Source organism: Providencia rettgeri (assembly GCF_023205015.1).
In the GTDB taxonomy this organism is placed as follows: domain Bacteria; phylum Pseudomonadota; class Gammaproteobacteria; order Enterobacterales; family Enterobacteriaceae; genus Providencia; species Providencia rettgeri_E.
In genome coordinates, this window is record NZ_CP096258.1 from 115,343 (window position 1) to 230,685 (window position 115,343).

Consider the following 115,343-nt stretch of genomic DNA (forward strand, 5'->3'; position numbering starts at 1 on the left):
GATGGCGTGCTGGTCAACGATACAGTAAATGCAATCGTAGTCATCTTGCATTTGTACCCACTGACGTAATGCACCCATATAGTTACCGATGGTTAATTCACCGGAAGGCTGTGCGCCGCTGAATACGATTGGTTTTTGGGGTTGCTTTAAATTTTCAGTGGGAGTGCTCATTTAGTTATGTCCTTGCTTATTTTATTTCAGATAACCCGATTGTAGGTAATAAATCAGAAAAATGTGTTAATACACAGTTCGGCTCACTTAGTGCAATAGATTCACCATAGTTATAACCGTAGGTCAGACCGACACACGGGCATTCAGCGCTTTTCGCTGCAATAATATCATTACGAGAATCACCGACAAAAAGCAATTCTTCTTTACGTAAACCGAATGTTCCCATCGTTAAGTAAAGGGGAGCAGGATGCGGTTTTAACGCTTTAACATCATCGCTACCCAACACAAGAGAAAAGTAGTGTTCAATACCTAATTTCTTTAATAGCGGTGCAATAAATGGCGTCGCTTTATTAGTAACAATCCCCATAGGGAGGCCATGTTTTGCTAGTTGCTCTAAGGTTTCTTTCACTTCAGGGAATAGTTCGCTGCCAGTTGTGACAGAAACGGCATAGAATTTATCGAAGCTGGCTCGCGCTGCTTTTTGTAACTCGGGGGTTATTTGGGCGCCAGCCCAAGAAAGCGCGCGTTCAACTAAAACATCCACGCCATTACCAACCCAAATTGAGACTCGCTCTTTACCTGCGGGTGAAAAGCCAAGTTCTGTTAGCATATTGTCGATGGCTTCAGCTAAGCCACCGGCGCTGTCTACAAGAGTGCCGTCTAAATCGAAAGCTATTGCTTTGATATTCTCTAATACCATGTCAGTCATTGAGATACCTTTTGTAATTCGCTACGCATTGCATCAATGACGGTTTTATAGTCTGGTTGATCGAAGATTGCGGAACCTGCAACAAAAGTATCGGCGCCTGCTGCTGCAATTTCTGCAATATTATTAACTTTAACCCCGCCATCGACTTCCAAACGGATATCATAACCACTTTCATCAATGAGTTTACGGACTTGGCGCAACTTATTGAGGGTTTGTGGGATAAAGGATTGGCCACCAAAGCCTGGATTGACGGACATTAGTAGGATCATGTCAACTTTATCCATGACATAATCAAGGTAGCTCAGCGGGGTTGCTGGGTTAAAGACTAGCCCTGCGGTACAACCATTCTCGCGAATTAACTGTAATGAACGATCAACATGCTCACTGGCCTCAGGGTGGAAACTGATATGCGTTGCCCCTGCTTTAGCGAAGTCTGGAATGATCCTATCAACCGGTTTGACCATTAAATGAACATCGATAGGAGCAGTAATTCCATAGTCTCGCAGTGCTTTACAGATAGGCGCGCCAAACGTCAAGTTGGGCACGTAATGGTTGTCCATAACGTCAAAATGCACGATATCGGCACCAGCAGCCAGAACGTTGGCAGTATCTTCGCCTAAACGGGCAAAGTCAGCAGATAAAATAGATGGGGCAATGAGAAAGTTTTTCATAATTGTCTCCGATTATTAATCGTTATCTGAGAGCCATTCAGCACTAGGTACAGGGCGCTGCATTTTTTTCTTATCCGTTTTTCTAGGAGAAAGGCTATTAGGTATACCCGGATATAACGCCAGTAACTCATTGACTTTTGTCCGGTTTAATATATTTCTACTAATGGTGCGACGTACTTTTACAATATGTAATTGAGCCTGATAATACCACTCTCTTGTCATCGGGGTATCATGATTTGAGATCAGTACCGGGATTTTGCTTTCTGTTGATAACTTTTGCGCCAAAATAGCTAAGTTTTGTTGTTCAAGCGAATTAAAGGAATTCGTGTGATATGCCGTAAAATTGGCGGTATCTGATAAAGGCGCATAGGGAGGGTCACAGTAGACAACCGCTCCCTCTTTTGCATTGAGCAACGTATCACCATAATGCTGAGTTATAAATGTCGCATTTTGTGATTTTTCAGCAAACCACAGTAATTCTTCTTTCGGGAAATAGGGCTTTTTATAGCGGCCGAAAGGAACGTTGAATTCACCACGAGAATTATAGCGGCATAGCCCATTATAACAGTGGCGGTTTAAGTATAAGAAAAGGACACTACGTTTCTCAGTATCGGTCGATTGGTTAAAGGCTTCACGCATTAAATAATATTGTTCGGAAGTATTATATTCAGGTGTGAAGATTTGCTGGGCTTCTTCGATAAAAGCATCAGCGCGGTCTTTAACTGTATTGTAGAGGTTGATGAGGTCACTGTTGATATCTGCCAGTATGTAGGAATCATAACTGGTGTTTAAAAACACTGACCCAGCACCAACAAAAGGCTCAATTAAGCAATCACCTTGTGGAAGATGTTTTTTGATTTCTTCCACAAGGGGGTATTTACCCCCAGCCCATTTTAAAAAAGCGCGTTTTTTTTTCATGCCGTCTTTATTATTACAATCGTTTAGAGTAATAAATTGTACTCTGTCAGGACAACATAATGCGCCCGGGGAAAAACGTTGTTATTTTTGATCCTGTTTGACTTGTTTCATATTTCTAACCCACGGTTTTTTCGCTTGCACTGCAGCAGGTAAGGTTCCTATTGCATTTTTTGCAGCGGTTACTGAACTATAATTTCCGTGAATAAGAACATACCAGGTTTGCCCGTTACGTATCGTTTTATAGACTTTGTAATTGGTCAGTTTGTTTTCTTTTGCAAAAGCTTCCAGTGTATCAGAGCGGCTTGCGCTGCTAAGCTGCAATGTGTAGCTACCCGCTGGCGCAGACATGATATTACTACCTTGGCTACTCGCCGTTGATGTCGATTTCGCTGGCTGTTTAGTTTGCACAGGGTGTTTTGGCTCAACGGGTTTTACAGGTGTTTTTTCTGGCGCCACTGGTTTAACGGCAGGTTGTTGTTCGACCGGTTTCACTGTTGGTGGCGTTAACGGTGTCGTATTTTGTGGCTGGCTAGTGCCTGGCACCGAAACTTGGCCTTGATTTAAGGCATCAACCACATCGCCAGGTATTTCGATTCGCTCTCCCAGACCATTTGGTTGCGTTTGAGATTCGCCTTGGGTTGGCGTCGGCGCAATTTGTGAACCCGTGATTTCTTGTGGTTGCCCTGATAGCGTTTGACTTTGTGAGTTAGTCAACGATGAGGAACCCGATAAGTCGATATTCTGTGAATTATTGGCACCCGTTGTTTGTTGCTTTTCATGCTCTGTAGGAGCTTTCAGCGCTGAACTGATAGCAATAATGAGCAGCAATAAAACTAAGACACCCACACCAATCATGATGTGTTGGCGTGAGAGTGCAATTTTAGGTTTTGCAGCAGATGATTGGCGTGAACGCCCTGTCGGTCTATCTGATGTATCTGGCCTAAGGTCATTTTGACCTTGAGGCTGGTTATCTGGTTTAAATTCGTCCATTTTCCTCTCCCGAATAAAATTTGCCTATAGTAGAGATAAAATGTCTCTTATCAGTACAACCTCTTAACGACCAAGCAGGACATTGCTGCTTATTTTTAAAGCATATATTCTTTCGTAACACCATGCTAGCCAAAGTGGTATTGATAATATGCTTTTTAGAATTTCGTTTATAGGTGTAGGCATACCGTATAATTTAACGACTTTAGCGAACATCTACCAGTAACATTTTAAAATGCCAGTGAAAATTCGGCTTTTTTTTCGTTTTATGGCATACAGGATGAGATTGCCGCAATAACAGTTTGCGTATCAACATCTGAACGCATTTCCGAATGGCCAATAGTGGTAGGCAAAATTAAATGCAGTTTTCCACCTATCACTTTTTTATCCCGCATCATATGTGGGAGATAATCATCGGGCTTCATTTGTGAAGGGCCTTTGACGGGAAGTGATGCTCGTTTTAAAAGTGTGACCACTCGCTGAGTTTGTTCAGGAGTAAATTGACCAAGTAATTCTGCTGTTTTTGCTGCCATTACCATACCAGCGGCTACAGCTTCACCATGTAACCAGACGCCATAACCCATATGTGCCTCGATAGCATGACCAAAGGTATGACCTAAGTTCAATAGTGCACGTAACCCACTAGTTTCTTTTTCATCCGCAGCAACAACTTGTGCTTTTAGTTCACAACAACGGCGAATACAGTAGGCCATTGCTTGGTCATCAAGAGAGGCGAGCGCATCGATATTCTCTTCTAGCCAGTTAAAAAACGCACTATCGAGGATAATGCCGTATTTAATAACTTCGGCTAAACCTGAGGCGAGTTCTCTTGGTGGAAGTGTTTTCAAGCAGTTGAGATCAACCACAACAGAAGCCGGTTGATAAAATGCGCCGATCATATTTTTCCCTAGTGGGTGATTGACGGCGGTTTTACCACCGACAGAAGAATCCACTTGAGATAATAAGGTTGTCGGGACCTGAATAAAACGCACGCCACGCTGATAGCTTGCTGCTGCAAAGCCTGTTAGGTCGCCAATGACGCCCCCACCAAGAGCGATGAGGGTGGTGTCACGGTTATGGTGTTTTTCAAGTAATGCGGTAAATACATCATTCATAATGAATAATGATTTGTATTGTTCACCATCGGGTAAAATGATGGTATCAACTTTTACGCCTGAAGATTCAAGGGCATTCTTTATCTTATCGAGATAAATAGGGGCAAGAGTTTCATTTGTCACAACCATTGCTCGTTGGCCCGCAGTTAATGGCCAAAACGCCCCTGTTTGCTGATATAAGCCGGGTGCGATATTGATTGGATAACTACGTTCGCCTAGAGTGACGGTGACTTTTTCCATCTTGCTTTACCACCTTGAGTTCATTTTTGAAAATAACACCTTGAATAATTAGTTTTTTTCTAATAGTTCAATGATTTGGCTGGCAACAACTTTTGCACTTTGCTCATCAGTATGAATAGTAATATCAGCAATTTCTTCATACATAGGATTACGTTCGTCAGCCAGTTTCTCAAGTACTTCACGTGCGGGTTCGTCAACTTGTAGCAGCGGACGCTTTTTGTCACGTTGTGTACGAGATAGTTGTTTCTCAATAGTGGTCTCAAGATAAACAACGACACCGCGAGCGGATAAGCGGTTACGGGTCTCTTTGGACTTAACAGAGCCACCGCCAGTTGCTAATACAATGCCTTGTTTCTCTGTAAGCTCATTGATGATTTTTTCTTCGCGATCGCGAAAGCCTTCTTCGCCTTCAAGGTCGAATACCCAGCCTACATCCGCGCCAGTGCGTTTTTCTATCTCGTGATCAGAGTCGAAAAACTCCATATTAAGCTGTTGAGCCAACTGACGGCCAATAGTACTTTTTCCAGCACCCATTGGTCCAACCAGAAAGATATTGCGTTTCTCTGCCATGTTTTTTGGTATTACTACGATTATTCGTTAATGATTACCCGCCCCGCCAATCAGATTAGCGGCGGGACCTAAACTGAAACCTCATAAGTGATGATGTGAGATCAGATAAGAAAATTATCTCAATACATCAACCTGAATTGCAACTATATAAATATGGCACTAAGCATGCAAAGTGCCATATTTCAAATTACAGGTTTCGATATTTGAGCCGTCTATGTTGTCTAATGCATTGTATATCATTGTTTTTAACAGTTTTTAGCTATTGATATTATCAAGCTATTTCTGCTAAGTGTAGAGCAACATTAATTGTGGCTGTTTTATAAGCGACTGACAGCTTGTTCTTTAATCTACGGATAGTTAGAACACTCAATGGATAACCTTGTATGCTAAAACGACGCCAGCGTCAAATTTATCCGGTAGGTTTATAGCATAAAAAATATTTTTTTTTGTCATCTTTGACTTATTGCGTATTCAACTACTTGAAGTATATGTGTTATTTCTTCAATATTAAATATTGATAAGTTTTGGTGTTACAAAAACAATAAGGACACGCTTATCTGTATGCTCTGCTGTATTTGTAAATAATGCTCCTAGGAAAGGGATGTGGGATAAAAAAGGCAACCCCATCTCTGTTTTTTCTTGTTTTTGCTGAAAAATTCCCCCAAGAATAAGGGTTTCGTTATTTTTAATGGTGACGGTCGTTGCGATTTCTTGCTTATTGATGGCCAAGTGATGATGTTGACTGCTCGTAAGTGCAGTATCAGGCGAGTTATGGCTAATTTTAAGGATTAACTCAATTTTTTCATCGCGTGCAATAGCGGGGGTGACCTCCATCCCCAGTACAGCGTCTTTAAATTGTACGTGTGTTTTTTTTTCACTGCTGGTGACATAGGGGATCTCTGTACCTTGCTGAATACTTGCAGCTTGTTGATGTGAAGCAACTAAGCGGGGGCTTGCAATAATAGAAAGCAGATTCTCTTTTTCTAATGCTTTTAGTTTCATTTCAAGTAACCCATCACTAAGGCTAAGCACATTGAAGGAAAATTGCCCTGATGTTGAAGAATAACGGTTGTAGCGATGTAAATGATTGGCACTCATGTTTCCTCCTGCCATCATTCCCCACTCTAACCCCAATTCTTGTAATGCAGTTCGGCTGCTACTAATGATATGTGCGGTGATTTGTACTTGTTTATTTGGCTTATCTTTATGTTTTATCCATTCATCAATTAGTGCTAATCGCTCTGGGCTATCTTTAATAATGAGGCTGTTTGTCGTGACATCGTGATGGATAGATGCATTTTTTGATAATAACGAAGTCCCTGAATGTTCTAATAGATGACGAACTTCTTCGGCATTGATTGAGATTAATTTAAATATTTTTTCGGTTATTGATGTTTTATTTGGCGCTATCGGTGTGATTACGGCTTCTGAGCCAAGGTGATTTTCTGTTGCTAGAGGTGGTGCTAGCGGTGCAAAAGGATCTCGGATCTCTTCGGCAGAGACTAAAAATGAAGATAGAAAGAAGAGCCCCATAATAATCACCATGGGAATTTTAATTAACGAACTATTCATTGTGGTTATCATCCTTGATAGCGAGAGAGTCGTTGAATAATGAAAATGAGATGGCAGTTACGATAATCCCTTGTTTTAGATATATTTTTATATCATGAAAACGCCATTTTTGGGTTTGAGGAAGGGTAAGAAGCTGTTCTATAACGTGATAAATAGGAATGAAATTGCCTTGGAACTCCATGAAATAGGTATTGATATCAGTTGGTTGTAATTGGTTAAGTGTGACAGATGAATGTGAAAGTAAGGTATTTAACTGTGTAAGAGATTCAAGAGGCGCGTCTTTAATATTAACGGATTGTTTTAATAATTGAGTCTGTTTTTCGAGCTGTTGCAATGAGGGTGAGTGGTGGATAATTTTAGTTTCTTTTGTGATAGCTTCAATTAAATTCAGGTTTTCAGTGGCTAATTCCATAATTTGGTTTTGATTTTCCTTCCAGTGTAAAAAATATCCCGCTGTGAGACAAAGTGCAATTAAGAACCAAAGAGGTAGAGTCTGTTGCCAAAATGGGCGATACCAAAAAGAATGTGTTGATTCACTCATTGGGCTCTCCTTGATATTTGGCCGTTAGGTGTAAACGGTTTAATTGATTCACCCGGCTAATTTTTTTTAATTGAATGTCACTCAAACCAGGGTGATTTTTAAGTTGTAAGCCGAGCGAATTGATATCTTGAAAATCATAGCTGTTAGCTTTGATTTCTATTTTGTTATCCATTAACTGTAGATTTGTTAGCCAGCTTTTGGGGGGCGTTATTGTTGAAAGATTTTGTAAGAGGCCAAGTAAAAATTGGTTATTTACCATGATGTTATCTACCTTTCTTTTTTGGCTCATTAAATGATTAATTTGTGTTTGTTGATCTGTGATTTGCAATGTTAATTGTCGTATCTGTTCGTATTGCAGTTGATTATTCTGCTTTCTATTTTTTAGCTCTTTTATCTCAATTTGTTGAAAAATAAATAAAAATATACATGTTGTAATCACCGAGCAGCAAATCACAGAACAAAAGAGTAAAAACGCTCGGATCTTCTTTTTTATTTGCTGTTGGCGCCAAGGGAGAAAATTAACTTGGTATAGTTCCATCAGTTAGATATCCCCATGACGTAAAGCAAGACCAGCTGCAATTACAAAGTCTCCCAGCAATTGGGGTAACTTAATATTATGTTGTTGAAACGCTTGGCGTAATTCCCAGAGATGAGCTACCTCAGCAGTACGATGAGTATGTTGATGGTCTGTAATGAGGTAGATAGGTGAGGTGGGTGAGGTATTTTCTTGATCAAGAAAAGGCAGTAAATGGGAAATTGTTTGGATGTCAGTGTCTTGCAAATGGTTGTAATTCGCTGGCTGGCTAATTGGCCCAGACCAAAGCCATTCACCTTGTCGGTAATGAACAACCCAGCATTCATCGGGTAAACCCGCATTTCTTGCCACATAGCGTAAAGCGATGGGGGCGACATCAATAGCTAGCAGGTTGAACCCACTTTCAGTAAGTAGGTTTTGCCAAAAAGTAATATCTGACTGGCGAGCCCCATTAAAATAAACTTGTTGCTTGATGACGCGATAGTCGATAACTAGCTCTTGGGCGTGCATTGCAAAACGTTTTTCAGCTTGAGATTGTAAATACCAACCGAGTTCTGGTTGTGGCAAATTAATTTCACTCGGTAATGAAATTTGTTGTTTTATTGTGCGAACAGCAGGTAATGCGAAGGAAACAGAACACTTTTTAGGTAATTTCTGACGCCATTGTAATAAAATATTCAGTAAAATTTTATACTGTTCATGGCTCGAACTATCCGTCAGCTCGAATGGTAATTGTTGTTGCCAACATTCACATAAGTGCCAGTATTGTCTGCGCCGCTTTGCAGCGACTAGCTGTATTTTATCTTGATATAGGTCGATTCCAATGTTCCACTTTGATGTATACATAATTAATTTCCTTATCATTAACAAATAAATTACGTTTTCTATTGTGCTGTATAAGCTTTATACTGTGTGTTAGTGATATCTAAACCCTCTTGTTAGTCGAGCATGGGAATTTTCCGGTGAAGTTCGTAAAATATTTTTTTATTCTTGTTTTTTGTTGCATTTTTTTGGGAACCGCCTCGATTTATGGCATGTATAAATATGTTGAAGGTGAGCTACCTGATGTAGCAACAATGAAAGACATTCGTCTGCAAATTCCAATGCAGGTATACAGCGCAGATAACGAATTGATTGCCCAATATGGGGAAAAACGTCGTATTCCTTTACCGCTGGCAGAAATTCCTCCTTTAATGATAAAAGCGTTTATCGCTACTGAAGATAGCCGTTTTTATGACCACCATGGAATTGACCCCATTGGTATTTTCCGTGCAGTTACCGTCATGGCATCATCCGGTCACGCTTCCCAGGGGGCCAGTACGATCACCCAGCAGCTCGCGAGAAACTTTTATTTAAGTCCTGAAAAAACCTTGATGCGTAAAGCTAAAGAGGCATTTTTGGCTATTCGTATTGAGCAGCTTTTTACTAAAGATGAAATTATGGAGCTGTACCTGAATAAAATTTATTTAGGTAACCGTGCTTATGGTGTCGGGGCAGCTGCATACGTTTATTTTGGTAAGACAGTGGATGAATTGACCCTCAGTGAAATTGCAATGATTGCGGGTTTACCAAAAGCTCCTTCTACATTTAACCCGTTGTATTCATATGACCGTGCGGTCAGCCGTCGTAATGTGGTTCTTTCTCGTATGTTTGAGGAAAAATACATTACTCAAGACCAGTATGAACAAGCAAAAAATGAAAAAATAGTGGCTTCGTATCATGCGCCGAAAATTGATTTTTCTGCGCCGTATTTAGCCGAAATGGCGCGTCAAACCTTATTTGATAAATATGGCGAAGATGCGTATACCGATGGATATAAAGTCTACACTACGGTGATCCGTAAAGATCAAGAAGCTGCCACAACGGCAGTTCGTAATAATTTGATCGACTACGATACGCGTCATGGTTATCGTGGCCCTGCTGAGGTTTTATGGAAACAGAATGAAACGGCTTGGACAGCAGAGCAGATTGTCGAAAAATTGAAAAAAATGCCAGTTTATGGGCCTTTAATGCCTGCAGTTGTGACATCTGCGACTGCTTCAGAAGCGCAAGTGATGTTAGCTGATGGTTCGCAAATTCCTATTACAATGACCGGTGTGCGTTGGGCGCGTAAATTTATTTCAGATACTCAACAAGGTGCCGCGCCAAGAGCTGTAAATGCAGTCATGCAAGTGGGTGAGCAAATTTGGGTTCGAAAAGTTAAAGATAATTGGTGGTTAGGGCAAATACCTGATGCGAATGCGGCATTTGTTGCTTTAAATCCAAATGACGGGGCGATTATTGCGCTAGTTGGTGGGTTTGACTTCAATATGAGTGAGTTTAACCGAGTCACCCAATCATTACGCCAAGTAGGTTCGAATATTAAACCTTTCCTATATACAGCGGCAATGGATAAAGGCCTAACATTGTCATCACTACTGAATGATGTGCCGATTAGCCGTTGGGATGCAGGCGCGGGCTCTGATTGGCGCCCTAAAAACTCCCCACCTCGATATGATGGCCCTATACGGTTACGTCAAGGTTTAGGCCAATCAAAAAACGTTGTGATGGTTCGTGCGATGAGAGCCATGGGGGTGGATTATGCGGCTGATTATCTGACTCGCTTTGGTTTTCCAGCGGAAAATATTAACCGTACTGAGGCGTTAGCGTTAGGTGCGCCGTCATTTACACCAATGCAAATGGTTCGTGGGTATGCCGTCATGGCCAATGGCGGGTATTTGATTGATCCATACTACATTTCGAAGATCGAAAATCATAATGATGAGGTTATTTTCGAAGCCAATCCTAAAATAGCATGCCCTGATTGCACGGATATTCCGGTGATTTATGGGGATACCGAACGCACTATTGCGAGTAAAGGTATTGATGATGAGTCTACCGAGGAAGTGACACAATCGGGCGATAATTCGGAGATACAAGAGCCAACAATGGCGCTAACAACGGCAGCTGACTTAGATGGGAACTCCGCTGACAAATATGCACCTCATGTGATTAATACCCCACTCGCATTCTTAATTAGGGATGCGATGATGACCAATATCTATGGCGAGCCTGGTTGGTCTGGTACCGGTTGGCGTGCAGCGAGAGACTTAGGTGGTCGACGTGATATTGGTGGGAAAACAGGAACAACGAATAGCTCGAAAGATGCGTGGTTTTCTGGTTATGGTCCAGATGTTGTTGCATCTGCATGGATAGGTTTTGATGATAATAGGCGAACATTAGGCCGCGGTGAAGCTGGCGCCAAAAGCGCACAGCCAATGTGGAATGACTTTATGAAGTCAATTTTGGCCGGGGTACCTGTCAAAACAATGAAGCCGCCTAAAGGGGTTATTTCTGTATCTATTGATAGCCGAACAGGTCAATTAGGTTCTTCCCGCCGTGAGTATTTTATTGAAGGAACGGAACCGAAAGAACATGCAGTACAAGAGGTTGGTACGACAATTTCTACGGAAGGAGGGGGGAGCCAAGAGTTATTTTAACGTAATTGTTGGCTAAATTCCCACAATTAGCACCCCATTGTTGATTTTAAACATGGGGTGTTTTCTATAGAGAAAGTTAATATGTCAGCAGGTAATATGGCAATATTCATTAAGGGTTATGGAAATCACATACTGCTGATGCAATAAAATGTATTTTTACTTAATGTTTTTTAAGTAACGTTCTAGATAGAAAAGTGCGCTAATATTCCGAGCTTCGTTGAAATCTGGGTGCTCGAGTAATTCCATCATTCGTGATATTGGCCATCGTTCTTGTTGTAGAGGCTCCGGTTCATCTCCTTCGAGTTTTTCACTGTATAAATCTTGAGCGATAAGGATATTCATTTTACTCGAAAAGTATGAGGGTGACATTGTCAGTTTGGCAAGCTGAATAATATGATTAGCGCCATAACCAATTTCTTCTTTGAGTTCACGCTGGGCTGCTTCAATGGCGATCTCACCGGGGTCGATAGCACCTTTGGGAAAGCCTAATTCATAGCTTTCAATCCCGACAGCGTATTCGCGAATGAGAATGAGGTCATCACCCATGATAGGAACGATAAGAACCGCTTCGCGTTTTGCGGGCCGCATTCTTTCATAGACTCGTTTTTCACCATTGCTAAATTCGAGGTCAACTGATTGAATGCTGAATAATTTTGATTGAGCAACATCTTGAATATTCAAGATTTTAGGTTTTTTTAACTCTGTCATAACGATTTCCGAACAGGATGAGTGAAATCTATTGCTAAAAGTCTATTTTATTGATTTACAGAACGCAGGTTTACTTAGCATGCTCCGTATTTTGAAATCATTATACAACTATGACCTATATCAAAATAAAATGATAGATATTATCGAGTAGATAAAATGCTGTTAGTATAATCATCGTTCAAAAATCGAATGGATAAATAAATAAAATATTTTTTTACAAGATACTGTAATTTAAAATAAAAATCATAAATAGAATAGGAATTGGCTTATTTTTAGAAAGTCTGAGGATTGATATGCTTTTCTTATTCATTTTTCATTGGGGAAACAATGCTGAATCATGTCATTATAACGGCTATAATTGTTATTAGCCTAACTATAATGGCTTCCTTCCTATTTTTTAGGCGGGGGCGGCGTTCTGGCGTCTATCAAATACCTTCTGTCGCGTCACCATCATTTAGAAAAATGATTGATTCAGATTACCAAACCCTCTCTCAGTATTTAAATTATTGCTCTGCTATCTCAATAAATACATCTCAGCATCCATGGCAGATCAAAAAAAATTCAATCATTGCCACGGTTTGTCATTCATTAACGCGTTTTAACTTACGCCAAGAGCAAGGGAATAGCTGGCGCTATTTTATCGATACTATTGAGGTTCAGCTCCCTTCACAACTTGAACCTTTCTTACAACGCCAAAATGTCATGGAGATTGTAGAAACAGACCATTTACCCTTGATCATTTCAATGAACAGCCACTCATTGAAGGATTTCAGCGGTGAATGGCAAACCAGTGTACCCAGTGACTCAACATGGTCTGATGCAGCAATTCAAGAACGCGGTGAACATAGTATTGAGCGATTGAAAGTTCGTAAAGAGACGATTGAAGAGTATCGGTTACACCATTCTACAGGTTGGCTTGGCGCTGCAACTATTTGCTTGAGTTTTTTATTTGGTTATTTAACCCTCGTTTCAATTCCGTTATTACAGGAATCGGGGTTAGTGATTACCATGATTACGTTTATTGTTGGGTTACTTATTCTCTTTCGTTCTAGGATGTTTCCTCGAAAATATCAAGATATTCAATGTATTCGCGGTCAACCAAAGCGCTGGGAGCTTTATGGCGAGCTTGATAAAAAATATTCCACGAATACGTCTATTGCAGGTATTGACTTGCACTATCCCAGCCATTGGGCAAATTATTTAAAATACGAAGAAAACCAAGCTGTTAATATTGATTTTTATACGACAGGTGAGGTGGTTAGACACGGCAAATACCTTTCTTTGCATGAAGAAGAACATTATTATCCATACAAACGGTTCAAAAAGAATGTGTTGATGTTAGTTGGGGCATTATTAACGATGATGCTGATATTTGCCTATCAACCGATGGGGTTACCGATAAAACTTGGTTTTGCTTGGCTAGGTGGCACAGAGAAAATTAAGGTTGATGACCCTAATGATCTCGTTTCTCGGCAGATAAAAATTGGGGATACCTTAGTTGCCCAAGGTAAAGGGATGTGTTACCGCCCTCCAAATTTGAATAAAGAAAACCAAGCGCAATTTGTGCCGTTTGATTGCTCAGGTATTTATTGGAATGATGTTAGTTTACTAACCGAACCCCAATCAGAAGTTGTTGAGCGCTCAATAACATTGCTTGATACTGTCAAAAGCCAGTTGCATCCAGATAAAAATTCGGTAGGTGTTAACCCAAGACTACAGCGCGATATTATGAAATCAGGGATGAATATTATCTTTGATTTTTCAGCTATTATTTTGGGAACAGAGCAGCTGTGTCATAATTCTGATAATTGCCTAAAATTAAAAAATGCACTGACAAATCTAGGAAGTACAGAGGATTGGCCTACTTTAGTAAAAAAAGCGGCTGCGGGAAAATTAACAGGGGCTCATGTTTTATTACGTGCAGGTAGTGCCGAGGCCTTGGAAAACATCGTGGAAGACACCATATATGATTTTATCAGTACAGAAATAGACAGAGAAGTGCGTAAAATTAATAGCCCTCCCCCTGGTGGTGTTTTATTAATTAGTGATGAAAATAAGCCTTTAGTTGATTCGATACCGGGAACTTCTTTTAATGAGCAATCGCCACTACAGCGCTGGCAAGAGTTGCAACGGTTATCAAATCTTCTGATCAATACACCGTTCAATATTGAAGGGGTTATTACTCATTTATCCGTAGATGCCAATGGCACATTGCAGATTGTGTTGCATGAAGAACCCAATGCAAAAGTGGTATCTCAGTATATATGTAGTACGCTTTTTATGCTGTTTTTGTTGGTGTGTGCACTGTTAAATGGTTCGTTGATTGTGCTACGTGTTTTGAATAATAAGAAGCGTTTGCGTAATATCACAGAATATTATGATAAGTGTTTTGAGGCTAATCCCCCTCCCTATCGTCGATAGTATCATCCCGAAAATCGAGGGAGCCTCTTCTTAGTTTGATTCAGACTTATGTCGAGGAGGCCCCATGAATCAATCCACTATAGAACCTGTTCGCCTTGATAAATGGCTGTGGGCTGCGCGATTCTATAAAACGCGTGCAGTCGCTCGTGAAATGATTGAAGGCGGTAAAGTCCATTACAATGGACAAAGAACTAAGCCTGGAAAAATTGTTGAGCTGCATGGAATCGTTAAACTTCGACAAGGTAATGATGAACGTACGGTTGAAATCATGCAGATCAGCAGCCAGCGCAAAGGTGCACCGGAAGCACAGTCATTGTACTGTGAAACCGTAGAAAGTATTGAACAACGAGAGAAAATGGCACAAGCGCGTAAGATGAACGCACTGACGATGCCACATCCAGAGCGACGTCCAGATAAGAAAGAACGGCGTACTCTGTTAAAGTTTAAACAAACAAATTCTCATGAGTCGTCTTAATGACGGCCTGAGCAACAGTCAAAGCAATAGAGAGATATTATGGCAAACCAAGACTCACTCCACCGTTTTTTATTTGAACAACATTCTGTTCGCGGAGAAATGATTAGTGTGGATGAAACCTTTGAACACATTTTAGAAAACCATGACTACCCAACTGCGGTAAAAGGTTTGCTAGGAGAGTTACTTGTTGCAACCAGTTTATTGACGGCAACGTTGAAGTTCGATGGCGATATTACTGTTCAAATCCAAGGCGATGGTCCTGTCAATTTGGCGGTTATCAACGGCAATAATTTACAACAGATGCGTGGCGTTGCCCGTGTAGATGGTCCCGTTGTAGCAGGTAGCACCCTGAAACAGATGGTTGGTAACGGTTTTATGGTGATTACCATTACACCGAATCAAGGTGAACGTTATCAAGGGATTGTGGCGATCGAAGGGGATTCTATCGAAGAAAGCATTGATGCCTATTTCCGCCAATCCGAGCAATTACCAACCCGTTTATTCATCCGCGTGGGTGAAGTGGATGGGAAACCAAGTGCAGGTGGCATGCTGTTGCAAGTTTTGCCTGCAGCAAATGAAACTAGCCATGATTTCTTTGAACATTTAGTGCAACTGACGGCCACAATTAAAGGCCAAGAGCTGAGCACATTAGATGTGAAAGAGATTTTACATCGTCTTTATCATGAAGAAGATGTCACGCTATATGACCCACAATCTGTCGAGTTTCGTTGTACTTGTTCAAGGGAGCGTTGTGAAGGTACGTTAGCCACCTTGCCGAAGGAAGATGTTATCGAGATTTTGCACAAAGATGGAAAAATTGATATGGAATGTGAATTTTGTGGCTCACACTATGTATTTATTGAATCTGATCTTCAAGGGTTAAATAATGAGCTAAATCAGCAACTTCACTGATACGATTTAGCAACCTAATTATGTGACAAGGGTGCAATTCTGCACCTTTTTTTTATAATTTTAAAGCATTATTACGTGCTCTAAGTCTCATTATGAATTAAAAAAAATTATACATTTTCAATTCTTTGATAGCAATCGCTGTTAATTAGTCGTAAAGAATTATGATCATCCGCAGATTAGTTATGTTTACCAGGAGCAATATAATGAGCGCTAAAAGCATTACCCTGAAGGAACTTGAAAAGTACGGTATTCATGATGTAACTGAAGTGGTTTATAACCCAAGTTACGAGCTATTATTCACGGAAGAAACTAAGCCAGAACTTGAAGGTTATGAGCGCGGAACAGTAACTACTTTAGGTGCTGTTGCGGTTGATACAGGTATCTTTACTGGCCGTTCCCCAAAAGATAAATATATTGTACGTGATGATGTGACTCGCGATACAGTTTGGTGGGCAGACCAAGGTAAAGGTAAAAATGATAACAAACCTATGTCACAAGAAGTTTGGGCGGATCTCAAACATTTAGTGACGGAACAACTGTCAGGTAAACGTTTATTTATCGTTGATGCATTCTGTGGTGCGAACGCTGATACGCGTCTAAAAGTACGCTTTATCACTGAAGTTGCATGGCAGGCGCATTTCGTTAAAAACATGTTCATTCGCCCATCAGATGAAGAGTTAGTCGGTTTTGAACCTGACTTTATCGTTATGAATGGTGCGAAATGTACTAACCCGAATTGGAAAGCACAAGGTTTGAATTCAGAAAACTTTGTTGCGTTCAACTTAACAGAACGCATGCAACTGATCGGTGGCTCTTGGTACGGTGGCGAAATGAAGAAAGGTATGTTCTCTATGATGAACTACCTGTTGCCATTAAAAGGTATTGCATCTATGCACTGTTCCGCTAACGTCGGTGAAAAAGGCGATGTAGCCATTTTCTTTGGCTTATCTGGAACAGGTAAAACAACACTTTCTACGGACCCAAAACGCAAGTTAATTGGTGACGATGAACACGGTTGGGATGATGACGGCGTATTCAACTTTGAAGGCGGTTGCTACGCAAAAACGATCAACCTATCTAAAGAAGCTGAGCCAGATATCTATGGCGCTATCAAACGTGATGCGTTATTAGAAAACGTCGTAGTATTGGCAGATGGTTCAGTCGATTTCAATGATGGTTCGAAAACTGAAAACACCCGTGTTTCTTACCCAATCTACCACATTGAAAACATTGTAAAACCTGTTTCTAAAGCAGGTCATGCAACAAAAGTTATCTTCTTAACCGCAGATGCATTTGGTGTATTACCGCCGGTTTCTCGTTTGACGCCTGAGCAAACGCAGTATCACTTCTTGTCGGGCTTCACGGCGAAACTAGCAGGTACAGAGCGTGGTGTGACGGAACCGACCCCGACATTCTCTGCATGTTTTGGTGCTGCATTCTTATCACTGCACCCAACACAATACGCTGAAGTATTGGTTAAGCGTATGGAAGCTGTCGGCGCGAAAGCTTACTTAGTGAATACAGGTTGGAATGGTACAGGTAAACGTATTTCCATCAAAGATACACGTGCCATTATCGATGCTATTTTAAGTGGCGATATCGAAAAAGCAGACATGATTAAACTGCCGGTATTCGATTTAGAAGTCCCAACAGCATTACCGGGTGTGGATACCAATATCCTAGACCCACGTAATACTTATGCAGACAAAGCGCAGTGGGATGAAAAAGCGAAAGACTTAGCGGAACGTTTCGTGAATAACTTTGATAAGTACACGGATACTCCAGCAGGTGCTGCACTGGTGAAAGCAGGGCCAAAACAGTAATTGGCTTTGTGAGTCAATAAATAGAAAAAGGCTCTACCTAGGTAGAGCCTTTTTGTTGTGAAAATGATTATTCTGCGGCGGGTAAGTCAAACAACAGAATTTCACTATCTTCACTCGCTTTGATGGTGAGCTCTGTTTCCTGCCAAATGGCTAAACCATCGCTGGTGGTTGCTTTTTGGCCATTGACTTCAACATTCCCTTTAACGACTTGGATCCAGACAACACGTTTATCTGCGATCGCATGAGTGTGTGTTTTATTAGCTGGCAATGCCCAGCGCCACAGTTCCATATCTTGATAAACTTTTAATGAGCCATCACGCGCATCCGGTGATAGCACCAATTGCTTGCCATCTTTGGAATCAAACCGTTTTTGCTCATAACGCGGCTCAATCCCTGTTTTTTCAGGAATGATCCAAATTTGGTACAGATGTAACTCTTCTTCATTGCTTGGGTTGTATTCAGAATGACGAATACCCGTACCCGCACTCATAATTTGGAATTCACCCGCAGGGATTTGCTCCATATTGCCCATGCTGTCTTTATGTTCGACAGTCCCATTGAGCACATAGGTTAATATCTCCATATCGTTATGGGGATGTGTTCCAAACCCTTGGCCAGCCGCAATAAAGTCTTCGTTAATCACTCTTAGCGCAGAGAAGCCCATAAATTGCTCATCATAGTAGCTAGAGAATGAAAAGGTATGCCAACTGTCGAGCCATCCATGGTTTGCATGACCACGTTCGTTTGCTTTGCGTAAATAGATCATCGTGTTTTCTCCTGTACGGATTTCAACCTTGGTTGAACTCGCTCTAAATGTATTGATGACAGTTTAACCATTTTGCGAAAAGAGAAAAGTAGCTGCCATTAACCATAGGATCCAAAAAATTTGAATAAGTAGCTTTGAGATAAGTGAAGAAAATGGATAGAAAATGACGATGTGGGAATTTTAGCCAATTAAGCCGTTGATGTAGATAAAAAAATAGCCAGCGCAAGGCTGGCTAAAGTAAACACTGGAAGCAATGTGAGCAATGTCGTACTTCTTACAATAGGTGACTAAGTAACCGTATCGAGGAAGTAATGATAATGACAATAGTTATCACTATCGTTTGTAAAGCATTATTTTTAACCAAAATAATATATCTTATAATTAAAACTGCAATTATATGATTTCTATAGAGTTAAATATTAACCATTATTTTTCAATGGATTAAGATATATTCGGTTAAAAGGATGCAAACAAGAAGGCATCGCGGATATTGTTCCCTTTAAATTAATTAGGGGGAATGGGCAGGCTTTCTGCACAGGCTGCCGCAGAACTCCAAGCCCATTGGAAGTTATAACCACCTAACCAGCCAGTGACATCGACGACTTCACCAATAAAATATAGCCCCTCAGTTTTCAGTGAACCCATTGTTTTCGATGATATCTCATGGGTATCAACACCTCCTAGGGTCACCTCTGCGGTGCGGTAACCTTCTGTCCCGTTGGGTTGAACCTGCCAGGCATGTAACGTGTTATGCAGCACTTCAATTTGCGGATGGTTCAATTGCTTTAGGGCGCACTCAGGGATTTGCCCTTGGGCTTGCATGATTTCAATTAGCCGCTTAGGCAATAATTTTGCAAGGGTATTTTTTAAGGATTGATTTGGGTGCTCTTGCTTTTCTGCCGCTAAAAAGTCGCTCAGTGAAAGGTTAGGAAGTAAGTTAATACTCACATACTCTCCGGGGTTCCAATAACTAGAAATTTGCAAGATAGCAGGGCCGGAGAGGCCTCGATGGGTAAAGAGAATATTTTCTTTAAACAACGTCCCATCCGCAGCTGTCACGGTTGCTGCGACTGAGATCCCTGAAAGGACTTGCAGCGCTTCTAAAAGTGGCTTATGCAGTGTAAATGGCACAAGGCCAGCACGAGTTGGAATAATAGAGTGGCCAAATTGTTCTGCGATGCGGTAGCCAAATGGTGTGGCGCCAAGACCTGGCATCGATAACCCACCCGTTGCGACAACCAGTGAGCGAGCACTTACTTGACTTCCATTTACCGTGACCAGAAAGCCCTCTGGTATTTTTTCGACACCAGTGACTTCGCTGCGAAGTTTTATCGTTATATTCGGTAAGTTACACTCATTTTGCAGCATATCGACGATATCTTGTGCGCTATTATCACAAAAAAGCTGCCCTAGGGTTTTTTCATGGTATGGAATATTATATTTATCAACTAAAGCGATAAAATCCCACTGTGTATAGCGAGCAAGTGCTGACTTACAAAAATGCGGGTTTGTTGAAATGTAATTGCTATGCTCTGCGTACATATTAGTGAAATTGCAGCGACCACCACCGGACATCAATATTTTTCTGCCTAATTTTTTTCCGTTATCAACCACTAGCGTCTTTAAACCGCGTTTGCCAGAGTGTGAGGCACAAAATAAACCCGCTGCGCCAGCACCTAAAATAATAACGTCGAAATTTTTCACAGTAAGTGTCTCTATATATGTTTGATTTTAAGCATAATTACATTAGCAACACGGATATTTTACGTCATCTCATCATGATTGTAATGTAAAGCTTCGAGGAAGAACTGATGAAAACTATACAGGACGTATTATAATTAGAGAAATTCGTCTAAAAAAAGCAAACAACGATTATTTTCTGGAAATATCGTTAAAAAGTTTCAAAAATTCAGAATAAGTTTGATTGCTTTAATTTATTGAAAAATATGGGGTAATTGCTATGGGGTACTTTTTTGATGAGTAGTTAAATCAAAAAAAGGTTAGATTTTGCTTCCACCGCCAGCGTTTGTCACTGATAATGCGCCGCGTTCATGTCCAACATATAATGGCTTAACGTCTATGCTACATCTTTTTACAGGTTTAGAATTTCATACAGGTCTATTATTAGTTCTGGCACTGTTATTTGTGCTGGTCTATGAGGCTATAAATGGCTTCCATGACACCGCTAACGCGGTAGCTACGGTTATTTATACCAGAGCAATGCGGGCTCAGTTCGCAGTTGTCATGGCAGGGGTTTTTAACTTTTTTGGTGTCTTGCTGGGAGGGTTGAGCGTCGCATATGCAATTGTCCATCTCTTACCAACAGACCTCCTACTCAATGTGAGCTCAGCTCACGGCCTTGCAATGGTTTTTTCATTGCTCTTGGCTGCAATTATTTGGAACCTTGGAACTTGGTACTTAGGTATCCCTGCTTCCAGTTCGCACACGCTGATTGGCGCGATAATCGGGGTGGGTTTAACCAACGCGATTGTGACTGATTCGTCTGTCGTTGATGCCTTGAATATACCGAAAATGATCAGTATTTTCATGTCATTAATTTTGTCTCCAGCTATCGGTTTTGTGATTGCCGGTTTGATGATTTTCTTTTTGCGCCGTTATTGGAGTGGCACAAAGAAACGTCGACGTATTCACTTAACACCAGCGGAACGTGAGAAAAAAGATGGTAAGCGTAAGCCACCATTCTGGACCCGAACTGCATTGATTTTGTCAGCAGTTGGGGTAAGTTTCTCTCATGGTGCGAACGATGGCCAGAAAGGCATCGGTCTTATCATGCTAGTGCTAATTGGTGTTGCCCCAGCAGGTTTCGTTATGAATATGAATTCTAACGGTTATGACATCGCAAAAACGCATGATGCGGTTGTCCACCTGCAACAATACTATGAAACACATAAACCAGCGTTAAACCATGCAATAGAAAATGCGCCTGCCGTTGCAGAAAGTAGTGATGAACCAGGTGGCGAATTCCATTGTGATAGCACGCGTACTGCCGCTATTTTAAATCAAGCTCAAACGATGCTAAATGGCATTCAAAGCTACGAAGAGTTGACGCCAGACCAACGTAACCACGCACGCCGTTTACTGATGTGTATCTCTGATACTGCGAATGCGGTTGCGAAATTACCAGAAACAAGCTCGAAAGATGCCAGCTTGCTGAAAAAACTCAGTAATGATTTGCTGTATACCGTTGAATATGCGCCTCTGTGGATCATTATTGCGGTTGCTTTAGCATTATCATTAGGCACCATGTTCGGTTGGCAGCGTGTTGCCGTGACCATTGGTGAGAAAATTGGTAAGAAAGGCATGACTTATGCGCAAGGTGTCTCTGCTCAGGTGACTGCTGCGGTGTCTATCGGCGTGGCAAGTTATACTGGTATGCCAGTTTCAACAACGCAGGTTTTATCTTCTGCCGTTGCGGGGACAATGGTTGTCGATGGTGGTGGTGTACAAACAAAAACCATTAAAAGCATTGCGTTAGCATGGTTATTAACGTTACCGGTGTCCATTGTGTTATCGGGCGGTTTGTACTGGCTATCGCTGCTGTTTATCTAGTCGCACTCATTTTGGCTTCATGCATGAGTATGGAGCTTTTAACCGTTACATGAACACAGTTGTCTACATATACAAAATAGTGATGATCGTAAGGTCATCACTATTTTTTTATTAGTCAGTCACTAATTACAATTAACCCGTTATCAATAAATAGACTAAGCTCACGACAACAAGAATGCTGAGCCTGCTTATCATCATGAATTGCTTGCGGATCCGCTCACAACGCAAAATAACCTCAGGGTCATAATGTTCAAGGTATTGTTTGTTATTTATATATCGAACTAACCGTAGTTGCTTGTTCAGTTGACCGTGTGTAGTAAAAAAACCATTACCATCAACGGATTGATAAAGCAGAGGGTCTGAGTCCCTTAGAATAGATAATAAAGCACGAATGGAAGAAAAATACCGCATCATATTTAAGATGCACAAAATGCATAATGCCCAAAACAATGCAATCATACTGAACATAATCCTCTCCTTAGAACCTAGCTCAAGCTCACAGCAATTGTCGCAAAGGAAATACAGCAGAAAAATTGTACTTATACTCAGTTATTTTATTGTAGGATAAATTACTGTTTAAAAAAAGTGCAGTTAGCGCAAATTTGTGATGACCTTTTGTTTATATTGAAGAAATTAAACTTGGGTTACTGAACTTTGATATCACAGTTTGCTGTACAACCTTGTTGTTTCTCTAAGCTAAAGTATTTCCCATAACTCGAATTTTTTAGGGCTATATATTAATATTGAATGAATGATGTTATTGTTTTATAAAATGTTATATGCAGTGATGATTTTAAGGTTAATCTGCTTAGATGTGATCAAAGCGACACTTAATAATCACAATTAGCGGGTATAGTATTCATAAAAATGTGGTGAAGGCATAACCACCAGATAATCAGCATTCCGAAGGAGTTTACTTATGGCTTACAAACATATTCTCGTTGCGGTAGATTTATCACCTGAAAGTAAAGTATTACTGGATAAGGCTGTCTCTATGGCAAAACCTTACGGGGCCAAAGTATCTATGATCCATGTTGATGTTAACTATTCAGACCTCTATACCGGTCTTATTGATGTCAATCTTGGAGACATGCAGCAACGTATTACTGATGAAACGCGTAATGCTCTGAAGGACTTGTCTGCGGGTGCAGGTTATGAAATTCAAGAAACACTCAGTGGCAGCGGTGACCTAGGTCAAGTACTGGTCGATGCCATTAAAAAATACAATATGGATTTAGTGGTCTGTGGGCATCACCAAGATTTCTGGAGCAAGCTGATGTCGTCTGCTCGTCAGTTAATCAATACCGTCCATGTGGATATGTTGATTGTTCCACTGAATGATGATGAAGAATAATCCATATCTCTATATTTGAAATATTATTCACTAAAAACGCTTGCTTATGCAGGCGTTTTTTTTGTTTCAAAATATGTATCTTGAGGGAGTTATTGGCAGGTCAAGCAATTTATTTTGCTATTGAGTGAAAAAAAACCTTGAATTTAGAATACAAACTAATGATATATTCAATAGGCAAACGCAAATCAACCTCACATTTCCTAAAAATAATGAAAAGAAAGAGTGAGGCACATCACAACAACTACAATGTTAAAAAGGAAGACATAGATGACACAATCACTATCTTCGTTCTTGGAGTCTGTCCAAAAAAGAGACCCTTCTCAACCTGAATTTCTACAAGCAGTGCGTGAAGTATTCACTTCCCTTTGGCCGTTTTTAGAGCAAAATGCTAAGTATCGTGACCAAGCTTTACTGGAACGTTTTGTTGAACCTGAGCGTGTAATTCAATTTCGAGTGTGTTGGGTGGACGACCAAGGTAAAGTTCAAGTCAATCGTGCATGGCGTGTGCAATTTAGCTCTGCAATCGGCCCATTCAAAGGTGGTATGCGTTTTCATCCATCTGTGAATTTATCTATCCTGAAATTCTTAGGCTTCGAACAAACACTGAAAAATGCTTTGACCACATTACCAATGGGTGGTGGTAAAGGTGGCTCTGACTTTGATCCTAAAGGTAAAAGTCATGGTGAAGTGATGCGTTTTTGCCAAGCATTGATGACAGAATTGTATCGCCATATCGGTTCTAATACTGACGTCCCTGCAGGGGATATTGGTGTGGGTGGTCGTGAAGTGGGCTTTATGACAGGGATGATGAAAAAACTGTCTAATGACACTTCTTGTGTATTCACGGGTAAAGGATTGTCTTTTGGTGGCAGTTTAATTCGTCCAGAAGCAACCGGTTACGGTTTGGTTTATTTCACCAATGCGATGCTAAAACGCCATGGCCTAGGTTTTGAAGGAATGCGTGTTGCGGTTTCCGGTTCAGGTAACGTTGCGCAGTACACCATTGAAAAATGTATGGAATTGGGCGCGAAAGTCGTTACTGCATCTGATTCAAGTGGCACAGTTGTTGATGAAGCCGGCTTTACAACAGAGAAATTAGCTCGTTTAGAAGAAATCAAAAACAACTATGGTCGTATTGAAGAATATGCAAAAGAGTTTGGCTTAACTTACTTAGCGGGTCAGCAACCATGGAATGTGCCTGTTGATATCGCTCTGCCATGTGCAACACAAAATGAGCTGGATGTTGATGCAGCAAAAGTGTTAATTAAAAATGGCGTTAAAGCGGTCGCAGAAGGGGCTAATATGCCAACAACTATTCCTGCAACTGAGCTGTTCCTTGAAGCAGGGGTGCTGTTTGCACCAGGCAAAGCGGCTAACGCAGGTGGTGTTGCGACTTCCGGTCTAGAAATGGCACAGAATGCGGCTCGCCTAGGTTGGAAAGCAGAGAAAGTTGACGCTCGTCTGCACCACATCATGTTGGATATCCACCAGCATTGTGTGGAATTCGGTGGTGAAGAGAAACAAACAAACTATGTTCAAGGCGCTAATATCGCGGGCTTCGTAAAAGTCGCTGATGCAATGCTTGGGCAGGGTGTGTTGTAATTCTCTGACCTCAAAACGTACGCGAAAGGGCGGCTGTATCATACTGATAAATTCACCTGTACATACGCCCTTCGCCGTTACGTTTATTCGTTACTTTTAATGCATGGATAGATATCAAACCGATGGTTTTTAGTGGTAACCGCTGATGGCGCTTTTTGTCCCGCTAGGGGTTCTGCGTAGTCAGGGCGCTTAACAACCACTCTACGTTTAGCCAAAGCAAGCGCAGGGGCTAATAAGGAATCTGCGTCATTATCTGCTCCCACCAATGACTGAAATACCCGCATTTCTTTTTTCACCAAAGCACTTTTTTGCCGATGAGGATACATTGGGTCAAGATAGATAACATCAGGGGCATGGGTTATCTCACTCAGTGCTGTAATACTGGACGCATGAATCAATGACATTCGCTCTTGTAACCATGGGCCAATTTCTGCATCTTGATAGCCTCGTTGTAAACCATCATCCAATAGAGCAGCAACCACAGGGTGGCGCTCTAACATGCGGACATGGCAACCGAGAGCGGCTAGAACAAAGGCATCACGCCCTAAACCAGCAGTGGCATCAATCACATCGGGAAGATAATCTTTTTTGATCCCGACGGCTTTGGCAACAGCTTCACCGCGACCTCCACCAAATTTGCGACGATGGGCCATCGCGCCCGAGACGAAATCAACAAAAATACCCCCTAACTTAGGCTCATCTAGTTTGCGCAGTTGTAAGTTTTCAGGCGTAAGTACAACCGCCATAACGGCATCAGGGGTGTGAGAAAGTTGCCATTTTTCAGAAAGTTGAGAAAGAGTGCCGGGATCGGCACCCTCTTCGCAGATCAATTGGATCTCAATACGATTAGCCATGAATACCATAGCTCTTCAACATGGCATCGAGTTCTGGTTTGCGACCACGGAAGCGTTCAAACAGCGTCATTGGTTCTTCTGAACCACCACGACTTAAGATATTGTCGAGGAAAGACTGACCCGTTTGGCGGTTAAAGATACCTTCTTCACTGAAACGTGAATATGCATCAGCTGCAAGCACATCTGCCCATAAGTAGCTGTAATAGCCTGCTGCATAGCCACCTGCGAAAATATGGCTAAAAGCATGTGGGAAGCGCGACCATGTTGGTGAAGGGACCACGGCGACTTTATCTTTAATTGCATATAACGTGGGCATGACTTGCGCACCTTTTGCTGGGTCATACTCAGCATGTAAGGTGAAATCAAACAGGCCAAATTCCAACTGGCGCAGAACAAACATGGCTGACTGGTAATTCTTCGCCGCTAACATGCTATTGAGCATTTCTGTTGGTAATGGTTCGCCTGTCTCATAATGGCCAGAAATAAATTCGAGGGCTTCAGGCTCCCAGCACCAATTTTCCATAAACTGACTTGGCAGTTCGACAGCATCCCATGGTACACCATTGATCCCAGCGACATCGGCCACATCAATTTGCGTTAACATATGGTGCAAGCCGTGACCAAATTCGTGGAATAAGGTCGTGACTTCATTATGCGTAAACAGTGCGGGTTTATCGCCAAGTGGTTTGTTGAAGTTACAGGTTAAATAGGCTACAGGATTTTGTAATGAGCCGTCTTTATGCACCATGCGGCCAACACAGTCATCCATCCAAGCTCCGCCTCGTTTATGTTCGCGAGCATAGAGGTCTAGGTAGAAGCTGCCGCGTAAGGTATTGGTTTCATCATAGAGTTCAAAGAAACGCACATCTTTATGCCATGTTTCTACATCATTGCGTTCTTTGGCCGTTAAACCATAGATACGATGAACAACTTCGAACAACCCATTCAGTACGCGTTGTTCAGGGAAATATGGACGTAATTGTTCATCATTTAATGAGAATTTATGCTGTTTTTGTTTTTCGCTGTAATAAGCTAAATCCCAAGACTCAAGTGTATCGACACCATAATGTTCTTTAGCAAAAGCCGTTAGTTCAGCTAGTTCATTTTCCCCTTGTTGATGAGCACGGTCGGCTAAATCATTGAGGAAATTTAGCACTTGCTCTGGCGATTCGGCCATTTTGGTGGCAAGGGATTTTTCTGCGTAGTTTTTAAAACCTAATAATTGCGCTAGTTCGTGGCGTAAAGCCATCAGTTCATCAATTAATTCGCTGTTATCCCATTTACCCGCATTTGGGCCTTGGTCAGACGCACGGGTGCTATATGCATGGCTCATCTCACGTCGTAATTCTGAGTTGTCAGCATAGGTCATAACAGGTAAGTAGCTTGGCATATCGAGGGTAAGTAAGTAGCCTTCTTCACCTTTTGACTCAGCCATGGCTTTTGCTGCGGCAATAGCACTTTCCGGCATGCCTGCTAATTCTTTTTCGTCTTTAATGAGCTTACTCCAACCCATGGTCGCATCAAGGACGTTATTGCTAAACTTAGAGGCTATCTCCGACAAACGTGCAACAATTTCACCATAACGTTGCTGTTTTTCAGCAGGTAAGCCAATGCCGGATAATTCAAAATCACGTAAAGTATTTTCGATAGATTTACGTTGAGCTTGGGTAAGGGAATTAAATTCATCCCCTTCTTTTAATGATTTATATGCTTGGTATAAAGGCTCATGTTGCCCCATCCAAGTACTGAATTCAGACAGTAATGGCAAACATTGTTCGTAGGCTTCACGTAATTCAGGGCTGTTTTTCACGGAGTGTAAATGACCCACTGGTGACCAAACACGAGAAAGCTTATCACTAGCTTCTTCTAAAGGTTGGCACAGGTTATCCCAAGTGTATTGATCTGTTGCACTCAGCAGGTTTTCTACTGTTTGGCGATATTCATTGAGTACGTGTTGGACTGCGGGAAAAATATCCGCGGGCTCTATAGTAGAAAAGCGGGGTAGTGCGGAATCGGCTAATAATGAATTTGTCATAAAACATCCTGTGATTGCAGGCTTGCGCTCGTAGGCCAAGGCTTACTGTGTTGACAATAAAAGTTTAATGGCGAACTTAGACCCAAAGATGGTCAATATTATGGGTGATAGAACCAGCACGCCATTGCGAATATAAGAAAGTATATGGGGGCAAATGTACAAACCTCAATATCAATCTAACGTTTTTTCTTATTAACGCTTATCAATAAATGGGATTTTTATTGGCTTTTATCAATAAAGGCAATAGTTGTAGTTTCAATGCTTTGGAAAATAATGAATTCAGTCTATAATCACTTTCCAATCTATAGAGGAAGATCGTCGTCTCCGGTGAGGCGGCTGGATTTCAAATCCAGTTGGGGCTGCCAGCAGTCCCGGGCAGGTTCGACTCCTGTGATCTTCCGCCAAACGCAGTTTCTGAATTTCTCTCAAAGTCTATATTTTCCTTTTAAATCAACAAGATTAATCACTTCGAAGTCTGTCTAATTCTCCCCATGTTTACTGGTTTATACCCCTGTTTGGGGGCAAAATTGGGGGCATAATTTTTCCTTATTTTTTGGATGCCCCCACGATGAAGCTTTGCGCCCGCCAGGTAGCGGCCTCAAGGCCAATGGTAACCCCCTATAAAATGACCGATGGAGGGGGGTTATATCTCGAGGTTAACACCAATGGATCGAAGGCTTGGAGAATGAAATATCGTTTTGGAGGAAAAGAGAAACGACTTTCTTTTGGAATGTACCCACTAGTTTCACTCGCTGATGCGCCCATAATATTCAGGCGAGTGAGTCACGAGTACATTTACGGGAGTAAAAAATATTGATTGTGACTGTGGACTATGAACTTTCTATCAAGTAAACCAATCATTTTAAAACGATCCAAAGAACTGTATTTGCTTGCATAGGTAGGGAGAAGGTGGAAGAGCTGATTATTTGTTATGTATAAGTGGTCATGTAACGCATTGTTTTATTACGTATTTTATTTTATGAATTATATCTTATAAATAAGGCGTAATATAACAGTATATCGCAATTTATTTAACACAATAAGATTATGCTAATAAAAACAAGGTGTTAAAATTAATATTTGCATAAAGAAATTACTTTAACGTTATAAACTCATTACAAATCAGTGAATGGTTGTAAGTAAATATCTCAAAAACTCCATTTCGGAGTACATAAAATATATTTAACTAACGAAATACGCTTTCTGTGTGTTTTTTTTGTTTTTGTTAGTTATGTTAATTCTTAGTTCTGACTTATTTATTATTTTAAGATTAAAATTCTAATTTTGATGATCTGAGAGGTTATTGATGAAAATAATGATAAATCTTAAGTTTTTAATTTTCATTTAATATCAATGAGTTAATTTGATATTTTTCGTTACATTCTACAAGGTAAATACATACTTTAGCGATATCTGCGTACGCATTTTACGGATATTATTCATTTCGTTCCTCACAGCAGGTAAATAATTTTTAATTTAATTACTCTTTAATATATAAGGTATACAAAATGAATAAGACTTTAATCGCATTATGCTTAGCGTTAACTACGACTTCTATTTCTGCAATGGCTGCGGATGCTGGTTCTGGTAAAATTACATTTAAAGGAACTGTAAATAGCGGTGCTTGTACAATTGCTCCTTCTGATGTTAATAAAGAAGTTCAATTAGGAAGTATTTCAGCGGCTAATTTAGCTACTGCGGGTAAAACAGGTCCATTAAATACATTTGAATTAAAATTACAAGATTGCCAACTTGATTCAGGTACTGCAGGCTCACCTTATTCTAAAGTAAAAATTACATTTAATGGTCAACCTGATACAGCGAAAGCAACATTATGGTCAAACTCAGGCAGTGCAGATAACGTTGCTGTGGCATTCTTTGATAATGCAGGTAAAACAATCAAGCCAGGTGAGACTTTAGAACAAACACTGAAAGCATCTGAAACCACTATTATTTTATCTGCTCAAGCAGAATCAACTGGTACAGCAACTTCAGGTAGCATCAGCTCTGTTGCAAACTATGTATTAAGCTACGAATAAGATAGCCATTATGTCTAGCCCAAAAGCTTTACGCTAATTAGCGTAAAGCTTTGTATTCCCCCACTACAATAATAAGAGTGCCAACATGTATTTTAAGAAAAAAAATATAGGTTATATGATCTCACTCATTATATGTGGTGGGTATGCTAATGCTGAAACCTTTAATATTAATGCACTTAATTTATCTGTCGAAGATAATATTGATTTAAGCTATTTTGAGAAAAATAGTTTAAATGAAGGTCTGTATGAATCGGATGTTATTTTAAATGACAAAAAAATTATCCGTGGCGAAAAAATTAAATTTATTAGCAATAACGGTATTATTGAGCCGTGTATTACAGCACAGTTAATAAAACGTTTTCCTTTAAATAAAGAAGCGAAAGAAAAATTAATTTCGTCTCAAGAAGATAACTGTATTAATTTATCATCTCTCGATGAAAATGTAGCTATCGATTTTAATGATAGTGAACAAGTTCTTGTTATTTCTATTCCACAAAAATACATGGAATCCACTTATTCTTCGTGGGTTAGCCCGGAAATGCGCGATTACGGCATTGCAGGCTTAATTTTAGATTACACAATTAGTGATAATCATTTAGTTCGCAAAAATGAAGCAACACGTAACCAGTTATATGCTTTCGGTAATGTGGGAGCAAACTTAGCGCAATGGCGTTTACGTGCAAATTACCAATATGAAAACAAGTTAGTAGGCGAGGATGGGCGTAGCGGTAAGAAACAAAGCTTAGACTGGGACCAAGTCTATGCTTTTAGGGACATTGCTAGTTTATCGGCAAAGCTGTTTGCTGGGGAAATCTTTGTTAAATCTGACTTATTTGATAGCGTGCGTTTCAAGGGCGTGAGCATTTTTACAGACGAAAGCATGATGCCACCTAATCTTAGAGGTTACGCACCTCAAGTTACGGGGATTGCTGCCTCAAATGCAACAGTCACATTATCACAAAATGGCCGTATTATTAGCCAAGTAAAAGTCCCCGCAGGTCCTTTTGTTATTAAGGATTTAAGCCAATCCGTCATGGGAACCATTGATGTTACAGTGACAGAGGATAACGGTAAAGAAACAAAGTTTCAGTTTACAACAACCAATATTCCGTTTTTGACTCGTAAAGGTCAAGTTCGCTATACCATGAATTTAGGCCAGTTATCCCCTAAAAATGGAACCTATGCTGACGATAATTTCATGACGGTTGAAAGCTCAGTTGGGGTATTTAACAACACCTCTGTTTTTGGTGGGTTAGTAGCGACTTCAGGGAATAAATATCAAGCCGTTAATATAGGTATTGGTCAAAACCTCGGTTTTTTAGGTGCTTTCTCGGTGGATATCACCCAATCTTACGCAGATACCTTGTTAGGGCGTGAGAAAGGAAAAAGCTATCGTATTAACTATGCAAAAGACTTACCCAGTATTGATGGACAGCTGACGTTAACAGGCTACCGTTTCGCAGACAGAACATTTAACTCATTATCCAATTTTGTTGAGCAAAACTTTGTAGACAGACAAGAAATCGATACAAATAAAGATAAGCATGTTTTTTCATTGTCTTACGCTCAGCAATTACGCGGCATCAATGCAAGTGCAAATATCACGGCATCACGTAAGACATATTGGAATGGCAAGCAAAATAACTATTTTAGTGTAGGTTTAAATAAGTTCTTTGATGAAGGTGTCATGAAAGGCGGGAATATATCACTGTCTTTAAACCAAGTTCGTGGCTCTAATAATAAAACGGATAACCAAATTTATTTGTCTGTCAGTAAGCCATTAAGTTCTGAAGACAAAAATGCATCAATATCTTATTTTGCATCTTATAGCGACAATACCAAACGCTATACTAATAACGTTAATTACAGCCGACATGTTGATAAAAACACGAATTATAATTTAACGGCATCAACCCAAGATGGTTTATCGGAAGGTATGGTCAGCACTTATGTGTCACACAGCGCTGATGCAGGGCAAGTACAAGTGACAGGCGCATTATCAGACTCAATGAGCTCACTCAGTATGACAATGAGTGGTTCAGTCACTGCGACACAACACGGTATTTCAGCTCACCGCCTCACGTATCGTGACCAATCTCGATTAGTGGTTGATGTACCAAATGCTAAAGGCGTTATTATTGAAAATGGTAGTGCAACAACAAACAGTCGTGGATTAGCGACTATCAGTAATGTACCAACCTACTATAATATGGAATATAAGGTTGACGTGAATAATCTTCCAGATACCGTGAATATTGATGATAACGTTTTAGCGTCTACACTCACGGATGGGGCAATAGGCTATGCTAAAATGGATGCGGATATAGGTAAATCATTGATAACAAGAGTTAAATTATCTAATGGTCAATATCCACCATTAGGCTCAGTGGTGAAAAATAACGTAACGGGTAAAGTTTCAGGCATTATTGCTGAATCTGGCATCGTATACTTAACTGGTTTGAATATGGGCGACCAACTTAGCGTCAATTGGGGTGATGCTCAAACGTGTACATTCCTTGCTGACAGTCTGCTTGCTAAAAGTAGCGATTCAATGACTTGTAGTCACTAATGTGATTTAAATGGGTGAAAAAATGACATTATTTAAAAAAGTGCTTTCCGTTGTTTTACTGTCAAGCGTAATGGGTCAAGCATATGCAGTACTTGGGTTAGATAGAACCCGTATTATTTTTAATGAAGCCGATGGCGGAACCAGTGTCGTTGTTGAAAACCAAGATGCGGGGTCCTCTTTTTTAGCCCAAACTTGGATAGAGAACCAAAAAGGTGAGAAGCTGACGAACTCGTTAGTGGCTTTGCCTTTCTTGCAAAAAATTGGCCCTAAGCAGAAAAAACAAATCAAAATTACGTACATGGATGGGCAAAATACATTACCGACGGATAGAGAAAGCCTGCTTTATTTCAATGTATTAGGCATTCCACCTCAAGGGAAAGAAGCGAATACAGTTCAATTTACTATCCAATCACGCTTAAAACTGTTTTACCGTCCAAAAGGCATTGACTACAAAATATCAGCAGATAAAGATTTTCAGCGGGATTTAAAAGTCACAAAACAAGGTGGAAGTATTACATTGTCAAACCCAACACCGTTTAATATTGTGATAACAAATATCAATGTCGATCAAAGCAAGGATAAAAATTTTCCTGAAGTGCTTGTAGCTCCGTTTAGTGATTCTACAGTGACATTGAAAAACCCTGCATGGAACAGTTTTGAAGTTGCCTATATTGATGATTTTGGTGGATTGAAATTTAATAAATATCAATGTGCAGCGGCACCGTCTTGCCAATTACTGCCACAGGCGAAATAAAAAATGCAAAAGCTGAATCTTACTAAGATGAAAATAAAACAGCAGCTATGGCAAGGAGGGGTATTTTTTCTCCTTCTTATGTCCGGTACAGCAGCTTATGCAGGAGTGACATGTAGACCAAACTCCAGTACGCCGGGAACGGGAAATCCGTGGAATCCGCTGCCTGAAGTCTATATCGATATGAATACAACACCCGGTGTGGTTGCTCCAGGGACATTATTGGGCTCTGCGAGTAGTGGTTGGTTTGTATGGGCTTGTGTATTTTCAGGCTCAAAAGCAGAGCGTACAATTTGGTTTAACAACCAAACCTCGACGAATACAAAAAACTTACTCAAAAATAGCGGCATCAGGCTTTATCAGGATAGTATGTATGGTAAGTCTGTTGAAATAACAGCGGACAATACACCATCTTTAGAAGTAGGTTCTTGGGAGGCGGGTGCTAAAAGTGTGGTGTTTGGTTATACATATCGAGTTATCCGAGGTACGGGTGAATTAAAATCTTTTGATACTGGTGTTTTTAATGTGGGCTATCACAGTGATTACCAGAGAAGAAATTTTGGGGATATGTATCAGGCTAGGATCATCGGGAAACTGGTGAACTACTGTCCAACGCCGATTGTTCGTATGAGCAATAAAGTGGTTGATTTTAAAGAATTAACGGTTGAGAGCTTTGAAAATGGTAAAACAGTTAAAGAAAATTTTTCTTTAGATTTAGTACCGGATTCAACATGTGAAGCTGCATTAGAAATCAGTGTCGCGTTCCAAAGCAACAGTGGTGTGGTAAATAAAAAATATATGCTCTTTAACAATGGCCTACAGGCGACAATCACAGATAGAACTAGTAATCAGCAGGTTATGTTTGACCAATATTACTATAAAGGAAGTATCAGTAAACAAAAGCCAGGCTATTTCCCTTATAGTGTCGAGTTATCAAAGAAAGATGATGAAGCCATTAAATCAGGGCAGTTCAGTAACACTGTGAATGTTTTATTTACTTACCGTTAGAAAGTTTGACTCATACTGTGGTGTTTAGCGAATACTGTTTGTGTTCAAAATGCGGAGGTGGGCTTTTTAGCGGAAAATGACTGACTAGCGGTTCTTAATCACGAAAAGTGTATTAGGAACCTTCCAGTATTCGTTAGATATTACAGATCTTAATTGGATTAATTTTTAACTAGAAATCATGTTTAGCAAAACCAGTCATAATATCCAATTCCATTTCGCGGCCTAATGCCGTCATTGGGTGAACAATTATTAAACCTCGCACGGACTTCTTCAGCTTGCCAAGGTCGGCTTGTTCTTTTTTCGTAATGGGGCGCTTGAACGGCATGTCCTCCAATTTCTGCGCTTCTTTGCTGAGTTTTTTGTTACGTAACGCTTTTAGACGAACAATCTCAGTTTCTAATACCGCTTTTTCTTTCTCCAGCTCTGCATACTTTTCTGCTTCATTAGTCAGCTGCATACTTGTCATCTGATGGCGAATAAGGTCTAAACGGTCACTAAGGAGTTTAATTTGTGTTTTTTCGATTTCTTTCATTATTCATTAACCGTGGATAAATTCTTGTTGGCAAGTATACACGATTCTGCACAAGAGAGTGTAAAGGGATGTTACCCTATGAATGGCTGTTTCCATTCCAAAATAGACAGTGGCTATGGTAGAGATAAATGAATACTTATATTTTTTAGAAAATTAAACTACCGCTAAATAGATCGATAGAAGACCAGTTTAGTTTTATGGCCATTGGCATTGAAAGGCTTTTATGTGGATGAAGGCCTATCCGGCCTCAGTGGCTACAGGTATAATCACATAATTATCTGATAGATTTAGAGGCGAAGATGGCAAAACTCACCTTACAAGAGCAAATGCTAAAAGCAGGATTAGTCACTAGTAAGAAAATGGCGAAAGTGCAAAGAACGGCTAAAAAATCACGGGTTCAAGCGCGTGAAGCAAGAGAAGCCGTAGAAGAGAATAAAAAAGCACAACTTGAGCGAGACAAACAATTGAGTGAGCAACATAAACAAATGGTGCAATCCAAAGAGTTTAAAGCGCAAGTTAAACAACTTATTGAGATGAATAAAGTTGATATTTCAAAGGGAGATATTAGTTTTAATTTCACCGATAATAATGTGATCAAGCAAGTGGTAGTGGACAAGATAACGCAAACACAGTTGATCAGTGGGCGCCTGGCGATTGCGCGTTTATCGATTGATAACAGTGATGTTAATGAGTATGTGATTATCCCTGCAAGTGTAGCGGATAAAATAACCCAAAGGGATGCGGATAGTATCGTACTCAATAATGCGCTCAGCCAAGAAGAACAAGATGAAGATGACCCGTACGCGGACTTTAAGATCCCTGACGACCTGATGTGGTAATACTCGGCAAATTTTAAGTCGTAGCTTTGGCGTTAAAACGGGCTCGCACAGCGAGTATTAACTCTTTCTTGGCTAATGGGATGAACAAAATGTAGTTCGCTGGCATGTAACATGAGGCGAGATACATGCTCTGGTATTTGGCCCCCATATAAGTCACAGCCTAATATAGGGTAACCTAATTTTTGGCAATGGATGCGTAGCTGGTGGGTACGCCCTGTTTCAGGTATTAATTGGACTCGGGTTACTGGGAGCAATGTGCCATTATCTAATGGGTGATGCAGACGCTCAATCACTTGGTAGTGGGAGCGGGCAGGTTTGCCATTAATTTCGCAAAGAGACATGCGAGGAAACAACGCTGGGTCTCTTGCTATTGCCGCATCAATGATGCCTTCATTATCTGTTAAATGACCACAAAGTAGGGCTTGATATATTTTAATGACAGTGCGCTGGCTAAATTGTTGGCTCAGCGCGGCATTGATTGCTTTATTACGAGCCACTACCATCAATCCAGATGTGCCAAAATCGAGGCGGTGAACAAGAGTACATTCAGGGAATATTTGTACTAATCGGTGATGGACGGAATCTACGTTTTGAGGATTTTTTCCAGAAAGGCTGAGTAGGCCACTTGGCTTGTTAATAAGAACGAGGTACTCATCCTGATAGATAATTTCTATCTTATCGTGACAGGGTGGGGCAATAAAGGTGTCGATGATTTCAGTCATTAGCTTTTCCAGCAACAATGGGCGCTGATAATAACCAATTTTTTGTCGGCTGGCGAACGCTTGCCACTAATATTGGGGAAATTTATTGTTCAGGCTAAAATCAAAGCCGTGGTTTGCACATGCATTGTGCTCTATACTGCGCGTTGTAAAAGCTGAGTCAATATAAGATTAATTAGGTGGTAATGGCGATGAATGGAACGATCACAACGTGGTTCGAAGATAAAGGTTTTGGATTTATCAAAGATGAGAATGGCGATAACCGTTATTTTCATGTGGTTAAGGTTGCCAACCCTGAGTTGATTAAAAAAAATGCTGTAGTGACTTTCGAACCAACGACAAATAATAAAGGGTTGTCCGCATTTGCGGTCAAGATCATACCAGAAAGCAAATACATTTATATTGCTGGTGAGCGGATTAAGATTGCATCAATCAAATCTTACCGTGTTTATTCGGTGGAGGTGCCAGCAGATACGCGTATTGATAAAGAGAATACCGTTTTATCAATTGGTGCATTGATGAATAGTATCAAACCAAAATCAGATAAAGTGGGCCAAATGCGCTCATTAAAAAAATTAGAAATTAGTACATTACACGGGACATCGTTAACATTTTCGGAAGACGAAATTGATATCGATGAGGCTGTGAAGCAACTCAAATTTAAATGATTATTTGCAAAGTAAACAGTACCGTCTATGGGTGCTGTTTACTTGCTTATCATGTTATTCTTCCTTCTATTCCCTTTATTCCCTTCTTCTCGTATTTCACAATACCTACAAAGATGATGCTTTCTTGTTTATCTTTTCTATTCACCTAACTTCCATTTATGTTCGAATTGCTCTGGCTGAGCCGATGTTTCTTTGTTGGTTGTGACTATTATTTAAGAACGAATGCATCAGAATATTCTTATGAGTTAAATAGAAGACTATTCAGGGGGAATATGTCTATAGATTAAAAAAATGATCAAGGTTAATTTAAGTATTAATAAAATCTACTTAGTCAGTATTTTTATAACACCTCGTAGTTGTTCGTAACATTTTCCTTTTTTGAGCATTCGTGGTGTTAAGTTTAGCGACAAATTATGTACAAATATTAATTTCAGCATTTTACACTTAATCTATTCTGTTTTTGAGGTATTTCTAGTTGATTGAACTGAATTGAGGGGCAAATATTAGCTCAGATAGAAAAAACCATGTAACTGCATGAAACTAATGAGAAATAACAATTTGAAATCTATTGGAAAAACAGAGAAATGCATTTTTCGCTAGTTTGACAACTTATATGAGTATAATTAATATTATCCACGTACTCCGGTGAGACAGTATTCACCAAATAAAGACTAAGACATTTAAAATTAAGTTTTTACGAAGAAGCTGATTATTTATTAAATATCTAAAATTAGTAAATTAATTTTATTAATGGATATTTAAAAAATAATGCTCGGGTTATTGATTTTTATTAATAGAATAAAAACTTAATCTGAAATATGAAACTTTAAATATATATTAATTTAAAAACCAAATTAAACTTTTCCCACATACTTAGGAATGATGATTATGAAATTAAATAAACTTGCTCTGATTGGCGCATTCACTGTTGCAACTCTTTCTTCTCAAGCTTTTGCTGCTCAAGATGCAACAGTTAACTTCAATGCTCGTTTAGTTGCTGCAACTTGTGATATCAGTGCTTCTAAAGACTTAATCAGCTTAGGAACACACTCAAACGAGAAACTTGATACTACTAAAGCATTATCAGAAGCAAACTTTAACTTAGTTTTAAATAACTGTACTAAAGTTTATAACGGTGATGTTGGTAGCGATAACGAAGCTGCAAATGCAACTTCTGTTTCTATCTTAGCAACAGGTGAAGCATTAACAGGTCATTCAGACATGTTTGCGGATGCTCAAGCATCACAAATCGGTGTTAAGTTAGCAGCTGGTAAAGATAAAACTGCAGTTAAACCTAACACAACAACTGAAATTGCAGACTTGAAAGTTACCGGTCAAAGCGACTACATCATCCCAATGGTTGCAGGTCTTTATGCGACAGCAACTGATGCAGTAGCTCAAAACTTAAACGTGCCAGTAACCTTCAGTGTTGCTTACGACTAATAACAGTCACCCGTTAGTTTAGCTAGCAATGCAGGCAGTAATTAATTACTGCCTGCGATATAAGAGAAAAGAAAATGCAAAAATTAAAATCTCTACTTTTTATCTTATTAACATTTTCATTTGTTGCTCAAGCGGGTGTTGGTTTAAGTCAAACTCGTATCATTATTGAAGAAGCAACTAATTCAGCCTCTATTACGGCACGTAATGAAGATAATAAAGCGTATTTAGTGGCAAGTTTTATTACACAACAGCTAGATAGTAAAACACCATCTGAAGGTTTATTTGTTATTACACCTTCAATTTTTAAGTTAGCACCGAATCAACGAAATATTATTAAAATTAAAGCGATCTCACATAAGTTTCCTAAAGATCGCGAAAGCATGTATTACTTTCACTCTAGAAATGTTCCTGAATCAGACCAAGCAGATGGTATGAAGATTGGATTAGAAAGTGTGATTAAGATTTTTTATCGCCCTGCTAATTTGTCAATGAATCAAGACGACGCATTTAAAAATATTAAAATAATTAAAAATACTAATGGCGTTAGATTAATTAATAACTCTCCTTACTATATTAACTTGGCAGGATTATCCGTTAATAACAAAGCCATTAAGCTAAATAAACAAAATAATGTTATAGCTCCACTTGCTGAAATGAATTACACAACCCAATTTAAAGTGGGTGCAGTGAAATGGGCTGTTATCAACGATCTTGGAGGATACAATGAATATCATGGGACTGTTGAGTAAAATCATATTTGTACTGGGAATGGTTTTTTTCTCCAGCCAATTGATAGCTCAAAATGGACAAATACAGTTCAAAACCAAGATCGTTAAAGGCACTTGTGAATTTGATGATAATAGCGAATTAGATAAATACATCGACTTTAGCCAAAATGGTACATTAATTGCTTCTGATGTTGATAACAGCCCAATTAATAAACCGATACAAAGCGAAAATTTTTCTTATACGATTGTTTGTAAAAATTTCCCGGCAAATAGTGATAAAACAATTAAAGTAAAGTCAAAGTCAGCAGCATCAACACAGTTTAATAATGGCGTTTTCTTTGGTTTGACGGACACAACTAAAACGGGCTTTTTACTTGAATCTTGTGATAATAATAATCAGAACTGCCAAGCTGTCAGTGATGGAGGCGTTTCAAGTTTTCCTTCAACCACGAGTGATTCAGTTGTCGTTAATTATCGCGTTAGCTTAGTAAAACGCGAAAATAATGTTAAACCAGGTGATGCGAGTGCCGCTGTTACTTTTGAATATTATCAGGATTGATAGTCATGAAAAAAACAAAACAGTTATTACTGACTACCCTAATGATGTTTATGTATTATCCTGCAATGGCGTTAGATGACTATAAAGTACACTACGAGTTTTCTGTTTTATTTTTAGCTAAAACTTGTGAGATTGACGTTCCTAATGAAATTATATTGGGTAATGCTTCAGGTGTGACGACAGTTAGTGAAATTAAGAATGATACAGTTTCAAAAAACTTTTCCATTGGCTTAAGAAACTGTACCAGCACGGATCAAACAACAGCCGTCGTATATTTAGCATCTGGAAATACCTTAACAGGCAGTAATAATTTCTTTAATGATGACCCCAATGGGGTAATTGGTGTTCAATTATTAGATGGAACACGTGTTATTAGTGTTAATCAAACTCCTTTAGCCAAACCAGATGCATCATCAATTATTTGGGATAACATAAAAACCAGTAGTGAAACAAAAATGGTTAATGCCAAATTGCGTTGCGCCAAAACGGATTGTGAGCCAGATGAAGGTGACTTTTCTGCAACTTTAACGATTGGTTATTACGCTGATTAATAATTTTTACAACACACTAATAAATAGAATAGAAAAAGTTAGTCATTAGTCTTAATGATAAATAAATTATATAGACAACTATTCATACCATTTTTTTGATGTTTGATTATTTAAATATGCCAATTATTTTAATAAAGATGGCAACATAAAATAATATTAATTTTTTCAACTAATAATATTAAGTAACCACATTAATAGATTATATTATGGTTGAAAAATAACCCACAACAATAAATAACAAAAGGTGATGCAGTGAAAGGGATGAAATTAAACATAATTGCATTAGAGGTTTTTCTTTGCTGCTATGCAATGGCGCCCTCTTTCTCGCCTGCCGAATCATATTTTGACCCAGGCTTATTAATGCATGGGAGCGGGATTGATGTTTCTCAGCTCGATTTAAATGACTTTGCCAATAGCAATACTCTAACGCCGGGTAAATACGATGTCATGGTGAATGTTAATTTGATCCCTTCCGGGGAATTTAATATTGCCTTTGATAAACAGCCCGATGGTCAAATTATCCCTGTATTTACCGTGGGTGAGCTAAAAAAACTGGGGGTGAATACCTCTGCATTACCTAAATTAAGAGATCTTGGCGAAGAGGTTAAGATTGCAAAACTGTCGGACTATATTGCCGATGCGACTATCACGTTTGATGCTCAAACATTAACCGTGAATTTATCCGTACCACAAATTGCCATGGTGCCTAATTTCGCAGGCTATATTCCCCCTGAATTACGTGATGACGGTGTGACTGCGTTAGTTATGGACTATGTCTTTAACTACAGTAATAACCGTCAGTTAGCTCAACATAACCAAAAATCCAGTACCAATGATTCCCTATTTGCTAACTTAAATGCAGGGATCAACGTGGGGGCATGGCGCCTGAGAACCAGCTACCTGTACAACTACAGTAAAAGCAGTGGGGACTCAAGCAACAGTGATTCCAACTTCACCAACACGTATGTTTATCGCACCATTAATGCGATTAAATCTACCTTTCGCGCTGGTGAGATTTCAACAGGGGGCAATATCTTTGACTCCATTCCCATGAAAGGGGCAACGCTGAAATCTAACCCACAACTCGACCCTAGCAGCATGCAAGGGTTTGCTCCTGTGGTTGAAGGTTTTGCTAACACCAATGCCACCGTCACCGTGCGCCAAAACGGTAGCGTGGTTTACCAAACCTTCGTCGCACCAGGCCGTTTTATTATTCGTGATATCCCAGCCAGCGGGTTGGCGGGGGACATGGAAGTGACCGTGGAAGAAGAAGATGGCAAACAAACTGTCTTCACCCAAGCCTACTCTTCACTGCCTATGATGGAGCGCCAAGGTTCGTACAACTACGAGGTTTCTGCAGGACGCTACAATGGCGGAATAACGGTGGACTCTGAGCGTAAAACCTTTGCACTCGGTTCATTTAGTGTTGGTCTACCTCATAATATCACCACCTATGGTGGGTTACTGGTCTCTAACGGCTATAACTCAGTGGTGGGCGGTATTGGCTTGTCTCTGGGCGTGCTTGGGGCGCTGTCCACGGACATTACGCATTCCGATGCCAAATTCTCAGGGAAAAACCTAAAAGGGCAGTCTTACCGTATTCGTTATTCGAAAAGCTTGCTCTCTACGGGAACCTCCTTTGACTTGACGGCGCTGCGTTATACCACCGAGAACTTCTATTCTTTCTCGGATTACAACAACGCGGGTTATGAGTTGAAAGATGGCTTGGCGCCTTGGACGGGCTCACGTCAACGTTACAGTTTCCAGACATCCATCAGCCAATCCTTTGATTCGTATGGCTCCTTATCACTGAGAGCCTCGAAAAATACCTATTGGGGAGGGCAGAGCTCTAATACCTCCGTTGGATTGTCCTATAACAACAACTTCCGAGGTGTTTCTTATAGCTTGGCCTACATGGTTGACCGCGTGAAAAGCTACAACAACAGCTGGCCAGAAAACCGGGTGGTGTCGTTCGATGTGTCGGTACCGTTGAGCCTGTTAACCAACAGTGAAATGGCGCAAACCATGAGTGCCCGTTACGGAATAAGCGTAGATAACCACGGTGATACACGCCACCAAGCAGGTTTAACTGGCAGTGCGATGAGTAACCGCTTCAGCTACGGCTTGTATCAAAACTATGACAGCCGAAACAGCAACTACGGAGGCAGTGTTAACGGGACGTATTCCGGTAATAACGCCACGTTATCTGCGGGTTACAGCTACTCCGATACGAATCGCGCTATGAATGGAACACTCAGTGGCGGGTTAGTTGCGCATTCTGATGGCGTGACATTAGCCCCGAACGTTGGGGACACCATTGCTATCATTACCGCGGATGGCGCAAAAGGTGCCGCATTAACCATGGGCGCACAATTTGACCGCTTTGGTAATGCCGTGATCCCTCAGTTAGCCAGCAACACGGCTAACCAAATCGCGGTTAACGTTAATACATTACCGGATGATACGACATTTAAAGATACGTCCATGATGGTGTACCCAACAGAAGGTGCGGTGATTAAACGTCACTTCAGGACCAAAGTGGGTTATCAAGCGATGATTAACTTGTCGAATACGGGAAAAATGCCTCCGTTTGGCGCAATAGCCACATTAATTGCAGAAGACAGTGACGATAGCGATATCAACACCGGTATTGTCGGCTCAAATGGGCAGCTATACATGAGTGGATTACCGGATTCAGGGCGTATTCGCATTCAATGGGGAGGCAAAGCAGGCCAATGTACAGTGAATTATTCGGCATTAGAAAAAATAGCCGTCACTGCGGACTCTCCAGTGAGAACATTAAATACACAGTGCCAATAATAAGCATTACGGGATGATTCGGTCCCGTTTAATAAAAGGTATGACTATGAAAAAGACCTCTTCTATCTTCTCTCGCTATCTAAGCATGAGTCTTTCTTATGCAGTATTGTTAGGTTGTGCATTTACAGCCACCGCTGCTGGAGATAAATTAACTGTCAGAGCAGGTCAAACAGGATATTTAGGTGAGCTATACCCTTCGAATCGCAGTGCTTATTTAAGTACTCATGCACAGTATTGGTCTATTACATCAGGTCCAATCAGTGATCCCAACGTCAACTATCCGATGTTACCTAAGAGAGATACTTATCTTAAATTTGCCACTGTCGCTAATAGTGTGATCCAATCTAATTTTCCCAAATATAACGGGGCGCCAGGGATCCGATTGATTAATGAAAATGATAGCAGCCGGATTATCATTTTATTATTAAATGGGACTGTTTCAACCTCTTATAAAAACTCAAGCTATCGATCCGTTGTCAAAACGGCCACTTTAAAACAATCACAGCAAATTGCAGGCGATTTGAAGTCCAGCGGGGACTTAGCTTGGGGATTGGAATACAGCCCAACACCGATTAATAATTATTTCCAAGCAGGAGGCACCCCGACGGGGTATATTCGTGCAGATATTACGAGTTTTTCGGCTTTTGCTAGTTCTCAATCAGGCGGGCCCACTGCGGTGGTGAAAGGGCGTTATAAGCTCTCCTCGGGGGAGCAACTGGTATTTGGGCAAGGTTCAATCTACTCCTACATGGGGTTCAGTACTTCAAACACTAAATTACTGTCGGATAGCACGCTGAGTATTGAAGCGTTGGATTCTTGTGTTGTTACCCCCATTACAAGTAACAATATTATCTTTAATACCCAGTTGGCGGGTAATAAGCAAAATGAGTTATTGGAAACTCGGCCAGCCAGTATGAGCATTAACTGTGTGACCACTGGAAAATTGTTGATGGTATTATCTGCAAATCAACAGTTACACGGCCAAAGTAGTTCAGGAACAACCTCGGGTACTAACTTAGCGGGAATGGCGCTGGATAATACTTCGGGGGACTCATCGGATACGACGGAGCGCCCGTATATTGTGACCTCCCAAACGGTACCTTCTGCAGATATTTGTCGTCGAGGAAACGCGGATGCGATCCAGTACTATGAACGCATTAAATTAGGGGATATCACGACGACGAGTTTGAAGAAGAACCTGTATTTTAACTTGTGTCGTAACGGTAATGTCAAAGCCGGTAGCTATCACGGCAGTATTGATGTGTCGTTTTTCCTTGAGTAGCGATGGTCATTCTAAGCTGCCATTGAGTATTGTATCGATGAATGATGCTAATGGCAGTGATTTTCTCTATATCAAAATCACCTTTCGTGATAGGTACCATTAGTATTTCACAAATTTCCTCTTAAACTCAGCGAAAAATAGTAATCTGACGTATAATCAACCAATTGAATGCCTTTGTTAACTTTATTATCATAAAAAATAATCACTTATAGGCTGGGTAAGTTCATTGGAGGGGATATGTTAGATTTTTTAAAAAACTACGATAATTTAACGATTAGCGAAAAAAAAGTTTTAAAATACCTGACCGATAATATTACGGATATCCCCTACTTAAATATTAATGAGCTTGTCGCTAAAACCTTCGTGTCTAAAACAGTGATCATTAACTTATCTCAAAAACTAGGCTTTAGTGGCTTTAAAGAGCTTAAATTTCAGATTAATAATTATATTTTAACGAAAAATAAAACCGAAAAAACAATTCCCTCATCGTATAAAAAACAGCTCGAAAAAAACATTAATAAAAGTTTTACATTAATTAATGAGGCTCAAATTAATGATTGCGCTAAAATATTGCATAAATCGAGGAATATTTTTATTGTGGCAAGAGGGACAAGTAAAGCGGTTGGTTATTATCTTGAACATTTGTTATTTGCATTAGGCTTGCATTGTTTTTTTATTAATGACTACAATTTATCTGATTCCTTCACACGACTCGTTAGCAAAGATGACACTGTCATTTTTATCTCACTGTCTGGCGGCACTAAAAAAATCATTGAAACAGCCAAAATCGTACAGTTGAAAGGGGCAAATATCATTAGTATGACTGCGTTTAATACCAATGAATTAACCAGTTATACAGATAATACGCTGTTTTGTTTTGCTGATGATTTTGATACCAAACGGGATGATACAAAATCCAGAATCGGATTTTTTATACTGGTTGATTTACTTATCAATGAATTAGAAAATCTACTTTAACTTACCGTTTTATTATCCCATCTATTTTTTATGGTTAGATTCATTCATTAATGCGCTATAAGAAATGACTTGGGTCATAATTTCTGACCTAAGATAATTTTTAAAACCGCGACATCATTTCTTTTATAAAACCCCCAAGCTAGTATGCCCTTAATTCTAATAATAGAAGTCATAAGGAAATAGTATGGCCAGAAGAAAGTTTGGTGAATCAATTCAACGCTTTGGGAGAACATTACTCCTTCCGATCGGTGTATTAGCACCAATTGGGATGATATTGGGGATCAGTGGTGCGTTAGTGCAAACTTATATGATTGCACGTTTTCCATTTCTCGGTAATGAAACGGTTAACGCATTACTTGTTAGCATTCGTTCAATTGCAGGTGTCATTTTTGATAATATTCCCTTGCTGTTTGCAATGGGGGTTGCTTATGGTATGAGCCATCGAGATAAGGGGATTGCTGTCTTCGCGTCAGTTGTCGGTTATTTATCGCTGATCATCACCATGAATATTTGGCTAGTGCTTACCGGTAAACTTGCAGATCCTGCAATGATGGGTCAAGTGGGACAAATTAAAGTTCTTGGTATACAAACCTTAAACATCAGCGCCGCCGGGGGGATTATTACCGGTTTGATTGCCGCTTGGGCGACCGATAAGTTTTATAACCTTGAATTACCTACCGCATTTGCTTTCTTTTCAGGTAAAAAATCCGTTTCTATTATCATGATAGGATTGATGATCGGGGTGGGGGCGTTATTACCGTTTATTTGGGAAGTATTAGTTCAAGGATTAATGAAACTCTCCTCTGTATTTTTAAGTCCAGTGGGGCCATTTTTTACCGCAGGTGGTGAACGTTTATTTATTCCATTTGGTTTACACCATGTTTGGAACGTTTTATTTAGATTTACTGAAGCAGGTGGTACTTATGTTATTGATGGCCAAACCTTTGTTGGTGTTGTCCCCGCGCTAACAGAAGTGCTATTTAACCAAGGCCCGGATAGTGAATATTGGGCGATGATGCCAAGTTTGACTCGCTTTATGGCGCAGCAACAAATGTTGGTCACATTATTCTTATTCCCCGCGATTGCTCTCGCTATTTATAAAACATCGAAGAAAGAAAACCGTGCAGAAGTGAAATCCATGCTTGTCACGATGGTATTAACTGCCATGCTTGGTAACGTTACGGAGCCACTCGAATTTACCTTCGTATTTATCGCGCCATTACTGTATTTAATTTACGCCATTATTGTCGGTATCGGTGCGGTACTGCTTTCTTTGGCGGAAGTTGGTATTGGTTATATTCGTGGAACGGTATTTGATTTCACTATTTTTGGCCTACTGTACGAAAACACTAACTGGATCTTCTTGGTTATTATCGGTAGCTGTTTAGCCGTCGTCACTTACTTTATTTTTTACTGGGCAATTATTAAGTTTGATATAAAAACTCCGGGCCGTGAAGAATCGAGTAATCTTAAAAATACCTTAATTAAAGAAAAACGTTATGGAGAAATCGCAGAAATTTTAATCCAAGCGTTAGGTGGAAAACAAAATATTCGAAACGTAGATAACTGTATTACCCGTATGCGTATTGATGTCGGAGAAGTGAACCAAATTGATAAAGATTTAATGTTGGAATCAGGATGTACCGCATTCTTCTTTCCATCGGCAAACCACGTCCATGTTGTGTATGGGCCAAAGGTTGAATTTGTTCGCAATGCTGTTGATGACGCAATGAAGAAATAAAGAAGGGATACGAAATGAGAGCATTATACGATTCTAAAAGTAAAACAATTGATGACCGTGGAATTAAAGACTTATTGTCTGATGAAGCAAAATATTCCACTTGGTTAATGTTTGAATCCATGTTGGCCCAAGCTCAAGCGGAACTCGGGTTTATTCCCCAGTCAGCGGCAGATGAAATTAAAGAAAAGGCTGTAATCGAAAATATCGATTTTGAAGAAATGAGCCGTATCTACCAAAAAATAGGCCATGGCTTTGTACCTTTCTTAAAAGTGTTAGTGAATGCGTGTTCTGAAGAAAGCGGTAAATATATCCATTATGGAATTACCACGCAAAATATACAGCAAAGTTCACAGCTCTATATGATGAAAACGGTACACCATAAATTTATGTTGTTACTGGGTGAAATCATCGAAAACTTGGCAGATTTGGCCGAAAGAACCAAACATATGGTGATGCCGGGAAGAACGCATGGACGTCATGCCATCCCTATCACCTACGGCTATAAAGTTTCGGTGTGGATCAGCGATTTTATTGATTGCTATCAACGCATGAAAGAGTGTGAAAAACGCGTTTTCACTATCATGATGGGGGGGGCAGTTGGTGCATTTAACTCAATGCCTGGTGTTGGTATGGCAGTACAAAAACGTGTCGCTGAACTGGTGGGTATGGAAGCCATGGAAGTACCATCCAGAAACTTGAGCACACATAAACTTGAATATATGGCAAATTTAGCGTTAATGGCGAACATTTGTCATAAAATTGGTGAAGAAGTTTATAGCACGACGTTAGAAGAAATTGCCGAGGTTTCTGAAGGGTTTACCAAAGGAACCGTGGGCAGTAGCACCATGCCACATAAAATTAACCCGAAATTAGCCAAGGGAATTATTGCCAACTCGCAGAAACTTTATTCCTTACCAAGCGTGGGGATGTATTCTGCGGTAAGACCTTATGAGGGCGATAGTAGTTCTTATATGTTATTTGATGGGTTAATCGAAGAAGCTTTGGAATTGACCACGGAAATCTTATTAAGAACCGAGGAGCTTTCGAGGACGATTGTGCCACATGAAGAGAGAATGCTTCATAATGTATTGCGAAACAAAGGGTTGGATAATACCGAGTATGTCATGATGAAGATGGCGGAAAAATTGGGTAAAGATAAAGCGCATTCTCTCCTGTATGAAGAAGCCATTAAAACGGCGGCGGATGGGGAAGATTTCTATACGAATTTAACCAAAAATAGTGTGATATCAGCGGCATTTAGTGATGAAGAAATTAAAGCCATGCTTGACCCGAGGTCTTATATCGGGTTATCCGTTGAAATTGCAGAAAAAGAAGCAAAACGTGGGCGAGTTACGGCACAAGAAATTAAACAACAATATAAATAGATATTTTTAGCAGGATTAAAAATAAGGGCCTATCTATTATATAGATAGGCCCTTGCTAATTTATTCACCCGCGAGTGCTCTTGGGAATAATAAATTATTTTCTAGGTTAATATGATTCATTAAATCATCAATCAGTTCATTGATACCATTATACAATACACGCCAGGTGGTACAGGCTTCTGGTGGTGGTGTAACATTATTGGTAATACCTTTAATGGCCTCTAAGATATCACCCGCATCGTCATGTTCTTGTTCCATAACGCTGATTGGGCCGGCTGCGTTTTTGCCCATTCCGTTTTTTATCATAGGAAATAAAACACGTTCTTCTTTCATCATATGGCTAGTCAACTCTTCTAGTAATGCTTCTAAGTATTTTGATAGCCCTGCTGGTACGGTTGGCTTGTTTGCATGAACTCGTTCAACCTTTTGTGCTTGTAGAATAAGTTCAGGTAATTGCTCTCTGTGCCTATCATGGTAGCGCACAATAATGAAATCAATAATGTCACTGAGTGGAGCTTCTCGCCAATCTTTCTCTAAGGCTTCTGTCGATAACTCAAGTAATTGGCTTTCTAATAGGCCAATATCCAAATTTAATTTTTCTGCACTGCGGCTGAGTGTTTGTTTTCCACCACAACAGTAATCCATATTATATTGGCGGAATAGAGAGGAAGCTCTGGGAATGGATAATGCGAGCTGTCCAAGTGTTTTATCTCTAAATTGCATATGAGGTATCCTCTAAAAAATCATAAAATTCTGATGCTCTTTTCTAAATAAATTTATGCAGATAGCGCCCATTGACGAGCAATATTACGCCCATATTCACGGCAGTCATCTAATGTTTTTGAATCAGGCTTCCATTTTGCTTTTAAAGATAATGCAGTATCAAAACCGGCATCCATTAAACGTGTTTGAACACGGTCAACAGCACCACCATTCCAGCCAAAACTACCAAAAGCCGCTGCTTTTTTATTTAAAAAACGTAAACCAGTAATTTCTTCCAGCATACCTGCAATTTTGGGCATCATGACATTATTCATGGTTGAAGTACCGACTAAGGCTGCCTTGGAGCGAAAAAGATGGGTAATAATGTCGTTTTTATCACTGCGTGCAACGTTAAATATTTTGACAGCGACATTAGGATCAGCTTCATTAATGCCTTGAGCGATTGCATCCGCCATTAAGCGGGTATTATTTGACATGGTATCGTAGAAAATAGTAATGCGATCCTCTTGATAATCTGCTGCCCATTTCAAATATAATTCAATGATTTGATTTGGATTATCACGCCATACTACGCCATGAGACGTCGCTATCATATCGACAGGTAGGTTAAAGCCTAATATTTCATTTATTTTTGGCGTTACTAAGCGGCTAAACGGCGTAAGAATATTCGCGTAGTAGCGTTGGCATTGTTCAAATAACTCATTTTGGTCGACTTCATCATTAAATAACCGCTCATCACAATAGTGCTGCCCGAAAGCATCATTGCTGAAAAGTACTGCATCTTCAGAAAGATAAGTCATCATGCTATCAGGCCAGTGTAGCATTGGTGTTTCAATGAAAATTAATTGCTTATTGTTACCTATATCGAGTGTATCCCCTGTTTTAACGATTTTGAAATTCCATTCAGGGTGGTGATGGTGACCATTTATTGAATCAATAGCATTGGCGGTGCAATAGATTGGGGTATTCGGAATAAAGCGCATTAATTCAGTTAACGCGCCCGCGTGATCTTCTTCTGCATGGTTAATGACGATGTAGTCAATGTCATTTAAATCAATTTGTGAGCGTAAATTTTCAACAAACTCACGGCTAAATTTATGATCGACAGTATCAATGAGGACATTTTTTTCTTCGCGGATTAAATAACTATTATAGCTACTTCCCTTTAACGTTTTGTACTCGGTTCCATGAAAATCACGGACTTCCCAATCACGTTGGCCCACCCAATGAATGTTATTTTTTACATGAATCGTCATATTAATTTTGTCCTATATTTTTCAAAGTATAAGAAGACATAATCAACATTCATGCCAACATTTAATGCGTTGATTTATAAATGAATTAAAATATTTTTTTTAGATTGTGGTCATAATGACTATATTGGTCATAGTCATTATGACTATAATAATTGTCAAATTGACTATGGGGAATGGATCATGGGTTTTTCTGTTGAGGCATTAGCAAAGATTGCAATAGAATTACAAGATGGTATGGGGCATGCAGATCGTTTTCAGCGTTTGATTACCACGCTAAGGCAATCATTGGGGTGTGATGCTTGTGCGTTATTACGCTATGAATCTGGTCAATTTATTCCTTTAGCAATAGACGGATTAATGGCTGATGTTTTAGGTCGCCGATTCTCTTTGGCTGGGCACCCTCGGCTAGAGGCCATTGCAAGAGCCGGTGATGTCGTGCGTTTTCCAGCGGATAGTCAGCTTCCTGACCCATATGATGGGTTAATTCCTCATCATCAGCACTTAAAAGTTCATGCTTGCGTCGGCTTACCCTTATATGCGGGGCAAAATCTTATCGGCGCATTAACATTAGATGGCATGGAGCCTGATCAATTTGATGCATTTAGTGATGAATCACTTAGATTAATTGCCGCATTAGCCGCAGGTGCATTAAATAATGCATTGCTTATTGAGCAGCTTGAAAACCAAAATATATTGCCGAATAACACCGTACTATTTAAACCTGCAGGTGAAACTGAAATTATTGGCTTATCCCTTTGTATGCAGCAATTAAAAAAGGAAATTGATATTGTTGCAGGGTCAGAATTAAATGTTCTGGTTGGCGGAGAAACGGGAACAGGAAAAGAGTTAGTTGTTAAATCTATCCATGAAAAATCTCTTCGGGCTAAACATCCTCTTATTTATTTAAACTGTGCTGCATTACCTGAGAGTGTGGCAGAAAGTGAATTATTTGGTCATGTTAAAGGTGCGTTTACTGGGGCAATTAGCCACCGCAGTGGTAAATTTGAAATGGCGGATAATGGCACCTTATTTTTAGATGAAATCGGAGAGCTTTCATTAGCATTGCAGGCAAAATTACTGCGAGTATTGCAATATGGTGATATTCAACGAGTCGGTGATGACCGTAGTTTACGTGTTAATGTCCGTGTGTTAGCGGCAACTAACCGTGATCTACGCGAAGAAGTGTTAGAAGGTCGGTTTAGAGCCGATTTATTTCATCGTTTAAGCGTATTTCCTCTATTTGTTCCTCCATTAAAGGAGCGCGGAGACGATATTATTTTATTAGCAGGGTATTTTTGTGAGCAATATCGTCAGCGTTTTGGCTTATCCAGTGTAGTACTGAATACATCTTTACAGCGTTATTTACTTAATTATTCATGGCCAGGCAATGTGCGTGAATTAGAGCATGCGATTCATCGTGCCATTGTTCTTGCTCGTGCTTCCAGTGATACGGGGGACATTATCTTACAGCCTCAATATTTTATTTTTGGTAATAATGAATATGAGTTAACGGAAACACCACAAGAAGTCATATCACTTACTCAAAACTTACGTGAAGCAACGGATAACTTTCAGCGTACGCTTATTACACAGGTACTGGAAAAAAAACACCATAATTGGTCTGCATGTGCTAGGGAATTATCTTTAGATATTGCTAATTTACATCGGTTAGCTAAACGACTAGGCTTGAAATAAAGTACTAAGGGCATCGTAATCGTTGCCCTTAGAGTCTTAATTCTCCAATCCCTTAATAATGAGCTGTAGGCCATCAATAAATTTTATATCGTAGTTGTCAGCAAACAATACTTCTTTAGCCTGCCATGTATAGGGGTATTTATCTTTAGATAACTGTGTAAATTCAGACTCTTTATTGATTAAATTACTGTCTGCTGAAAAGGTGGATGTTTGTTGTTCTATACAACAGCCTAAAATAAAATAAAATACGGTCATAGTGCAACTCGCTGCTTTTTCTACAGGGAGTTCTGCCTGCATAAAAGTTTTTATCAAAGCATTATTAATACGTAGTACATTGTCAGAAATAACGTATGTTCCAGCAAAAACACGAGCCCCGTCTCGGTGCTGCAATAATGCACTTCGTAGTTGCGACGTGATTTCAATGAGATTGGTTACCCAATAACTGTTATATTGAAAATCCACGGCGACCATGGCCACCATATGGTCGGCCATCCCTTCGAGTAAAGCCTGCTTATTACTAAAATGCCAATATAATGATGCAGCCTTAACATTTAGCGCATCAGCAAGCTTCCGCATGGTTAAACCTTCTATACCTTCCGTATTAAGTAACATTAATGCGGCTTCAAGTACTTGTAAACGTGTGATTTTAGGATTTCTCATTAATAATTCTCATTTGATACTTTATTATCTAACAATGTTAGTTTAACATACTTTATAAACCTAACGATGTTAGATTACTGGTGTTATTTGTTGTGTCAAAAATATTTAATATGGTTATTGAGTGGTATTGAGGTTAATCCAATGACAACAAAAGAAGTGAAAACTTTTTCACAAAAGGTAATTTTTCTTACACCTTGGCTTAGTGTGTTATGCATTGGTTGTTTAATTTTGTTGACGACCTTGAATTGGGGACAATGGCAAGGAAACCGACGTTATCAAGAATCAAATAATGCGTATATTAAAGCGGACTCAGCCATATTAAAGTCACGTATGACGGGTTATGTCTCTCGTATCTTAGTTGATGATTATCAGTTTGTTCAACGTGGTGATGTCATTGCAGAAATTAATAACCAGGAAGAGCGTTTCAACCTGCAGATAGCGCAAGCTAACTACCAAAAAGCCCAACAGCAATTAAGTAATTTAGCAAATGAAATTAAAGAGCAAGATCTTACTGTTGAAATGTTACTGAACCGTTATCAAGCTGCATCGATTGAAGTGGAGCAAATGAAACGAAGCCCATTACTACGAAAATCATTAATTAATAGTGGGGCGATCACTCAACAAAATTATTTAGATGCTAATTCAGATTTACAGCGGTTAATTAAGTTAGAGCAAGCGGCAAAGGCACAGTGGGAGCAAGCAAAGCAGTCGCGACATATATTAAATCAGCAAGAAAAAATAAGAATTGCAGAACGGGATGTGACCTTGGCAAATTTAAAACAAGCTGAGACTCAAGTTTCCTATGCAACTATTACGGCTCCATTTGATGGTCAACTCAATAAAATTAAACTAAATATTGGTAGTCTTGTTATTTCAGGAACGGAAGTCGTCACTGTGACTCCCAATAAAACGCCTTATATTATTGCTAACTTAAAAGAAACTCAGCTTAAAAACGTTTATGCAGGGCAAGCCGTTTCTATCACCGTTGATGCTTTTCCTGATTTTGTATTTAAAGGAGTTGTTCGCGATATTGGGGCACAAAGTAGTGGGGAATCAGCGTTAATTCCTGCAGATAATAGTAGTGGAAATTTCACTAAAGTTGTTCAGCGTATCCCTGTTTATATTAGTTTTTTATCTGAGCAGAATAGCTTATCACGGTTACGTCCTGGGATGTCTGTGGTTGTAAATATCGATACACAGAGTATGGGCAAAAAAGGGGAATAAGATGTTTGCTAACTTATTTCAAGAAACAAAGGAAATAAGGCCCTCACTAGCTGTGGTTTCTGTTTTTTTAGGTGCTATTTTATCGACATTGTTTATTCGTATGTTTTCTCTGTCATTAGCTGATATCAGAGGTGTGTTTGCACTTGATGTACAAGAAGGTACTTGGATAAATATCGCTTTAAATGCAGCACAATTAGCAAGTATGACATTGACCCCTTGGTTTATGGTGGTATTTGGCGCAGAAAGAATACTCATGACGACGAGTGCTATCCTATTTGGTATTTTTTGCAGTTTTCCTGTTATTGCAGGGGACTATGGGTTAGTCGAATTATTGGTGGTACATAGTATTATTGGGTTCAATCTAGGGGTTTATTTGCCTATGACAATTTCTTTAGCGCTAAGGAATTTACAACCGAGTATGTGGTTAATTGTCATGGCGGCTTATAGTCTAAGAGTTTCCCTGGGAATGGATGCTGGGGTTGGAGTGTCAGGACAATTTATTGAAGTTATTGGATGGCAATGGCTATATTGGGGATGTGCATTTTTTACTGTATTTATTTTTATATTGGCATGGAAAGGATTACCGTTAAGTGGAATTAATCACATTCTTTACGCTCAAACAGATTGGGGAGGAATGATACTTAAAATTTCCAGTTTATTATTACTATATATTGGCGTTGTTCAGGGGGAGAGTTTAGGTTGGGATGATTCTGGATTTATTATTTCTTGTCTTGTTAGCAGTATTGTTTTATTTATAATTTTCATTATACGAGCCTTATCTTTTGATAACACTTTTGCACATCCTCGTTGGTTAACAAATCGAAATTTATGTATTTGCTTTATTATTGCATGTTTATATGGCTTTTTAATGCTAGCTAATTCCTTGTTTATTCCATCATTTTTATCCTCTATTGGTGGTCTAAAACCATATCAAATTGGTGAAATCACCAACATCGCATTCATTGTCTATTTATTGTTTAGCCCAGTGGCAGTCTGGCTTGCCAAACGTATTGATGCACGATTATTGATGACCGTTGGCGTGGTTTTCATTGGGTGCAGCTGTATACTGGGAATGCAGGTGGATTATCAATGGGGTATTGATGAGTTTATTCCCCTAATGACGATACAGTCAGTTGGCGAATGTTTAGTGTTAATTGGTTTGATTTCGTCATTTGTTGTGAATATGCAACCACAATTCGCATTACATTTAGGCGCTTATGTTTCGATTGCGCGAGTATTGATGCCTGCTCTAGCAGGAGCACTAATGAATACGTATTTGCGAATTAAATTTGATGATTCCTTTGATGCAAAGCGTGCATTAATCAAAACCACTGAGGATAATTTTCGCTCCGGTACAACAAATATTGATATATTGTCATTAGTGACTCGAGAAGCTCATATTGGCGCGTTTATTAATGGCTTTAATCTGACATTCGTTATTGTCATTGTCGTGCTTGTGCTCATCTTATTTCTAAAGCCTGCGCCACTTAATAATATCGTGCCATCTAAAGCATAATGTTGGAATAAATATTTACCATATTATTAGCACTGTTCCCTTTCATATAGTGTTTTACATATTTTTTGAGTTGTTCAATTTCCTCATTCATTTCTTCATTATGTTGTAAGTAACGAAATAATATAGAGATTTTCTTTGGTTCAACGCGGTTTTGTTGAATACGTTTTTCAAGCGCAATAAGGGCTCTTTTCTTTGATGTGTGGTGTGCAAATTGTTTGTGCAAAATAAGGAGGTACAACCAAATACTTTGCCGAGTTATAAAAAAATCGAATATAGGTGGATGAGGGAGATTTGCTTTTTGGGCTAGCAATAACGCACTAAATAAACGGTGCATAAATTGGGTGGTGGAAGGTTTATTTCCTTGAATTAAAGCCGTTATTCCCTGTTTAAATTGCTGCTCAGAGAGGTAAATTAATTGTTGATAGCGCTTGGTTGGGTTGGTTGGATAAATCCACGCGAAAGCAGCCATTGCAACTAATGGGCCAGAAACTATTGCAATGGCATTACCTATGCTTTGAGGGAGTGAAAGCGAAAAAGGATAGCTAGGTTGAAGTAAAATTAAAGAGACCATAATGTAATCAAAAGCAATTAAAATTAGGCGGTTGTGGGAAAAAATGATAACACCACTAATAATCACTGGAATAATGAAAAAGGTCATCTGCCATGATGAAGAGGCAAAGGGCCATAAGTACCATGTGCAGATTAACGCGGTAATAGCCCCTAATAATTGGCCTGTGAAAATATTTTTCATGAACTTAGCGGGGTAATCGAGGGAGGCGAATAGAGCCAACATTACCGAAAGACCAAGAGTAAGATAAGCCAATACCTGCCATTGCGTCCATAACCACAATAAACCAACTACAGCGATAGCCATAAAGGAGCGAGCAAAAGCATGCCACGCTGAAATTCTATCTTGATGTAGCTTCAGTTTATCCACTTTTTCAATGTTTTTCGTTGATTTACCTAAAATAGCGTAGTAAAGGGGGATTAATAGTGTTTTAAGCACTCCAGTGGGGCACAATGATAGAATATGTTTCCATTGGGTATTCGTTGGCGCTTTCGCAGGAAAATAAAAAGGGGCTATAGATTGGTATTTATCCAAGTGTAACAGTATTTGGCTTTGGAACATAAGTGTTTGACGCGCTTTGGCGACTTGCTTACGATGATAATGCCAACCAATACGGTGAGTTTCTAAAATTTCTTCATAGCTTGCCATGGTTTGCCAAAGATGGTCGATCTCGTATTGTTTAATTGGGCGCTTTTTCTCGAGTGAGTCATGTAATATTTGGAAGAATAGCGTATCAATTTGATTTTTAAGGGTGATGACATTATCTTGTTCACGCTTAGGCGTAAAAAGGAAATTGAAAATCACGGCTGAGAGTACGCCAACCAAAATCGTCCATAGCCGATCCCAAGCGACCATAAATAAATTATCAGTAATGTGAACGCTCAACATACTCACCATCACAGCGGAGTAACCTGCTAGAAAAGTACCATAAGCAACAAAGCCCTTTTGTAATTGGCCAATACCACTGCACATACCTAACCAACTCGCGAGCCCAATAATAAATAGTAATGGGTGAATAAGGTGAAGTTGAATTAAAACGGCGCCAGCGAGTACACCAAAAACCGTTCCTGCAAAACGCCACCAACTTTTTTCCAGTAAATTTTCGCGCCATGGTTGTGCTGAAGCCCAGACGGTCATCGCTGCCCATTGGGGATGCACCAACTCTAAATATTGAGCGATAAACAGTGCTGCAATTGATGCACAGGCCGTAATAGCAGCAAAACGAAAGCGTGCGGGGTTAAATCCCAAGGAATTCAGTAAAGTTATTATTTTTGACATAGAATATGAGTAAATTTGGCGTGTTAAAAAGGTGTTTAGTTGATAAAATCAACTAAACTTAGGGGGATTATTCACTAATTGGTTGATAAAATCAACTAAAGAGGAATTATGCGTACAGAACAGGCTCGCGTATTTGGCGTGATTAGCCGAGCAGCTCACCATTATATGAAATGGATGGGGGAACCTTACGGTATCAATGCTATTGAGTGTTTGATGATTTTACATATTGACCAGTATGATGCATCGACCTTAGAGCAGATCACAAAAGCAATGGTTGTAGATAAATCCGTGACGACTCGAGGTGTGAGCAAATTTTTATCTAGCGGGTGGGTGGCTAAAACGAATAGCGCAGTGGATAAACGGGTTTATCATGTTTCGTTGACACCACTCGGCAAAACGATTGTGAATGAGTTAAATTGTAAATTAAATAAGTGGAATGATTATTTAGCTGCGGACTTGCCAGAACAAGAGGCTGAGCAGTTATTTAACGCGTTAGAAAGTTTGGCAAAGCGAGCCATTGAAAGCTCAGCAGCAGATTTTCCACGTTTATTAGAAGATCCAGCTGAGTGATGTTTGGTGACTAATGTTATGGCTTGCTTGAAAATAGGTAAATATTATTTCTCATATAGTGTAGAGAATGCTTCTAATTGATATTGGGTGAAATATAGGTTGTTATTGTTGAATCGCGGACACCGGAAGTAATACGATTTCAGATAAATTCTCAGGGATCGGGCTTAGCTTATTACTCATCATGATTAGTTCACCATCTTTTTCAATTCTTGCACTTATTCCGAATGTATATCTTTTGGACTGAAACTCTTCAGGAAGGGTGATCGCAAATTCTATACTACGTCCTGTGTTTTGCGTTTTAAAGCTGTAATCCAAATTAGATTTTGCATTATTTTCGTTTGGCTGGATTGAGGTCAACGATAATGTCACTGTCGCATTCTCAGGAATATCATAAGAGTGAGAATAAATATTACCATTGATATGGTAAGCAGGGGTATGAGTAAAGTAACTCATTAAAGTATGACTACAAGCAGATAACATGAAAGTTACAATAAGTATAAATAATGGGAAAAAACATTTTTTTGGTAAGTTAGGATTAATATTTAACATTAAAATTACTCTCTAGAAAAATATAATTATAGTGATGAACGAATAAACACTTTCTGAAGAAGATATCGTATATAAGTATAAATGCTTTTTCTTGTATCATATTTAGAGAGTGTTGGCATTTCTGATTTTTCTCCTGTGTATAAGATACCTATTCGAGGTAAAGTCATAATTAAATTTTCATCAAGATCGACTTTTTTAAAGGATTGTCGCAGTTGTCTGACAAGTTTGTAATAGCTACTTTCAGTCACGATTGTGCCTCTTTTTTCCCAGATTTCATACATGACCTCTCTTTTACTATTTGTTTTTATTAATAATAATTTAAGTAGGCATGATTCATTTTCGGAAAGGTTAACGACATTTTTTTCACGAGAAAGTGTTCGTTTGAGTGGGTCATATACGACATTCCCAGATAAGAGGATCATTGATTCCTTTTCATTATAGTCAATATTATTCATAAAATTTTGTACTGTTGATAAATCGGTCATAATTTATATCTATCCTGATTATCGATGAAATATATATCAATACAAAAAACGATGTTAGATAAGATGATTTAAAAATAAAATCGTTTTTTGATATTGAGCTCATATGTTTTGATGGGGTGAATTTAAACTATATTTGGAGGTTGTATATATCAATTTTTATTTGTATTTTTTATATTTTCTGATTTTTGCTAAATAAATAGGCTTAGAATATTAAAAAAATAGACTAAACCTATAAATATTAGTCGAGGATGATGAATGTAAGATGAGAATGGTAGGGAGAATAAATATTAAATTAGTAATTCTTCTTCCTCATCATCATTCCCTTCCAAATTAAAACTAGTCATATTATGACGAATTTGGTTGTTAAGAGGAGCACTCATCAAACTGATAGACATATAATGGCTGAGTGAGCGCTTAAATTTTTGATTTAGTGAGGCAATTTCAGGGTCACTTGATGAGCCCAATGTTTGGTGAACACCGGTAATAAAGTTTTGTTTCTCATCTCTACCCAACTTAATCATTGTTTTAAAGACATGCGCAAAAAATATTTTGTCATCTTCTTTTGACTTAAGCTCATCAATGAACTTGTTAATTTTATTTTTTTCTTTGGGGGATAAATCTATTTTTTCGCTGTATTGATGCTTGTTTTGGATCTCCATATTTTTCTTCTGCCATAATGAAGTCATTTTACTTTGAATATCTTCAGGATGAGTTTGAGGCTCGCTGTGTTGAGAATTGATAGCCTTAGATTGTAGATTGGTTAGCATCTTTGTGTTTTTCCTGTATTGAATTTATTGTTTTTATCAAGCTTTGATAGGCTTCTTTATGCATTTTTAAAATTTGGCACTGTATTGGAACAGAAAATACATGAGGGAAAATATTTTTAGAGGCAATAATAGGGGAGAAATAGGTAATCTTATTATCAACCTCTAATGCGATGGTATTATCAGAAGAGGTTGAAAATTTCATATCAGAGTCATTCTTAGCAATACGAGCTTGCATGTTTGCAGGTAGGTGTAATGTAGAATTGGTTATTTTTGCGTATTTTTTTTCAAAATAGGCTGCAACCGTCTCTTGTAAATGGTTATCACCAAAAAGCTCATTCAATATTTTCATCAGCTGCTCTTTACTTTGACTCGTATTTTCTTGGTACTGAATTTCACTGTTATCTATCGCAGTAATAAAATCCGTTAACAATTGTTTAATGCCATCGTTATAGCCTTGGTGATAAGCCGTTTGGTAGAGCGCTTCTTGCTGTTGTTTTGCTTGTTGGTAATGTTCACTCGCCTTTTTTTGAGCTAGTTGAATGATAGTTCTGTGGTATCTATCGGCACTTAATGCTTGATATTTGATCAAGACTTTTTCAGACATTGTCTGTTTAACATTCAGGGGTGCTTTCTCTGACATATCGGCATGTTTCTTCAATAGTATTCCAAGGTAGCATCGTTTTTATGGATGGCGGAATAAGTTGTTGGGTTTCAAGACTAAACATATATTTAGCTCGAAGGGTATAAGCGGGGCCAAAGGGCGCTAAACACTGTAGTAATTGTTGTGCTCCAAGGGCTGTTAAGACTTGCGGTGAAGTTGTAGGTTGGTTTTCTGATTGCCAAAGTGGGCGACTTAACTGTGTATGTAATACACGGTATTTGGAAAGCTCAACCCACCAAGGGAGCGGTTCAGCGTGTAACAGAACCCCTAATCCTAACGCCACCTCCGGTAGTAAAGCCCAATGTTCCGATAATGTTTTGGGTAATAAGGGGGTTCTCTTATTAGGCAAAGGTAATGCATATCGCTGAATTAACTGTTGGTTATGCTTACGTTGCAGCATCGGGGGAAAGTCGTTATATCCGACTCCATTAAATTCACTATGAAAATAGCTGCCTGGCGCTAGGAATATATTCCCTTGCGTAATTAGTAGGTTATTCAGCGTAGTCATCAACAGGTTTCTCCAACAGACCAGTTGTGGACTTTTTGCTACTTAGTTGGCGCCACAGTAACAGTAAAATAGAAAATAGAATGGTAATCGCAGCGATAATCGCGCTAATTATAATTGGATTAAATGTATATTCTGGCTCAGATTTAATTTGATATTGTAATGGTGGCCGGTTGACGACGACGACAGAGACATTATCGTAAGTTGCTTCAGCAAAACTGTTTGTTAGAAACAATTTAATTTTATGCATCATCATCTGGGGGTCATCACTTCCAGAATAGGTCACCAAGCTAGAGACGTTTTGTATTTGCTTGGTCGGATTATTGCCATTTAATGGGTAGCTGACATGAACTCGCGCATTAATGATATCGGGAATGGTGAGCAATGATTGCTCAAGGCGCTGTTCAATTAAAGAAAGCAAGCGGGTACGTTCTGCTTGCGGTGATGCCACCAAAGAATCGCCAGGGAATGCTTGGATGATTTCTATTGGATCTTTTGAGGGCAAATTATATTGGCGTAGTAAATCTACCGCAATCACAAAATCACTAGGTTGAACACGGATGGAATCCCCGCTTTTATTATTTTGCTTACGTGTAGCTTCAACACCATGTTCTTGTAGTATGGCTAATACTTCATTGCTTTGTCGTTGGCTCAACTGACTGAGTAATAACTGATTATCGCAACCGACTAAGAAGCTAATAACTCCAATCAAGATAAATTTCTTTAAAATATTCATGGTTTATTGGGCTTTTAAGACAGTATCAATCGCAGAGACACTTTTGTGCGTCAGTGTACTAATCATATTCATCGTCAGGCTGTAATTACCGACGCGGTTTTGAAATTGCAGTAATTCGGCTGGGTTACTTGGGTCAATATTATTTACACTCTCAGTTAGCGCTTTTTTTTCTTGGCTAATAGTGGCGGTGTATTCAGCAAATAACTTTTTGACTTTGTCTTCAATCGGAGCTGGTGATGAGAGAGCCGATGATGCATCTGTTGGAACCGTGAGCGGTAAATGTGGTGTAATAGCTAACATAGATTATTTCCTTAATAAAATAGAGCATTATATTTAATAATGCTCTTTAAAATTAAACGTTACGAATAATGGCTTGGTCAGTATCTTTAATTGATTTCATAAAGTTACTTTGTAGTTGGCGAGCCATATTATAATTACCACTCATAGCGGTGATTCGAGCCAGTACCACAGGGTTATCGACTTCTAAAGTTGAGGAGGAAAGAATGGTATTTAATTCATCTCCGAACAGCTTAGCTTTTTTACTAATACTTGCTGAAGTACGATAGATCATACCTAGACTATCTTTATCTTTCCCCTCGGTTTCTAAAGCTGAGCTTACCCAGCGGCCATTATCTAAGCCTGGGATTATATCTGCCATATTGTTTCCTCTTTATCTGTAAAGTTATATTAATTAATATCTTGTTAAGTTAAAAACTGATTGAATTGAAAAACCAATGATTATTACCTAATAAAAGATAACCATTTTCATTGGTGACAAATGATTTCCCCAAGAGTTTGTTATTTGCAAGGGAAATGGAAAATTGAATGTGATTTTCTCCCCATTGTTTATGAAATGTATTTGTGAAGTTAATTAATGAGACGGTCTGGTTATCATCTAAACTATCTTTTATTATAAAGATAACCTTGTTGTCTTTAGTGATTTTACGCCATTGAACATTACTTTCTGTTAATCCTAACTCTGCTTTTTGTAATAATTCACCCAATATGACTTTTTTTATTTCGCTTTTAGTATAACAACGAAAATAGTTGGATAATAGTTTGTCTATTTTCTTCTGTGTATCTGTTGATATATTATTAGCTATAATTGTGATTGTGGGATTACATGGGTTACTAATATCTAATTTTAACGTATCTGGAAATACTTCAATGATTTTATTTTCAATTTCTTTTTCGAGTTTATTTATTATTCTAATTGAGAATTTTTCATTGTATTTAGCCTTGACTAGGCGTTGCATACTCCAATCTGCATCTCTTTGTGTTTTGACTAAAATGACACTTTCGTTGCTTACATTTTGAGTCACAGTTATAGGATAGTGGCTACCTTGAAGTATGTGTTCTAATGTTTTTACTTTTTTCTCAGCACTTTGATCTGGGATGTATTGAAAAATAACGTAAAAAATAAATATTGCAAATAAAGTAAAGAAAAAAAGCAGCATAGTTTGTTTATTAAAAAGAGGTGATTTTTCTGTAGCTGATTTTCTTACCTTATTTCTGGTCGTCGTTTTGGTAGCAGGTAATGAGCCTTCCACTTCTGACATTAATGCATTTTCAAGTGGTTGGGGGCTTTGCCAATCAGTATCTTGCATTTTTATTGCGATAGGAAATATATCGGCTAAAAGTAATTGCTGGAAAATGATAGGAATTTCAGTACTTAATCCATTATTATTTAGGCGAATAGCTATACCGCTTTCAGTATATTGGCTCGCTGTAATAATTGAAAACTCACAAGTAATGCCATTGCTAGGAATTTGGTAAGTGGTAACCCCATCATTATTGATGTCAGTTTTGTAATCTAAGCCATCACCAATGATAATGAGATTGTTATCAGCATTAACCATTAATTCTTGGCCGGCCATTGGGCCACTAGCAATCTTTATTATGCATATTCGACTGTTTGTATCACTCATAAAAATAATCTCATGGAGTTAATTTAATTTTAGTTATAGATTGATTGGGTCTCGTTATTGGCCGAAAGTAAAACAAGAAATATTTTTTTTGTCAGTTGAATTGTTCTTATTCATTCACACCTTTAAGTTGGAACAGAAAGTATAAAGGATTCCAGAATATTCCCTTGAGGCTCTTTCCGCTATCGCTCATTCTGTATACACAAAATTACGTTAATAAGGCCTGTATAATGTCAAATAAAGATATTGCTACATTATTAGAAAGTAGAGGCTGTTGCTTTTCTTTGCAGGATAAACTGGTCTTGGCTATACCGAATAAGAATTCAGCGCCTTTTTTTTATAAATCCCTATATTCAAATTTAAATATCTCAATTGAAAACCAGTCTATATTTATTTGCCAAGAGAATGAGTGGGAGTTGATAGATAAGTCACATTGGAGTTTGTGTACAATGGATTTATCAGAATTAGTTGAGATATTAGCCGTTATTGACACCGCGACAGGGCAAGCATTTCTCGCTAAAAAAGAGAAAACGAAAGTTGATGAAAGCAGTCAAGATGAATTCATTGTGTTGTCTGAAAATTATCCCTTAACCACTTCGATTAAAAATATAGTGATTGATTTAATTATTAGAAATCATCCTGTATTTGATAGTTGGTGTGAAATATTGAGACGATATGAAGCCTACGGCATGATGAGATTTATTCTTACTTCCGCTCAAGATGATAAGAATGCCAACATTAATCAGTTATGTGCGCGTTATGGTATATCAGCTTCTTATTTTAGGCAGCTTTACCGAGAAAACTTTAATAAAACAGCAAAGCGAAAAATTATGAGTGTTCGTATGGCTAATGCCATTCTGCAACTAATTGAAAGTGACGATTCAATATTAGATGTCGGGTTGGAAGCAGGTTATTGCTCAGCCTCTCATTTTACGAATGATATTAAAAAAGAGTTAGGCCTAACACCATCAGAAATTAGGCACATTGGAGCGACATTATATGAACAGTAAAAAAAATCGAGTGTTAGGGGTAACACTATTTTTACTGAGTATGAATTTCTATTCGGCACAAGCAGAAATTATTGTGGCGGAACCCGTTACGCAGTCAAAAAACCACGATACATTTGTCGCAAATAATATTGCGGTAGGTAAGGTGTTTGATGCGGTTGCTGAGCGTCTAAATAAACCGATTATTCTTAGTAAATTAGCCGCGCAAAAAAAGGTAACCGGTAATTTTAATTTGGCCAATGCAGATGAAATGTTTAAAGCATTAGCCCGACGAATTGCGCTAGTGTGGTATGACGATGGTGCAAGTATTTATGTTTATGATAACAGTGAAATGCGTAGCGCAATTATTCCAACGAATAATGTCAGTAGCAATCAACTGCTGAATTATATTCAACGAAATGGCATTTATGACTCACGCTTTCCTGTGCGTTCACAAGAGGGAGAAAGGCTATTATTTGTCTCTGGGCCACCTCTCTATATTGAATTAATAAAAGCAGCTTCTTTATATCTTGCAGAACAAATTAGGAAAGAGGAATTATCCAGCGGTGAAGTTGCGGTTATTCCATTAAAGCACGCCTCAGTAACCGATAGAAGCTATTCATTACGCGGGCAAAATATTACGATCCCTGGCCTGCTGAATGTCATCAATAATTTATTCAAAAATGGTGCTGAAATGGATGAAATACTCACTATCCAGCCTCCATCGGTAGCAATTAATTCAACAGGTGACTCAATAGATGAATTAATGGATGCGCCAATTGGTGACTCGTTGCCTACAGCGAATAAACTTCAGCAGGTAACTAAAAAGTCCTCTAATCGTTCTTTTTCTTTGGTGGCACATCCTGATAGTAATAGCTTGATTGTTAAAGGAAGCCAAGAGCAAATCCGTTATGTTCGCCAGCTAGTGAATACATTGGATATGCGTCGCCGCCAAGTGGAGTTGTCATTATGGATTATCGATATTACCCGTTCTGAGTTAGATAATTTAGGCGTGAATTGGGAAGTTGGCACATTTAATACGGGAAAGGGGTCAGTATCATTTAATCGAAGTACATTATCGAATAGTCAGCAATTCCTATTACAGATTGATGCACTGAATAAGACGGGCAACGGGCACATTGTTTCTCGTCCGGTGCTATTAACTCAAGAAAACATTCCTGCTTTATTTGATAACAACACTAGTTTTTACGCCAAATTACAAGGCGAGCGCATTGCAACTCTTGAGCAAGTGACTTACGGCACAATGGTGAGTGTGATGCCCCGTATCTCTGCAGGTAATAACGTTGAAATGGAAGTCAACATTGAGGATGGTGCAGAAAATCGCGATAGCATGGGGAAAACATCTAGCGTTGAAGGGTTACCTGCCGTTAATCGAACCAGTATTAACACAGTGGCGCGTATAGCAAAAGACAGTAGTTTGCTTATTGGTGGATATACACGTGAGCAATTTGTTGAAAATGAAAGCAAAATTCCTTTTCTAGGCGATCTTCCTTATGTGGGGGGATTATTTAGCCATTCATCGACTAACCAACAAAAAATGGTTCGTTTATTTTTAATCCAACCGCGTTTATTGGATGAAAATGAAGGGTGGGATGGGCGACAATTCTCCGAAAAGGCGCGGATCACCAGCCATGATAGTCAATTGCACGGTACGGTCCAATTTCTCCAACAATACATGAGTGAGTCATGGCAATAACACCACTGAGTTTTAATCACCGTTTTTCTGTTAATACTCAAAATAAAAGTCGCGCACCTGTGAGTAGCAGTAGCGATGACTCGGATGAAGTCGCTCGTGGTGCTGGCGTCATTGATAGTTCCAGTGAATATGCATCGATGTCGATGTTGGCGGCAAGCCATATACGCCGAGGAAGCTCTAAAAAGGGCAGTGAAGAAGAGTGGATACAATTTTCTGAACGCATTTTAGATAAAGATGCGGATGATAAAGTATTACACATAGAAGGGTTATTGAGTAAGCAGTTAATGACCCCAAAACAGTTGCGAGCCTTTTTATTACAATTTTTTACTGACCCTAGTGATTTATTGATGCTACTTGCTGCATTAATTAATCGAAAAAAATTAAAAAAAGAACAAATTGATAGCCTTGAAGCTTTGGTCGAATTACTGCAAGCGGAAGATACGAAACGGAGTGCTCAAGCTGGTATTAATATTGCGCTAATTGCAAAGGCATTCGCAGAAAAATTACATTTTAGTGCTGCAAATTTACGGACGTTATATCGCGAATTTATTAGTTATGACGGGCCGGTTGTTTATTTATATGAACAATGGGTTGAGGAAATGGAAATCCAAGAGCGTGAGAATATGATGCGTTATCTTGGTCGGGCGCTTGCCTGTGATTTACAAGCGTTGCCATTAGGTGATTTGAATATCAGTGCATTCGGAAGTTTTTTTAATCGTGTTGGCCGGTTACGGGAACTGCAGTCGTTAGACTATGTATTTTGTCAGTAATTTTTTCAATCTGGCTTTTTTCGCCATAATGAAAAATCAAATAAATCAAAGCTTGAAAAAGAGCTAAGTCAATTATTTACCCGAGGCATACGTAATCATATTGGCTTTGAAGAAGCTGTCATCACGTTTATTAATAATATATTGAATATAATGAGCTCCGATATTCGAGGCCAATTTTTACAATTACTCTTACTGGCGTTTTCTATCATTCCAGTTACGGTGTTTCCGTCATTGGAAGCACGAGAGGAACTTATTGTTCAATTAAAGAAACTCATGGACCCAATTATGGTGCAAGAGCTGTTTTTACACCGAAATTCGTAGTTTGATAGGAAAAGTAATTTAATGAAAAATATAACCGGATTTTTATTACAAATCCGTAATCGCCCAGAGCTAATGGTATTAGTTATCATGGTTATGGTTATTGCGATGTTGATTATTCCATTACCCACAATATTGGTCGACTTATTGATCGGCTTGAATATTATGATCTCAGTACTTATTTTTATGAGCTCTTTTTATATCACTCGGGTACTGAATTTTCAGTCATTTCCATCCATATTACTAATTAGTACGTTATTTCGGCTTGCTTTATCAATTAGTACTAGCCGACTAATTTTATTAGAAGCAGATGCTGGGGATATTATCGCAACTTTTGGTGAGTTTGTTATTCAAGATAACCTAGTCGTTGGTATGGTGGTATTTGCGATTGTTACCATTGTACAGTTTATTGTTATTACTAAAGGTTCTGAACGTATTGCGGAAGTCGCAGCACGTTTTTCTCTTGATGCGATGCCCGGTAAACAAATGAGTATCGATGCCGATCTACGTGCGGGGGTGATTGATGAGGCGGCAGTTAAAGAGAAACGTGGTGACCTTGAAAAAGAGAGCCAGCTATTTGGTTCTTTTGATGGTGCGATGAAATTCATTAAAGGGGATGCAATCGCAGGAATTATCATCATTTTTGTTAACTTAATTGGTGGGATCTCTGTTGGTACTGCTCAACAGGGAATGGATGTTTCAACAGCACTAAATACTTTTTCCTTATTAACTATTGGTGATGGCTTAGTCGCTCAAATCCCTGCGCTGCTCATTTCTATTAGCGCGGGTTTTATTGTGACTCGAGTCGGCGGTAATGATAAGAATCTAGGCGAAAATATTGTTTCAGAGTTATTTGCAAATGACTTTACGATTTTAATCACAGCATTTATTGTACTTTCCATGGGTTTTTTACCTGGTTTTCCAACCGTTATATTTTTATTGCTATCGGGGCTTCTTATTGGATTATTTGCTTTTAGGTCTTTTAACAAGAAAAAAAATAAGCAAAAAACAGTGAAGGGTGAAGCTGAAATCATTAATTCAGATGTGATGGAAGGTGAAACGCAAAGAGAAAATAGTGATATTGTAGATGAATATATTCCAGAAACGTTACCGGTGATCATTTCTGTTAATCAGAAATATAAAAAACATTTAGAGGATAATAAGTTTTTGTCTCGAATGAAAAAAGATATTTTTATTCGTTACGGATATAGGATCCCTGATATTGCCATTAATTATTCACCGATTATCCCTGAAAATAAAATGGTGGTTCTAATTAATGAAATTAAAGCAGGAGAATATGATATCTATTTTCATGGGTATCGTTTACTGACGATTAATGATGAACCCGAATATCTGGGTATGACATTGACAAAGTTTACGGATGAATATGGTTCAGTGAGTACGTGGTTTGAACAAAAGGACCGACTCAATATTGAACAGCTTGGTTTAATAGCGCGAGATGATGTGACAGAAGCAATTGATTGTGTCAGTACTTTGCTGTTGAGGTTTATTAATGAATTCTTTGGTATTCAAGAAACAAAAAATTTACTTGATGATCTTGAGAGAAAATATCCTGAATTACTGAAAGAGTGCTATCGCCATACTACGGTACAAAAAGTAACCGAAGTTTTCCAGCGCTTATTAATGGAAAAAATATCAGTTCGCAATATGAAATTGATTATTGAAACCTTAGTGCAATGGGTTCCAAAAGAAAAAGACAGCTTAATGTTAGTCGAACACGTAAGAAGTTCAATGGCACGTTATATTTCCTCTTGCTTCTCTGTAGATGGGCGCTTGAATGTCCTCATGATTAACTCAGAGCTAGAAGACACAATACGCCAAGGGGTCCGGCAAGCTTCCGGTGGGGTTTACTTGCATCTTGAACCTGAAAAAACCAATGAGTTGATTCAGGCCGCTGAACTTGCTTTAGAAAATAGTTATTTATCTGTGAGGGATGTCAACATTTTAGTGCCGGTTGATATTCGTCGTTTTGTCAAAAAAATCGTAGAAGGTCGTTTTCCAGAGTTAGAAGTACTCTCGTTTAATGAAGTTTCTGAAATGGTCAAGGTCAATGTGGTCAAAACCATATAATCAAAAAATTGGCTTTATTAACAAATAAAGCAACCGAATTCAATATAATTAAAGATGTTGAATAATTAAAATATATTCTAAATATAAGGATTACCCAATGAAATATAGATTTATAGAAATGCTGAATGAGTTTTTAAACTCTATGGGACGTAGTGACCTGGTTAATTCAAAACTAGATTGCCATTCTAATATTCAATTGGAAATGAATGATTTTCCTGCAATTAATATTGATTTATCAACGGATGATATTATTATTTGGTGTAATTTAGCTGATTGTAATTACAGTAAGCTGGATTTAATCAGTGCACCTTTATTGAAAACATTATTAGAATACCCGCCAAGTAATTTTTTGCCGGGCCAACCGGCATTGAATATTGTGGATGATGTTTACGTGCTCTCTGCTGTTTTAAAGCAATCATCTTTAAATGAAATACAATTATTTGCAGATAGTTTTGAAGAGTTCTTTGAGCGTGCAAATGAGCTTAGCGCTCAGCTATCGTAGCCTATTATGACGTTATTCGATTTCTGCGCGCATCCTGCGCGCATTCATGGGTGCTTAATTGAAGCGCCCTTACACGGTGTTTTTATCGGTGAAATTTGTTTTATTGAGCGGTCTCTTACGCAGCCTGATATTATTGCAAAAGCACAGGTGGTTGGCTTTAAAGAAGGGCTCACGGTACTGAGTTTAATCGGTCGTACACAAGGTTTAACGCGAGAAGTAGTTATTCGCCCGAGTGGTTACCCGTTTGTCTTTGAAGTTGGTGAACATTTAGCGGGTAAAATTTTTAATGCAGCAGGAGAGCAAGTTGGTGCATTGAGTGAAGACCTATCTGAGACAATGTTACTCAATACAAAATTACTGCGTATTGATAGCCCTCCAGTTAGCGTAACACAAAGACGGCCAGTGTCTGAGCCGATGGTAACTGGGGTACGTGCGATTGATAGCTTACTGACATGTGGGTTAGGGCAACGTATAGGTATATTTGCTGCTGCGGGTAGTGGTAAAACCTCACTAATGAATATGATCATCAACCATGCTCATGCGGATATCCATGTCGTTGCTTTAATTGGTGAACGAGGTCGAGAAGTTATTGAGTTTATTGAGGAATTAAAAGAGTCACCCCATGCAGCACAGACAATTTTAATTTATGCGACTTCAGACAGCCCACCGATTGAACGGTGTAATGCCGCATTGCTTGCGACTACGATTGCTGAATATTTTCGTGACTGTGGTCGTAATGTATTGCTATATGTTGATTCAATGACTCGATATGCGCGGGCATTGCGAGACGTAGCTTTAGCCACCGGAGAACTCCCAGCCAGACGAGGTTATCCAGCCTCTGTTTTTGAACAGCTTCCAATGTTATTGGAGCGCCCAGGGCAACTGAAACATGGCTCGATTACCGCATTTTATACGGTGTTATTAGAAAGCGAAGAAGAAGCCGACCCGATTGGGGATGAGATCCGTTCAATTTTGGATGGTCATATCTACTTGAGTCACAAACTGGCAGGACGTGGACATTACCCTGCGATTGATATCTTACACAGTATTAGTCGCGTATTTCAAAAGGTGACAACTCCAGAGCATCGCCAGTGCGCGATTGATTTGCGTGACATGATTTCAAGGCTTGAACAAATTCAGCTTTATCTTGAACTGGGTGAATATCAACGTGGAGAAAGTCATGAAAATGACCGAGCTTTAGATAAAAAAGATCAAATTGACGGTTTTTTAAAACAAGCCATGGATGAGCCGATGAGTTTCGACAAAATGTTAAATATACTCAATGAATTGGCATCTTAATGATTTCTAATTTATTGGCTTTAACTGAGCGACGTTTTGACCGGACATTACAAGAACAATCGCAGCTAAATTCAATCATAAAGCAACAGCAACAGCAATGTGTGGATATTCGCCAGCGTATTTTAGTTCTGGCAACACAGGCCGCATCTTATGAAAAATCAGAAGAGTTAAGCCGAACTGCTTTTTGGGAAAGACAGCGGCTGAAGGCAGTGGTTTTAGCTGAAATTGCTCAATTTGAATTTCAAATAGAAACCCTCACAGGCGAAATATCAAAAAATAAAGTACAGCTGTCTGAAATTGCTAAACGTGCATTCGTATTACGTAATAAGTGCGAGAAATTCCGAAAATATCTCAAACAACAACGTATAGCAAGAAGGTTAAAATCAGAGCTTCAGCAGCAAAATGAAATTGAGGAGTTATTCGTACATGTCAGTAATAAAAGCGAGCTCAAATGACAAAGTACCTCATATCGTTATCGAAGGAGCAACAGTATCATCTGAATATAGCACCACTGAATCTAACCATAAAAATATAACCCAAAAAATGGTAAAAGCAGTGAACGACAAAAATAGGATAAAGCTCTTTGAATATAAAAAGAAACATCAGCTAAAAGATGCATCTATTTTCATACCTGTAGCTCTTCCTTTTATGCAACAAATATCGCAATTGAGTGACTTAGCAAAGGGCGTTATGGCATGGAAAGAAAATGGATACATTGGAGAAGGTATTCAAACGGTTGGCCAAAATAAAGAATTAGGCATCAAAGCGACTGAACTGCCAATTAATCACCCTGTATTTACGCAAGTGAATATAGCCGATGGTGATAGTCCATTGGCTGATTCAATGACGATGGCACCAATCGAAATTAACTGCGAATTCGTTGAGGACCCTCTGCCGGTGGCGTCGACGACCCCAGTTGAACAAAAGATTACCGACGAAGATGAGGTGCCTTTATTTAATATTCTGATGGCAGGCTTCCCATTGCAAAATATTCCACCGAAAGTAAAGGGGAAATTTAACGGTAATTCAGTTCAATACGGGAACAATAAATTCCAATTAAGTGAAAATAGTCAGCTTAATAAGGAAACCCCGTTGGTGGAATTAGTCTCGAAGCGTGTTTTAGAACCAAAATCAAAAGAGTTAAAACCGCAGATTATTACTGAGCAGCCGCAGATTGAACATTCAGTCAATACTGCAATTGAATCAGCAATTGAACGAGAAATCGGTGGGGAGCAATCAAAGCCAATTAATAATCAACAAATTGATTCACCTGATACCACGTTATTAAATATGCACTCACAAAAAAACAGCCTATTCAAAGAGGCGCCATTAAAAGACGATCCATTAAAAAATAGCACCCTTCTTGGATTACAGCTAGCAACCCATCATGTGGATGGCCAACAGAGTATTAATCAAGGCATTAAAGATCATACCCATCATGATGTTGGTGCACAGTTTGAATTTGCTTTTACAGAAAATGCCCCTCTTTTAGGCGAGAACCAACAGCCGAAAGCGATGGCACGTAGCCTCACCTATACCTTTAGCCAATGGCAGAGTAGCCCATCAGTGACCTTTGAATTGGCAGCGAAAGGGGAGTTTATTGCTTCGACAGCGAGCCAAGAAGTTCAAATGGCATTGAATGAAAATAAGCATTTATTGAGTTATGAAAGTCGTGTGCATATTCGACGTGAAGACGGGCGTCAGCAGCAGCGCAACCAGCAGCACGACCAACAGCAAGAAGAAGATTAATTATGTTAAAGATCCGACGGATTAGCTCTCAAGAAAAACAACTTAAAATTTGGCAACAATGCTATACAGTTAATACACAAATAGAGCAATCTAACCGCAGTGTTCGTTATTTCCAATTATCGCTAGTCAGTGACAGACAGAAAATAAAGGCGTTAGTTGCTGTTGAAAGCTGGTGTCATTATCGTTGGCCTAAACTGCTTCATTATGCATGGAGCTCATTATCAATTAATGAGTTATGCGAGTTATTTGCCTCAGAATATATTGGAATGACATTTTTCTCCCAGAAATTCCGTTGTGAATCTGTCGAGATAGTTGATGATATGCGTATCAACTACCAGCCTTGGTTAATCGTGCAGGAAGTTAACCTTGGGGAAGTGTTATTAGCAAAGCCAATTGAAGGCCTCGAAAAAAAACAGCGAAGCGACCAGATATTTGGCTATGTAAAATTACACGCTGATTGGGTATTGGGATATAGCTATATCAGCGCCAAACTTCTGCAAACCATAGAATTACGTGATGTGCTGAGCATCCAACAATTACAGTTAAATATGTCTGTTACAGGGCAGACATTAGCACGGTTTCAAAAGCAAGAAGAAGGACTACTTATGATTGAAGAATTAGTGGCACCAGAAGAAAAAGAAGAGTTTGTATTTTCTGAAGAAGATGAAATGCAAGAAGTTGTACGTCCCTTTAATGTGAACGATATGAATATTAAATTAACCTTTGTTTTAGGTCATAGCGATATTACCGTTGATGATCTTTCAAAGATGGAGCCTGGTTATATTTATTCTATCGGTGAAAATAAAGAGCGTGAAGTTAAAGTCTATGCAAATAAACAATTTATTGCAGAAGGGGAACTTATTTATATTGGCAATAGCGACGAGTTAGGTTTGGAAATCACGCATATTGTGAGCCTGGGTGATAAAAGAGTTTAATATGCCGACAATACCAGAAGGAATTCCATTATTAGCGATCATCGCATTTTCGACGTTACTGCCATTTATTATCGCTGCGGGTACCTGTTATTTAAAAATCTCTATTGTATTAATTATGGTACGTAATGCGATGGGGGTTCAACAAGTTCCTTCTACCATGGTATTAAATGGTATTGCATTATTGCTCTCTATTTTTGTGATGATGCCAGTATTACAGGATGTGAATAGTTATATGCGGCAAGAACAGGTTGATTTTAGTCATGCTGAATCAATCGATAATTTTGTTGATAATGGGTTGGGGGGGTATAAAGCGTATTTGAAAAAGTATTCTGATCCTCAGTTAGTTACTTTCTTTGAATCAATACAGCAAGGCCGAAGTGAAGAGGAAGTGGCTGCTGATGAAGGCGAGGCTACATTATTTTCTTTATTACCCGCTTACGCATTAAGCGAGATTAAGTCAGCTTTTGAAATCGGCTTTTATATTTATTTACCATTTGTTGTCGTTGATTTGGTTATTTCCAGTATTTTATTGGCGCTGGGTATGATGATGATGAGTCCTGTGACGATTTCGATTCCGGTTAAATTAATTCTCTTTGTCGCAATTGATGGATGGTCACTGATATCTAAAGGGTTAGTGATGCAATACATTGAATTAGCACAGCATTAAAGCGAATAACATTATGGATCAAATCGTTTATTTAAGTAATAAAACGATGTTATTAATCGTTATATTATCGGCAATACCAGTCATAGTGGCGACTGCGGTAGGGTTATTAGTGGGGTTACTACAAACGGTCACGCAACTTCAAGAGCAAACATTACCTTTTGGTATCAAATTATTAGCTGTTTTTGGCTCGCTCTTTATGATTTCAGGTTGGTTATCCGATAAGGTGATGAATTTTGCATTAGAGGCCTTAGGCGCAGCGATCCCTGCTATCGGGTTATTCGGATGAACCAGGAAATGCTATCGCTAATGTCCTCACTCTATTTTATCTTTCAAGAGGGGTTGATAAAAATAGCGTTAGCTTGGCTAAGGATTGCACCAGTGATGTTTTTATTACCTTTTTTAAGTAATAAATTACTCAATGGTGGCGTGATTAAAAACTGTGTGGTGGCTTATATTGCGCTAGGTTTATGGCCTTTTTTTTCGTCCTATGAACTCCAATGGAATGAAATTAATTTTATTGATGTATTTATTTATGAAATTTCGATTGGGCTTGTATTAGCCTTGATATTGGCGTTGCCTTTTATGATAGCCAATGTCATTGGTGAGTTAATTGATACTCAGCGCGGTGAAACGATCAGCAGTATTGTCGACCCAGCAAGTGGTTCAGAGGCCTCAGAGTTGGCTGTTTTATTAAGCCATATTACATGTATGGTATTTTTAGCCCAAGGGGGAATGTATCAACTTGCTAATATATTTGCACAAAGTTATCAGTTATTACCCTTTGCGCATGGGTTTACGTCGTTTAATAGCCTTCCATTAGGGGAATGGTTAAATAAAATGGTTGTTAATGGGGTTATTTTAACAGCGCCAATATTAGTGACATTGTTTATTACAGAGGTTGCTCTAGGGCTATATTCCCGATTTTGCCCTCAATTAAATGCATTTTCGTTATCTTTAGCAATAAAATCAATCATCGCCTTTTGTGTCTTTTTGCTTTATTTCCATAATGAAGTGCCTGACATTTTAGTGAATATGATTTCGATTTCACCATTACGAGATATATTTCTTTCTTCTTAAGTTTATAGATATAAATAAAAATGGCTGAAAAAACAGAGAAACCTACCGATAAAAAAATTAGAGATTCAGCTAAAAAAGGGCAAAGTTTTAAAAGTAAAGATAGTGTCGCAGCAATTGTGCTAGTCGTTAGTGCATTTGTAATCGAAGGGTTTTCTAGTTTATATGAACTCAGTGGGTTAATGCGTAAGATATTTTTACATCCAACAGAGATAAAAATTGATGCATTATTATGGCAATTTTTTACGGTCTTTTTAAGTATTGTTTTACCGGTGCTATTTGCCTGTTTTTTATCTGGTACGTTAGTTTCATTATTGCAAAGTCGCTTTAGGTTAGCTAGTGAGGCTATTAAACTCGATTTTACAAAATTAAATCCCATTGCAGGATTCAAAAAAATATTTTCATTGAATTCATTGAAAGAATTAATTAAAGCTATTTTGTATTTAATCGTCTTTATTGTATCAACATTAGTCTTTTTTATTATCTGGCGAAAAGACATTTTTATGCTCTACCGAACGATGATAAATGGAATGATTAATCAGTGGGTCAAACTATGTGTAACATTTATTGTCGTTTTTTTAGCAGTCGCTCTTATTATTATATTGGTAGATGCAATAGCAGAATTCTTTTTGTACATTAAAAACTTAAAAATGGAAAAACAGGAGGTCAAAAAGGAACACAAAGATAATGAGGGGGACCCTCAAATTAAGAGCGCACGCAGAGGTATGCACCAGGAATTACTGTCTGAAGAGGTTAAAACAAATGTGCGTAATTCCACATTTGTTATGGCCAACCCAACCCATATTGCACTACTTATCTATTACGATTCGGATATTGCGCCATTACCTTTTTTGTTCTCTAAAAGTAAAGGTGTGCAAGCAAAAGCTATTGTTAAATATGCAGAGCAACAAGGTGTTCCCGTTATTAGAGATATAGTCCTAGCAAGGCAAATATGGCGGTCATATAAGAATGACAGTTTTATTGATGAAAAAGGATTAGAGGATGTTATGCAAATAATATCATGGTTAGTACGCATCGAATTAGTAAAAATGGGAATTGATGTTGATAATGCCTTAGAGAAAATAACAATGAATGAAACACACGCACAAAATAATATCGGCATTAATTAGTAAATCATTTATTACTTTAATCGTTTTTTTAAAGAAAGAACCCAACTGGTTAATTATGATGCAAGCATAATGTATACGTTATGTATTGCACGACAACAATAAGGTAAACATATGAATAAAATGGAAACAAAGAACTTTAAAGGTTCTGACATGGAAGGATTACTTGACAATATTACGTCCGCATTAATGGATGGGGCAACCTATAAAGATATTCATGGTATTCCACAGAGTACGATGGATGGTATTTATTCCTATGCATATGAATTCTATCAACAAGGAAAACTAAAAGAAGCGGAAACTTTTTTTCGATTCTTAAGTATTTATGATTTCTATAATACAGATTATGTGATGGGACTCGCTGCTGTCTATCAATTAACGAAACGATATGGAAAAGCAACTGAGTTATATGCCCTTGCATTTGTATTAGCGAAAAATGATTACCGTCCACTGTTCCATGCGGGACAATGTAATTTAATGATGAAAAAAAGTAGTGCCGCAATTCATTGTTTTGAAAGTGTAGTAAAAAGCAGTACTGATATTGATTTAAAAAATAAATCTCAAGCTTATTTGACCGCATTGGAAAATAACCTGGAAAAAGCAAGCTCAGAGAATAAAAAACCGAATATGAAGTAGAGGAAATTATATGGGTCCAATTACCAATTCAAGTAATGAACGAATCAATAATATTCATACATTTCTACAAGGCAGTAATCCTATTGGATTAGGGGATGAATCCATCAAAGCGGTATTAGCTTTGGAGATGGCGTGTGAGGAGTTAGCGTCAACAGAGCAGATGAAGCGTAGTCGTATTGAGAATGCGCCGCAATTACCCGCACCTAAAAATAATTTATCCGTCATGTTTAAAGCTGCAGCAGCAAAAGAGGAGAAGTTGTCGCTAAAGACAGAAGGATTTAATGCGACTTCAGTGCTCGTTGGGAGCCTGACGACATTGCGCCAGTTATTACATGAGGGGAATATTAGTGAGTTGGCTAATCGCCTTCAATTGATGAATATAGAATCAAATGCACTTCGTGAAAAAGGCAATGATTTATTAAACTCTTTTACAAATCATACAGATAAAGCTAATGCACTTAATAACGAAGCAAGTGCGTTAATACAAGAACGTACCGAAAGTAAAGCTCGTTTAGCGCACCTTCAGTCTCAGCAAGGTGGAAACCAAGAAAAGATTAAGCAGCAAATTGCAGCGGAAAATACCAAAATTACAAATTTGAGCACCAAAATTGATGATTTGCTGGAATTAGCTGGGAACTACGCGAAAGACGCAAGTGAGAAAGCTAACAAACTTAATCAATTTATAGACGCTGCCCCACGCCGTGTTGAGATTGATGGTGAAAAATGGGAAAACGCGCTGGCGCTGCTGACTATGCTAACTGGTCAACTTAAAAAAGCGATGAATGAAGATTCGATTCGCAATATGAAAGAGCAAGAAGCCGTGATGGCGACAATCAATGAAGCTTCTCGCAAAGATTCAGATAAAAAGGCTAAAGAGGCGGAAGAAGCGCAGCGTAAAGCCGATGAAGCGAACAAGGCCGCCTCTTGTACCAGTAAAATTTTTAGCTATGTGATGCTTGCCGTGTCAGTTATCGCCACGGTTGCGACTTTTGGCGCAGCAGCACCATTAACGCTTGCCGTTGCCGCTATTGGTATTGCTATCTCAGTGGCTGATATCGTTTTGGAAGAAACGGGTCAAAGTAGCCTTATGCAGATGCTAGCCTCTGAAATTTCTAGTGCAGTGACTGACATGTTGATGACGTTTGGTGTTCCTGAGGAAAAAGCGAAGCAAATCGGGAGTATTGTCGGAATGATTATGGCAGCCATTGCATTTTTAGCCCTCTCATTGGCGTCTATGTCCTCTTTTGTGAAAAACATCGGCAATATTGCGACTAACGCAGTAAAAATGCTTACTAAAAACGCAGGGACATTACTGAAAAGCATCATCAAGTCGATGCCAAATGGTTTGATGAACGCCTTAGGGCATATTGCGAATGGAGCCGGTAAGGTCGGAAAATCTGCGGATAATATGGCGGTGCTGACTAAGTTCAGCAAGTTGGCCGATAGTGTTGATGACTTACAGCAAGCCGTAAAAACAACCACTAAAGTAGCGCAAAAAGCCGATGACATGAAAGATATAGCCAAAGCGGCAGATAAAGTTGCAGACCAAACTGACAGTATCACAGACATCACCAAAAGCTCAGATAAGGCCGTAAACACGGTTAAAACGCAAAGTGTTGCAGCTGCTCGCCTTGAAGTGGGAATGAAAGGGACTGGGGCGGCATTGACGGTTGCGAATACGGCAACAACGGGGGGGCTAAATTTACATGCCGCAGGCCAGATTCGAGATATGAAAGAAATGCTTGCTGGTTTGATGCTTAATAGTGAAAGCATTCAAGTGTTGGATGAGTTATTAAAAAACTTACTGAAATCCATGTCTCAAAATCATGAGAAATTTGAGGAAATGTTTAGCGGAATGCTGACGTCATTAAATCAATCCGGTCAAACGAAAGCCAATATGCTGAAAACCGCCCGCTTCGCATAGTTAACATAGTTAATATAGGAATTTATCAAATGAGTCTTAATATTCAATCAGAACTGAATAAGCCAGTTTTACGTCATAATCCTGTCAGCTTTGATGGTCTTTCCCCAGCAATTAGCAGCAATACAAAAGCAGCTGCGACGCCTTTACTGCAAGGCGTGCAATTAAATGATGTATATACAATGGCATCAGAGCCTGAAATGCGTATGGATAAGCCATTATTAAAAATGACGCAATTTTCAATGCATGATGATCAGATGCTAGCGGATATTTCTGCGTTAACGAACTCCGATAAGTTAGCCACACTGGATGATCTTCATGCCTTTCGAACACTGACGCCAGAAAATATTCAGCAGGCAATTGGTAAGGTGTTAATTGAAGAAAAAAGTTATATAGAACAGCTGGTTGGAGACGCGCAGTTACCAGATGAAACTGAGTTAAAACAGATGGCTCAAGCCGTTCAAGTCTTGATTGCCAGCAGTTTCTTTAAAGACCCATCTTCTGGGCAGATTTCCGGTGGTCATAAAGGCCAAGAGCCTATCGATAGCATTAAAAATAGCCCGTTTGTTGGAATTATTAGTAATGACTTATTGGTTGAGTTGTCAAAAATTCTTCGCAAAGTGATGACTGAGATAAACATTTCAGATCGTCGTATCAGTGCAGATTTTCTGCAATTAAATGCCAAAATGGTACAAGCGTCTGCGGATTCAACGATCCGTGAAGGTAAAGAAACCTTTAAAGGCGCCATGATGGGCTTTTTTACCTCCCTTGCGATCACGGCTGCTGGTAGTGCTTTCCAAGCAAGAGGGTTGCGTCAACAACAGAAGTCGATCAAACACAATTTGGTGCCAGGAAATCAAAACATCAGAGGTGCCAGTAAGTTATCTGGGTTAAATGGAACAGTAGGGAACGATTCAACGAAATCGAATACGTTGAGTTTAACGGGGAAAGATGGCTCTACAGTGACACTGAGCGGTCAAGCTTCGCAAAGCCAGAAAAATCTTGCAAGTCAACGAATTGAAGAAGCTAGCAGACGAACAAGAGAGCTTGGTGTATCACAGCATGAGAAGCACGAGCAAATCATGAATAAATCTCGTGTACAAATGGGGGTGGCAGAGCAGGCTTCCCGAATGTCAGATAACGCCGGCCAATTAGCGACAGCGTCAAATCAAGTTAATGTAAAATCGGCAGAAGCGGACAAAATGATTGAACAATCCGTGGCGGACACCGCACGCTCAGTTTACGCCGATAAAGACAAACAAGTCGATAAGAGTCAGGACCTTGCAAAACAGATGCAAGAGCATTTACGTGAAATTCGCGAAAGTGGCCTGAGAACAGTACAAAGCATGGTGAGAGGCTAAAGAATGGCGATTATCTCTCCTTCTTATTTAGATAATATTAGTCACTTTCAGCCGTTGGCGACACCAGCCCTGACAGAGCAACCACACCTCCCCCTTTTTGGGGGGGGCATTACATTTGATGAGTCACTTATGCCCCATCAGCAAGCTTTAGATGTATTTCGACAGATGGAATACAGAGTACCGGAGGACGTTTATCAGCCACGGTCACAGAATGATCCCCCTGAAGATATACTGAGTGGGGCAAGAATGCTGATACGTGAAAATAAGAGAGCGAATGATGCCTATGAGGAGGCGAAAGGACTCAGAGCCACAAGAAGAGAGAAGAGTCTCGAAGATGGTCGCTCGCATATTAATGGATTGACTGGCCTAATTGATAATATTCACGCAGATTATCAAAAAAAATACGGAGAATTAGTTAAAGCATCAACCCAATATATGCAAGATATGAATACCATGGCAAGTAAGCTATCTCGTTATATTGAAGCGGGTGAAGATGGTAAAATACATATCAAATTAGAAGATACTTTGAGGGTCATGGATGAAATAGTTGCGAAATATTCGGGTACGAGTGTAATCAGTGAAGTTGATGGCCATACAGCAGAAATACAGGAACTAGAGGAACGATTAAAAAAAGTAGGTTCAGAACCATTTGGTATATTTGCATCATTTCTATTGAAATCTCAAATAGAAAACGAAAAAAAGAAACTCGACCTGAAAAGTGTTGGCGAATATTTTGGAAAATGGAAGCCTGATTTTGATAATGCTAAGCCCTTAATGGAGATAAAAGGTACTGAGCAAGAATATGCGTTTTGGGAAAAAAAATTATCAGGGCAAGGATTTATTATTGAGCGAATGAATGGAAAGTTATGCGTATTTCCAGATTTAAAACCCGTCAAAGAAATTTTTTATGCATTGAACCACTCTTCGGCAACTTGGGATAAAGATGGTAGTGACATTTCATCTCAAGAGTTTCAAAGTTTACAAACCGCGATAGACAGTCAAAAAAATGCGATTAATAGCTCAGTTTCACGTTTATTAGAAACCTTTCGGCAAGATAATAGTCATTTTGAAACGTTAACTCAGCTGCTTATTCAGCTCTATAAAGATTTACAGCAATATAATAATGGCTACGTCAATATGTAATGACAAAATTGTATTTTCCCTATGGAGTGAAAATAAATTTCCATTTAGTTTTTATATTAATCAATAAGGAGGGGGGATGACTAACATTAAAAGTAATAGTTCACCTGTGTCACCTGTTAATAACCCATTGTCGGCACCTGAGAATAATAATAAATTATTTTCAAGTAATATAAGCTCAGTTAATAATGTAGGTCAGGAAGCCCAACTTCCTAGCAAAGAAAAAGTCACTGAAAAAGAAGTTAATATTTTATGTCAGACTGAAGATTTATATTCTAACAAGTGTAGTTTACAAATAAATACCATTAAATCACTATTAAATAAAAAATATCCTAATATTAGCTTGGAAATGATAAGCAATACTCTGAATGCTATGGGGGATGAGACTGTTGCAGGGCTAGAGTGGAATTATCAATCTAAAAATATGTTTAATAGTTTGACACTATTTACTGATGAAGAAATTAAAAATTCAAAAGTATTATATTATGTGAAAGAACTGATTAATAAAATCAATAGCGGTAAGACTGACGAAAAATTTAAACAAGCACTCCGATTGTCGGAAAAAGCCTTTAATGAATTGCCATTCGATAATATTTGGAGTGATGACTATATTGATAACGTGTCTAAACGTTTTATCGATAAATATGTTGACCCCGCTATTAACGGAAAATTAAACCCTTTGTTAGATGAAAAAAGTATTGAGGAACTACCATTCGACGCATTATTTGATCCTCTTCTTCATAAAGGAAAACAGGGGTTAATTACGGAAGCAAAAAATCAACTGAAAAAAAATAAAGAACCAGTTAATAAACACTTACATTTATATAATATCTTTGTGGCGCTGGAACAAAAAATTGAAATTATGGGGAAGCTAAGTACTCCTATAAATACAGATGGTGAGACTGAATATACGGATGGTAAGGCTGAAAATAGGGTGGCACTAAATCTTGAGAATAATGCTAAACCGGAGGATTGCGTGGATGGTGGCCACGAAAGCACTTTTGATGACAACAAAGACATGCCTGCTTTGTTAACTAAACCTATAACGGTTAATGATAACTTTACCAGTATCTATAATATGGCGAAGGAGGCCGCAGATGATCGCCCTGTAGAGACTAAAGAGCCGCTGGTTGAAGATGACAATCAAGAAAATGATCAAGTTGCTCATAAACAAATGATGAATGATAAAGCGCAGGAAAGGGCGAATAAAAAACCTGCAACGGTGTTTAATACATTATTTGGATTAAAAGATGCAGCCGAAAAAACAAAGCTTGATGTGGACCTAATAAGACAGGAAGCCCTTCTAGCATCACGGCCTTTATTAGTGAGGAAACCGAATACGGTTGCTCAGGCGCCGCTTCACTCTTTCGAACTACCAAAACGGGAAACTGCGTTTATAGCGAATACTTATCAAAAAGACAAAAATAACCACTGGGTACTCAAAGAGCCAAAAGGACAAAAAGCGGTGACATTATCAGCGAATGGCATGCTTACCCGTAATCTATCAGATAAAGCAGTCTACCAAGGCGACCGTGAAGCGGTTAAAACCGTGGTGGTGGATACTTACTCACACTTACCCAATACAGGTAAGTCAGTGACATTAACGGAGAGAGGGGCGTTAACACGTGACCAAAGCAAAAAAGACGCTTACACCACACAAGAGTGAGAGACCACATGAAAAATGAACACGCGGCTATTCACTGGCAGTGGCTTTCAGAGCAAATTCAATCAATACGGGCTTATTCGGGGATCGAAAATACCTATACAATAGACTCTGAGTTAATCCGAGATGTTCATATTGATTCACTGGAATTGTTAGAGCTGATAACGGCTATCGAACAGTATACAGGGCAGCCAATTAGTGATGAAGTTTGGATGAAATGGCATAATTTTCGGGACATTGTTGAGTACCTAGTGAGTGTCATATAAAAATAGAGAGCCACGGTATTTATGAACTGACCCCAGTTTATTTATTTGAATGTGGCTCCTTTTACTTATTTTCTATTCTGTTATTTTCAGTCATATAAAATTCATCATTTTGTCATCAAGTGATAACGCTCACAAAATAGCATAGCCTCGTTTGCTTAGATCTACGCGCGTAGACTATCCTTTAAGTAAATAAAAAACGCCAGTTAGATTTTTTTGATTAAAAGGCTTAGCGCCAACACCAAGGGTTTATCACTATGGCTACACAATTAAATATCGAGGCGAACCAACAGGCCGCACAAGAACGGTTAAGTACGCCCGAAGGAAAAAAAGATTTCCGCCGGGCGATTTTTTCTTGTTGGTTAGGTACAACCATGGAGTATGCAGATTTTGCCCTCTATGGCTTAGCAGCAGGTATTATTTTCGGTGATGTTTTCTTCCCTGATTCAACGCCGATTATGGCGCTGCTATCCAGCTTTGCAGCTTATTCAGTCGGATTTATTGCACGTCCGATTGGCGCACTATTTTTTGGTTGGCTAGGTGATAAACATGGCCGAAAAATGGTTATGGTCATCACGATTGCGTTGATGGGGCTATCAACCACCCTTATTGGAGCGATCCCCAGCCACGCACAAATTGGTGTCTGGGCACCGGTTTGTTTGGTGATCTTGCGGTTTGCCCAAGGCTTAGGTGCAGGGGCTGAACTCTCCGGTGGCACGGTGATGTTGGGTGAATATGCCCCGGTTAAACGTCGAGGCCTTGTTTCGTCCATCATTGCATTAGGTTCAAACAGTGGAACACTACTGGCTTCAATGATTTGGCTGATCGTATTACAGATGGACAAAGAAAGTCTGATGTCATGGGGATGGCGTATTCCTTTCCTTGGCAGTATTTTAATTGCGTTGGCCGCATTATTTATTCGTCAACATATGCGTGAAACCCCGGTTTTTGAGCGACAAAAAGAGCAACTCGCCGAAGAACGTCGTCTCGCATTAGAGTCTGATGCGGTGGCTCACCCTGTAGATACCCGTTCATTTTGGCAAAAAACACGTGCGTTTTGGACAATGGTGGGGTTACGTATTGGTGAAAATGGGCCATCTTATCTTGCTCAAGGTTTTATCATCGGTTATGTCACTAAGATATTATTGGTCGATAAATCCGTACCCACCACAGCTGTGTTGATAGCCTCTATTCTTGGTTTTGCCATTATTCCCTTCGCCGGTTGGTTATCCGACCGATTTGGCCGTCGTATTATCTACCGTTGGTTCTGTTTCTTATTAATGCTATATGCCGTACCTGCGTTTATGTTATTAGACTCTCGCGAACCGATGATCGTGATCCCGACGATTGTGGTTGGGATGGGGTTAGCATCTTTGGGGATTTTCGGGGTACAAGCAGCTTGGGGCGTGGAACTATTTGGTGTGCGTAATCGCTATACTAAAATGGCTTTTGCTAAAGAGCTTGGTTCTATTTTATCCGGTGGTACAGCGCCACTGGTGGCATCTGCATTGTTGTCTTGGACAGGTCAGTGGTGGCCAATAGCGGTCTACTTTATTGCCATGGCATGCATTGGCTTCGTGACCACATTCTTTGCTCCAGAAACCCGAGGCCGTGATCTAAACCTGCCTGAAGATGCGATATAAGTGAACGTGGCTGTATATAAAAGTCAAAGTGGCTGCTATTCTTTGACAAAGTCATGTTAGAAAAAGGAATTGCTGGGTGTCAGAGACGAATGACCGTAAAGTGACGCGGGTAGATGTTGCCCGCGAAGCCGGAACCTCGGTTGCGGTAGTCAGTTATGTGATTAACAATGGCCCGCGTCCTGTCGCAGAGGCAACGCGGCTAAAGGTGTTAGCTGCAATCAAAAAAACGGGGTATCGGCCAAATGGCATTGCTAAAGCCTTAGCTTCGGGTAGTACGCAGACCTATGGGTTAGTGATCCCTGATATTTCTAACCCCTTTCTTGCCTCTATTGCCCATGCATTACAGCGCGAAGCGTTTAAATATGGGCATGTTTTGTTACTCGGTGATGCAGGTGATTCACGGGTTCGAGAGAAAGAATTGATTAATAACCTTTTGCTCAGGCAAGTTGAAGGGCTTATTTATACCAGTGTTGATCGGCATCCCTATGTTGATTTAATTCAGTCATCGGGCACGCCTTGTGTGATGCTTGATAGAATTGAGGCCGCAGAAGGGATCAGTACCATTCAAGTGAATGAGAAACTGGCCACCTATAAAATTACTCACCATTTAATTGAACACGGTTATAAAAATATTGGCATTATTTGTGGCCCGAATAACATGCTGAATACCCAAGACCGCTTAAATGGTTGGAAAACTGCACTATCTGAAGCCGATTTGATGATACAGCAAAAATGGATTTTATCGGGGGAATACACCCGTGATTGGGGTTATCACGCGATTTATCAGATGCAGGACATTGGTTTCCCTGATGCGATTTTTGCGACAAATGAATTACAAGCGTTTGGCTGTTTAAAAGCCTTAGCAGAATTAAACATGCGTGTACCAGAAGATATTGCTCTGGTGTGTTTTAACGGTACGGTGCAATCAGAATATACTGTTCCAACGCTTACAACGGTTCGCCAGCCTGTTGATCAAATTGCGCAAAAAGCGATACACATCTTACAAAATTGGCCACAAAAAGAAGCCATTTGTGAAGTGGAATTTGAATTACAAATCGGGCATTCATGTGGATGCTGATGATTTATTGTTTCAGGGAAATTTATGCGAGTGATTATAGATTGCGACCCCGGTAATGGGGTCGTTGGTGCGAATGTTGATGATGGCTTGGCACTTGCGCTGGCTATTGCTGCACCTGAAATCAAATTGGAAATGATCACCACCGTTTCGGGTAATACGCCCAGCGAAATTGGCTTTGACGTTGCTAGTCATTTAGTTAATTCGTTGGGGGAAAATATTGCTGTTTATCGTGGTGCATCGTCGGCCTTGGTTGAAACGAGTGCGCCATGGCGTGAGCTACTCGATAACGGCGCTGAACGGGCTCAACTTAAGCACCTGTGGGATGGCCTTCCCTCCGTACCGAGTTTACCGCGGTCTATCCCAGAAGCAGCGTTACGTATTGGCGAGCTAGTTTGCCAGAACCCGAAACAAATCACGATTATTGCCATTGGCCCATTAACCAATATCGCAATTGCAATGCAGCTGTTTCCTGATATGGCTCAAAACGTGGCGGAAATAGTGATCATGGGGGCAGTTTTTAACGTACCGGGATATTTGAAAGACACGAATTTTGGCATCGATCCTGAAGCGGCCTATGCGGTGTTGAACAGTGGCGCAAACCTGACTTTGGTACCAATGGATGTTACGGTACAAACGCAGATGGTGCATGAGGATCTTGATAAACTTGCTCAAATCGATACGCCTCTGAGCCGTTTTCTTGAGGCCACAATGCGACCGTGGATGGACTATTCTCGCGCAACACGTCATTTAGCAGGGTGTTGGATACATGATGTGTTAACCGTTGCATGGTTATTGGATAAGCGCCTAGTGACGCATGAGCAAAAGCATGTCGGTATTGAGCTTCAAGGAGCACTGCGTGGCAAAAGTTTCTGTTATGACTCACTACGTCTAAGAGTTGGGTTCCCTGAACCAAAAACAAAGCCAATCACGGTACTGCAATCCGTCGATAACTCGGGTTTATTAGACTTAATCTTTAATACGCTCAAGCGGCAAAAATAAGGTAAAAAAATAGCGCCTGAAGGCGCTATTTTTATCGCGTTTAGGCGGACTTCGACATCATTCCGTGGGCTAAATGGCCTTTATGGAACGTTGCAAATCGTGGGGAAATCCGCGCGACGGCCTCGGCAGAACAAGACGCATCAAGCAGCACAAAGCTGGCGTCATCCCCTTTGGCAGGCCACACTTGTTGGCCTTTCTCATTTAACGGCAAAATATTGCCTGTTGCGATGGCAAGTGAACGGGACAGCGACAGCTCATCAGGGCGAGTGTAGAGCTGTGCGTACAAATTGGCTTTTTCTAGCATATCGCCTAGGCCAAAAGGCGACCAATGGTCAATTACACTGTCCGTTCCGGTCATCACAAATACCCCATTTTGATTTAGGGTTTTTAGTGGCATATGCAGTGTGCCAATTGGAACCGTCGAAGCAATAGTGATTTGCTGCTCAGCTAACTGTTTAGCTGTTTTTTCTGCTTGTTCAGGGTTAAGTGTTGCCAGTGCAAAGGCATGGCTGATGGTCACTTTACCGCGCAAGCTGCGGTTTTCATCTACCGTTTTAATCATATAATCGATAGCGGCAACGCCCGCGGGGCTAGTTTCATGTAGATGAATATCCACGCCTTTGTTGTAGTCCAACGCAATTTGGAACATGGAATCGAGAGATTTTTCCATTGCGCTATCCACATTGGTTGGGTCTAAACCGCCAACATAGTGAGCGCCTGCTTGCATGGCTTCACGCATTAAACCTTCTGACTTGGAATGTAATAAACCATGTTGTGGAAAGGCGACGATTTCGCAAGTGAGATCTTGCTGGTGCTCACCAAGCACTTTTTGTAAGGCTTCTAAATTTTTCAAACCAGAAACGGGTTCGATATTACAATGGCTGCGGGCAATGGTTGATCCTTGGGATTGGATCAGCGCGATCAGCGCATTTGCTCTTTCTTCCGTGAAAGGTTGTAATTCAGGTAGCAATTTTTGCTCTAACGCGATCATGTCCATAATCGTTTTACCTTCACGTGACTGTGGCGCTTGCCATGGCCCACCATAGAAGGTCTTATCGAGGTGGATATGCATGTCACGAAAGGCCGGTAGCATCAGTTTGCCTTGCGCGCTATAGGCATTTAATGTGCCATCTGCATGCTGTTTATTCGGTAAAACAGCCGCAATTTTACCGTCACGGATTTCGACAGTGTGTAAGGCGGTTTGGGTGCTGGTAACCGTCGAATCCTGGTAATTAAAGCCCGTTTCGAGCAACACGTCATCGAGGTAATAATGTTTGTCCGTAATACTGGATTGGCCTGTTTTAAGGCTAACTTGGCTTTGAGCGGAAGCAATGCCTGATACTGCACCGAATAAAGTGCAAGCGGCCGCAACTTTGGCGCTGGTGGAAAGGAACTCTCTTCTGCCTGATGATTTTTCTGCTTTCATAGAAACTCCTAGTGATATCCATTTACTGCCGAATTTCCTGTTTTTAAGCGATACTTATTTACTCAGATCGCCATCAAACGATCTGAGTGGTACTGCATTTGCGATTAACAAAAAATTCGCATGAGCTAGATTATAGAAATTTACCCTTGAACAATATGGGTTCCCGTTTCACCGCGTAAGGCTTCTGGTAGTTTTTCAGGGGTGGTGATGATCACACGTTTACCGCCATTAGCAATAAACGATAGGCTGGCTTCAATCTTCGGTAACATGCTACCCGCAGGGAAATGGCCTTCTTCCATGTAGCGTTGCATGTCGCGGGTGCTGGTTTCGCCAAGTGCTTTTTGTTCAGGTTTGCCGAAGTGAATGCATACTTTTTCGACACCTGTGGTGATAATTAAAATATCGGCATTGAGCTCTTTCGCCAGTAAAGTTGTTGATAAGTCTTTATCAATTACCGCATCAACACTTTTGTAGCCGCCATTGCCGTTATCAATGACTGGGATACCGCCACCGCCCGCTGCAACCACCACATAATTATGTTCTGTTAAGGTACGAATAGCTTGTGATTCAATGACACGTTTGGGTTCAGGGGAAGCTACGACTCGGCGGTAACCGCGGCCAGAGTCTTCAACAAAATGCCAGCTTGGATTTGCTTGCTGTAATTGCAGAGCTTGCTGTTCAGTGAAAAATGCCCCAATCGGCTTGGTTGGCGCGCTAAAGTTAGGGTCGTTTTTATCGACTTCAACTTGTGTTACTACCGTAATCGCTTGGCGGTTATGGCGTTTTGCTAAGACGTTAGTCAGCGCTTGTTGAACTAAATAGCCGATTCCACCTTGCGTATCCGCTACGCAGTTAGCGAGAGGCGTTAACGGCAAACCTTCGGTTTCATGGGCGATCTCGGAACGACGCAAATCTAATCCAACTTGAGGTCCATTTCCATGGGTCAAAACAATGTTGTAATTACCTTCAAGCATGTCACCAATATGATGTGCGACTTCTTGAACGGCTTTTTCTTGAGCTTCGATAGACTGGCTGTTGTTATCTTTGATAATACTGTTGCCCCCGATGGCAACAACCACGAGTTCTTTCATTGTTAATGTTTCCTGAGACAGATATTTAGCTGATAGTAGGTGTACAGAGCACACCTACTATAAAAGGTTAGCTTGGTTACACTGACTTACTGAGTTTCTCAGATTTTTCAGCTTGTTGTTCTTCCACCGATTTTCGGCTGTCTAAAAAGTGTTTGAGTACAAATAAAGCTGCCATCATGAGGTATGCGTAAACAAACATCAAGGTTGAACCGGTGGCAATTCCGACCGCTGGGGAGTGAATAATTCCGAAGAAGACTAATATTGCTCCCGCGGCGGCAGCAATGGCTCCACGCAATGGTTGGTTGAGGATAGCAAAGATAGCAATACAGCCCCATAACATACTGGCTAACGGTGCCCCGTTTCCTAAATGGACCAGGCCTTGATAATAAACCCCTTTGTGTAGCAAGGTTTCAATACCAATTGCACTCGCAGAGGTGCCTGCCGCGCCAATGACACTATTAACCATCGTCAATGCCCAGTTAGCAATCCATGGGAACAGACAGATAAAGATAACGGGGACTTCAATTTTCGGCGTTTCTCGTACAACTTGGTTGGCGGTGACGACCCCGATAAACACCAGTATTGGCACGATAGCGGTCATTGGAATGATAGCTAACATAAAGGCGCCGATACCGAATAATGGTACGATAAACATGGTGATACCGGATGCTAGCGTATAACCCACGCTTGCACCCATCGCTTTCCAACCCGCGTGACCCACATAAACGGTGACTGGGAATGGGTTACCTAGGAAACAACCGACAGTCGATGATAAACCGTTAGCTAACATGACCTTACGTGTATTATATTCATCACCCGCCGCGTGGGCACTTTCAATATTTTCCAGGTCGAATATATAGTTTGCTAAGCCAAGTGGTACTGCAGACGCTAGGTAAGGCAGAGCGTGTGGCAGGCCTTGGAAGAAGCTATCAATATGGATACTTGGAGGGTTAAAGCCAAATGATGCCATTGAGTCTTTGATTGCTTCTGCACTTTGCAAACCGGAAGCCCATGCCAACACTGTACCCGCAATGAGAAGCAATAAGCCGGTTGGGATACGCGCAAAAATTGGTTTTTTACCAAACCAGTTAATGAAAATTAATAACAGCACAATGAATGAAACCGTTGGTGCTTCAAACGCTTGCAGCATTGGGTTCATCGCCAGTAACAGTAATCCTAAACCAGACAAACAGGATAACAGAACGGTGCGTGGGATCATCTTACGGATGGTTTCACCTAAGAAAGAACCACCGACGAGGATCATTGACTCGACAAAACACCAAACCAGTGCGATTTGGATCGCAAATTCGGCATTTTGTGTTGTTTGGTAGACTGGCATGATGACTAAGAACGTCACCGTAAAGATAGAAGGGGCACTCGGGCCTGATGGAAGAGCTGTAACGTCATCGCGCCCGGTTTGTTTTATCATTTGCTGGCCAAAATAAGCGTAGCTCACACTGGCAAGTAAAACAGCAAAACCAAAAGCAGGTGCAATCGTGCCATAAACCATTTCAGATGGGATACCGACAACGAAAATTAAGAGACCCATCATGGTGAGGAGGTTGGTTAGGTTATTGGTCATTAAGCCAAAGTAGGCGGCTAAGTCCCCACGTTTCCACTTGATGCTAAGTATACTCATATATATATTCCCCCTGCATACCCGTCATACTTTGAACCGCAGTGTTGTTGGCTGCATTCACTCGGCCTAGCCGCATACTTATATATGCGACTAGGGTCTCGTTTACTTACCGCCTAGCTGCAATTCAAACTATTTAGGTTATGTTCCTATATTTTGAGTTACAGCACTGTTTTTCAAATAAAATCAATCAGGGTATTCGTTTTATTCTTATTGCCCATCCGAAGATGGGCGTTATTTTTTATGACTGGAAACTACGCGTATTTCTGCGCGTAAGACAGCATAGCTTTTTCAAAGCAATCAAACGGTGGGTGAACAATACCTGCTCCAATCATACCGATACCCGCGTCTTTATGGGCAATGGCCGTGTTGATGACAGGTAAAATACCACTGGCTGAAACTTTCGTAATATCAATGGCTGTAGGAATACCCATAAAGCCTAGTAATGGAATAGTGACATTCGGGTTTTCACCTAACGTGATTTCACGCATCTGGCGGGAGAAGTCGACGGCTTCTTCTACCGTACCCCCCACCAGTGCCACGATAGCGGGGGCTGTTGCCATAGCAAAACCACCAATACCGTAGGTTTCTGTGATTGCAGAGTCACCGATATCTAAACCAGAGTCTTCTGGTTTGTAACCTGCAAACATCGGACCGATAACTTGCTGAGAAGGTCCTGTGAACCATTTACCCGGTAACCCACTGATACGTAAGCCAAACTCATAGCCATTACGCGCCATGGTGGTGACAACGGTGCTGTATTCGATACCGTGAGCGGCATCCATCGAAGCTTTACACATCGCCATCCACGTTGGGCCGGAGAAGTAATCGCTGCTTGCAACAAAATCAAAGACTTCTTTTTGTTGTGCGACAGAGAAATCAGTTTGAATGATCCCAGTCGTGAGCGCTTGGATAAGTAAGGTTGTTCCTGCATTGTTACGGTTATGGCACTCATCACCCATATGCAGTGCTTGCGCAAGCATCAAGCGCAGGTCGATTTCACCAACGATTTTCATTGCGTCGCGTAGCATTGGACCTAAGACATCACGCATCCAATTTAATCGGTCAATGACGCTTTGGTCATTGGCACCCATGCGCAGGATTTTCGCCATTTGCTCACTGAGGTTAGTGAATGCACGGTTACCATAGGTTTTATTTTCAACGATATGCATAAACATCGATGCTGAAGTGACGCCAGCCATCGAGCCAACGCAATCATGTTCATGGCAAGGAGAGAAAATGATTTCCCCAGAAGCCGCAACGCGTTCTGCATCGGCTAAATCTTTTGCCAAGCCTTCGAAAACCAGTGCACCAGTCACCGCACCTTTCATGGCGCCACACATATCTTTCCAAGCAACAGGTGGGCCTGCGTGCAGGATGGTATTTTTGGTCATACCTGGAACTACGTTAATCGCTTGGTCGTAACCGATTAACACAGGCTGAGATTGAATAATGCGCTCAAGTGCTTGGGCATTAGCCGCCGCAATTTTTTCTTGTAGTGCCGCATTACCTTCAATCTGGTCTAGGGCGCGAATGACCGCAACGTTGCCTTGTCCTGGAGGCGTCCAGTTTAAATGCGTGACCGGAACATGTTGTTTTTTCAAGTCATCGCTGAACATTTCGATGCCAACGTTAATCACACTTAATGGCTGTTTAAATAATGAAGTCATTATGCTTTCTCCCCTTTCCATACAAACTCACGCCCTAATAAACCCGTATTGGTGCTGCTACTTGCCCAGATGACTCCGGCATCAGTTAGCATTTTGACTTGCGCATCCATCGATGGCGTATCTTGATCGGTGCCCAATACATAGCCTAAAATTTCTAATTCACGGCCATCTTGCTTGGCAATATTCTTCGCTTCTTTAATTGCATCGATCATCACGCCCACAGGGTCTTCGTGAGAACCAAAGCCTAAAACAAAGTCCATCATAATGACGCCAACTTCAGGATCACGAGCTTCTTGCAGTAAACGTTCAATACGGTTGGTTGGGTCGATCATTGGGTGTGGTTTACCGTTGGTAAAGTCATCATCACCGAAGTCGAGGAAAGTGTGCGCAATACTTTTATTGAGGTCTTTTAAGCGATAGTCAGGGTTTGGCTGAATATTGCTGTAAACATCATCGTACTTTTCTAGCGCGGCAAACATGGCTTCATCACACAGAGTTCCACCGCAGAATAAACCACGAATATATTTCTGCTCAGGTTTCAGTTTTGCTCTGACTTCATCAATCAGGGGTAAATTAAGAGGATGTAAATCTAAATCTTCTTTACGAATACCCGTTAATAGAACGGCTTTCAGTGCGGCTTCTTTGGTGCCTTGGGCGAATGTCAGACCCGGTTTGTCTTCTGGTAGTGGCTGGCTACCTAAGAAACACACAACAACAGGTTTATGGCATTTTTCCGCTTGCTCTAGCACTTTCTTCGCAACAGCAGGGGCTGGTGGCTTAGAAATCAATGTGATAACTTGAGTTTCATCATCGGCATCAAGCATTTTCAGAGCATCAATCATCATGATACCGCCAATCTTCTCGCTTAAATCACGACCACCGGTACCAATTAATTGGGAAACGCCTGCGCCAAATTCGTGAATACGGACGCTGAGTTCTTGGCTACCCGTACCGGATGCACCGATGATGCCAATGCTGCCACGGCGAACGCTATTACCAAAGCACAGCGCGGTTCCGTTGATAATGGCAGTTCCGCAGTCAGGGCCCATCATCAGCAAACCTTTCTTGCTAGCCAATTGTTTAAGGGCAAGTTCATCTTCAATGGAAACGTTATCGGAAAACAGCATGACGTTGAGGTCATTTTCTAACGCAATGCGCGCTTCACGAGCAGCAAACTGACCATTGACTGAAATGACGGCGAGGTTGGCATCTGGGATATGCGTCTTCGCTGAATTAATGGTGGCGTATTTGGCTTCATGTTGCCCACCACCCTGATTTTTCTTATTAAATAAGTCTTCGATAGCAATTAATGTGGCATCGTTTGCTTCATCGCTTGGGCCTTTAATGACAATCATTAAATCGCCATTTTTGGCCTCTTCTAATTCAGGTGTTAGTAACCCTAAATTACGTAAAACGCCTTTATTCATCTCTGTTGCCATCGCGACAAACGCTTGTTCAACATTGTCGAGCTGATTGGCTTTTGTCGAAATAGACATCAGTGATACGGAATCAAAATAAGTATTCTTTTTTATGACAACTTTAGTCGACATAGTTTTCTCCGAAATAATGGGTGATATACAGGGCATCTCGCAAGCCAAATAGCATGTCGCTGCCAGAACTCGACCCGATATTTAAAATCTCTAGAATTTGTGGATAAATATATGTTTCTTTCGCATCAACTAATGATTGAATTAATTGCTGCATATTTTCTCGATATTCTTGGTTTAACGCTTTTTCCAATGTGATGGCACTAATTGGTGTCGTCTGGCTGAGGCTTTGGGTTATTCCTTGATAAAACTCAGGGTAAAAAGTGGCAGCCGGATGACCGGTTAATAATAAAAATGCCATTAACCCAACTAAGTAATCATCTCCTGATGGTGTTAGCCCGATACCTAATCCAACAAGCTGGCGGATCACATCGATAACATTTTCTTTGTTTTTCTTAATTATTGATTCAATCAATTCAGAACGTAATTGAACCAATTGCGCTGTCATAGAGAGATAAAAAAAGTTATCTCCCTGATATTTAAATAGAGAATTTTCATTTTCAGTTAAGATTAGATCCAAATTACTTATTTGTTCTTCGATATATAATAAATAATTTAATTTTTTCAGTTTGTTATCGCTAAAGTTGATAACAGGTTGCCGCCATTCTTTACATAAAGAAAATGATATTAAATAATGACTACCAATCAATATTTCTTTATTTGATAAATTAATGTTCTCTCCTTCTTTAATATCGAAAAGAGAAAAGTCTTTATTGATTAGTCGGCAACTATTTGGTGCATTATCTAACTGAGAACAAAGCAAAGTATAAAGTTCATTATCAATAGAAAAGTTAATGGCTTTATTAAAAACTTGTTCTACTGTTCCTTGGGGTTGTGGCTGATGAAACAAATTGAGAAAATGTGTATCAGCCGTTAGCCCGTATAACCTTTGCCGATGAGATATGGATGCGTTCACATGCCTCCTTATCTATACTCACCATACTTCAAATTACATGGGTGTTAACTTCACTCAGCAACCCGAATGATTTAGAGTATATGGTTTAATTATGCGCCCGCGGCAATCAGCAGCTCTACAATTTCGTTGTAACCCTTTTCACGCGCTAACTCTAATGGCTTTTTACCATATTTATCAGTCATATGTGGGTTTGCACCATGGTCTAATAGCAATTTAACGATTTGCTGTTGTTTTTCGCCACCGTCATTGAGCACGATAGCTTCTAATAGTGGTGTCCAGCCCACGAAGTTGGTGTGGTTAACATTAATCTCGGTTTTTTCAAGTAATTCGCGAACAATTTCCACGTGGCCTTTTTCACTTGCAGGTGTAATACCCACGCCACCAAAACGGGTTAATAAATCTAAATTTGGTTTTGCAGGTAAAACAATGCGTAACAATGTGAGGTCATCATTAAGGCAGCTTAATAAGAAAGGGTTAAAACAGGTTTGGTCTTGTTTATTAATATCCGCCCCTGCATTAATTAGAAAAGAAACACATTCATAATGTTTATTCAGGCTTGCATTAACAATTGCCGTGCGGCCTTGGCGGTTGGTGGTATTAATATCCACACCTTTTTCAAGACAACTTTTTAATATTTCTAATTGTCCTTTTTCAGCTGCAGTTAAAAAGTCGTGAGCGAGAGTACTAGCGGTCATCATTTTCCCCTTAGGTTGGTTTTTATTACCAACATAGATAAAGACAATTTGAAGATTATTTATGATGTTTAAAGCATAGCAATTGTCATTAATAAAAAGAATCCATTTAAATTTAATTCATCAATGAGGCGTTTGATTGTTGAATTCAATTCAATAATCCGGCTTTTTTGTGCGTACGAGCATCCTTTTTTATCGTTTTTTGATGGTTTGTGACTGTTTTATGAACAAAATTGTATGATTTATTTTGTTAATTAAAATCGAAAATCATGATTTACTCAGTTCTGTGATAGACATCAAATTGAAAGTTTTTAATTTGTTAAATTTGTAATTTTATTGATCTCGACTGTGTCGAATGTTAATGCTTGGTTTGCCTATTAAATTCAATAATATTAAGTATTTCGAATATTAATAGTGACGTTAAATGTACGGTTTTTACCTAGGGGGAATACATATCAAATTTAATCTATTCCAGTTGTTAGTAATTCTGTTAAGCTATAAAAATATGCTCGAAAAATAATCCGATTTTTGCGTTATTGAATTTTATTCACATAAAAACATGATTTGTCTAAATTTTAAACATTTTGGCGGTGGGTATGAACTCAATTTTTACGGAAGAAAACTTACTGACTTACACAACAGCAGCCAAGTTTGCGAGTTTTAGTAAAGCCGCGGAAGAATTAGGCGTGACCACCTCTGCGGTAAGTTATACCATCAAACGTATTGAAACTTATTTAGATGTCGCATTGTTTATTCGTAATACCCGTAATATTGAACTCACAGAAGCGGGTTATTATTTTTATCGTAAAGCGACCGACTTACTTAATAATTTCCATTCTATTCAAAAAAGTATTTACTCTATTGAGCAAGGTATTGAAGCGCGGGTGCGTATTTGTATTAATCAGTTATTATATACGCCGTATCATACCGCTAAGTTACTGCAAATATTAAAAAAACAATTTGCTACCTGCCATATCACCGTGACAACAGAGGTATATAATGGGGTTTGGGATGCCATTATTAATAATCATGCGGATATTGCGATTGGTGCTCCGGGTACGTTGATGGATGGCGGTGGAATTGACTACACTGAAATCGGTGCAATTCATTGGCAATTTGCTATCGCAGCAAGTCACCCATTAGCGCTGATGCCAGAGCCCATCGCTGAGAGCCAATTGCGCCTCTATCCAAATATTATGGTAGAGGACACTGCGCATACCATTAACAAGCGAGTAGGCTGGCTATTACATGGACAAGAAGCAATTCAAGTTCCTGATTTTAACACTAAATGCCAGTGCCAGATACTCGGTGAGGGGATTGGTTTCTTACCGGATTATATGATCAAAGAACATGTTAAACATGGCTTGTTGGTAACGAAACAAATTCAGAATCCGCGGCAAGACTCCCATATGCTACTCGCCACACAGCACTCAGCGACTGGGCTTGTGACACAGTGGATCCGCAAAGAATTTGGCGAAAAGGGGGTTTTAGCAGATCTCTACAGCGATCTTCTAAAACCCATCAATTAGTCTTATTGGCTAGCGACATCAAGGGCTTTATCGATGGCATCAGGGATCACTGAACCGTGGTTTTTGCCATCGAATAAGGTAAATTCACAGTGCCTTTGGTGGTTTGCAATTTCAGTGCAAACTTGGCGTGTGCTAATCCAACTTTTGCGCGCTTGGTAATTTTGTACTTGTTCGGCGCTCAATTTGGATAAATCAGGGCTCTCTTCTAAACCGCCTAAAGTCACAAATAAGGGGGAAGCCGTTTGTTTCGCCGTCAGTTTCGCTAAATCCACCATACTTCCTTTACCCCACCATAATGACGGGCTGGCCGAAACATAAAACTGAAAATCATCCGGTTGTTGTTGGTATGCCATCAAGGTAAATAATCCACCAAATGAATGGCCAAATAGGGTTTGTTTGCTTTTATCGATAGGAAACTGCTGCTCTGCCCATGGGCGGATAGTGCTAGTTAAAAATTGGTACAGTACAGGGGACCCCCCGCCTTGTTTAAAATCCTCACCCGTAACCGGTGGGGTATAATCGAGCGTTCGCCATACTTTTGGGAAGGCTTCGTCGATGGGGTAACCAATTCCAATAATAATTGGTAGTTTATCCGCAGGGAGCTTTGCAACTGCGCGATTAACCGCTTTGGGGTATAAACCATTGCCATCAAGCATATACAGGACAGGGCGTTGTGCGGTGACATTATAGGGTACCGCACTGTAAATGCGCAGCGCACGGTCACCGTAGGCCATATCCGTTTGTTGGATATTGTAAAATTGGCTGACTTGCTCGTCCATACTCGGGATAGTCTGGCTAGGGCGTGCGAATGCACTGCTTGCCATACATAATAATAAGCTGGAAATTAATAATTTATTCAATACTCGTCATCCTTCAAGCTGCAGGGGTGTTGACTACGCTCAGCAACCCGAATCACATACTTTTGAGGGTATACCTGAAACAGGCACACCCTCAGAGCTAATTAGAAACTAACGTTAACGTTCGCCCAATAGCGGCGTCCGTCTTCAATATCCCAGTTGCCACCACCTTGTGCATCAATTTTATCGCCTTTTTCATTACCAATATTTAATACCGCAAAGTTGAGTTTGGTATTTTTCAATAATTGATAGGTCGCACCGACATCCATAGTGGTATAGCCATTACGGTAACGAGGGACTGATGCACCATTACGCTGTGCAGCCCAAACTTGTTTTCCTACATATTGCGCACGGGTATACAAGTTGAGGTCTTCGCTAAACTGCCAATCTAATTTCGCATTGGCTAAGTGTTTTGGTGTCTTATCCAAAGGATAGCCTTTTAAAGATTGTCCACTAGTTAGCTTTTCATCATCACTTTTACGTTCTGAGTCGGTATAGGTATAGTTCAAACTCAGCTTCCAATCTTCTATAATTGGAATACCTGTTGCGACTTCAACCCCTTTAATGTTTGCTTTACCAACATTGTCATAGGTATACAGTTTTAGGCCTGTAAGTGGGTCAGTTCCACCAGTGTAATAACTGGTTAATTTATTTTTAAAATCAGTATTAAAGAATGTTAAGCTCGCATCAAAGCCTGATTCATGGTTATAGGCAATGCTGATTTCTTCACTGACACTTTTTTCGGGTTTCAGGTCAGGGTTACCATGAATGATACCTAAGCCTTTTTCAGTAGACGTTCCATAACTCGGGCTAATTTCGCGTAATGTTGGCGCGCGGAATGCAGATGAAACGCCCCCTTTAATGGTTATCTCATCGGTGAGGTAATAGACGGCATAACCTCTTGGGTTCCAGTGGTCGCCATAAAACTCATGGTGATCTAAACGTAACCCACCCGTCAATATCAGATTCTCTGTTGCCGTGAACTCATTTTCTAAGAAGAAAGCGTGTTGTTCCGCGGTCATCTTCGCATTTTCAGTTGTTGATGAACCTGTTGCTGAGGTGTCTTTTAGTTTCGCATACTGAAATTGACCACCAACGGTTAGGATATTGTCCGGCAAAAACGCCACGACTTTTCCATCAACGACAGTATTGGTAATTTCGGGTACTCGTGCGTCATAACGATATTCTGTAATTTTAGTCGCAGGGTCTGTTATGTCTGTTTTGGTTCTTTTTTTCGTATTTTCTTGATAAACACTCAACTCAGTATTGAATGAATCCCAGTCCCCTTTATAGGTTAAAGCAAAATGGTTACGGTCATTATGGATTTCAGAGTGTTTATTTGCTCTTGGCTTACCATTAAACTCACTGGTTGGTGCAAGGGAGTAACCCGGTTTTTCTTCTCTTTCTTGTGTGGTTCTACCCGCTTCTAATAAGAAAGTTTGGTTTTCCATTGGGGTAAACGTCAGTTTTGCGGTTAGGCTTTTATTATCTTTTTTATGATGGCCATCAGCAATTTTATCTTCTTGGCGATAATCCCCACCACCATACAATTGCAGGCCGAGTTTATCTTGAATTAATGGGCCTGATAGGTAGAAGTTACCGTCGGCTGAATTACCGCTATCGCTATTTTCTTGGATAATCGCGCCTGTTGTCACACTACCGTGCCATTCATTGGTCACTTTTTTGGTGATGATATTGATAACACCACCCATCGCATCAGAACCATACAGGGAGGACATAGGTCCACGGATCACCTCGATGCGTTCAATCGCTTCAACAGGTGGCATAAAGCCCGCTTCAAAACCACCACTGCCGTTTGGACGTGATTCACGGCTGTTTTGACGACGCCCATCGACCAATATCAACGTATATTCGCCGGGTAAGCCGCGGATATTAATATCTTGTTTATTGGCAGCACCAACGATACTCACCCCTTCTACGTCTTTAACCGCATCGGCGAGGTCACGAACAGGTTTGTTTTGTAGTTGGTCTGCACTGATCACGGTCACGCTAGCTGGAGCATCACGCAGTTGTTGTGAGAAGCCTGACGCACTGACGACCATAGTATCTGTTTTACTGTCTGCTGCTGTAGCGCTAAATGAAGATAAAGCCGCACAAACACCGGCGGCAATAAGGGTGTAGTGATATTGCGAAGTCATAGTTATCCCTAGTAAATATAAATGAGAATGATAATTATATTGTTTGCGAATACTATCACTAAAACATATCAAAAATAAATAATGTGCTAACTAATTTATGAGCAATATTTGATCTCAGCTAAGAATTTTCACCTACGGTATTTTCTTCAGTCACCACGTTTGTCTAGTTTAACGAAAAATTAAGGTTTAACTTGTTCGGTTACCGCTGTAAATAGCATTACATTAGCCTTATTAACACAGGAAGACCGCAATGAGTAAAGGGATAAAAGCTGGCCGAAAGGCCAGTACTGACCCGTACACATTATCACTCTATTAAGCACTGCATTAAGTCCATATTTTATCGACTCATCAAACGCCAATTTCACTCGTATGACCAAAAATAAAAATTGTAAGTTAATAAAATATAAGAGTGGCCTAATAAATAGGGTTATTACATCAAAAAAAGAATGTCAGTAATTGAATGGTAATTTGTTATCAAAAATAAATATAATTAAATATTTTTTATTTTTAATTCTTCCCATTAATCTAATTAAGAATGGATTTGATTAAGTTGATAATAAAAATCAATTTAATGTTCAATTCGGCTTGTTTGTGATTACTTGTTTTATATCAATGAATTAGTTGTTTTTTGTTAGGATTAATTTAATCGTAAATTATTAGCTATTGCTTTATTACATATACTTCGTAAATATAGAGGGAGAATTAATATTGATTTCAGACCTTGAGAGTTATTATGAGTCAAGAAACCCATTCAGAAATACACAATCAAAAAACGACCAATGAAAAACGTAGAACAATATGGATGGTGATAGCCACAATAATTATCGTTCTATTATTTGTAGCCTATGGTGTTTATTGGTTTTTAGTTTTACGCTTTCAAGAATATACCGATGACGCCTATGTATCTGGTTTGCAGATACCGATAGTTGCGCAAACAACGGGTAATGTTACTCAAGTTAACTTTGAAAATACCGACTTGGTAAAAGCGGGTGACGTATTGGTTGTATTGGATAAAACTAATGCCCGATTGGCATTTGAACAAGCCAAACATGATTTAGCAACAACTGTGCGCAAAACCAAAGAGCTGTATATCAATGGTGATGAGTATCAAGCGCAAATTCAAAAAAACCGGGTGACACTTGCGCAAGCGCAAAAAGATTATCAACGTCGTGTGGCGCTAGGGCGTAGCGGAACTATTTCGAAGGAAGACCTACAGCACTCCCAAGAAGCCGTACAACTTGCGCAGGCGGCTCTGGATATTTCAATTCAACAATATAATGCTAACCGTGCATTGCTGCGCAACACGGAGCTTAAAAAGCAACCGGCAATTCAGCAAGCAGCTGATAGCGTACGCAGTGCGTGGATAAACTTACAACGTACTGAAATTAAAAGCCCGATGACGGGGTATGTTTCACGGCGTAATGTACAAGTTGGTTCTCAAGTCAGCCCACAGAGCTCTTTAATGGCCATTGTGCCTGTCCAGCCTGTTTGGGTAGATGCAAACTTCAAAGAAACCCAACTGGAAAAAGTCCGTATTGGGCAACCCGTGACTATCAATAGTGATTTTTACGGAGAAGATATCGTTTATAACGGCACTGTTGTTGGGCTTGATATGGGAACCGGTAGTGCTTTTTCATTATTACCCGCCCAAAACGCGACAGGGAACTGGATTAAAGTTGTACAGCGTTTGCCTGTCCGTGTTGAATTAGACCCTGAGCAAGTGGCGAAGCATCCATTACGCATTGGGTTGTCTATGAATGTCACGATAGATATTAAAGACCAAAATGGCCCTGTGTTAGCGGAAGTTCAGCGTACAGTACCGGCATTTGAAAGTGATGTGTTGGTCTTAAACTTAAGTGATGTCGACCACATCATCGACACCATTATCAGCGATAACGCAGACTAGCTTGAAAGGAGCCGTTGTGGCAGATATTCAACCACTTAAGGGTGCAAAACTGGTATGGGCAACGATTGCGTTGTCCCTTGCAACTTTCATGCAGGTGCTTGATTCCACGATTGCTAACGTGGCTATCCCGACTATAGCTGGTGATCTCGGGGTTTCCATGTCACAAGGAACCTGGGTCATTACCTCGTTTGGCGTATCGAATGCGATTTCTATTGCGATTTCAGGTTACCTCGCGAAGCGTTTTGGTGAAATCCGTGTTTTCTTATGGGCAACGGCACTTTTCACATTATTTTCATTACTTTGTGGGTTTTCTGATAGCCTTGGTATGCTGATTTTATACCGCGTATTGCAAGGTGCTGTTGCAGGGCCAGTGATCCCGCTTTCGCAAAGCCTTATCATGCGTTGCTACCCGCCGAAAATGCAAAATATGGCGTTAGCATTTTGGTCGATGACCATTATTTTAGCCCCAGTGTTCGGTCCTATTTTCGGTGGTTATATTAGTGATAATTTCCATTGGGGATGGATATTCTTTATGAATGTGCCTTTGGGAATTTTCGTCATTATTGTTGGCTCTATTATCCTAAAAGGGATGGAGTCGAAGATCGTGAAAGTCCCATTCAATGTGATTGGTTTGGCGCTACTTTCGGTGGGCGTTGGTTGCTTACAAGTTCTGCTCGATAAAGGGAAGGAACTGGGATGGTTGGCGTCGAATGAAATTGTTATCTTAGCCGTTGTTTCCGCGATTGCATTGGTCTTCCTCGTGATTTGGGAACTTACTGATAAAAACCCAATTGTCGAATTATCGTTATTTAAATCGCGCAATTTTACTATCGGGACGATTTCTGTCAGTTTGGCATATATGGCCTATTTCGGCGCTATTGTATTGTTGCCGCAACTCTTACAGGAAGTGTATGGCTATACAGCAACCTGGGCAGGGCTAGCATTGGCGCCCATTGGCTTATTGCCAGTGTTGTTCTCGGCTCCTGTGGCGAAATTATCCGATTTTCTTGATATTCGTTGGATAGTGACCTTTAGCTTTGTATTCTATGCGATTTGTTTCTTCTGGCGAGCGTATACGTTTGAGCCGGATATGGGCTTTTCTGCTGTGGTTTGGCCGCAATTGGTACAAGGGATGGCAGTAGCTTGTTTCTTTATGCCACTGACCACATTAACCCTTTCAGGCCTCCCGCCGGAAAAACTTGCTTCCGCGTCGAGCTTAGCCAACTTCTTCCGTACCTTAGCGGGTTCAATAGGGACTTCCATTACTACAACGTTGTGGAGCGATAGAGAAGCCGTGCATCATAGCCAATTAACCGAATTTATTACCGATTACAATCCTGAATCTTTAGGGATGTATCAAGAAATGGCAACTCATGGATTGAGTAATGAACAGACCTCCGGCTTTATTGCCCAGCAAATTACTAACCAAGGATTAATCATTGCTGCCAATGAAATTTTCTGGCTCTGCGGCTGGGTCTTTATTGCACTGATTATTACGGTTTGGTTTGCTAAGCCGCCATTTGGTAGCAAGGCAAAATAATTGAGAGATGGGGCAACGTATGTTTCGCCCCATCTAGCTTATAACTGGGATTTAGGAATAATATTTTCGAAATGTAGGGCCGGCCGGTTTGCTTCGATTTCTTGAAGCGGCTCGACTTCTTTAAAGGTGTTTAAGCAGCGTGTGACTAAGTTTTGATAATCTTTGGTTCCGCTGGTTTTCCACGCAATCTCTTTTTCCGATAGCGCGCGTAGCACTTTGGCCGGTGTTCCTACGATAAGGCTATTATCAGGAAATATTGTTTCAGCCTTGACGAAAGCACAGGCACCGACAATTGAGTTTTCCCCAATCACCGCACCATCCATAATCACACTGTTCATCCCAACCAAGGCGTTACGTTTGATATGGCAGCCATGTAAAATAGCACCATGGCCAATATGCCCATTTTCTTCAATGAGGGTTTCATATTGCGGGAAGCCATGCATTACGCAGTTATCTTGCACGTTTGCACCATCTTTGATAATCAATCGGCCAAAATCGCCACGTAAACTGGCATTTGGCCCAATATAAACATTTTTACCAATAATCACATCTCCAATCACTACCGCAGTAGGGTGGACAAAACTTTCAGGGCTGACGACTGGCGTAATGCCATCGATTTGATAAAAAGGCATATGGGCTCCTGTAATAGAGGTTTTAGGCTGCGAGGTCTCGGAGTACACCACCAAAGCGGCGATAGTAAGCGCTGGATGGTTGAGGAAGTTCGCCTACCGTGGTTTCGCACTGTTCAGAAACATATTGGGTCGCAGCTTGGTCGATACGCTGATAAATATTGGTGCAAAGGTGACGCGCAATATGGCCTTCCCATTGTATGGGGAGGAGTTCGTCTGGCAGTAATGGGTCTTTTAACGTGACACGGCGATAGAAATGGATCAGCAATAAACGTAATTGAAAGCTGTGTTCCGGGGAAATTTGCACATCAATATTTTCTTTAAGCAGTAATGCGAGTGGCCTAAATAATGAAATAAATTGGTGATAGTGTTCTGAAATTTCTTGCAAAGACCAAGCATGGGAAACCAGTTCTTTGAGGTTTTTTTCTGAGCGGCTATAGGGGTAATCTGCGTGAAAATAAATGACATTTTCCGTCGCATTGAGTTCATTGAGTAACGTCGGTACATCACTTTGTGCACAGCTTGGTGCCGCCATAAGTGATGAATTAAACTGCCCGAAACCAAGCCAGCTCAGTTCTTTTTTTAGCCTGATTTTTTCGTCTTTTTCAGCGGTTTCAAGAAGAAGTAAGTCCCACTTTCCATCCCAATCAGGCTGCTCTGCGAGATAAATTTTATTTTCTGCACGGCGAAATCGGCTTTGCCCGCGCTCAGAAATACGGTAATAGCTGCGACGGCCGATTTTTTCTGTATCAAGCCAACCTTCTTTTTGTAAGCGGAAAACAGAAGTTCGAACAAAACGATCAGTAAAGCCCATCGGCTCTAACAGCTTAGTTAAGCTTCCTAACCACACTTCGCCACCACGATGGTGCAAAGCATCACCATATAGTGAGCTAATGAGAGAGGTACCACTAATAGGTTGACTTGCTATTGCATGTTGTATGAATTGGTTAAGTTTATTTTCCATTTATATTTCATCTATAAAATTTATGTATCAGAAGGCTTACTGAATAGTAGACATAAATTTAAAGGTTGTCTTTGAAGTGACTCTATAAAGTTGATACTTTTAGTTAAATGGCTTGTAAGGCCTAATTTCAGTATTCAACTGGAGTCAGATTTTTTAATTTGATTTTTATCCATTAGGTATTGCAATACTCTTCAATAGTGCCGAGGCTGTTTTTACCTGTGTGGATGATCAAGCGATCACATTCCTAGTCATATCGGACATTCACCATATCGTCGTTCTTTATAGTGTGGAACAACGTACTTAATATCGATTGGTACATGTTAAAGCCAGATAGGCCTTCAAAGGTAAGTTTCTTTTGAGTCTGTTATTGAGTCTGAGTAGTAGGTATATCGGAACTACGGAAGTGAGTAAATGGTCATAATAAAACTGACTCCACCTGTACCAATGACGAATAGCAGATGAAAAAATAAATTATCGTGTTGAAAATACTCAATTACTCGTTTGATTTATAGTTAAGCTTTGAATTCTAATTATTCAATTTATGAGTAACGATTTCAATTAATTGTTATTAAAAGGAAAAAATAAATACATTAATTACTAGAAATAAAGATTCTTACTGTATGAACAAAAGTGTTGCGGAAATTAATATTTTTAACATACCTTGTTTACATTAAGAGTAGAAAAAATATTAATTGTTTATTAATAAGGTTAGATATCTTTTTTCTTTTTTTTAGTTACTACCAATAATTAAAAATGGAGTTTTACTGGTATGAATAATTACGTGAATGAATATCTTAGAAGATTGAATGTTTCCCCCTCTGAATTGTCAAAACTCGAGTTTTTATTCAGGCTGCATCATGCTCATTTTTATTTAATTCCATTTGAAAATATAGATATGAAACGGAACGCTTTAGAGTTTATATCTGATCAGGATGTTATGAAAAGAATTATTTATAGTAACCGAGGGGGAGTGTGTTTTGAACTTTCCATTTTAATAAAATCCGTATTTAAGCATTTGGGTTATAATTACGGGATTAGATTAGGGAGAGCTTTAACGCCTAAAATAACACCCGCCACACACCAATTCTTTGTTGTAAATATAGATGGAGCCAAATGGATATTTGATATTGGTTATGGAGCTAAAGGTCCTCGCTCTTTACTTAAATTATCTGATGGTTATTTACATGAACACCCATTTTTATCCTCAAGAGTTGAAAGACACAATGAACATGGTTGGGTTGTTTCAGTAAAAGAAAATAGCCAACCAAATGAAAATTGGGAAAACATATATTCTTTTCATGATATTGAAGCACTCAAGCAAGATGTGGAAATGGCTTATTTTTATACTCTACACTCTTCAAACAGCCTTCTCAATAAAAATGTAGTAGTGAGCTTACCGAAAGAAATGGGAAGGATTAGCATTCGTAATAACGTATTTACAGAAATAAAAGGATATTCCGCATCAAACATAAGTATTACGAATAAACATATGATGTCAGATTTACTGTTTGAACGTTTTGGGATTGATATCCCTCCCTCTCTCCTTACTAACTAGAGAAATAAAAACCCATGAATGCAACATATCTCATTGTTCCTGGATATACAAATTCAGGTAAGGGTCATTGGCAATCCTACATGGAAAGAAAATATAGTAATGTCATTCGTGTGCAACAAGATGATTGGAATAATCCATCACGGTATGAATGGGTCGAGAAAATAGATAAAGCAGTTAATGATATTGAGGGAAACATTGTACTTCTGGGTCATAGTTGTGGCGCGGTAGCCATTACTCAATGGGCTGCTTTCAACGCTTGCGAGAAGATAAAGGCATTAATTCTTGTTGCTCCAGCAGATGTTGACTCTGAAATAGCGATTACTCCGATTAAAAATCAGAGGCCATTACCATTATGTTCACTAAATACCAAGTCGTTGCTTATATTTAGCAATAATGATGAATACTTAAGTGAGTCTCGTGCAATTTATTTGGCAAAATTATGGGGTTGTACGACCCATTTTATTCATAACGCTGGTCATATTCACACCAATGCTGGATTCGGAGAATGGATAGAAGGTGAGACTTTATTTGAAGAATTCACAGGTTTTTTATTACTAGATTCGAGAAAAGGGACTGAAGATGTTTGAGGATATCAAACAGTTTTCTCCTGCTGTGCGCCATTTCCTTATTGCAACATTCTTAATGGGATTAAGTAATGGAATGTTTGATACGGTTTATAATTTTTATCTAGAAGCTCGCGGTGTGGATAAAACAAAAATTGGTTACATTTATGCGGTTGCAATGTGTATGATGGCTGGTGTTGTAATTCCATTGATATATCTAAGCAGACGTATGTCTCAAAAAAAACTACTTATTATTTTTTCATTCATTTACGCAGTGCCATTCATTCTATTGCCAATAGTTTCCTCTGTATGGGTAAGTGCAATTACACTTGGATTAATACTTTCAGGTATGATTGCATTATTATCTTTGGGTAATTCATTGACTGGTTCAAATACTAAATCTGAAAGTAGGACAATACTATTCAGTTGTTTTTTTGTTGCTTATTTAGGTGCGGCAATGATAGGCTCGCTAATAGTTGGTTTTATAACTCATTATTTAAAATCAATGGCTCTAATAAGTTTTCAGCTAATTCTTTTAACTTCTTTTATTTCTTCAATTTTGATGATCTATTTTCGGTTTAAATCTATTGTCGGGCTTCCTGAACCGGAGAATGATGCAAGAAAATTCACCTGGGGAAATAAAATGGAATGGAGGAATTTATCTAAATTATTTTTAGCATCTTTATTTTTAGGTGCTTCTATTACATTAATATTTAGGTTTGTTAATGTTTTATTTAATTTAGCTTATTCCATGAGTTTGAGCGAAATATCTCTAATAATGAGCATTGATAAAATAATTAGTATTGTAGGTGCGTTATTTTCACCACTTCTTATTAATAAGCTTACATTGAAGCCGACTATAATGATCATTGGAATATTAACCGCTTTATGTCTTTATCTACAGTCACTCCATATATCGGTAGTCACTTTTATTTTACTGTATTTTATCAGATTACTGCTAAATTATTGTTTGATGCCACTTTTAGATACTCTAGCAATTACTGGTTTTTCTACTGAAAGAACACTTTTATCCACAAGTGTGCGACAGCTTGCATTTTATTTAGGGAGTGCCCTATCGGCCATAACTTATGGGAGGTTATTGGATGCGGGATATTGGGAGAAAGCTTTAGTTATATCTTCTATCTTTGCATTTGTCGGCACTATCTTCATGAGTCTTATTCATGTAAAAAACAAATAATATTTCTATATCTAATATGTAGGGGGTTAAATGAAAACTACTTTTGAAATACCAGATAGTCATAGCGTTGAATTGATGTTATCCAAACTTTCGATGCTTTGGGCAAATAGAGCCGCAGTTAATAATAAACATTTAGACTACGCAGATCTTGTTTTCGATGCTACAAAGAGTGACTTCAGTGAATCATTATTACCATTTAGAAACCACGATGCGTGGAAGGAAGCTCCTGAAATCGTTAAAAGCCGATGCTTATCATACGCATGGGGGATTTATAATTTAAAGACAATCTATATAGAATGCGATGTAGTTACTCCGGCTTGTGAAGATATTATTAAATGTCCACCGACTAACTCTAAGAATAGAGCTAGATTACAGGATGTGATGTCCGAAGCTCTTCTTGATGAAGCTTTGCATACAAGAATGTCGATTATGGCATGTAATTATATTTATGACCGTAGAAAATTAGAGCATCTAAATTACACTGATTTTAATTTGATTAAAGCTCGTCAGGTAATGCTTTCGGATTGCACCGCTGAGTGGCAAAGACGACTAACTTGTTTTGCCGTGGCGTGCGCAAGTGAAACTTTGATAACCGACTATCTAAAGGTTATGGCAGAAGATTGCAGCATTCAAAATATTTGTCATGAGGTTACAAAAACTCACGCTCATGATGAGTGGAGCCATTCTAGTGTTTTCAGTTATGTTGCTTATGATATTGTCCGTGATTTAGGTTTTAGTGAGCGTAAATATATGAGAGATATAATGCTGAGAACTGCTAACCTTTTTGCTGATAACGAACTTGGATCTTGGAAGGAGGCTTTCAAGCTTTCAGGTATGCCTCATGCAAGAGATATTATTGAAGAGACAGATAACTTAAATGAAATTCAGATTTATTTAGAATCGGCAGAAGCTGTAATTACCAGAATAGGCTTATAGTTAAAATAGAGAGTATGAAATGAAATTCACTTTGGTAGAGTCACATATGTTAACCGACAAAATCAGGATGTTTCTTCTTAAACCGACATTAGACTCAGATATTCTAACTGGCGCAGTTCCTGGAAAATATTTCAACTTCCAATTTATTGGAAGAGATAAACGATTAAAACAACGTAGTTATACACTGGTATCTCAGGATATAAATAACCACTATAAATTTATTATTGAGAACAGAGGATGCGATAGTGAATCTTCAACAATATGGAAATTGTTATTAGATAATGTAGGCATTAGTGTTTGTGGGGTCGGAGGTGAAATAACATTTGATACTATTAAAAATAGTAGAAATGTACTTTTACTTTCAGGAGGAATTGGTATAACGCTACCTATTTCTTTAATTTATGAATGCGCTAAATATTATAGCCACATAATGTCAGATAAGAACATCCAATTAGTTATAAGTTATCCCAGTCTTAGAGATATTCCATATTTAAATGAGTTTATTGGTTTTCACTTTAAATATAAATGGTTTACATTGAGGATTAACATTACGCACTCTAAATTAAGAAAGACTAGTGATATTATTAATATGGGCAGAATAGACTTAGCAACTGAAAAAATAAATGGAATTCCAGATACAGTAGTTATTTGTGGAAGCAAAATGTTTACTGAATCCATGGTTGCAGGTGTTAGATACAGTTTTCCACAAGCATCTATTTTCACGGAAGTGTTTGGTTCAACTCAGGTTCAACTTACTAACTCCGAAGAACTCAACAAAGATAAAAGTATTGTAAGAGTAAAGGACTTCGATACGCCATTGTTAATAGATAATAACAGAACTGTGTTAGATAACCTATTACAGCATAATATCCCTATTAGATATATTTGTTATTCGGGGATTTGTGGTAGCTGTAAATATAGATTAATTAGAGGTTCAGTGTTGAACCATCCTGAATTTTGTTTAACAGAAAAAGAAAAGGATGAGAATATTCACCTTGCCTGTTGTTCTTTTCCTAAAACTGATATTGATATTGAAATCGTCTGAGGTTACTAATATAAGGAAATTCAATGAGCAATAAATGTGTATTGATTGTAGACCCATTTTCCAGTGGAGCAACTTTTGTTGGGCGAGTTAAAAAATACTTTGGTTATGATGTGATTGCATTAATAACTAATAATGAGCTTCCAGCTATAATATTGAATTCATTCAAGGAAGAGGAATATTCATTCGTTTTTTATTCCTCCTATCATGATGATGCTGCACGCCAAATAGAATTATATTTAGGTCGAGCCCCTGATTTTATAGTATGCGGTTCTGAGCCTGGTGTACTTATTTTTGATCAATTAAGTAACAGGTGGAACTTATTACCTAATATATTTAAGCTTAGCCAAACTAGACGAGATAAGTATTTGATGCAAAATCAACTAAAGCTTGATGGAATACGTTACATTCCACACTACAGAGCCAGGAAATTAATAAATATGCTGGCATGGTGCGATGAGAATAATTTTTCTGAATATGTTGTAAAACCAATTTACTCTTTTGGAACTGATGGTGTTTTTTTCTGTAAAAATAAAAAAGAAGTTGAGAAAGCATTTAATTTGTTAATTAATACGTATGACTATTCTGGTAATAAAAATAATGAATTATTAATTCAACAAAAAATAGAGGGTATTGAATATGTAGTGGATGCTGTAACAAGTAACGGAGTTCACTTTATTGTTAATATATTCAGATATATAAAGCAAGAGGTGCAAGGTATACCGATTTATCATCAGATGGTAACGGAACCAATAGAAGAACATCTTGAATTGGTAAATTATACAAAGTCTATACTCACGTCTCTTGGTATATGTAATGGTACATCACATAATGAAATAATACTGTCTTCTGAGGGGCCTGTATTAGTTGAATCAGGAGCAAGAATGCATGGAGGGTTAGGGCCAGCCATTGTCGAACGATGTAACACTCACTCCTTGATTGACCTTAGCTTAATTGTTCGGATTGACCCTGCTAAATTCATAGAGAAAACACGTATACCACCTACATTACATTGCTATGGAATAGAGTATTTTCTTAGTTCAACTAATTCAGGGTATGTAAAAGAAATAAATATAGAAGATCTTTGTGAACCCTTAGAAAGTTATGGTTTAACTGTTTGTAAATTAAAGACTAAGGACTATTTAGATAAAACGGTTGATTTGATTACTTCCTACGGAAGAATAGTTTTTTTTAATAACGATCGTGAGATTTTATCATCTGATGTTAAAACTGTTGTTGATTTAGAGAAAACTGGGAAATTAATTACTTTTATGTAGTTAATGAAAACATGTAGTTAATTAAAACGTCTTGCAATGGGAACAGCGGAACTAATGTAATATGCTCTTCTTAAAGAGTAATATACAACCAGATGATCTAACGCTTTGATAAATTTTGCTATGTTTTCGTAACTAAAGTCACTGTCTGACTGTTTGTAGAGATGATTGAGTCATTTCCCTCATCATGCTCTTCCTCGTGTTTCTTGAAGTCCGGCAATAAGCGGCTTTTGTAAGCCCAGTTTGAACAACTGATGTTCACTAAGTCGTGAAATATCTTTCATAGCTTTTCCTCATTCGGTTTTTTTTAGTCCATCGCGGAGTCTCTTGCCCACGAAAAAAGACTCTCAGTAATTAGTTGTCCAGCCCCTAGGAAGGACTTCACTTCCATTACCTGTTTTGAACACTTTCTCAGAGATTAAGGCATATCAGAGTAGTTCATTCCAATATGCCTTAATAATTTGAATTAAATCGCAATTCTAGTATCAATTACTCGTTCTGCTTTGCCTTGAGAACGGGGGATGTCGCCGCAATTTACAATACTAATACGGGTGCTAATGCCCACCATCGATTTGATTCGGTGCTTTAAATGGTGGCAGATATTACAGCGTTCATCATAAGTGAGCTGTTCAGGGTGTTTAAGTTCAACACGGACAGATAAATTGTCCATATTGCCTTGGCGACCAATCTCTAATTGGTAATGAGGAGAAAGCTCCTTAAATTGCATGATTTGTTCTTCAATCTGAGAAGGGAACACATTCACGCCGCGAATAATCATCATGTCATCCGAACGACCGGTGATTTTACCAATTCGACGCATATTACGGTTGACCCCTTGCATGAGGTGGGTGAGGTCGCGTGTTCGATAACGAATAACAGGCATAGCTTCTTTTGTCAGGGTAGTAAACACTAACTCACCATGCTCACCTGCCCCCAGTGTTTTTAAGGTGTTGGGGGAAATAATTTCTGGGTAAAAATGGTCTTCCCAGATAGTTGGGCCGCTCTCACCTGAGTCGGCACACTCCATAGCGACACCAGGCCCCATGACTTCAGATAAACCGTAAATGTCTAATGCTTTGATACCAAGACGAGTTTCAATTTCTGTTCTGAGGGATTCTGTCCAAGGTTCAGCGCCAAAGACACCTAATCTAAGTGAGCACTTACTAGCATCTCCGCCCATGATTTTTTCAAGCTCATCAATAATACTTAAGCAGTAAGAGGGCGTTACCATGATCACATCGGGTTTGAAATCCGCGATTAGTTGCGCTTGTTTTTCAGTTTGCCCACCAGACATAGGAATAACGGCGGCTCCTAGGCGCTCCGCACCATAGTGGGCCCCTAGACCTCCGGTGAATAAACCATATCCGTAAGCAACATGGACTTTATCGCCTCGGACAGTGCCCGCAGAGCGTAAACTACGTGCGATCAGGTCAGCCCAGTTATCGATATCTCGTTGAGTGTAACCTACTACTGTTGGTCGGCCAGTGGTGCCGGAAGAGGCATGAATACGGATGATTTGGTCCATTGGCACCGCAAAGGTGCTAAATGGGTAGTTTTCACGTAAATCCTGTTTGGTGGTGTAAGGGAACTTTTCGATATCGCTAAGTTGTTTGAAATCGTCAGGGTGTACACCTGCGTCATCGAATTTTTTACGATACATGGGCACATTTTCATAGGCGTGAGTGAGTGTCCACTTCATTCGAGAATACTGTAAAGACTCGATCTCATCCCGTGATGCAAATTCAATTGGGTCGATGCTATCTTGTATATTGCTCATAATTGCCTGTCCTCATAATTATTATGGTTACCCGTTCGCTGTGATCGCGTTATGGGTATAAGCCTGAGCAGGTGTAGGGTTTTCAGGCTGTTTTTATTTGTAGTAAGACGTTGTTCAGACTCGTTCAATAATCATTGCTATGCCTTGGCCAACACCGATACACATGGTGCATAATGCATAACGACCTTGTTTGCGGTGCAGCTCATTGATAGCAGCAATAACAAGCCTTGCTCCACTCATTCCAAGTGGATGGCCTAGCGAAATTGCCCCCCCGTTAGGGTTAACGTGTGAGGCGTCATCAGGTAAACCAAGCCCTCGTAAAACGGCAAGTGCTTGTGCGGCAAAGGCTTCGTTTAATTCAATCACATCCATTTGTTCGATGGTGAGTCCTGCCATTTTTAATACTTTTTGCGAGGCTGGCAGTGGGCCGATGCCCATCAACCTTGGTTCGACTCCACAAGTGGCTGTCGCGATGATACGAGCCCGTGGTGTTAACCCTTGCTGCTTGGCAATAGTGTCGGATGCGATAATCAGTGCGGCAGCCCCGTCATTAACACCGGAGGCATTACCCGCTGTTACCGTTCCGTTATCGCGAAATGGGGTTTTTAGTTTCTGTAGTTGTTCAAACGTCGTTTCTGCTCTTGGGTGTTCGTCTTCGCTGACGACGTATTCATTTTTACGTTGTTTGACCGTAACGGGGATGATTTCTTGCGCAAAAATGCCGTTAACTTTGGCAGTT

Annotated in this window: 102 protein-coding genes, 1 tRNA gene and 2 pseudogenes (2 of these 105 running past the window's edge); 60 read left to right on the top strand and 45 right to left on the bottom strand. The window is 39.6% G+C overall.

The genetic code is table 11. The annotated features are described in order from the left end of the window. From trpS to M0M83_RS00530, 11 genes are all read right to left on the bottom strand, one after another. Positions 1–171: the start of a tryptophan--tRNA ligase gene (gene trpS, locus M0M83_RS00480; protein WP_125894610.1), read on the bottom strand. 873 nt of this gene lie to the left of the window's left edge; 171 of the gene's 1,044 nt are visible here — the first part of the coding sequence; the start codon lies at positions 169–171; its stop codon lies beyond the left edge, outside the window. A 16-nt stretch (positions 172–187) separates the two neighbouring features. After that, positions 188–880 (bottom strand): phosphoglycolate phosphatase, encoded by a 693-nt coding sequence (locus M0M83_RS00485; protein WP_125894612.1) that lies wholly within the window; start codon positions 878–880, stop codon positions 188–190. Further along, entirely contained in the window at positions 877–1,551 is a 675-nt protein-coding gene (gene rpe / locus M0M83_RS00490; RefSeq protein ID WP_125894614.1) for a ribulose-phosphate 3-epimerase, read from the bottom strand. The genes M0M83_RS00485 and rpe overlap by 4 nt, the downstream gene beginning before the upstream one ends. Before the next feature lie 15 nt (positions 1,552–1,566). Further along, positions 1,567–2,469, bottom strand: coding sequence for an adenine-specific DNA-methyltransferase (gene dam, locus M0M83_RS00495; RefSeq protein ID WP_213914382.1), 903 nt, complete (start codon positions 2,467–2,469; stop codon positions 1,567–1,569). 81 nt (positions 2,470–2,550) lie between these two features. Continuing rightward, positions 2,551–3,459 (bottom strand): SPOR domain-containing protein, encoded by a 909-nt coding sequence (locus M0M83_RS00500; protein WP_125894618.1) that lies wholly within the window; start codon positions 3,457–3,459, stop codon positions 2,551–2,553. Positions 3,460–3,722: 263 nt separating this feature from the next. Next, positions 3,723–4,811 carry a 3-dehydroquinate synthase gene (gene aroB / locus M0M83_RS00505; RefSeq protein ID WP_248467327.1) on the bottom strand — a complete coding sequence of 363 codons (1,089 nt, stop codon included), beginning with the start codon at positions 4,809–4,811 and terminating at the stop codon, positions 3,723–3,725. Between the two features lie 48 nt (positions 4,812–4,859). Further along, entirely contained in the window at positions 4,860–5,381 is a 522-nt protein-coding gene (gene aroK / locus M0M83_RS00510) for a shikimate kinase AroK (RefSeq protein ID WP_004906592.1), read from the bottom strand. A gap of 507 nt (positions 5,382–5,888) precedes the next feature. After that, on the bottom strand, positions 5,889–6,953 hold the full coding sequence (locus M0M83_RS00515; protein ID WP_248467328.1) for a secretin N-terminal domain-containing protein: 1,065 nt from the start codon (positions 6,951–6,953) through the stop codon (positions 5,889–5,891). After that, the gene (locus M0M83_RS00520; RefSeq protein ID WP_213914380.1) at positions 6,946–7,494 is read right to left on the bottom strand and encodes a hypothetical protein; all 549 of its coding nucleotides are present in this window, start codon (positions 7,492–7,494) and stop codon (positions 6,946–6,948) included. Before M0M83_RS00520 ends, M0M83_RS00515 begins: the two co-directional genes overlap by 8 nt. Then, positions 7,487–8,032 (bottom strand): PilN domain-containing protein, encoded by a 546-nt coding sequence (locus M0M83_RS21630; protein WP_213914379.1) that lies wholly within the window; start codon positions 8,030–8,032, stop codon positions 7,487–7,489. Before M0M83_RS21630 ends, M0M83_RS00520 begins: the two co-directional genes overlap by 8 nt. 3 nt (positions 8,033–8,035) lie before the next feature. Next, positions 8,036–8,875 carry a pilus assembly protein PilM gene (locus tag M0M83_RS00530; RefSeq protein ID WP_213914378.1) on the bottom strand — a complete coding sequence of 280 codons (840 nt, stop codon included), beginning with the start codon at positions 8,873–8,875 and terminating at the stop codon, positions 8,036–8,038. 116 nt (positions 8,876–8,991) lie between these two features. On the opposite strand from M0M83_RS00530, the gene mrcA reads away from it, so the two are divergent. Then, positions 8,992–11,508, top strand: coding sequence for a peptidoglycan glycosyltransferase/peptidoglycan DD-transpeptidase MrcA (gene mrcA, locus M0M83_RS00535; RefSeq protein WP_248467330.1), 2,517 nt, complete (start codon positions 8,992–8,994; stop codon positions 11,506–11,508). Between the two features lie 156 nt (positions 11,509–11,664). Here the strand turns inward: mrcA and nudE are convergent, their stop codons facing one another. Beyond that, positions 11,665–12,216 carry an ADP compounds hydrolase NudE gene (gene nudE / locus M0M83_RS00540; protein WP_248467331.1) on the bottom strand — a complete coding sequence of 184 codons (552 nt, stop codon included), beginning with the start codon at positions 12,214–12,216 and terminating at the stop codon, positions 11,665–11,667. A 327-nt stretch (positions 12,217–12,543) separates the two neighbouring features. Here nudE and M0M83_RS00545 point away from each other — a divergent pair, with 327 nt between their 5' ends. From M0M83_RS00545 to pckA, 4 genes are all read left to right on the top strand, one after another. Beyond that, a complete protein-coding gene (locus tag M0M83_RS00545) occupies positions 12,544–14,637 on the top strand; it encodes an IgaA/UmoB family intracellular growth attenuator (protein WP_125894634.1) in 2,094 nt (697 codons plus the stop codon). Positions 14,638–14,701: 64 nt separating this feature from the next. After that, on the top strand, positions 14,702–15,112 hold the full coding sequence (gene hslR / locus M0M83_RS00550) for a ribosome-associated heat shock protein Hsp15 (RefSeq protein WP_125894636.1): 411 nt from the start codon (positions 14,702–14,704) through the stop codon (positions 15,110–15,112). A gap of 39 nt (positions 15,113–15,151) precedes the next feature. Beyond that, the gene (gene hslO, locus M0M83_RS00555; protein WP_213914375.1) at positions 15,152–16,024 is read left to right on the top strand and encodes an Hsp33 family molecular chaperone HslO; all 873 of its coding nucleotides are present in this window, start codon (positions 15,152–15,154) and stop codon (positions 16,022–16,024) included. A gap of 203 nt (positions 16,025–16,227) precedes the next feature. Then, entirely contained in the window at positions 16,228–17,847 is a 1,620-nt protein-coding gene (pckA, locus tag M0M83_RS00560) for a phosphoenolpyruvate carboxykinase (ATP) (RefSeq protein WP_125894640.1), read from the top strand. 67 nt (positions 17,848–17,914) lie between these two features. Here pckA and M0M83_RS00565 read toward each other — a convergent pair whose 3' ends face one another. Further along, the gene (locus M0M83_RS00565) at positions 17,915–18,613 is read right to left on the bottom strand and encodes a pirin family protein (protein WP_248467333.1); all 699 of its coding nucleotides are present in this window, start codon (positions 18,611–18,613) and stop codon (positions 17,915–17,917) included. Between the two features lie 504 nt (positions 18,614–19,117). Then, positions 19,118–20,317, bottom strand: coding sequence for an NAD(P)/FAD-dependent oxidoreductase (locus tag M0M83_RS00570; RefSeq protein ID WP_248467335.1), 1,200 nt, complete (start codon positions 20,315–20,317; stop codon positions 19,118–19,120). A gap of 375 nt (positions 20,318–20,692) precedes the next feature. On the opposite strand from M0M83_RS00570, the gene pitA reads away from it, so the two are divergent. After that, the gene (pitA, locus tag M0M83_RS00575; RefSeq protein ID WP_125894687.1) at positions 20,693–22,183 is read left to right on the top strand and encodes an inorganic phosphate transporter PitA; all 1,491 of its coding nucleotides are present in this window, start codon (positions 20,693–20,695) and stop codon (positions 22,181–22,183) included. A 132-nt stretch (positions 22,184–22,315) separates the two neighbouring features. Here the strand turns inward: pitA and uspB are convergent, their stop codons facing one another. Continuing rightward, positions 22,316–22,651, bottom strand: coding sequence for a universal stress protein UspB (uspB, locus tag M0M83_RS00580; RefSeq protein WP_125894647.1), 336 nt, complete (start codon positions 22,649–22,651; stop codon positions 22,316–22,318). Positions 22,652–23,102: 451 nt separating this feature from the next. Between uspB and uspA the strand changes: the two genes are divergently transcribed. Together uspA and gdhA are read left to right on the top strand one after the other, a co-directional pair. Then, complete coding sequence (gene uspA / locus M0M83_RS00585; protein WP_004263149.1) at positions 23,103–23,537, top strand: universal stress protein UspA; 435 nt, start codon at positions 23,103–23,105, stop codon at positions 23,535–23,537. A gap of 267 nt (positions 23,538–23,804) precedes the next feature. After that, the gene (gdhA, locus tag M0M83_RS00590; protein WP_125894649.1) at positions 23,805–25,139 is read left to right on the top strand and encodes an NADP-specific glutamate dehydrogenase; all 1,335 of its coding nucleotides are present in this window, start codon (positions 23,805–23,807) and stop codon (positions 25,137–25,139) included. Positions 25,140–25,222: 83 nt separating this feature from the next. On the opposite strand, the gene rsmJ is transcribed toward gdhA, so the two are convergent. Beyond that, positions 25,223–25,993, bottom strand: a complete 771-nt coding sequence (gene rsmJ, locus M0M83_RS00595) for a 16S rRNA (guanine(1516)-N(2))-methyltransferase RsmJ (RefSeq protein WP_125894651.1) — start codon at positions 25,991–25,993, stop codon at positions 25,223–25,225. Beyond that, the gene (gene prlC / locus M0M83_RS00600; RefSeq protein WP_248467337.1) at positions 25,986–28,028 is read right to left on the bottom strand and encodes an oligopeptidase A; all 2,043 of its coding nucleotides are present in this window, start codon (positions 28,026–28,028) and stop codon (positions 25,986–25,988) included. Before prlC ends, rsmJ begins: the two co-directional genes overlap by 8 nt. A 309-nt stretch (positions 28,029–28,337) precedes the next feature. On the opposite strand from prlC, the gene M0M83_RS00605 reads away from it, so the two are divergent. The 6 genes and pseudogenes from M0M83_RS00605 (at position 28,338) to M0M83_RS00630 (ending at position 34,395) form a co-directional block, all read left to right on the top strand. Beyond that, positions 28,338–28,432, top strand: a tRNA-Sec gene (locus tag M0M83_RS00605). Between the two features lie 164 nt (positions 28,433–28,596). Next, positions 28,597–28,788 (top strand): annotated as a pseudogene (locus tag M0M83_RS00610) (Arm DNA-binding domain-containing protein); the annotation flags it as partial. A gap of 748 nt (positions 28,789–29,536) precedes the next feature. After that, on the top strand, positions 29,537–30,067 hold the full coding sequence (locus M0M83_RS00615) for a fimbrial protein (RefSeq protein WP_125894658.1): 531 nt from the start codon (positions 29,537–29,539) through the stop codon (positions 30,065–30,067). Positions 30,068–30,182: 115 nt separating this feature from the next. Continuing rightward, complete coding sequence (locus tag M0M83_RS00620) at positions 30,183–32,636, top strand: fimbria/pilus outer membrane usher protein (protein WP_248467339.1); 2,454 nt, start codon at positions 30,183–30,185, stop codon at positions 32,634–32,636. 22 nt (positions 32,637–32,658) lie between these two features. Next, positions 32,659–33,390 carry a fimbrial biogenesis chaperone gene (locus M0M83_RS00625; protein ID WP_213914367.1) on the top strand — a complete coding sequence of 244 codons (732 nt, stop codon included), beginning with the start codon at positions 32,659–32,661 and terminating at the stop codon, positions 33,388–33,390. 3 nt (positions 33,391–33,393) lie between these two features. After that, positions 33,394–34,395 carry a fimbrial protein gene (locus M0M83_RS00630; protein WP_125894664.1) on the top strand — a complete coding sequence of 334 codons (1,002 nt, stop codon included), beginning with the start codon at positions 33,394–33,396 and terminating at the stop codon, positions 34,393–34,395. Between the two features lie 169 nt (positions 34,396–34,564). Here M0M83_RS00630 and M0M83_RS00635 read toward each other — a convergent pair whose 3' ends face one another. Then, positions 34,565–34,927 (bottom strand): YibL family ribosome-associated protein, encoded by a 363-nt coding sequence (locus M0M83_RS00635; protein ID WP_213914366.1) that lies wholly within the window; start codon positions 34,925–34,927, stop codon positions 34,565–34,567. A 299-nt stretch (positions 34,928–35,226) separates the two neighbouring features. On the opposite strand from M0M83_RS00635, the gene M0M83_RS00640 reads away from it, so the two are divergent. Then, on the top strand, positions 35,227–35,766 hold the full coding sequence (locus tag M0M83_RS00640) for a DUF2058 domain-containing protein (protein WP_248467340.1): 540 nt from the start codon (positions 35,227–35,229) through the stop codon (positions 35,764–35,766). Between the two features lie 32 nt (positions 35,767–35,798). On the opposite strand, the gene M0M83_RS00645 is transcribed toward M0M83_RS00640, so the two are convergent. Then, positions 35,799–36,488 carry an RluA family pseudouridine synthase gene (locus M0M83_RS00645; protein ID WP_248467341.1) on the bottom strand — a complete coding sequence of 230 codons (690 nt, stop codon included), beginning with the start codon at positions 36,486–36,488 and terminating at the stop codon, positions 35,799–35,801. A 188-nt stretch (positions 36,489–36,676) separates the two neighbouring features. On the opposite strand from M0M83_RS00645, the gene M0M83_RS00650 reads away from it, so the two are divergent. The 10 genes from M0M83_RS00650 to M0M83_RS00695 all read left to right on the top strand — a co-directional run bounded on the left by M0M83_RS00650 (position 36,677) and on the right by M0M83_RS00695 (position 48,640). Next, positions 36,677–37,153 (top strand): cold-shock protein, encoded by a 477-nt coding sequence (locus M0M83_RS00650; protein ID WP_185746955.1) that lies wholly within the window; start codon positions 36,677–36,679, stop codon positions 37,151–37,153. Positions 37,154–38,041: 888 nt separating this feature from the next. Continuing rightward, the gene (locus M0M83_RS00655) at positions 38,042–38,596 is read left to right on the top strand and encodes a fimbrial protein (protein ID WP_125894674.1); all 555 of its coding nucleotides are present in this window, start codon (positions 38,042–38,044) and stop codon (positions 38,594–38,596) included. Positions 38,597–38,670: 74 nt separating this feature from the next. Continuing rightward, positions 38,671–39,345 carry a fimbrial biogenesis chaperone gene (locus M0M83_RS00660; RefSeq protein WP_125894676.1) on the top strand — a complete coding sequence of 225 codons (675 nt, stop codon included), beginning with the start codon at positions 38,671–38,673 and terminating at the stop codon, positions 39,343–39,345. Continuing rightward, on the top strand, positions 39,320–39,883 hold the full coding sequence (locus tag M0M83_RS00665; RefSeq protein WP_125894678.1) for a fimbrial protein: 564 nt from the start codon (positions 39,320–39,322) through the stop codon (positions 39,881–39,883). Before M0M83_RS00660 ends, M0M83_RS00665 begins: the two co-directional genes overlap by 26 nt. A 5-nt stretch (positions 39,884–39,888) precedes the next feature. After that, complete coding sequence (locus M0M83_RS00670) at positions 39,889–40,434, top strand: fimbrial protein (protein WP_213914363.1); 546 nt, start codon at positions 39,889–39,891, stop codon at positions 40,432–40,434. Positions 40,435–40,695: 261 nt separating this feature from the next. Further along, on the top strand, positions 40,696–43,254 hold the full coding sequence (locus M0M83_RS00675; RefSeq protein WP_248467343.1) for a fimbria/pilus outer membrane usher protein: 2,559 nt from the start codon (positions 40,696–40,698) through the stop codon (positions 43,252–43,254). Between the two features lie 46 nt (positions 43,255–43,300). Further along, positions 43,301–44,536: a hypothetical protein gene (locus tag M0M83_RS00680; protein ID WP_213914427.1), complete on the top strand. Its 1,236-nt coding sequence runs from the start codon at positions 43,301–43,303 to the stop codon at positions 44,534–44,536. A 237-nt stretch (positions 44,537–44,773) separates the two neighbouring features. Next, the gene (locus M0M83_RS00685; RefSeq protein WP_125891835.1) at positions 44,774–45,514 is read left to right on the top strand and encodes a MurR/RpiR family transcriptional regulator; all 741 of its coding nucleotides are present in this window, start codon (positions 44,774–44,776) and stop codon (positions 45,512–45,514) included. A gap of 184 nt (positions 45,515–45,698) precedes the next feature. Beyond that, positions 45,699–47,255 (top strand): PTS transporter subunit EIIC, encoded by a 1,557-nt coding sequence (locus M0M83_RS00690; protein ID WP_125891834.1) that lies wholly within the window; start codon positions 45,699–45,701, stop codon positions 47,253–47,255. 14 nt (positions 47,256–47,269) lie between these two features. Continuing rightward, a complete protein-coding gene (locus tag M0M83_RS00695; protein WP_213914428.1) occupies positions 47,270–48,640 on the top strand; it encodes a class-II fumarase/aspartase family protein in 1,371 nt (456 codons plus the stop codon). 60 nt (positions 48,641–48,700) lie between these two features. Here M0M83_RS00695 and ytfE read toward each other — a convergent pair whose 3' ends face one another. Then, a complete protein-coding gene (ytfE, locus tag M0M83_RS00700) occupies positions 48,701–49,363 on the bottom strand; it encodes an iron-sulfur cluster repair protein YtfE (RefSeq protein WP_248467344.1) in 663 nt (220 codons plus the stop codon). A gap of 59 nt (positions 49,364–49,422) precedes the next feature. After that, positions 49,423–50,619: pseudogene (gene norV / locus M0M83_RS00705) on the bottom strand (anaerobic nitric oxide reductase flavorubredoxin); the annotation flags it as partial. A 180-nt stretch (positions 50,620–50,799) separates the two neighbouring features. On the opposite strand from norV, the gene norR reads away from it, so the two are divergent. Further along, a complete protein-coding gene (gene norR, locus M0M83_RS00710) occupies positions 50,800–52,314 on the top strand; it encodes a nitric oxide reductase transcriptional regulator NorR (RefSeq protein ID WP_125891831.1) in 1,515 nt (504 codons plus the stop codon). Between the two features lie 36 nt (positions 52,315–52,350). Here the strand turns inward: norR and M0M83_RS00715 are convergent, their stop codons facing one another. Then, positions 52,351–52,974 (bottom strand): TetR/AcrR family transcriptional regulator C-terminal domain-containing protein, encoded by a 624-nt coding sequence (locus M0M83_RS00715; RefSeq protein ID WP_213914429.1) that lies wholly within the window; start codon positions 52,972–52,974, stop codon positions 52,351–52,353. Between the two features lie 141 nt (positions 52,975–53,115). Between M0M83_RS00715 and M0M83_RS00720 the strand changes: the two genes are divergently transcribed. Together M0M83_RS00720 and M0M83_RS00725 are read left to right on the top strand one after the other, a co-directional pair. Next, the gene (locus tag M0M83_RS00720; RefSeq protein WP_213914430.1) at positions 53,116–54,198 is read left to right on the top strand and encodes an HlyD family secretion protein; all 1,083 of its coding nucleotides are present in this window, start codon (positions 53,116–53,118) and stop codon (positions 54,196–54,198) included. Position 54,199: 1 nt separating this feature from the next. Continuing rightward, a complete protein-coding gene (locus M0M83_RS00725; RefSeq protein ID WP_248467346.1) occupies positions 54,200–55,714 on the top strand; it encodes an MFS transporter in 1,515 nt (504 codons plus the stop codon). Here M0M83_RS00725 and M0M83_RS00730 read toward each other — a convergent pair. Continuing rightward, positions 55,704–57,560 (bottom strand): FUSC family protein, encoded by a 1,857-nt coding sequence (locus M0M83_RS00730; protein ID WP_213914431.1) that lies wholly within the window; start codon positions 57,558–57,560, stop codon positions 55,704–55,706. The genes M0M83_RS00725 and M0M83_RS00730 overlap by 11 nt on opposite strands. Before the next feature lie 108 nt (positions 57,561–57,668). Between M0M83_RS00730 and M0M83_RS00735 the strand changes: the two genes are divergently transcribed. After that, entirely contained in the window at positions 57,669–58,130 is a 462-nt protein-coding gene (locus M0M83_RS00735) for a MarR family winged helix-turn-helix transcriptional regulator (protein ID WP_248467348.1), read from the top strand. A 102-nt stretch (positions 58,131–58,232) separates the two neighbouring features. On the opposite strand, the gene M0M83_RS00740 is transcribed toward M0M83_RS00735, so the two are convergent. The 9 genes from M0M83_RS00740 to M0M83_RS00780 all read right to left on the bottom strand — a co-directional run bounded on the left by M0M83_RS00740 (position 58,233) and on the right by M0M83_RS00780 (position 63,761). Beyond that, on the bottom strand, positions 58,233–58,679 hold the full coding sequence (locus tag M0M83_RS00740; protein WP_248467349.1) for a YbaY family lipoprotein: 447 nt from the start codon (positions 58,677–58,679) through the stop codon (positions 58,233–58,235). A 26-nt stretch (positions 58,680–58,705) separates the two neighbouring features. Beyond that, entirely contained in the window at positions 58,706–59,134 is a 429-nt protein-coding gene (locus M0M83_RS00745) for a winged helix-turn-helix domain-containing protein (RefSeq protein WP_125891847.1), read from the bottom strand. 317 nt (positions 59,135–59,451) lie between these two features. Next, positions 59,452–59,931 carry a hypothetical protein gene (locus M0M83_RS00750; protein WP_125891824.1) on the bottom strand — a complete coding sequence of 160 codons (480 nt, stop codon included), beginning with the start codon at positions 59,929–59,931 and terminating at the stop codon, positions 59,452–59,454. Beyond that, on the bottom strand, positions 59,909–60,571 hold the full coding sequence (locus M0M83_RS00755; protein ID WP_248467350.1) for a hypothetical protein: 663 nt from the start codon (positions 60,569–60,571) through the stop codon (positions 59,909–59,911). The genes M0M83_RS00750 and M0M83_RS00755 overlap by 23 nt, the downstream gene beginning before the upstream one ends. Next, positions 60,543–61,100 carry a hypothetical protein gene (locus M0M83_RS00760; RefSeq protein ID WP_125891822.1) on the bottom strand — a complete coding sequence of 186 codons (558 nt, stop codon included), beginning with the start codon at positions 61,098–61,100 and terminating at the stop codon, positions 60,543–60,545. The genes M0M83_RS00755 and M0M83_RS00760 overlap by 29 nt, the downstream gene beginning before the upstream one ends. After that, positions 61,084–61,833 (bottom strand): type III secretion system inner membrane ring lipoprotein SctJ, encoded by a 750-nt coding sequence (gene sctJ, locus M0M83_RS00765; RefSeq protein WP_213914435.1) that lies wholly within the window; start codon positions 61,831–61,833, stop codon positions 61,084–61,086. Before sctJ ends, M0M83_RS00760 begins: the two co-directional genes overlap by 17 nt. Positions 61,834–61,836: 3 nt before the next feature. After that, positions 61,837–62,133 (bottom strand): type III secretion system inner rod subunit SctI, encoded by a 297-nt coding sequence (sctI, locus tag M0M83_RS00770; RefSeq protein ID WP_213914436.1) that lies wholly within the window; start codon positions 62,131–62,133, stop codon positions 61,837–61,839. A 52-nt stretch (positions 62,134–62,185) separates the two neighbouring features. Further along, positions 62,186–62,491: a type III secretion apparatus needle protein gene (locus M0M83_RS00775; RefSeq protein ID WP_213914437.1), complete on the bottom strand. Its 306-nt coding sequence runs from the start codon at positions 62,489–62,491 to the stop codon at positions 62,186–62,188. 49 nt (positions 62,492–62,540) lie between these two features. Beyond that, the gene (locus M0M83_RS00780) at positions 62,541–63,761 is read right to left on the bottom strand and encodes a PrgH/EprH family type III secretion apparatus protein (protein WP_213914438.1); all 1,221 of its coding nucleotides are present in this window, start codon (positions 63,759–63,761) and stop codon (positions 62,541–62,543) included. A gap of 227 nt (positions 63,762–63,988) precedes the next feature. On the opposite strand from M0M83_RS00780, the gene M0M83_RS00785 reads away from it, so the two are divergent. From M0M83_RS00785 to M0M83_RS00890, 22 genes are all read left to right on the top strand, one after another. Beyond that, a complete protein-coding gene (locus M0M83_RS00785; RefSeq protein ID WP_213914439.1) occupies positions 63,989–64,768 on the top strand; it encodes a helix-turn-helix domain-containing protein in 780 nt (259 codons plus the stop codon). Next, positions 64,758–66,461 carry a type III secretion system outer membrane ring subunit SctC gene (sctC, locus tag M0M83_RS00790; RefSeq protein WP_248467351.1) on the top strand — a complete coding sequence of 568 codons (1,704 nt, stop codon included), beginning with the start codon at positions 64,758–64,760 and terminating at the stop codon, positions 66,459–66,461. The genes M0M83_RS00785 and sctC overlap by 11 nt, the downstream gene beginning before the upstream one ends. Beyond that, positions 66,452–67,231, top strand: a complete 780-nt coding sequence (gene sctW, locus M0M83_RS00795) for a type III secretion system gatekeeper subunit SctW (RefSeq protein WP_336432217.1) — start codon at positions 66,452–66,454, stop codon at positions 67,229–67,231. The genes sctC and sctW overlap by 10 nt, the downstream gene beginning before the upstream one ends. A gap of 342 nt (positions 67,232–67,573) precedes the next feature. Further along, the gene (locus tag M0M83_RS00800; protein WP_125891814.1) at positions 67,574–69,640 is read left to right on the top strand and encodes an EscV/YscV/HrcV family type III secretion system export apparatus protein; all 2,067 of its coding nucleotides are present in this window, start codon (positions 67,574–67,576) and stop codon (positions 69,638–69,640) included. Positions 69,641–69,737: 97 nt separating this feature from the next. Then, complete coding sequence (locus M0M83_RS00805) at positions 69,738–70,142, top strand: type III secretion system protein (protein ID WP_213914443.1); 405 nt, start codon at positions 69,738–69,740, stop codon at positions 70,140–70,142. 6 nt (positions 70,143–70,148) lie between these two features. After that, positions 70,149–71,441, top strand: a complete 1,293-nt coding sequence (gene sctN, locus M0M83_RS00810) for a type III secretion system ATPase SctN (RefSeq protein ID WP_248467352.1) — start codon at positions 70,149–70,151, stop codon at positions 71,439–71,441. Then, complete coding sequence (locus tag M0M83_RS00815; RefSeq protein ID WP_248467353.1) at positions 71,441–71,896, top strand: hypothetical protein; 456 nt, start codon at positions 71,441–71,443, stop codon at positions 71,894–71,896. The genes sctN and M0M83_RS00815 overlap by 1 nt, the downstream gene beginning before the upstream one ends. After that, positions 71,868–73,190, top strand: coding sequence for a hypothetical protein (locus tag M0M83_RS00820; protein ID WP_248467354.1), 1,323 nt, complete (start codon positions 71,868–71,870; stop codon positions 73,188–73,190). Before M0M83_RS00815 ends, M0M83_RS00820 begins: the two co-directional genes overlap by 29 nt. A 2-nt stretch (positions 73,191–73,192) precedes the next feature. Then, on the top strand, positions 73,193–74,125 hold the full coding sequence (locus M0M83_RS00825) for a FliM/FliN family flagellar motor switch protein (RefSeq protein WP_248467356.1): 933 nt from the start codon (positions 73,193–73,195) through the stop codon (positions 74,123–74,125). Between the two features lie 10 nt (positions 74,126–74,135). Continuing rightward, positions 74,136–74,792 carry an EscR/YscR/HrcR family type III secretion system export apparatus protein gene (locus M0M83_RS00830; RefSeq protein ID WP_413776240.1) on the top strand — a complete coding sequence of 219 codons (657 nt, stop codon included), beginning with the start codon at positions 74,136–74,138 and terminating at the stop codon, positions 74,790–74,792. 13 nt (positions 74,793–74,805) lie between these two features. Then, positions 74,806–75,078, top strand: a complete 273-nt coding sequence (sctS, locus tag M0M83_RS00835) for a type III secretion system export apparatus subunit SctS (RefSeq protein WP_125891807.1) — start codon at positions 74,806–74,808, stop codon at positions 75,076–75,078. Further along, entirely contained in the window at positions 75,075–75,869 is a 795-nt protein-coding gene (gene sctT / locus M0M83_RS00840) for a type III secretion system export apparatus subunit SctT (protein ID WP_213914448.1), read from the top strand. The genes sctS and sctT overlap by 4 nt, the downstream gene beginning before the upstream one ends. 20 nt (positions 75,870–75,889) lie before the next feature. After that, on the top strand, positions 75,890–76,996 hold the full coding sequence (locus M0M83_RS00845) for an EscU/YscU/HrcU family type III secretion system export apparatus switch protein (protein ID WP_213914449.1): 1,107 nt from the start codon (positions 75,890–75,892) through the stop codon (positions 76,994–76,996). A gap of 120 nt (positions 76,997–77,116) precedes the next feature. Further along, complete coding sequence (gene sicA, locus M0M83_RS00850) at positions 77,117–77,629, top strand: type III secretion system translocator chaperone SicA (RefSeq protein WP_272680299.1); 513 nt, start codon at positions 77,117–77,119, stop codon at positions 77,627–77,629. Between the two features lie 10 nt (positions 77,630–77,639). Then, complete coding sequence (gene sctE / locus M0M83_RS00855; RefSeq protein WP_248467358.1) at positions 77,640–79,553, top strand: type III secretion system translocon subunit SctE; 1,914 nt, start codon at positions 77,640–77,642, stop codon at positions 79,551–79,553. 29 nt (positions 79,554–79,582) lie between these two features. Continuing rightward, positions 79,583–80,911, top strand: coding sequence for a type III secretion target, IpaC/SipC family protein (locus M0M83_RS00860; RefSeq protein ID WP_248467360.1), 1,329 nt, complete (start codon positions 79,583–79,585; stop codon positions 80,909–80,911). Positions 80,912–80,914: 3 nt separating this feature from the next. Then, positions 80,915–82,054, top strand: a complete 1,140-nt coding sequence (locus tag M0M83_RS00865) for a hypothetical protein (RefSeq protein ID WP_248467362.1) — start codon at positions 80,915–80,917, stop codon at positions 82,052–82,054. Positions 82,055–82,130: 76 nt separating this feature from the next. After that, entirely contained in the window at positions 82,131–83,717 is a 1,587-nt protein-coding gene (locus M0M83_RS00870; protein ID WP_248467364.1) for a hypothetical protein, read from the top strand. Positions 83,718–83,725: 8 nt separating this feature from the next. After that, a complete protein-coding gene (locus tag M0M83_RS00875) occupies positions 83,726–83,980 on the top strand; it encodes an acyl carrier protein (RefSeq protein ID WP_213914454.1) in 255 nt (84 codons plus the stop codon). 254 nt (positions 83,981–84,234) lie between these two features. After that, positions 84,235–85,620, top strand: coding sequence for an MFS transporter (locus tag M0M83_RS00880; protein WP_125891798.1), 1,386 nt, complete (start codon positions 84,235–84,237; stop codon positions 85,618–85,620). A 76-nt stretch (positions 85,621–85,696) separates the two neighbouring features. Then, entirely contained in the window at positions 85,697–86,698 is a 1,002-nt protein-coding gene (locus M0M83_RS00885; RefSeq protein WP_248467366.1) for a LacI family DNA-binding transcriptional regulator, read from the top strand. Between the two features lie 24 nt (positions 86,699–86,722). Continuing rightward, the gene (locus M0M83_RS00890) at positions 86,723–87,697 is read left to right on the top strand and encodes a nucleoside hydrolase (protein ID WP_213914456.1); all 975 of its coding nucleotides are present in this window, start codon (positions 86,723–86,725) and stop codon (positions 87,695–87,697) included. A gap of 40 nt (positions 87,698–87,737) precedes the next feature. Here M0M83_RS00890 and M0M83_RS00895 read toward each other — a convergent pair whose 3' ends face one another. The 7 genes from M0M83_RS00895 to M0M83_RS00925 form a co-directional block, all read right to left on the bottom strand. Beyond that, complete coding sequence (locus M0M83_RS00895; protein ID WP_125891795.1) at positions 87,738–89,123, bottom strand: amidohydrolase family protein; 1,386 nt, start codon at positions 89,121–89,123, stop codon at positions 87,738–87,740. 140 nt (positions 89,124–89,263) lie between these two features. After that, the gene (locus M0M83_RS00900) at positions 89,264–90,214 is read right to left on the bottom strand and encodes a carbamate kinase family protein (RefSeq protein WP_213914457.1); all 951 of its coding nucleotides are present in this window, start codon (positions 90,212–90,214) and stop codon (positions 89,264–89,266) included. A 76-nt stretch (positions 90,215–90,290) separates the two neighbouring features. Further along, positions 90,291–91,853: a xanthine permease gene (locus tag M0M83_RS00905; protein ID WP_125891793.1), complete on the bottom strand. Its 1,563-nt coding sequence runs from the start codon at positions 91,851–91,853 to the stop codon at positions 90,291–90,293. 251 nt (positions 91,854–92,104) lie between these two features. Next, entirely contained in the window at positions 92,105–93,520 is a 1,416-nt protein-coding gene (locus M0M83_RS00910) for a DUF1116 domain-containing protein (RefSeq protein ID WP_248467368.1), read from the bottom strand. Continuing rightward, positions 93,520–95,070, bottom strand: coding sequence for an acyl-CoA synthetase FdrA (gene fdrA / locus M0M83_RS00915; RefSeq protein WP_213914458.1), 1,551 nt, complete (start codon positions 95,068–95,070; stop codon positions 93,520–93,522). Before fdrA ends, M0M83_RS00910 begins: the two co-directional genes overlap by 1 nt. Then, on the bottom strand, positions 95,060–95,983 hold the full coding sequence (locus M0M83_RS00920; RefSeq protein ID WP_125891790.1) for a DUF2877 domain-containing protein: 924 nt from the start codon (positions 95,981–95,983) through the stop codon (positions 95,060–95,062). Before M0M83_RS00920 ends, fdrA begins: the two co-directional genes overlap by 11 nt. A gap of 89 nt (positions 95,984–96,072) precedes the next feature. Next, positions 96,073–96,678 (bottom strand): ankyrin repeat domain-containing protein, encoded by a 606-nt coding sequence (locus M0M83_RS00925; protein WP_125891789.1) that lies wholly within the window; start codon positions 96,676–96,678, stop codon positions 96,073–96,075. A gap of 593 nt (positions 96,679–97,271) precedes the next feature. Here M0M83_RS00925 and M0M83_RS00930 point away from each other — a divergent pair. Beyond that, complete coding sequence (locus tag M0M83_RS00930) at positions 97,272–98,204, top strand: LysR substrate-binding domain-containing protein (protein WP_125891788.1); 933 nt, start codon at positions 97,272–97,274, stop codon at positions 98,202–98,204. A 2-nt stretch (positions 98,205–98,206) separates the two neighbouring features. On the opposite strand, the gene M0M83_RS00935 is transcribed toward M0M83_RS00930, so the two are convergent. Together M0M83_RS00935 and M0M83_RS00940 are read right to left on the bottom strand one after the other, a co-directional pair. After that, positions 98,207–99,064 (bottom strand): alpha/beta hydrolase, encoded by an 858-nt coding sequence (locus M0M83_RS00935; protein WP_248467369.1) that lies wholly within the window; start codon positions 99,062–99,064, stop codon positions 98,207–98,209. Between the two features lie 101 nt (positions 99,065–99,165). Next, entirely contained in the window at positions 99,166–101,220 is a 2,055-nt protein-coding gene (locus M0M83_RS00940) for a TonB-dependent receptor domain-containing protein (RefSeq protein WP_248467371.1), read from the bottom strand. Between the two features lie 733 nt (positions 101,221–101,953). Here M0M83_RS00940 and emrA point away from each other — a divergent pair. Beyond that, positions 101,954–103,126, top strand: a complete 1,173-nt coding sequence (gene emrA, locus M0M83_RS00945) for a multidrug efflux MFS transporter periplasmic adaptor subunit EmrA (RefSeq protein WP_213913507.1) — start codon at positions 101,954–101,956, stop codon at positions 103,124–103,126. A 16-nt stretch (positions 103,127–103,142) separates the two neighbouring features. Next, a complete protein-coding gene (locus M0M83_RS00950) occupies positions 103,143–104,666 on the top strand; it encodes a DHA2 family efflux MFS transporter permease subunit (protein ID WP_213913508.1) in 1,524 nt (507 codons plus the stop codon). 38 nt (positions 104,667–104,704) lie between these two features. Here M0M83_RS00950 and paaY read toward each other — a convergent pair whose 3' ends face one another. Continuing rightward, positions 104,705–105,298 carry a phenylacetic acid degradation protein PaaY gene (paaY, locus tag M0M83_RS00955; RefSeq protein ID WP_125891784.1) on the bottom strand — a complete coding sequence of 198 codons (594 nt, stop codon included), beginning with the start codon at positions 105,296–105,298 and terminating at the stop codon, positions 104,705–104,707. Between the two features lie 22 nt (positions 105,299–105,320). Beyond that, a complete protein-coding gene (gene paaX / locus M0M83_RS00960; protein ID WP_125891783.1) occupies positions 105,321–106,259 on the bottom strand; it encodes a phenylacetic acid degradation operon negative regulatory protein PaaX in 939 nt (312 codons plus the stop codon). 769 nt (positions 106,260–107,028) lie between these two features. On the opposite strand from paaX, the gene M0M83_RS00965 reads away from it, so the two are divergent. From M0M83_RS00965 to M0M83_RS00990, 6 genes are read left to right on the top strand one after another with little or no spacing between them, the layout of a single operon-like run. Further along, a complete protein-coding gene (locus M0M83_RS00965; protein WP_248467373.1) occupies positions 107,029–107,814 on the top strand; it encodes an arylamine N-acetyltransferase family protein in 786 nt (261 codons plus the stop codon). 14 nt (positions 107,815–107,828) lie between these two features. Continuing rightward, positions 107,829–108,401: an RBBP9/YdeN family alpha/beta hydrolase gene (locus M0M83_RS00970; RefSeq protein WP_213913510.1), complete on the top strand. Its 573-nt coding sequence runs from the start codon at positions 107,829–107,831 to the stop codon at positions 108,399–108,401. Beyond that, positions 108,394–109,575: an MFS transporter gene (locus M0M83_RS00975; RefSeq protein WP_248467375.1), complete on the top strand. Its 1,182-nt coding sequence runs from the start codon at positions 108,394–108,396 to the stop codon at positions 109,573–109,575. Before M0M83_RS00970 ends, M0M83_RS00975 begins: the two co-directional genes overlap by 8 nt. A gap of 30 nt (positions 109,576–109,605) precedes the next feature. Beyond that, complete coding sequence (locus M0M83_RS00980; protein ID WP_213913512.1) at positions 109,606–110,511, top strand: diiron oxygenase; 906 nt, start codon at positions 109,606–109,608, stop codon at positions 110,509–110,511. 46 nt (positions 110,512–110,557) lie between these two features. After that, entirely contained in the window at positions 110,558–111,556 is a 999-nt protein-coding gene (locus M0M83_RS00985) for an iron-sulfur cluster-binding domain-containing protein (protein ID WP_213913513.1), read from the top strand. A 23-nt stretch (positions 111,557–111,579) separates the two neighbouring features. Further along, a complete protein-coding gene (locus tag M0M83_RS00990) occupies positions 111,580–112,830 on the top strand; it encodes an ATP-grasp domain-containing protein (RefSeq protein ID WP_213913514.1) in 1,251 nt (416 codons plus the stop codon). 463 nt (positions 112,831–113,293) lie between these two features. On the opposite strand, the gene paaK is transcribed toward M0M83_RS00990, so the two are convergent. Beyond that, on the bottom strand, positions 113,294–114,604 hold the full coding sequence (gene paaK, locus M0M83_RS00995; protein ID WP_094960845.1) for a phenylacetate--CoA ligase PaaK: 1,311 nt from the start codon (positions 114,602–114,604) through the stop codon (positions 113,294–113,296). A gap of 114 nt (positions 114,605–114,718) precedes the next feature. Beyond that, positions 114,719–115,343: the 3' portion of a 3-oxoadipyl-CoA thiolase gene (gene pcaF / locus M0M83_RS01000; RefSeq protein WP_125891782.1), read on the bottom strand. The gene runs 578 nt beyond the window's last position; 625 of the gene's 1,203 nt are visible here — the last part of the coding sequence; its start codon lies off the right edge, out of view; the stop codon is at positions 114,719–114,721.

Coding starts and splice junctions, on each gene's coding strand:
- M0M83_RS00485 (WP_125894612.1), bottom strand. CDS start 880: ATGACTGACATGGTATTAGAGAATATCAAAGCAATAGCTTTCGATTTA.
- rpe (WP_125894614.1), bottom strand. CDS start 1,551: ATGAAAAACTTTCTCATTGCCCCATCTATTTTATCTGCTGACTTTGCC.
- dam (WP_213914382.1), bottom strand. CDS start 2,469: ATGAAAAAAAAACGCGCTTTTTTAAAATGGGCTGGGGGTAAATACCCC.
- M0M83_RS00500 (WP_125894618.1), bottom strand. CDS start 3,459: ATGGACGAATTTAAACCAGATAACCAGCCTCAAGGTCAAAATGACCTT.
- aroB (WP_248467327.1), bottom strand. CDS start 4,811: ATGGAAAAAGTCACCGTCACTCTAGGCGAACGTAGTTATCCAATCAAT.
- aroK (WP_004906592.1), bottom strand. CDS start 5,381: ATGGCAGAGAAACGCAATATCTTTCTGGTTGGACCAATGGGTGCTGGA.
- M0M83_RS00515 (WP_248467328.1), bottom strand. CDS start 6,953: ATGAATAGTTCGTTAATTAAAATTCCCATGGTGATTATTATGGGGCTC.
- M0M83_RS00520 (WP_213914380.1), bottom strand. CDS start 7,494: ATGAGTGAATCAACACATTCTTTTTGGTATCGCCCATTTTGGCAACAG.
- M0M83_RS21630 (WP_213914379.1), bottom strand. CDS start 8,032: ATGGAACTATACCAAGTTAATTTTCTCCCTTGGCGCCAACAGCAAATA.
- M0M83_RS00530 (WP_213914378.1), bottom strand. CDS start 8,875: ATGTATACATCAAAGTGGAACATTGGAATCGACCTATATCAAGATAAA.
- nudE (WP_248467331.1), bottom strand. CDS start 12,216: ATGACAGAGTTAAAAAAACCTAAAATCTTGAATATTCAAGATGTTGCT.
- M0M83_RS00545 (WP_125894634.1), top strand. CDS start 12,544: ATGCTGAATCATGTCATTATAACGGCTATAATTGTTATTAGCCTAACT.
- hslR (WP_125894636.1), top strand. CDS start 14,702: ATGAATCAATCCACTATAGAACCTGTTCGCCTTGATAAATGGCTGTGG.
- hslO (WP_213914375.1), top strand. CDS start 15,152: ATGGCAAACCAAGACTCACTCCACCGTTTTTTATTTGAACAACATTCT.
- pckA (WP_125894640.1), top strand. CDS start 16,228: ATGAGCGCTAAAAGCATTACCCTGAAGGAACTTGAAAAGTACGGTATT.
- M0M83_RS00565 (WP_248467333.1), bottom strand. CDS start 18,613: ATGATCTATTTACGCAAAGCAAACGAACGTGGTCATGCAAACCATGGA.
- pitA (WP_125894687.1), top strand. CDS start 20,693: ATGCTACATCTTTTTACAGGTTTAGAATTTCATACAGGTCTATTATTA.
- uspB (WP_125894647.1), bottom strand. CDS start 22,651: ATGTTCAGTATGATTGCATTGTTTTGGGCATTATGCATTTTGTGCATC.
- uspA (WP_004263149.1), top strand. CDS start 23,103: ATGGCTTACAAACATATTCTCGTTGCGGTAGATTTATCACCTGAAAGT.
- gdhA (WP_125894649.1), top strand. CDS start 23,805: ATGACACAATCACTATCTTCGTTCTTGGAGTCTGTCCAAAAAAGAGAC.
- rsmJ (WP_125894651.1), bottom strand. CDS start 25,993: ATGGCTAATCGTATTGAGATCCAATTGATCTGCGAAGAGGGTGCCGAT.
- prlC (WP_248467337.1), bottom strand. CDS start 28,028: ATGACAAATTCATTATTAGCCGATTCCGCACTACCCCGCTTTTCTACT.
- M0M83_RS00615 (WP_125894658.1), top strand. CDS start 29,537: ATGAATAAGACTTTAATCGCATTATGCTTAGCGTTAACTACGACTTCT.
- M0M83_RS00620 (WP_248467339.1), top strand. CDS start 30,183: ATGATCTCACTCATTATATGTGGTGGGTATGCTAATGCTGAAACCTTT.
- M0M83_RS00625 (WP_213914367.1), top strand. CDS start 32,659: ATGACATTATTTAAAAAAGTGCTTTCCGTTGTTTTACTGTCAAGCGTA.
- M0M83_RS00630 (WP_125894664.1), top strand. CDS start 33,394: ATGCAAAAGCTGAATCTTACTAAGATGAAAATAAAACAGCAGCTATGG.
- M0M83_RS00635 (WP_213914366.1), bottom strand. CDS start 34,927: ATGAAAGAAATCGAAAAAACACAAATTAAACTCCTTAGTGACCGTTTA.
- M0M83_RS00640 (WP_248467340.1), top strand. CDS start 35,227: ATGGCAAAACTCACCTTACAAGAGCAAATGCTAAAAGCAGGATTAGTC.
- M0M83_RS00645 (WP_248467341.1), bottom strand. CDS start 36,488: ATGACTGAAATCATCGACACCTTTATTGCCCCACCCTGTCACGATAAG.
- M0M83_RS00650 (WP_185746955.1), top strand. CDS start 36,677: ATGAATGGAACGATCACAACGTGGTTCGAAGATAAAGGTTTTGGATTT.
- M0M83_RS00655 (WP_125894674.1), top strand. CDS start 38,042: ATGAAATTAAATAAACTTGCTCTGATTGGCGCATTCACTGTTGCAACT.
- M0M83_RS00660 (WP_125894676.1), top strand. CDS start 38,671: ATGCAAAAATTAAAATCTCTACTTTTTATCTTATTAACATTTTCATTT.
- M0M83_RS00665 (WP_125894678.1), top strand. CDS start 39,320: ATGAATATCATGGGACTGTTGAGTAAAATCATATTTGTACTGGGAATG.
- M0M83_RS00670 (WP_213914363.1), top strand. CDS start 39,889: ATGAAAAAAACAAAACAGTTATTACTGACTACCCTAATGATGTTTATG.
- M0M83_RS00675 (WP_248467343.1), top strand. CDS start 40,696: ATGAAATTAAACATAATTGCATTAGAGGTTTTTCTTTGCTGCTATGCA.
- M0M83_RS00680 (WP_213914427.1), top strand. CDS start 43,301: ATGAAAAAGACCTCTTCTATCTTCTCTCGCTATCTAAGCATGAGTCTT.
- M0M83_RS00685 (WP_125891835.1), top strand. CDS start 44,774: ATGTTAGATTTTTTAAAAAACTACGATAATTTAACGATTAGCGAAAAA.
- M0M83_RS00690 (WP_125891834.1), top strand. CDS start 45,699: ATGGCCAGAAGAAAGTTTGGTGAATCAATTCAACGCTTTGGGAGAACA.
- M0M83_RS00695 (WP_213914428.1), top strand. CDS start 47,270: ATGAGAGCATTATACGATTCTAAAAGTAAAACAATTGATGACCGTGGA.
- ytfE (WP_248467344.1), bottom strand. CDS start 49,363: ATGCAATTTAGAGATAAAACACTTGGACAGCTCGCATTATCCATTCCC.
- norR (WP_125891831.1), top strand. CDS start 50,800: ATGGGTTTTTCTGTTGAGGCATTAGCAAAGATTGCAATAGAATTACAA.
- M0M83_RS00715 (WP_213914429.1), bottom strand. CDS start 52,974: ATGAGAAATCCTAAAATCACACGTTTACAAGTACTTGAAGCCGCATTA.
- M0M83_RS00720 (WP_213914430.1), top strand. CDS start 53,116: ATGACAACAAAAGAAGTGAAAACTTTTTCACAAAAGGTAATTTTTCTT.
- M0M83_RS00725 (WP_248467346.1), top strand. CDS start 54,200: ATGTTTGCTAACTTATTTCAAGAAACAAAGGAAATAAGGCCCTCACTA.
- M0M83_RS00730 (WP_213914431.1), bottom strand. CDS start 57,560: ATGTCAAAAATAATAACTTTACTGAATTCCTTGGGATTTAACCCCGCA.
- M0M83_RS00735 (WP_248467348.1), top strand. CDS start 57,669: ATGCGTACAGAACAGGCTCGCGTATTTGGCGTGATTAGCCGAGCAGCT.
- M0M83_RS00740 (WP_248467349.1), bottom strand. CDS start 58,679: ATGTTAAATATTAATCCTAACTTACCAAAAAAATGTTTTTTCCCATTA.
- M0M83_RS00745 (WP_125891847.1), bottom strand. CDS start 59,134: ATGAATAATATTGACTATAATGAAAAGGAATCAATGATCCTCTTATCT.
- M0M83_RS00750 (WP_125891824.1), bottom strand. CDS start 59,931: ATGCTAACCAATCTACAATCTAAGGCTATCAATTCTCAACACAGCGAG.
- M0M83_RS00755 (WP_248467350.1), bottom strand. CDS start 60,571: ATGTCAGAGAAAGCACCCCTGAATGTTAAACAGACAATGTCTGAAAAA.
- M0M83_RS00760 (WP_125891822.1), bottom strand. CDS start 61,100: ATGACTACGCTGAATAACCTACTAATTACGCAAGGGAATATATTCCTA.
- sctJ (WP_213914435.1), bottom strand. CDS start 61,833: ATGAATATTTTAAAGAAATTTATCTTGATTGGAGTTATTAGCTTCTTA.
- sctI (WP_213914436.1), bottom strand. CDS start 62,133: ATGTTAGCTATTACACCACATTTACCGCTCACGGTTCCAACAGATGCA.
- M0M83_RS00775 (WP_213914437.1), bottom strand. CDS start 62,491: ATGGCAGATATAATCCCAGGCTTAGATAATGGCCGCTGGGTAAGCTCA.
- M0M83_RS00780 (WP_213914438.1), bottom strand. CDS start 63,761: ATGAGTGATACAAACAGTCGAATATGCATAATAAAGATTGCTAGTGGC.
- M0M83_RS00785 (WP_213914439.1), top strand. CDS start 63,989: ATGTCAAATAAAGATATTGCTACATTATTAGAAAGTAGAGGCTGTTGC.
- sctC (WP_248467351.1), top strand. CDS start 64,758: ATGAACAGTAAAAAAAATCGAGTGTTAGGGGTAACACTATTTTTACTG.
- sctW (WP_336432217.1), top strand. CDS start 66,452: ATGGCAATAACACCACTGAGTTTTAATCACCGTTTTTCTGTTAATACT.
- M0M83_RS00800 (WP_125891814.1), top strand. CDS start 67,574: ATGAAAAATATAACCGGATTTTTATTACAAATCCGTAATCGCCCAGAG.
- M0M83_RS00805 (WP_213914443.1), top strand. CDS start 69,738: ATGAAATATAGATTTATAGAAATGCTGAATGAGTTTTTAAACTCTATG.
- sctN (WP_248467352.1), top strand. CDS start 70,149: ATGACGTTATTCGATTTCTGCGCGCATCCTGCGCGCATTCATGGGTGC.
- M0M83_RS00815 (WP_248467353.1), top strand. CDS start 71,441: ATGATTTCTAATTTATTGGCTTTAACTGAGCGACGTTTTGACCGGACA.
- M0M83_RS00820 (WP_248467354.1), top strand. CDS start 71,868: ATGTCAGTAATAAAAGCGAGCTCAAATGACAAAGTACCTCATATCGTT.
- M0M83_RS00825 (WP_248467356.1), top strand. CDS start 73,193: ATGTTAAAGATCCGACGGATTAGCTCTCAAGAAAAACAACTTAAAATT.
- sctS (WP_125891807.1), top strand. CDS start 74,806: ATGGATCAAATCGTTTATTTAAGTAATAAAACGATGTTATTAATCGTT.
- sctT (WP_213914448.1), top strand. CDS start 75,075: ATGAACCAGGAAATGCTATCGCTAATGTCCTCACTCTATTTTATCTTT.
- M0M83_RS00845 (WP_213914449.1), top strand. CDS start 75,890: ATGGCTGAAAAAACAGAGAAACCTACCGATAAAAAAATTAGAGATTCA.
- sicA (WP_272680299.1), top strand. CDS start 77,117: ATGGAAACAAAGAACTTTAAAGGTTCTGACATGGAAGGATTACTTGAC.
- sctE (WP_248467358.1), top strand. CDS start 77,640: ATGGGTCCAATTACCAATTCAAGTAATGAACGAATCAATAATATTCAT.
- M0M83_RS00860 (WP_248467360.1), top strand. CDS start 79,583: ATGAGTCTTAATATTCAATCAGAACTGAATAAGCCAGTTTTACGTCAT.
- M0M83_RS00865 (WP_248467362.1), top strand. CDS start 80,915: ATGGCGATTATCTCTCCTTCTTATTTAGATAATATTAGTCACTTTCAG.
- M0M83_RS00870 (WP_248467364.1), top strand. CDS start 82,131: ATGACTAACATTAAAAGTAATAGTTCACCTGTGTCACCTGTTAATAAC.
- M0M83_RS00875 (WP_213914454.1), top strand. CDS start 83,726: ATGAAAAATGAACACGCGGCTATTCACTGGCAGTGGCTTTCAGAGCAA.
- M0M83_RS00880 (WP_125891798.1), top strand. CDS start 84,235: ATGGCTACACAATTAAATATCGAGGCGAACCAACAGGCCGCACAAGAA.
- M0M83_RS00890 (WP_213914456.1), top strand. CDS start 86,723: ATGCGAGTGATTATAGATTGCGACCCCGGTAATGGGGTCGTTGGTGCG.
- M0M83_RS00895 (WP_125891795.1), bottom strand. CDS start 89,123: ATGAAAGCAGAAAAATCATCAGGCAGAAGAGAGTTCCTTTCCACCAGC.
- M0M83_RS00900 (WP_213914457.1), bottom strand. CDS start 90,214: ATGAAAGAACTCGTGGTTGTTGCCATCGGGGGCAACAGTATTATCAAA.
- M0M83_RS00905 (WP_125891793.1), bottom strand. CDS start 91,853: ATGAGTATACTTAGCATCAAGTGGAAACGTGGGGACTTAGCCGCCTAC.
- M0M83_RS00910 (WP_248467368.1), bottom strand. CDS start 93,520: ATGACTTCATTATTTAAACAGCCATTAAGTGTGATTAACGTTGGCATC.
- fdrA (WP_213914458.1), bottom strand. CDS start 95,070: ATGTCGACTAAAGTTGTCATAAAAAAGAATACTTATTTTGATTCCGTA.
- M0M83_RS00925 (WP_125891789.1), bottom strand. CDS start 96,678: ATGACCGCTAGTACTCTCGCTCACGACTTTTTAACTGCAGCTGAAAAA.
- M0M83_RS00930 (WP_125891788.1), top strand. CDS start 97,272: ATGAACTCAATTTTTACGGAAGAAAACTTACTGACTTACACAACAGCA.
- M0M83_RS00940 (WP_248467371.1), bottom strand. CDS start 101,220: ATGACTTCGCAATATCACTACACCCTTATTGCCGCCGGTGTTTGTGCG.
- emrA (WP_213913507.1), top strand. CDS start 101,954: ATGAGTCAAGAAACCCATTCAGAAATACACAATCAAAAAACGACCAAT.
- paaY (WP_125891784.1), bottom strand. CDS start 105,298: ATGCCTTTTTATCAAATCGATGGCATTACGCCAGTCGTCAGCCCTGAA.
- paaX (WP_125891783.1), bottom strand. CDS start 106,259: ATGGAAAATAAACTTAACCAATTCATACAACATGCAATAGCAAGTCAA.
- M0M83_RS00965 (WP_248467373.1), top strand. CDS start 107,029: ATGAATAATTACGTGAATGAATATCTTAGAAGATTGAATGTTTCCCCC.
- M0M83_RS00970 (WP_213913510.1), top strand. CDS start 107,829: ATGAATGCAACATATCTCATTGTTCCTGGATATACAAATTCAGGTAAG.
- M0M83_RS00975 (WP_248467375.1), top strand. CDS start 108,394: ATGTTTGAGGATATCAAACAGTTTTCTCCTGCTGTGCGCCATTTCCTT.
- M0M83_RS00980 (WP_213913512.1), top strand. CDS start 109,606: ATGAAAACTACTTTTGAAATACCAGATAGTCATAGCGTTGAATTGATG.
- M0M83_RS00985 (WP_213913513.1), top strand. CDS start 110,558: ATGTTAACCGACAAAATCAGGATGTTTCTTCTTAAACCGACATTAGAC.
- M0M83_RS00990 (WP_213913514.1), top strand. CDS start 111,580: ATGAGCAATAAATGTGTATTGATTGTAGACCCATTTTCCAGTGGAGCA.
- paaK (WP_094960845.1), bottom strand. CDS start 114,604: ATGAGCAATATACAAGATAGCATCGACCCAATTGAATTTGCATCACGG.